Source organism: Cohnella sp. GCM10027633, assembly GCF_042675445.1.
Lineage (GTDB): Bacteria > Bacillota > Bacilli > Paenibacillales > Paenibacillaceae > Cohnella.
The window spans coordinates 397,786-513,128 of the sequence record NZ_JBHTGV010000003.1 but is presented as its reverse complement, the minus strand read 5'-3'; the positions used below and the strand labels follow the sequence as shown (position 1 = coordinate 513,128).

Below are 115,343 nucleotides of genomic sequence, written 5' to 3'. Positions count from 1 at the left end.
ATCGACAAATTTCGGCGCAAACGTCCCTCCGTCTCGATCGACGAGCACGAATTGGTCTTTCAGTCGGGGGACAACGTAGAAACCGAGGTTCTTTCGGCGTACGCAGCGGAGGAGATACGGGAAGCGATCGGCAAGCTGCCAGAGCATCATCGCACGGTCGTCGTATTGCGCTACTTGCAGGATTTCTCGTACAACGAGATCGCGGAATCGCTCAACTTGCCGCTTAACACGGTGAAATCATACTTATTCCGCGCAAGACAACAATTACAAGCTTTGCTCCATGATTATCAGAAAGGTGGTGTCCGGGGATGAATTGCCAAGAGGTGATGGAACTCATGCAGCGTCATATCGACGGAGATTTGAATCAACAAGAAACTTCGCTCATGACGGATCATGTTGGCCGTTGCCCGGAATGCGCCGCCATGCTGGACCGCTTACGGCGATTATCGAACGAACTGGCGCAGCTGCCCCGGGTAATGCCCAGGTTCAGTCTGGTCGACGCGATCATGCCCGAGCTGAATAAGCTCGACGAAGAGCGGAAGCGGGAAGCCGAAGCGGACGACGATGCGGTCGGCGTTCCAACGGTAAGCAAGCGCTCCGAGAGACCGGGCAGACGTTCGTTCAGAGGGTTGTCCGGCGTCGTCGCGATGGGCGTCATCGCGTTGGCGCTCGTGTTCTCCTCGCAGCTGAATCTCGGCGGCGGGCACTCCGACAACGATGCGGCGATGCCTAACGAATCGGTCAGCGAAGCGCCGCGCGAGATGGCATCCGGCGCGGAATTGGCAGGCGAGGGCGGCGAGGCGATCGCGAACGAAACGTCGATCTCCGACGATGCGCAGGCGAAAAAGGATAGCACCGCGCCGAGCAACGAAGGAGAAGGCGGCGGCGTCGATCCGCAATATTTGTCAAGCGAGCAGAGCAGCGCGCCGGGCGAAGTTAATGGAGAAGCGACGCAGGTCGATCAATTCGGCGCGAGTTCCAATGAACCTGCTGCCCCGCCTACGGCCAAGACCGTAGCGCCGACGGCAAGCAGCTTCGACGCGCCGGCGGCATCGGAGACGGACGACGGCGTCGAGAGAAGCTTCGGCATCGCCGCGGCTACGCCGGCCGCGATGCTAGTCTCGCCGGACGGCAAGTGGCGCGCCATCGCGGTAACCAGCAGCGGAACCGTTCAAGTGTACGATACGGAAAACAACGTCTTGGTCTTCGAGTCGGAGGCTCGCGAAGGCGCGATCAGCCACCTGGCTTGGGAGCCGGACGGCAAGCGGTTGACCTACGTATGGACGGACGCGCAAGGCAAGGAGACGCCGCTCGCTTACGAGGCGGACGGCAAGCAGGAAATTTCGCGTTAACGTGCGTCACCGATCGCGCGCATCGCGCGTATCCTATACGGAGAGAGTTGACGTTCGTCTATCGGACGGCGTCGCGGTCGTTCGCGCACGGCACCATGGGCCGGCCGGCGGACGTTGATATAGATGTCCGAGGACAGAGGGATCACGCCAGACAGTAGGCGTGATCTCTTTGTTGTGTTACAGTAAGGCGAATGGAGGTGCTGGCAACATGGACGTCAAGCAAGCGTTCCGCGAGATGAAGCAGGGCAAAGTGTCCCCCGTATACGTGTGCTACGGCACGGAATCCTATCTCATGAACGAGTTCACCGAGCGGTTGATCGACAAGCTCGTCGAAGCGGAGCATCGCGAGATGGCGCTCATTCGCTTCGATACGGGAGAAGCGACGATCGATACGATTATCGAGGAAGCGGAGATGCTGCCGTTTCTCGTTCCCCATAAGATCGTCCTCGTTCGCGACAGCGTGCTGTTCGCGGCGGGCAAAGAGTCGAGCAAGGTCGAGCATCGGCCGGAGCGATTGCTCGCCTATTTGGAGCAGCCTTCGGAGACGACCGTGCTCGTGTTCCTCGTCCCGCACGAGAAGCTGGACGAACGCAAGAAGTTGGTGAAGGCGGCGAAGGCGAAGGAGCTCGTCGTTCCGTTCACGCCGCTATCGGCCGAGGAGCTGACGCAATGGCTGCATAAGCGCGCGGCCGGCCGCGGAAGAACGTTGGACGGCCGAGCGGCGGAAGAGCTGTTGCGAAGGGTCGGCACGGACATGCATTCGCTCGCCGCGGAGACGGACAAGCTGATCTTGCACGCCGGCGCGGAAGGGACCATTACGGTGGAAGGCGTGAACGAGCTCGTCATGGTGGCGACCGAACAGAACGTGTTCAAGCTGACGGAAGAGCTTGCCGCGCTCCGTACGGGTCCCGCGATCGCGCTCTATTACGATCTATTGAAGCAGCGCGAGGAGCCGATCAAGCTGATGGCCCTCATGGTGCGCCAGTTCCGTAACATGCTGCACGTGAAGGAGCTCGGAAGTCAAGGGTATTCCCCGCAGCAGATGGCGGGTCAACTCGGATTGCATCCGTACGCCGTCAAGATTACGGCCGATCAAGCCCGCAAGTTCAGCGCGGAGCGGCTCGCGACGCTGCTCTCGGAGCTCGCCGAGCTTGACTTCGCGATGAAGACCGGCCGCGTCGAGAAGACGCTCGGCTTGGAACTGTTCCTGTTGAAGACGGGCTCGGCCGGCGCAGGCTAGTATCGCAGACGAAGAGCCATCCCTTCGCAGGGATGGCTCTTCGTCTTCATATGCATCAGGCACAAGATTACGCTTGTGCGGACAATGCGTTCAATTTTTTGGCCAGACGGGATTTTTTGCGGGCAGCTGCATTTTTGTGAATGAGCCCTTTGGTTGCCGCTTTATCCAATTTCTTCTGAGCCACGACCAGCGCCGCTTTCGCAGCTGCAACGTCCGTTCCGACTACCGCGTTGTCGGCTTGTTTAACAGCCGTACGAAGAGCGGATTTTTGCGAAGCGTTGCGCAGACGGCGAGCTTCGTTCGTTTTGGTACGTTTGATTGCGGATTTGATGTTTGGCATTCTTTTCACCTCCTGAAAAACAGAAGTATTTCTCCACACAACTTGTAACATTCTATCATGGAGGGGGTTAAATAGCAAGGCTGCAATCCCTGTGCATGCCGGCGCGTCCCGAATGCCATCCTAAGACGACCACCCGCATAGGAAAGGGGTTCGACCCAGACAGATGAACAACGACTTGTCGATGTACGACGTTCGAACGGATTTGGCGCTCGAGGCGAAGGAACTGGCGTCGCCCGGAGGCGAGGAAATCCCCGGCGTATGGTCGGAGACGGACACGCAGGACGAAGTGACGATCAGCAGAATGCACATTCAGACCGACGAAGGCTCCAGGCGCATCGGTAAAATGCTCGGACATTACGTCACCCTCGACGTGCCCGGCATGCGCCAAGGAGACACCGAGCTGCAGGACCGGGTCGCGACGATATTCGCCAAGGAGTTCGAAGCGTTCTTGCAGCGCATCGGAACGAACAAGACGGGCAGCGTGCTCATCGTCGGCCTCGGCAACTGGAACGTGACGCCCGACGCGCTCGGACCGCTCGTCGTCGAGAACGTCATGGTGACGCGTCAGTTTTTCGAGCTGATGCCCGATCAGGTGAGTCCCGGCTATCGTCCGGTCAGCGCCGTCGCGCCTGGCGTTCTAGGAACGACCGGCATCGAATCCAGCGATATCGTGCAGGGTATCGTGGAGAAGTCCAAGCCCGACCTCGTCATCGCTATCGACGCGCTCGCTTCGAAAGCGCTCGAGCGGGTGAACACGACGATTCAGATCGCCGATACGGGCATTCATCCCGGATCCGGGATCGGCAACAAGCGCAAAGGGTTGACGAAGGACATTCTCGGCGTGCCTTGCATCGGCATCGGCGTGCCGACGGTCGTCTACGCGTCAACGATCGTCAATAGCGCGATGGATCTCGTCTTCGGGCATATGAAGCAGCATTCTCCAAACACGGGGCAGATGTTCGGCGCGTTCGGATCGATGGCGGAACAGGAGCGCCTTCAGCTCGTGAAGGAAGTGCTGCAGCCGATCGGCCACGACTTGCTCGTCACGCCGAAGGAAATCGACAAGTTCATGGAGGATATCGCGAACATCATCGCAAGCGGGCTGAATGCCGCGCTTCACGAAGCGGTCGATACGGATAACGTGGCCGCCTATACGCATTGATTTATAACGGCCGCTTCCACTGGCGTGGGGCGGCCGGTTTTTTTGCGCTTTGCGCCGATATCCCCCTTGCTCAGGCAGTTGCGGAATATCGCACATCGCGCCTGCTCCAACGGTGCCGCGCACCGCTGCAGCCTGCAATCTCGCAACGCGTCTGCTCCAACGGTGCCGCGCACCGCTGCAGCCTGCAATCTCGCATCGCGTCTGCTCCAACGGTGCCTCGCACCGCTGCAGCCTGCAATCTCGCATCGCGCCTGCTCCAACGGTGCCTCGCACCGCTGCAGTCTGCAATCTCGCATCGCGCCTGCTCCAACGGTGCCTCTCACCGCTGCAGCCTGCAATCTCGCATCGCGCCTGCTCCAACGGTGCCTCGCACCGCTGCAGCTCCCCTGAGCGAAGGGGATGTTGGCGAAAAGCAAGCTCTCGCGGTACCATGTCCCCCCGCTCCCTCGCTCCCGACTCTATCACTCTATCGATTTTTCCGGTTCTATCGATTTGCCTCCTCTCATAAGCTTCAATACCTAGCAATTCCAAGAGAGAGGGCATCGCGATAGAGGCGCCCGGGAGGTAAACCGATGAAACGAATCGTCGTGGCGATGGATTGGGCGAGTATGCGCGCGAAATGGCGGAGGGTGCTCATTACCGGCAAAGCTTACGTCGTCCTGAGCTTATGTTCGATGGCGCTGTTCATCGCCTTGGGTCTCGGAGGCATGCTGCAGCAGGCGATGTCGGCGTCCCCCGTGCAATCGATGAGAGGGCTCGCGGCTTCGCTGTCCGGACAAGTGTTCCAGACGCTGCTAAGCATGGAGCTTCCGAATATGAAGGTCGAAGAGGAAGGTTCGCCGCTGCAAGCGGATAAGATGGCGTCGTTCCTGCTCCGGTTCGTGACCGGCATCAACCCCGGCGATCCGAAAAGCCTGCTCGCGCAGGAGCTGCCGGGCATGGATCGCGATCATTCCGTACTGCTGCGTCCCGGCGCGGGCGAGCCGGAAGCGCCCGAGGACCACGGTCCGATCGAGGAAGGCGGACAGCCGTCCTCCGGAGACGCGCCGGATCCGACGGTTGCTCCGGACGCCGGAACGGACGAACCGCAAGCGGAACCGGAGCCGTCTAGTACGCCGGACGAGCCTTCGCAAGTCGCCGATCCGAACGAGAATTCGACCGGCGGACGCAAAGTCGTGTTCATCTACCATTCCCATAACCGGGAATCGTATTATCCGGAGCTGAAAGACGGCGTGAAGGATCCGAATTCGGACAAAGTCAACGTAACCCAAGTCGGCAAGCGATTATCGCAGCAGCTTGAGAAGAACGGGGTCGGCAGCACGCATTCGAACAAGGATTATCCGACGTCGGTCAAAGGCTATAATTGGAATTATTCCTACAAATATTCGTTGCAGACGGTGAAGCAGGCGCTCGCGCGCAACGACGATCTCGCGTTCTTCTTCGACATTCATCGCGACTCGCAGCGCCGCTCGAAGACGACGGCGACGATCAAGGGCAAAGACTACGCGCAGGTATACTTCATCATCGGCCACCGCAACCCGAATTGGCGGGAGAACGAAGCGTACGCGAACGAGATCCACGAGAAGCTGGAGAAGGCGTACCCCGGGTTGTCGCGCGGCGTATGGGGCAAGACGGCTGCTAACGGCAACGGCGAATACAACCAATCGGTGTCCCCGGGCAGCGTGCTCATCGAGATCGGCGGCGTGGACAACACGCTGGAGGAGTGCTACCGGACGGCGGACGCGCTGGCGAAGATCATCGCCGAGCAATATTGGGAAGATCAGGACGCCGTGAAGGCGAACGCACGATAAAAGCGGGAGAAACGGAAAGGGGCTCGACGCTATGCGCAAAGATACGTTCAAGCTGCTCATGCTCGCGGGAGTCGTCGCGTTCGCGGTGTTGTACGGCATGGAGCTCTCCTCGAGAGGAATCGAGAACGTGAACGGCAAGTACGAACCGATCGGGCAATCGCAAGAGGATCCGGACAAGGCCGACGAATGGGTGTTGCCGACGCGCCAGCCGGATAGCCGGCAGAAGCCGCAAGCGACGGAGCGTCCTTCCGAGGCGAGCGAGCTGGAGGAGCTGAACGATTACGACGCGGAGCTGTACGGCATCCCCCGGGACGACCGCAAGCCGCTCGTCGATCGCGTATCCGGCGCCACGGCCGACGTGCTGCACGGCTTGTCGAAAGGCGGCATCAAGTTCGTCGTCTCGATCTTCGACAAAGCGACGGGCTCGTAGCTTCTTGTGAAATTCGGCGTTGACAATGTCTAACCGCTTGTGATAATCTCATATCCAACAAAGCATACAAGAATTATCGGAATTAAATTCCGAGGTCCACCATTCGCATGGAGACTTTCCTCGCCCCGTTCGGGCGCCCGGAAAGTCTCTTTGCGTTCAAGGGCCTGTCTACCGTTCCAGCGGAGGCGTTCTCGAGAGACGAGAATGCCTCCGTTCGCGTTTACGGACGCGGAACGACCATCGCATAGGGAGAGGATGAAGCGGATGAGCGTCCCGTTACTGGAGATCGAACGGCTGAACAAGTCGTTCCAGACGCCGAAGACGACGGTTAGCGCGTTAAGCGGCATCGATCTGAACGTCAAGGAAGGAGAGTTCGTCACCGTCATCGGTCCGAGCGGCTGCGGCAAGAGCACGCTGCTCAAGATCGTCGCCGGGCTCGATCAAGCCTACGAAGGCAGCGTCAAGCTGGGCAACGAGAAGGTGACCGGGCCGGGCATCGACAAAGGGTTTATTTTTCAAGAGCCGCGCTTGTTCCCCTGGTTGACGGTGGAGAAGAACATCGCCGCGGATCTATCGCTCCGGAATCCGGATATTCGCAAAAGGGTCGATTCGCTGATCGAGCTCGTGCGGCTGCAAGGGTTCGAGAAGGCGTATCCGCGCGAGCTGTCGGGCGGCATGGCGCAACGCGTCGCCATCGCGCGGGCGCTGCTCCGCAATCCGAAGGTGCTGCTGCTCGACGAGCCGTTCGGCGCGCTCGACGCGTTCACCCGGGCGCACATGCAGGAGGTGCTGCTCGACATCTGGGAGAAGAATCGGACGACGATGATATTCGTCACGCACGATATCGACGAAGCGGTGTTCCTGGCCAACCGGATCGTCATTCTGAAGCCGCGGCCGGGCAGCATCCGCAGCATCGTTCCGGTGACGCTGCCTTATCCGCGGAAGAAAGCGACGACCGCGTTCCAGGCGCTCCGGCTTAAGGTGCTCGGCGAATTCGAGAGGATCGAGGACACCGACTGGGTGGACCGCGCCGGTCTATAACGAGAGGAGGAATGCATGATGAGCCGACAAGCGAATTCGGCTGCCGGCGGCGCCCCCAAGTCGACGAGCAGATGGACGATCGCGGCGCTCGGCGCGCTGCTGCCCGTCCTGCTGCTCGCGGTATGGCAAGCGCTCGGCGATCTCGGCTACATCTCGACGATGCTGTATCCGACGCCGTCCACGATCGCGCAAGCGTTCTACGACCTTAGCGCATCCGGCGAGCTGTGGACGCACATGCAGATCAGCTTGACGAGGGCGGCGCTCGGCTTCGGCCTCGGCGGAGGGCTCGGCTTACTTCTCGGCATCGCCGTAGGGTTGTTCCGCGCCACGGAGAAGTCGCTCGATCCGACCGTCCAGATGCTGCGCATGGTGCCGTCGCTCGCGCTCGCCCCGCTGTTCGTGCTCTGGTTCGGCATCGGGGAAGAGTCGAAGGTGCTGCTGATCGCCAAGGGAGCTTTTTTTCCGCTATACATCAATACGTACTTAGGCATTCGCTCGGTGGACCGCAAGCTGTTCGACGTGACGAGGGTGCTCGCGTTCAGCCGGTTCAAGCAGATCATCCGGCTCGTGCTGCCGGCGTCGCTGCCCCATATCCTGCTCGGCGTGCGGCTATCGCTCGGCGTCGCTTGGCTCGGGCTCGTCGTGGCGGAGCTGATGGCCTCCACCTCGGGCATCGGCTATCTGATGTCGGACGCCAGGCAGTTCACGAAGACGCCGGTCGTGTTCGTCGGCATCATTGTGTTCGCGGTCGTCGGCAAGCTGACCGATTCGCTCGTCCGATGGCTGGAGAGAAGATGGCTCCGTTGGCAAGAGACGTACAAAGGGTAACGAAGGAGGCATGAAATCCATGAGCATCGATCAAGCCGAAATCCGGTTGCCGCAGCCTCCGGCGACGAAGCTGCCGCCGGCCGCGGTCCAAGAGCCGACGCCGCCGCGGAACAAAGAGCTGGCCCGCAAGCTTGCAAGGTGGCGGTCGTTCGGCGTCGACTTCGCAATCGGGGCCGCGCTGCCGGTCTTGCTGCTCGTCCTGTGGCAATGGGCGACGGCGAGCGGCCGGACGAATCCGCTGTTCCTGCCGTCGCCGAGAGCGATCGCGGACGCGTTCGGCTCGCTGATCGCGACGGGAGAGCTGTTCCATCATCTCGGCATCAGCGTCTGGCGCGCGCTTGCCGGCTTTCTCATCGGAGGGAGCCTCGGCCTATTGGTCGGATTAGCCGCCGGATTGTCCCGCAAGGCGGAATACGTGCTCGACCCGAGCATGCAGATGCTGCGGCTGATCCCGCATCTGGCCGTCGCGCCGCTCATCATTCTGTGGTTCGGGTTCGGGGAGCAATCCAAAATCGTCATTATCGCATTGGGCGCTTTTTTTCCGCTGTACGTCAACACGTTCATGGCCATTCGCAACGTGGACAACAAGCTGTTCGACGTGGCGAAGGTGCTCGCGTTCAGCCGCGCGCGGCTGCTGCTGCGGCTCGTCGTTCCGGCGGCGCTGCCCGGCATTCTGCTCGGCGTCCGGCTGTCGCTGGCGCTGTCGTGGATCGGTCTCGTCGTGGCGGAGCTGATCGGCTCGCAGTCCGGCATCGGCTTCCTGATCAATCTCGGCAAGCAGTCGTCCGACACGGAGCTCATCTTCATCGGCGTCGTCGTGTTCGCCGTCGTCGGCAAGCTGGTCGATTCGCTCGTTCGCTGGCTGGAGCGCAGGCTGCTCCATTGGCGCGAGAGTTACGAAGGATAACAACATTCCAATCGATAGATACCTAGGAGGGAAAGCAACGAATGAGCGTACAACAATTGAACGATCTGGTACTGGACGCCGACGTGCTCGTCATCGGAGGCGGACCTGCCGGAACATGGGCGGCATTGACCGCCGCGGGGCAAGGATCGAAGGTCGTGCTTGTCGATAAAGGCTACTGCGGATCGAGCGGCGCGACCGCCCCGTCGGGAACGGGCGTCTGGTACGTGAAGCCGGACGAGAAGCTGCGGGAGGAAGCCAAAGGGAGCCGGTATACGCTCGGCGGCCATCTCGCGGAATCGCGTTGGATGGACCAAGTGCTCGACCGTACGTTCGAGAACATGAACAAGCTGGCGGCATGGGGCTACCCGTTCCCGCTGGACGAATCGGGCACGCCTTACAAGCGGGGCTTGCAAGGTCCCGAATACATGAAGCTGATGCGCAAGCTCGTCCATAAGGCCGGCGTCAAAATCCTCGACCATAGCCCCGCGCTCGAATTGCTCGCGGACGAACACGGCGTCGGAGGAGCGACGGGCGTCCGGACGCAAGCCGGAGGCACGTGGACGGTGCGAGCGGGAGCGGTCGTCATCGCGACCGGCGGCTGCGCGTTCCTGAGCAAGGCGCTCGGAACGAACGTGCTGACGGGCGACGGTTATCTGTTCGCCGCGGAAGCGGGGGCGGAGATGTCGGGCATGGAATTCTCGAACGCTTACGCCATCTCGCCTACGTTCTCGTCCGTCACCAAGACGGCGTACTACCGGTACGCTTCGTTCTATTACGAGGACGGCACGGTCGTGGAAGGGGCAGGATCGACGAGAGGACGGTCGATCATCGCCCGCAATCTGCTCCAAGGCCGGCAAGTGTACGCATCGCTCGACCAGGCGCCGGAAGACATCCATCATCTGCTCCGCGTCGGACAGACGAATTTCTTCCTGCCGTTCGACCGGCTCGGCATCGATCCGTTCAAGGACAAATTCCCGGTGACGCTGCGGCTGGAAGGCACGGTGCGCGGCACGGGCGGCATCCACGTCATCGACGAGAGCTGCGCGACGATCGTTCCCGGCTTGTACGCGGCGGGAGACGCGGCCACTCGCGAGTTCATCTGCGGCGGCTTCACCGGCGGCGGCAGCCATAACGCCGCTTGGGCGATGTCTTCCGGCTCGTTCGCGGGCGGCGGCGCGGCGGCTTACGTCAAGAAGCTCGGAGAAGGAAGCGAGACTCGCAGGCTGAGAGGGTTGTCCTCGCAGGCGCTGACGCACCGGAAGACGGGCGTGCCCGAGACGCTGACCGCATCCCGGACGGAGGAGCGCGTCCAAGCGGTGCGCGAGGAAGTGACGCCGTACGACCGCAACCTGTTCCGTACGGACGAGGGGTTGACCGCGTCGCTCGGCCGGCTCGACCAGCTCTGGCAAGATATCCGGGGCTCCGTCTCGACGCGCGACGCGGAAGGCGTGAAGGCGCGCGAGGCGGCGGCCATGACGGCGACCGCGCGCTGGATGTACCGGACCGCGCAAGCGCGCACGGAGACGCGGGGCATGCACAAGCGAGAAGACTATCCGAAGATGGACGGCGGGCAGCGGTACCGGCTCGTAACGGGCGGCTTGGACGACATCCGGGTGCGCGCGGTGGAAGTCGCGGAGCCGATCGCCGAGCTGAAGGAGGGCGCGCATTAAATGATCGAACTGCTTAGCGATTCCAAGTGCATATCCTGCAACCAATGCGTCAACGTCTGTCCGACGAACGTGTTCGACCGCGTCGTGGACGGCATTCCGGTCATTGCCCGGCAGAGCGATTGCCAGACGTGCTTCATGTGCGAGCTATACTGCCCGGTCGACGCGCTGTACGTCGCGCCGGACTCGGAGCGCCTCATCGCGGTCAGCGAGGACGAACTCGAGGGCGCGGGGCTTCTCGGGGGCTACCGGGAGAAAGTCGGCTGGGGACCCGGCCGCACGCCGGTGTCGAAGCACGAATACATGTACCAGCTGGCATTGAAAACGTCATTCTAAACATCCGATTCATCATACGAGGTTTCATTTCGAGAGGGGTCTATTCGCCATCATGAAGAAAATAACGACATTCGCTACTTTGCGTAGAACGGGCTTGGTCGCCTTCGCGGCCATCGCCTTGATCGCCGTGCAAGCTTGCGGCAAGTCGAACAACGACGCCAATAACGCGGCCGAGCCCGCGGCGGGAGCATCTTCCGCGGCGGCGAACCCGTACGCCGACGTTCCCAAGACGCTTACTTACGGCTACATCGGCACGAACAAGCTGAACCTGCCCGGCGGCGCCGAAGGCTGGGGGCTGCACAAAGGCATCATTCAAGAGGAGCTGAAGAAGTACGGCATTACCGAGGTGACGACGGTCGGCTTCCCGAACGGGCCGGACCAGACCGAGGCGCTCATCTCCGGCCGGCTCGACTTCGGCAGCCTCGGCGATACGCCGGCGATCCTGGCGCGTTCTTCCGGAGCGAAGACGCGGCTGATCACGCAGCAAGTAACGGATCTCATCGGCTACTTGATCGGGAAGAAGGACGGTCCGAAGACGCTTCAGGATCTCGAAGGCAAGACGATCGCGATCCAGAAGGGCTCTTACATGCATCGCTATATCGTCGGGCTGCTGAACGACGAAGGCATCAAGGACGTCAAGTACGTCCACATGCTGCGCCCGGACGGCGAAGCGGCGCTGGCGCGCGGCGAAGTCGACGCGATGACGAACTCGGGCGTGCCTTCGTTGAAGCTGATCGAGCAAGGCTTCCCGTTGATCGACGACTCCTCGAAGCATCCGGAGCTGCTCGGCACGAGCACGACGGTCGTCTCCGAGAAGTATCTCGAGAAGTTCCCCGACTTCCCGAGAATATGGAACGAGGCGCGGCTGAAAGCGCTCGAAGACTTGAAGCAGCACGAGGACGAGTACTACGCGTTCTTGGCGGAAGTCAACAACACGACGCCGGAGCTCGTGAAGCAAGTGTCGCCGATCGCGCAGAACAAGGACGTTCCGTTCACGGACGACGGGCTGAAGCTGCTCGAAGGGACGAAAAACTTCCTCGTCGAAGAGAAGCTCGCGACTTCCGATTTCGCGATCTCGGATTGGGTACTTAAACAATAAGCTATGAGTAATAAGCAATAAGCAATAGCAAGCATTACGCAATGTGGACAAGGGAGGAAAGCCGCATGTCTGCACATACGATCGCCGTCGCAAGCTTCGACATTCCGCTCGGCAACGGCTTGCGCGTAAGAGGAGAGGCGCGGGCGATTCCGAACGGCGAGCCCAAGCCCGTCGTGCTGCTCGGACACGGTTTTCGGGCGCACCGCCTCTGGTCGTTCTGGCCGGAAGTCGCCGGCCGGTTCGCGGAGCAAGGCTATTACGCGGTCAGCTTCGACTTCTCCCGCATCGCTGCGGAGGAAGACCGGCAGTCCGCCGAGACCGTGGCCGAAGCGGCCACATACGGGCAGGAGCTTGCGGATTGGGACGCGGTACTGACGCAACTGCTCGCTACGGGCCTCGGCCTCGACGAAGAGGCGGACAAATCGCGCATCGCCGTGCTCGGCCATAGCCGGGCCGCCGGCAGCGGCATTCTGCTCGCCTCCCGGCGGCCGGCCGTGCGCGCCGTCGTCGCGTGGAACGGCGGCGTATCCGCGCCGCTCTCTCCGATCGCTGCCGACGGGGCGAGCCTGACGGTTCGCGAGGAGGCGATCCGCGCGGATTTGGCCGCGAACGCGGACCGGTACGACGTCGTCGGCGCATACGGAGATCTGGAGGTTCCCGCGCTCGTCGTCTACGGGACCGCGGACCACGAGCGCCTGCTTGCCGCCGTCGACGAGCTGCAGGACGCCTATCCCGAGCAATCGTTCGTCGCGGTTCGCGGTGCGGACCACGCGTTCGGGGCGAAGCATCCGTACGAAGGATTCACGAAGCATTTGGAAGACGCGCTGGACAATTCGCTCCGCTTCTTGCGGCGCGTATTCTCGGATAATCGCAGAGGAGGAACATCGGAATGAGCAACGTAAGAACGATAGATTGGGAGCTGCCTTCCCGTTATGCGCCGGAGGTCGCCGACGCGCGGGAGACGGACGCGCCGGTGCATCCGCTCGTGCTGAACCGGTGGTCGCCGCGAGCTTACGAGCCGCGGCAGGTACCTGAAGAATTGCTTGCGACGGTGCTGGAGGCCGCCCGCTGGGCGCCCTCCTCGAGCAACCTGCAGCCGTGGCGGTTCTACGCGGCGCGCACGCCGGAGGAGCACGAGACGTTCCGCAAGTTCATCAAGCCGAACAACCGTCTGTGGACGGACGGCGCGCCGGTGCTGCTGCTGATCGCCTCCGAGAAGCTGAGGGAGGACGGACAGCCGAACGGCGCGCACGCCTTCGACGCCGGAGCGGCGTGGGGCATCCTGGCGTTGCAAGCGCAGCTCGTCGGCTTGTCTACCCGGGCGGTAGGCGGCTACGATCGCGAATTGGCCAGAACGCTTCTCGGAACGCCGGACCATATCGAGCTGCACGCGGTCATCGCGCTCGGCTATCGCGCGGACGCCGGCTCGCTGCCGGAAGCGCTGCGCGAGCGGGAGAAGCCGAACGGCCGCCGTCCGGCGGCGGACAGCTTGCTGGCCGTTCCGACGCAGACGATCGGATGAACGCGGTCGCAAGCAGGACGACGCGGTTCGTCCATGCGCACTTCCACGCGCTGACCCACCGGAACTATCGGACGTTCTGGCTGGGTCAGTGCGTTTCTTTGATCGGAACGTGGGTGCAGAACGTCAGCCAAGCTTGGCTCGTGCTATCGCTAACGAAGTCGCCGTTCCTCCTCGGCATGCTCGGCTTGGCGCAGTTCTTGCCGCTGACGGTACTCTCTCTGTTCGCCGGCGTCATCGTCGATAAGTTCCCGAAGCGGTCCATTCTCATGGTCACGCAGACGGTCGCGATGACAATTGCCTTCACGACGGCGGCTCTCGTATTCTCCGGGACGATTCGGTTCGAGCATATTCTCGTCATGGCGTTCCTGCTCGGCATCTCGAACACGTTCGACATGCCGACCCGGCAATCGATGAACATCGAGCTCGTCGGCCGGGAAGATCTGATGAACGCGGTGGCGCTCAATTCGATGACGTTCAATCTCGCCAGAATCGTCGGCCCGGCTATCGGGGCGCTTCTCATGGCGACCGTCGGCGTCGGCTGGTGCTATATGCTGAACGGCATCTCGTTCATCGTCGTGCTCCTGACATTGAGTCAGCTGCGGCTGACGCCGTTCATTCGGGAAGTCCGCGTCGGCAGCACCGTATGGAGCGAAATCCGCGACGGCCTCGCCTATATTCGGGCGAACCCGCAGCTGGCGCAGACGGTGCTGTTCGTCGCGATTATCGGGACGCTCGGGTTCAACTTCAACGTGCTCGTGCCCGTGCTGACCCAAGACGTGCTCGGCGCCGGAGAGGCGACGTACGGCATGCTCATGTCGTGCGTCGGCTTAGGCGCTCTCGTCGGAGCGATCACGATCGGCATGCGCAGCCGACGGGGACCGCAGTTGAAGCTGACGGTCGTCCTCGGCACGCTCGTTCCGATCGGCCTGACGCTGCTCGCGTTCGCGAAGACGTCCTGGACGGCCGGCGCGCTGTTGCTCGCTTGCGGCTTCCTGAACATCGCGATCGCGACGAACAGCAACTCGCTCCTCCAGATGTCCGCGTCCGACGTTTACAGAGCGCGGGTCATGAGCGTGTATACGCTCGTATTCGCCGGCAGCACGCCGTTCGGCAACCTGTTCACCGGATGGGTCGCCGACAAGTACGGCGTCGGCATCGCCTTCCTATGCTGCGGGGCGCTGTCGCTGGCGTTCGTCTCGGCCGTCGTCTGGGCGTTCAGAAGCCGGAGCGGGCCGAAGCCGCTTGACGGGGGCGCCGCCGGTCGTCTATGATGAAGACACTTCAACCGTTAAGGGGAACAATAATATGTTGGTCTTGGTTCTGAACTGATAATCCAATAGTCCGTCCCATATGCGATGCGGAATCGTGCGCCTTCTTTCGAAGGTCTGTTTTCCGTACGCTTGGGCGCGGATGGATGCCAGTGAAGAACCGGTCAAGTTCCTAGCCGACGGGCGCAATAGGAATGTAAGCCGTGCTCATTCGGGCACGGCTTTTTTGCGTCCATGCCAGCTCACCCGACATATAAATCGAACCTAACGGAGGAATTCACCTTGAGAAAGCATGCATTGAACAAATTAGAATATAACCGCGTCATCGAGACGCTCATGACTTACGCCACGACTTACCTGGGCAAGCAACAGATCGAGAAACTGCAGCCTGGCGACAACGCGCAAGCGATCGCGCGGAAGCTGGCGGAAGCCAAGGAAGCGTGCGCGCTGCTCGCCAAGGGCGCGAGCGCCCCGCTGCCTTCGCTCGAAGGAATGGAGACGATGACGGCGCTGCTCGGCACGGGCTACGTGCTGTCGGAGCACGACTTCGGACATCTCGCCCAATTCGCGCGCAGCTGCGAGCAGTTGAAGCAATATATGAACGCGAAGAAGGCGGAAGCGCCGTCGGTGGCGTCGTACGTGCTCGCGATGCACGATCTGAAGCCGCTGCGCGAACAGATCGAGCAATGCGTCGACCGCGGACGAATCGTAGATACGGCGAGCAACAACCTGCACAAGGTCCGCAAAAAAATCCGCGCCGCGGAAGAAAGGCTGCAGAAGCGGCTAGACGGCATGCTGTCGCGGCTGTCCGACATTCTGCAAGAGCGGCTCGTCAGCCAGCGGAACGGGCGCTACGTGCTGCCGGTCAAGAAGGAATACCGCAAGCGGGTGCCCGGCACGGTGCTGGACGAATCTGCGAGCGGTCAGACCGTGTTCGTCGAACCGAGCGAGGTCGCCGGGCTTCAGTACGAGCTCAGCGCGCTTCGGTCCGAGGAGACGCGGGAGGAATCGCAGATTCTCGCCCAACTGACGGGCGTCGCCGAGAGTTTCTCGTACGAGTTGAACGTGAACTTGGAGACGGTCGGACATTACGACTTCCTGTTCGCGAAGGCGAAGTGGGGGCTTGCGATCGGCGGAACCGCTCCGACGCTGAACGAAGATCGTATCATCGACCTGCGGGAAGGCCGCCATCCGCTGCTCTCCGGCGCCCCGGTGCCGCTGAACGTCCGTCTCGGCGGAGATTACCGGGCGCTGCTCGTCACGGGGCCGAACACGGGAGGCAAGACGGTGTCCTTGAAGACGGTCGGGCTGCTGACGCTCATGGCGCAGTCGGGCTTGCTCATTCCGGCCGCGGAAGGGAGCAGCATCGCCGTCTTCCGCTCGATCGAAGTCGACATCGGGGACGACCAGAGCCTGGACGCGTCGCTCAGCACGTTCTCGTCGCACCTGCGCAACGTCATCGATATTTTGCGGTATGCGGACGGCAAGACGCTCGTGCTGCTCGACGAGCTCGCGACCGGCACCGACCCGGGGGAAGGCGTAGGCTTGTCGATCGCGGTGCTCGAGGAGCTGTACCGAAGGGGCGCGACGCTCATGGCGACGACCCACTTCAACGAGATCAAGGAGTACGCGCGCGTCACTCCGGGCTTCAAGAACGCGCGTATGGCGTTCGACGAAGAGACGCTGCGTCCGCTGTACCGTCTCGATATGGGCGAAGCGGGCAATAGCTACGCGTTCGTCATCGCCGCGAAGCTCGGCATTCCGCAGCAGATCATCGAGCGCGCGCGCGTCATTACGGGCAGCTTGAAATCCGGCGAGGGGGCTTCGACCGCCAGCCGTCCGTCCGTTATCCCCGCAGCTCAGCTAGGAGACGCGAGGCCGGCGCAGCCGCAACGCGCCCGCGCGAAGCGGGCGGGAGGAGAGCCTTCCACGGTCAGGCCGGAGTGGGAAGTCGGCGACGTCGTCTTCATTCCGCAGTTGAAGAAGACCGGCGTCATCTACCGGTTGCCCGACGAGCGCGGCAACGTGACGGTCCAGGTGCAGAAGGAGAAGATCGTCCTTAACCATAAGCGCATCCGCCGCTTTATCGAGCGCAAGGAGCTTTATCCCGGCCAAGACTACGACATGGATATCGTCTTCGACACGGTAGAGAACCGGAAGAAGCGGAAGCTGATGAGCAAACGGCATGTCGAAGGGTTGAAGATCGAATCGCCGGAGTCTTGAAGAGGATCGACCGGCAGTCGAAAATAGCTGGGCTAAGCCCGATCCGCATGTTATAATGTTACAAAGAAGTTTCCAACCGAATAAACGAGCATGTCCTGGTGGAGCCTGTCAATGACGGGCTCTTTTTGCTTTTTTTCGGATTACGAAAGTTACGAAGGAGGATCTTATCTTGGAATTGTTCCTGCAGTTGGCGCTCGTTATTCTGTTTACGAAATTAGCTGGCGACGTCTCGGTGCGTTTCGGCCAACCTTCCGTATTGGGCAAGCTGATCGTCGGCGTCGTCATCGGACCCGCGGTGCTCGGCTGGGTGCAAAGTTCGGAAGCGATCGAAGCTTTCGGCCACATTGGCGTCTTGCTGCTCATGTTCTTGGCGGGACTGGAGACGGATATCAAGGAGTTGAATGATAACCGCGTCTCGGCGGTCGCCGTGGCGGTCGGCGGCGTCGTCTTGCCGCTCGCCGGAGGCTACTTCGCCGGGGTCGCCGTCGGCATGTCCGACAAGGAAGCGTTGTTCCTCGGGTTATTGCTGTCGGCCACGTCGGTCAGCATCTCCGTCCAGACGTTCAGGGAGCTCGGCAAGCTCAAGAGCAAGGAGAGTACGACGGTGCTCGGCGCGGCCCTCGTCGACGATATTCTCGTCGTCGTCGCGCTCGCGGTCATGATGAGCTTCATGACGGCCGAAGAGATCAGCTTGGCTGCGGTCGTCGGCAAGAAGCTTCTGTTCTTCGCCCTGGTCGTCCTGCTCGGCTGGAAAGTCGTTCCATTAGCGATGCGGGTGCTTGCGCGATCGCGGGTGACGGAAGCCGTCGTCAGCGCGGCGTTAGTTGTCTGCCTGCTCTTCGCCTATATGGGGGAAAGTCTCGGCGTGGCCGGCATCATCGGCTCGTTCGCGGCTGGTATCGCGATCTCGCGCACCGGTTTCAAGCATACTGTCGAGCAGAAGCTCCAACCGATTGCCTACGCCGTGTTCGTGCCGGTGTTCTTTGCGAGCATCGGGTTGTCCGTGTCGTTCCACGGGTTGACCGACCAGATTTGGTTCATTGTCGCTCTAAGCATCGTCGCCGTGGTAACCAAGCTCGTCGGAGCGGGTTTCGGCGCGCGTCTGACCGGCTTCGGTCCGCACTCCTCGATGGTCATCGGCGCCGGCATGATCTCCAGAGGAGAAGTCGCGCTCATTATCGCGGCGATCGGGTTGAATGCCGGCTTGCTGAGCCCGGCGTACTTCACTTCGACCATCGTCGTAGTTATCGTTAGCACGCTGGTCACGCCGCCGTTGCTGAAGGCGTTGCTGAAGGACGGAGACGAGGCGCGAGCGGAAGAACGGTAGCCGCTGCGTTCGTTCATTGATGCTTCCGCCCGGCGCTGTTATAATGAAGTGATAGTCAAAGGGCGCATCGATCCGGCTGGAGGGTATTCATTTACATGGCAGAACCGACAATCAAGCAAAGCCATATCCGCAATTTCTGCATTATCGCGCATATCGACCACGGCAAATCGACGCTGGCCGATCGCATTCTGGAATATACCGGGGCGCTTACGTCCCGCGAGATGCAAGCTCAAGTGCTCGACTCGATGGATCTCGAGCGGGAGCGCGGCATTACGATCAAGCTGCAGGCCGTTCGCTTGAAGTATAAAGCCGACGACGGAGAGACGTACTTGCTCCATCTGATCGACACGCCGGGGCACGTCGACTTCACGTACGAAGTGTCGCGAAGCTTGGCCGCTTGCGAAGGCGCCATTCTCGTCGTCGATGCGGCGCAAGGCATCGAAGCGCAGACGCTCGCCAACGTGTATCTCGCCCTCGACAACAACCTCGAGATCGTCCCGGTCATCAATAAAATCGACTTGCCGAGCGCGGATCCCGAGCGCGTCAAGCAAGAAGTCGAGGACGTCATCGGCCTCGACGCCAGCGACGCGGTGCTCGCCTCCGCGAAGAACGGCATCGGCATCAAGGAAATTCTCGAGCAGATCGTCGCGAAGGTGCCCGCGCCGCAGGGCGACCGGAACAAGCCTCTCAAGGCGCTCATCTTCGACTCCCACTACGACGCGTACCGCGGCGTCGTCTGTTACATCCGCGTCATCGACGGCACGCTGCGTCCGGGCACGAAGATGAAGTTCATGGCGACGGGCGCGCAGTTCGACGTCGTCGAGGTCGGGACCTTCATGCCGCGCCAGACGCTCGTCGACGAGCTCGGGCCGGGCGACGTCGGCTTCGTGGCCGCGTCGATCAAGAACGTCAAGGACACGCGCGTCGGCGATACGATCACGGACGCGAAGAACCCGACGCTAGAGCCGCTCGCCGGCTACCGCCGCATCAACCCGATGGTATTCTGCGGCCTGTTCCCGATCGAATCGACGGATTATAACGACCTCCGAGACGCGCTCGAGAAGCTCGAGCTGAACGACGCGTCGTTGCGCTTCGAGCCGGAGTCGTCCCAGGCGCTCGGCTTCGGCTTCCGCTGCGGCTTCCTCGGCATGCTCCACATGGAGATCATTCAGGAGCGCATCGAGCGCGAGTTCAACATTCCGCTCATCACGACGGCGCCGAGCGTTATCTACCATGTCATGCAGACGAACGGGGAAATGCTCCAAATCTCGAACCCGGCCGAATATCCGGAGGCGGGCAAGATCGATTACGTCGAAGAGCCGTTCGTGAAGGCTTCGATCATCGTGCCGAACGACTACGTCGGCGCGATCATGGAGCTCTGCCAGGGCAAGCGCGGCGAATTCATCGACATGCAATATCTCGATACGAACCGCGTCACGCTGAAGTACGACGTTCCGCTCGCGGAGATCGTGTACGACTTCTTCGACCAGTTGAAGTCGAGCACGAAGGGCTATGCCTCGTTCGACTACGAGCTGTCCGGCTACCGCCAGTCGAGTCTCGTGAAGATGGACATTCTGCTCAACTCCGAGAAGGTCGACGCGCTGTCGTTCATCGTTCACCGCGACCGCGCGTACCAACGCGGACGAGTCATTTGCGAGAAGCTGAAGGATCTCATCCCCCGTCAAATGTTCGAGGTGCCGATCCAGGCGGCCGTCGGCCAGAAGATCGTCTCCCGGGAGACCATCAAGGCAATGCGGAAGAACGTTCTCGCCAAGTGCTACGGCGGCGATATTTCGCGGAAGCGGAAGCTGCTCGACAAGCAGAAGGAAGGCAAGAAGCGGATGAAGCAGGTCGGCAACGTGGAAGTGCCGCAGGAAGCGTTCATGGCCGTACTGAAGCTGGACGACGATTAACCCGCGAACGAACGTCGCGATATAAGAAGATGGCGGATAGCGGGCCGATGGCCCGTTATTCGCGTTAACGGAGGTGATGATCGACATGCAATCCGCCAACGCGTTACCCGAGGTTCACCGATGGACCCCGCGGGCGCTCTACATTCATATCCCGTTCTGCACGAACAAGTGCTTCTACTGCGATTTCAATTCGTATGTGGCGGCGGGCCAACCGATCGATGCGTATCTGGACGCATTGGAGAACGAAATGAAACTGACGGCCTTGGCGCTGCCTCCGGAGACGATCGATACCGTGTTCGTGGGCGGAGGGACGCCGACGGTGCTCGATCCGAAGCAGATGGAGCGGTTCTTGGCGGCCGTTCGCAGGCACTTCCCGATCTCCCCGGACGCGGAGTTCACGATGGAAGCGAACCCCGGCACGACCGACCCGGAGAAGCTGGCCGCGATGAAGGCGGGAGGCGTCAACCGGATCAGCTTCGGCGCTCAGACGTTCGATAACGGCTTGCTGCAGACGATCGGCCGCATTCACGCCGCGCAGGACGTCGTGCAGAGCATCGCGAACGCGAAAGCCGCGGGGTTCTCGAACCTGTCCATCGATCTAATGTTCGGGTTGCCGAACCAGACGCTCGATCAGCTTAAGGACAGCGTGAACAAGGCGATCGCGCTCGATCTGCCGCACTATTCGCTGTACGGCTTGAAGGTCGAGGAGAACACGCTGTTCCACCGGCTGTACCAACGCGACGAGCTGCCGCTTCCGGAAGAGGAAGAAGAGCTGGCGATGTACGAGTATCTAATGGAGAGATTAGGCGGGGAAGGCTACCGGCAATACGAGATCAGCAACTTTGCCAGACCCGGCTTCGAGAGTCGCCACAACACGACGTATTGGCGCAACGAACCGTATTACGGGCTCGGAGCCGGCGCTCACGGATACGCGCTAGGGCTGCGGCATATGAACATCAAAGGCGTGCAGCCGTATATCGATGCCGCTAACCAAGCGCTGCCGCGCCTCGATACGAACGCGGTCGATCCGGAGGAAGCGAAGGGAGATTTCATGATGGTCGGTTTGCGCATGCTGGAAGGCGTCCGGCCGGAAGATTTCGCCAGTCAGTTCGGAGGCGAGACGCTCGAAGCGAAGTTCGGCGCCGAGTTGTCGAAGCTGCAAGCCCAGGGACTGCTCGAGCGCACGGAACGAGGGGGATACCGGCTCACGCCGCAAGGCGTCGTGCTCGGCAACGAGGTGTTCGGCGCGTTCGTATAATCTGATACAATCGGCAACAAGCCTGCCCGGGTACTCGATATTCCCGGCAGGCTCTTTTTTGCTCGCTAAGATTCGCTCGAACGAAAGCCGACGGAGACCGCGTTGTTGGTCCATAACGCGTGCAGCACCTGTTGCCGCTCCGATTCCTCGCATTCGACGAGCACCGTCATTTCCGTCGCCCTCGCCGTACGTAGCCGCGAGCGCTTGCGCGCGGCGTACAGCCGTTGCAGCAAGTAGCCGGCCGCGAATCCGCCGGCCGCGCCGATCATCCCCCAGACGAGCGGCCCCCAGGCCATATCGAAGCCTCTGCTAATGAAGACGACCGCGCTTGCCGTGGCGACGGCGATGCCGCTCTCCACGCTCGATTGTCCCGCGATCGGATTGAAGAACGCCGCCGGTTTCGTCCCGTCGGGCGACGCGTCCAAGGGGACGACGAGCAGACGGTCTTTGCCGATGCCGGCGTGCTCCATGTCGAGCAGCGCCTGCACGAGGCCCATATCGTTAGGGAAAATCCCGATGATGAGCATGCGCAACCCTCCAGGACCTTAATCGAGCCGATAACGGGCGAGCCGAATGCTCTCTCCCCTGAATGCCATCGTCGCGTACGTTCTCTGCTCCAAGCGGAACAACCGGTTCTGCCGCAAGCAGCATACGTAAGCGTGGTAAGTCGCTCCGGCGATCAAGGACGGCATGAACAGCACCCAGTGAGGATGGAGGCGCGACGCGCCTTCCATATCCCCGAGCAGCAACCGGATCCAGGCGACGTTATAGCCGGACAGCGTCGCGTAAATCCACCACCACAATACCCCGTACATCGCCAGCCAGTATCGTTGTACGTAGATTTGACCCAAGCCGGGAACCAAGCAGGAGAAGACGACCGCGACCCACGGCAGCTTCGGCATCGTATATTGGATTTCCTGTCTTGGAAAATAGGCGGCGGCCAATCGGTTAACGCCGACGATCCCGCGATCCAACAGTCGGTTCTGTCCGATCGAGATCCGGTAGCTGTCCAGTATCGCGTACAAGAACACGACGGCGTATCCGACGACCCATCGGGGATCAAGCACGCGAGCCGCTTCGTCGAATTTCCCGCAGAACGTATAGACGATCGCTTCGTTAACGTGGGCGAACGAGTTGACGAACACCTCGGACAGCGTGAAGAAGAGGCCGCGCACGTTATGGTTGAGGAGCAAATGGCCGAATCCGGGAAAAGTGGCCGACAGCCATACCACCGTTCTCGGGTCGTAGCGGGCGAGCAGATCGTAGCCGTTCGCCGCCGCGCTCGTCGCCGGAGCAGCCCGGTAGAGGGGATTCAATCGTTTCATAGCGTTAGGATGACAATAATGTAGCAACATATACCTCGAAGAAGTCATTTCGCCCAACATTGGATAATGCCGATCGGCGAGGGGAATAGTGGTATCAATCAAGCGCGAAAAGAGGGATTCCGGGGCATGAAACGACGAGTCGCGAGCCCGACCGTACGAGATGACGGCCCGGTCCTAACGTCGGCGACCGCCAACGCGGACGTCGTTCGGCGCCTGCTCTCCGAGCCCGGGGATTTGATCGTCAAGGTGCTGAACCCCGGCGCGTCCGGTCAGCGGATCGTCGTCTGCTGCATCGACGGTCTCGTCGACCGGACGCTGATCGATGAACGAGTGTTACGGCCGCTGTTAAGCCATGCTCCGATGGAAGATCGCGCGTTCGAGCGGGCGGACTTCATGGCATGGCTCTGCGAGTCCGTTCTACCGTTGCAAGAGACGCGGTTATTCGAAGAGATGACCGCGGCGATCGACGCGATGCTGCAAGGTGATTCGCTCGTGTTCGCCGACGGTTCGATCCTGGCGCTGGCCGTAGGCAGCAGAGGGATGAAAACCCGTTCCATCGAAGAGCCGCAGACCGAGGCGCTTATCCGGGGGCCGCGCGACGGGTTTACGGAGGATATCCGTACGAACACGTCATTGATCCGCAGGCGGATTCGGGACGCCAACCTGAAGATGGTTTCCCGGACGGTCGGCAGGCGTTCGCGTAAGGAATTGATCGTCGTCTACGTCGAAGGAATCGCGAACCCTGAACTCGTCGCGGAAGTGATGCGCAGAGTCAAGACGATCGATATGGACGACCCGGAAGGCTCCGGCTTCGTCGAACAGTGGATATCCGATCATGCGCTGTCCCCGTTCCCCCAAGTGACGAACACGGAGCGCCCGGACAAAGTATCGGGGGCTCTGCTTCAGGGCAGGGTCGCGATCATGGTGGACGGCACGCCGTTTCAATTGATCGTGCCCTCGACCTTATCGACGTTCTTCCAATCGCCCGAAGATTTCTATCAGAACTGGATCATCGCGACCGGGTTGCGCCTATTGCGCTATTTCGCCGCTTTCATCGCGACGTTCCTTCCCGCTCTCTATATTGCGTTGCTCGAATATCATCACGGCATGCTGCCGTCGCGGCTCGCCTTCTCGATCGCCGGCACTCGGGAGGGCGTGCCGTTCCCCGCGTTCGTCGAAGCGTTCATTATGGAGGCGACGCTGGAGCTGCTGCGAGAAGCCGGCATACGATTGCCGAAGCCGATCGGACAGACGATCGGCATCGTCGGCGGTCTCGTCATCGGGGAAGCCGCCGTTCAAGCCGGCGTCGTCAGCCCGATCATGGTCATCGTCGTCGCGGTCACGGCGATTACGTCGTTCGCGCTTCCGGCCTATTCGTTCGCGATCTCGCTCCGCGTCGTTCGGTTCGGCGTCATGGTTTCCGCGACGTTATTCGGGTTATACGGGGTCATTCTCGTCTATATCGCGATCAATATCCACCTCGTGAATCTGAAGACGTTCGGCATTCCTTACACGACGCCGATCGCGCCGACGTTCTTGAAGGATTGGAAAGACTTGCTGCTGCGGTCGCCCGTCATGCAAATGAAAGAGAGACCGGGAATGCTGAAGACCGGCGAGACAGAACGGATGCCGGACGTCGAGGAGGACGCGAAATGAAGCCGTTCGATTACGCCGATTCGAGAGTCGGCGGAAGGGAAATCGCCATCACGGTAGCGAACGTCATCCTTGGCGTCGGGGTGCTGACGCTGCCGAGTTCTCTTGCCCAGGCGACCCGAGCGTCGGACGGATGGATATCCATTCTGATCGCGGGCGGCGTCGCCATGCTGCTCGCTTGGGTCGCGGCGAAGCTGGCTTCGCGGTTCCCGGGGAAGATGTTTCATGAATACGCGGCGTCGATCGCGACGAAGCCGGTCGCGATCGGGTTGAGTTGGTTGTTTTTCGTATACTTCGTTTGTTACGGCGCTTACGAGGCGCGCATGATCGTTACGATCTCGAAGCAATACTTGTTCGACCAGACGCCGGCAGAAGTGATCGGCCTCGCCTTCTTGTTCGTTACCGCCTATGCCGTAGCGGGAGAACGAATCGGTCTTATCCGGCTGAACGTCCTCTTCTTGCCGATCGTCCTCGTGGTGTCGACGTTCGTGTTGTCGTTCGCCGCGGATCTGTTCGAGCCCTCCAATCTGAAGCCTCACTTCGTTACGGAGCCTCGAGGTCTGCTGAAGGGAAGCAGCGAAGTCGTGTTCTCGTTTCTAGGGTTCGAATTGATCTTGTTCTATGCCTTCATGATGCGCAAGCCGGCTAAGGCAGTCGCCATGTCTCTCATCGGCGTCCTAATTCCGTTCGTTCTCTATTTGGCCGTCTATCTCGTTACGATCGGCGTGTTCACGAACGAGGGGGCGGCGAATATCCAATATCCGACGGTCGAGCTCGCCAAGGAGATTGAGCTCCCGGGGCAGTTCTTCGAACGGTTCGAGTCGGTGTTCTTCACGATCTGGCTCATGACCGTGTTCAATACGACGAGCGTCGCGCTCGATATCTCGATTATGTGCCTCCGCTCTTTGTTCGTCGCGTTGAAGAAGATCGCCGCGATTTCGATCGTCCTCCCTTTTATATTCATCTTCGGCATGCTTCCGCAAAACGTCGGGGAGACGAGTACGTTCGGGCAGTGGCTCAGCTACTTCGGCTTCGTTCTCGTGGCAATCGTGCCGATGTCGTTGCTGTTGATCGCCAAAGCCAAAGGGGTGGGGGGCAATGCTGGGTAGAACGATTCGAGTCGGCGTGGCGTTCGCGTTATGCGTGTTGCTGGCAGGGTGTTGGGATCGGGTTGAGATCGATCAGAGGGGCTTCGTCATCGGCGTCGCGATCGACAAGCCGCCCCGCTCGGGGAAAGATCAAGGCGGCGAGGCGCATGACCGATACAGCGTCACCTACCAGATCGTCATTCCGTCGGCTATCAAGGAGAGCAACGGCAAGACAGGGCAGGGCAAGACGTATTTCAATATTACCGCGCAAGAGCGGAGCTTGTCGGCGGTCGCCGCCAAAATGTCGTTGCAGACGAGCCGGCAGCCGTTCATGGAGCATCTGAAGACAATCATCGTGTCTTCGGATATGGCGAAGCATAACGGAGGCTTAAGCGACGTGTTCGATTATTTTCTGAGGGACAAATACATGCGACGCTCCGCGCACGTCATCATCTCCAAAGGGGATGCGAAGAAGCTGCTCGAGTTGGAAGTGCCGAACGAACCGCTGCCGGCTCTATACTTGAGCGTGTTTGATCGGAACCGGCGCGGGAGCTCGTATATCGCGCCTCAAGTACGGATAGGGGACGTGCACGAGATGTTGCTCCGCTACGAGACGTTCCTCATTCCCTGCGTCACTTACAAGGATAAGATGGTTGCGGCTTTCGACAGCGTGGCCGTCGTCGACGGGAGGACGAACCGGATGGTCGGCGCAATGGAACAATCGGACGCGCAATCGTTGAACTTCATAAGAGGCGTCATCAATGGCGGAGCTATGGAATTCAAGCTGGACGGAGCGGAAGCGACTTTTCAGATCGAAGGCGGGAACAGCGAATTCAAGTTGACCGACCGGGATCCCGACAATTTGGGTTTCCTGATTACGATTCGGGTTAGTGGCGCGCTTAACGAAACGACGTCCACCGAATCCTTCAAGAAGACGGCGACGCTGGATAAAGCCCAGAACGCCGTCGCGAACGAGATCGAAGAGAGATGCGCCGAGACGATTCGCTACTTGCAACGATCGTTGAAAAAAGACGCGATGGGACTGGGCGGGTTCTTGTACGAGAATCATTACCGGCTATGGACCGGTATCCGGGATAATTGGGATAACGGGCGGAATTTGTTCTCGAACGCGACGATTCGGGTCGAGGCGACCGTTCACATCCGCAGGAGCGGCAACATCGATAAAATCAGGGGGGCGTAGCGCATGGGTTGGTGGATTTGGACGCATCTTCCGTCCTTGCTGGGAATGTCGTGCGTGGCGTTATGCGCGATCGTCCCCTATGCGCTCCACCGCGTGAACAAAGCCTTGCGGGACGCGACCGACCCGCCGTGGAAGCGCGAGGACAGGCAGGGGGGAGAAGGCTCGGCGTGACGCGTTTTCTCTATTGTATCTGACTGAATGCTGTTGTATATTTATTCATATCACTCAGCCGGTCAGGTAGAAAGAAGGGTCGACCATGTCCGTCATTTGCCGGAAAGCGACGTCCGAGGATGTGGACGCGCTTCACGATCTTATACAAGGTTATGCCGCCAAAGGAATTATGCTGCCCCGTTCGCGCGAAGCGCTCGCGCGCAATATCGGCAACTTCGTCGTCGCCAGCGACGACGGCAAGCTCGTCGGCTGCGGCTCGCTGTTGAAGCTTGGCTCGGACTTGGTCGAGATCCGCTCGCTCGGCATCGCGGACGGCTATAAGGGTCAAGGAATCGGCAGCAAGCTGGTCGACGCCTTGATGGCCGAAGCGGAGGAACAACGCATTCCTAAGGTCATGGCTTTGACCTACGAGGTGTCCTTCTTCCAGAAGAACGGCTTTCACGTCGTCGACAAGGAGATATTCCCGGAGAAAGTATGGACCGATTGCGTGAACTGCGCGAAGCAGAACAATTGCGACGAGATCGCGGTTCTGAAGCGGATCGAATTGACTCCGGAAGACGCGGAAATGACCTACGCCCGAATTTAAAATCGACCGCCAAACCGTCCCGGTACGTTCTTGACACGACCGACGATGGTTTGGTATTTTTGTATTAGTCGTTAGCACTCGCTGAATTGGAGTGCTAACGAATTGAACGGATCACGCAGAGGAGGACAACGGTATGTTAAGCGAGCGTCAACGGATGATTCTAGGTGCCATTATCGACGATTACGTACGCTCAGCCGAGCCGGTCGGTTCGCGCAGCATTTCCAAGCGAGCCGACGTGTCCTTCAGCCCGGCGACGATCCGCAACGAGATGGCCGATCTGGAGGAGCTCGGCTTGCTGGAGCAGCCGCACACGTCGGCGGGACGCATTCCTTCCATTAAGGGCTACCGTTACTACGTGGACCATCTCGTTACCGTGGACGGCGCGTCGGAGCAAGACGTGCGCAAGATCCGCAGCTTTTTCGCGGAGAAGATGAACCATTGGGAAGGGGTCATCGGCCATGCCGCGACCATTCTGTCCCAACTGACGAATTATACGTCGATCGTGCTCGGTCCCGAGATTTTCGACACGACGTTGAAGCACTTCCAGCTCGTTCCGATTACCGATCGTTCGGCCGTCGCCATTATCGTGGCGAATACCGGGCACGTGGAACACCGTACCATCAACATCCCCGACGGCATATCCATGGAAGACATGAGCAAGATCGTAGCCGTTCTGAACGATAAGCTTAGCGGCGTACCGTTCTTCCGGGTGAAGTCCGTGCTGCACAGCGAGATCGCCAAGGAGCTTAGCCGTTACGTGGACCGCTGCGAGGAAGTGCTGAACCTGCTCGAGCAGGCGATTACCGAGAAGCAGGAGCCGAAGGTGTTCCTGAGCGGCGCGTCGAACATGCTGACGCAGCCCGAGTTCAAAGACGTCGATAAGGCGAAGAGCATTCTCGGCATGCTCGAGGAGACGCGCATGCTATCTCAGTTGTTCCATGCGCATCCCGGGGGCATTCAAGTACGGATCGGCACGGAGAACGCGGTCGAGGCGATCAATCAATGCAGCCTGATTACGGCGACTTACTCGCTCGACGGACAATCGCTCGGCACGATCGGCGTGCTCGGACCGGTACGGATGGAATACGGCAAAGTGATCAGTTTGCTCGATTATTTATCCAAGGATATCGCGTTACTGATGTCCCGCGGGTTCAAATAATAAGTTGTATAGCCCCCATATACGGGTGGCACGGTAAGGAGGTGAATACGGCATGAGCACGAACGAGACGAAGGAGTCCGCGGAGATGAACGATCAGCGCGAAGAAGAGCTCGCCCCGGTTAACGAGGAGCAAGCGACGGGCGAACCGATTGCCCATGGGCACCAAGAGGAAGCGGCTGAAGCGAACGCCGATCAGGATCCGAGAATCGCGGCATTGGAGCGCCTCGCGGAAGACAACCAGAACCGCTATTTGCGAGCGCAAGCCGATTTCGATAACTTCCGTCGCCGCACGGCGAAGGAGAAGGAAGAGCTGGCGCAATACGCGACGGCTAAGCTCGTCGGGCAGTTGCTGCCCGTGCTCGACAACTTCGAGCGCGCGCTGGCTGCGAACGGCGAAGGCGCGCAAGGCGATTCGTTCGCCAAGGGCGTCGACATGATCCATCGGCAGCTGTTCCAAGCGTTGGAAGCCGAAGGCTTGAAACCGATGGCGCCGGTCGGGCAGCCATTCGATCCGGAGCACCATCAAGCGATCATGCAGGTGGAGTCGGACGAATACGAGGAAGGCACCGTGGTGGAAGTCATTCAATCCGGCTATTGGCTGAAAGACAAAGTCATTCGTCCGGCGATGGTGAAAGTCAGCGGGTAATGGCCGCATCGGATGCGGCAGGGCGACATAAGAGCGTCATTAACTTGCATGTAATCGGAGGAGGAGCAATCGACTATGAGTAAAGTAATCGGCATCGACTTAGGCACCACGAACTCTTGCGTAGCGGTAATGGAAGGCGGCGAGGCGGTCGTCATCCCGAACGCGGAAGGCAATCGCACGACCCCTTCGGTCGTCGGCTTCAAGAAGGACGGCGAGCGCGTCGTCGGCGAGACGGCGAAGCGCCAAGCGATCACGAACCCCGACCGCACGATCAGCTCGATCAAGCGCCATATCGGCACGTCCCACAAGGAATCGATCGACGGCAAAGCGTATTCCCCGCAAGAGATTTCCGCCATCATCCTGCAGAAGCTGAAAGCCGACGCGGAAGCATACTTAGGCCAACCGGTCACGCAAGCCGTAATTACGGTTCCGGCATACTTTAACGATAGCCAGCGTCAAGCGACGAAGGACGCGGGCAGCATCGCGGGCCTAGAAGTTCTGCGTATCGTCAACGAACCTACGGCCGCGGCGCTTGCTTACGGCTTGGAGAAATCCGAAGATCAAACGATCCTCGTATTCGACCTTGGCGGCGGCACGTTCGACGTCAGCATCCTGGAGCTGGGCGACGGCTTCTTCGAAGTCAAAGCGACGAGCGGCGACAACCACCTCGGCGGCGACGACTTCGACCAAATCGTCATGGAATGGCTGTCCAACGAATTCAAAAAAGAACACGGCATCGAACTGTTGAAAGACAAGTCCGCGGTTCAACGTCTGAAGGACGCGGCGGAGAAAGCGAAGAAAGAGCTGTCCGGCGTCCTGTCGACGACGATCTCCCTGCCGTTCATCACCGTCGTGGACGGCGTGCCTCAGCACTTGGAGCTGACGCTGTCCCGCGCGAAATTCGACGAGCTGACGGCATCGCTCGTGGAACGTACGATGGCGCCTACGCGCCAAGCGTTGTCCGATGCGGGCATGACGCCTGCCGACCTCCACAAAGTCGTGCTCGTCGGCGGTTCCACGCGTATTCCCGCCGTCGTCGAAGCGATCAAGAAGCTGACGGGCAAAGAGCCGCATAAGGGCGTAAACCCGGACGAAGTCGTAGCGCTCGGCGCGGCGGTTCAAGCGGGCGTTCTGACCGGCGACGTGAAAGACGTCGTATTGCTCGACGTCACTCCGCTGTCTCTCGGCATCGAGACGGCCGGCGGCGTACTGACGAAGATGATCGACCGCAACACGACGATTCCGACGAGCAAGTCGCAAGTGTACTCGACGTACGCCGACATGCAGACGCAGGTCGAGATCCACGTCCTGCAAGGCGAGCGCGCGATGGCGAAGGACAACAAGACGCTCGGACGCTTCATCCTAAGCGATATTCCGGCCGCTCCGCGCGGCGTACCTCAGATCGAAGTCACGTTCGACATCGATGCCAACGGCATCGTCAACGTATCGGCGCTCGACAAGGGCACGGGCAAGAGCCAGAAGATCACGATCACGTCCTCGAGCGGCTTGAGCAAAGACGAAATCGAGCGCATGCAGAAGGAAGCCGAGCTGCACGCCGAGGAAGACAAAGCCCGTCGCGAGCTGATCGAGACGAAGAACGGCGCGGACCAATTGGTCTATACCGTCGAGAAGACGCTGAAAGACCTCGGAGACAAAGTCGACGCGGGCGAGATCGACAAAGCGAACGCGGCGAAGGACAAAGTAACCGAAGCGCTGAAAACCGACAATGCCGAAGAGATCAAAGCCGCGGCGGACGCGCTCAGCGAAATCGTACAACAGCTGTCGATGAAGCTGTACGAGCAAGCCGCGCAAGGCCAAGGCGCGCCTGAGGGCGGACCGGATGCCGGCCCCGCGCCGAAGAAGGATAACGTCGTCGACGCCGACTACGAAGTCGTGGACGAAGACAAGAAATAAGATAAGGAATCAAGTTGCAATAGATAGACAGAAAGTCAAAGCCGCTTCCGCCTAGGCGGGGCTGCTTTGACTTTCCTCATGAGGGAAAGTTAATTCGAGCCCGACGAGGATTTAAGTGTATCGAGGAGGCGGAGAAGTGGCCGACAAGCGGGACTATTACGACGTATTAGGGGTAGAGAAAAACGCCGGCGCGGAAGACGTCAAGAAGGCGTACCGCAATCTGGCTCGCAAATACCATCCGGACGTCAACAAAGCGCCGGACGCGGAAGCGAAGTTCAAGGAAGTGAAGGAAGCTTACGACGTGCTGAGCGACGATCAACAGCGCGCGCGCTACGACCAATTCGGCCATCAGGATCCTAACGCGGGCTTCGGCGGCGGGGGAGGCGCGGATTTCGGCGGCGGCTTCGGCGACATCTTCGACATGTTCTTCGGCGGAGGAGGCGGCCGGCGCGATCCGAACGCGCCGCAACGCGGCAACGATCTTCAATATACGATGACGATCGAGTTCAAGGAAGCGGTGTTCGGCAAGGAAACCGACATTAATATTCCGCGCACCGAGACGTGCGATACATGCCATGGCAACGGCGCCAAACCGGGTACGAAGCCGGAGACGTGCACGATTTGCCGCGGCTCCGGCCAGCAGGAAGTGGCTCAGAATACGCCGTTCGGCCGCATCGTCAACCGTCGCGCCTGCACGGGCTGCGGTGGTCGGGGCAAGATCGTCAAGGATCGTTGCGGCACTTGCTCGGGCAGCGGTCAAGTGAAGCGTCAGCGGAAGATCAACGTCAAGATCCCGGCCGGCGTCGACGACGGCTCGCAGCTTCGCGTAACCGGCGAGGGCGAAGGCGGCGTACGCGGCGGCCCGGCCGGCGACCTGTATATCGTGCTGCGGGTGAAGTCCCATGACTTCTTCGAGCGCGAAGGCGACGATATCTTCTGCGAAATTCCGCTTACGTTCGCGCAAGCGGCGCTCGGCGACGAGATCGAAATTCCGACGCTGACCGATAAGGTCAAACTGAAGATTCCTTCGGGCACGCAGACCGGGACGTACTTCAGGCTCAAGGGCAAAGGCGTGCCGAAGCTTCGCGGTTACGGCCAGGGCGATCAGCAGGTCAAGGTGACGGTCGTCACCCCGACGCAGCTGACCGACAGCCAGAAGGACCTGCTTCGCGAGTTCGCTCAGACGAGCGGCGAGTCGACGCACGAGCATCACGAGTCGATCTTCGAGCGGATGAAGCGGGCGTTCCGCGGGGACTAGTAGTTAGGTAGACGAAGAGCCGTCCTCGGGTTCGATAACGAACCCGAGGGCGGCTTTTGGTTTTGCCGCCGATTCGCATAACCTCCCCTACGATCGCGCACCCTATCGGAGATTGCCGGGCGATCGCAGCCCGCGACCAATAGGGAGGCGTGATTCATGATGACAAGACGCAATTTCGAAGAAGGACAGACAAGCAGCCAGCTTCCTATCGCATCCGATCAAGACGTGGAGTTCGCCGACGAGCTGGCGGACGAAGAAGACCAGGAAGCGCAAGAGCGGGCTGCGGCGGCGAATCGCCGCGTCACCGGGGAGGAGTAATCACCCTTGGAGACGCAATCTTTGCAGGCGGCGTTCAACTCGCAGCATGAAGCGGAATCGGCCATTCGCAAGCTGTCTTCGCTCCGCGCCGATCGATTCCGGCTCGAGAAGCTCGGCTCGGGCATCGGCGAGCCCGCGTCTACCGGCGTAATGGAGGCGGCGACCGAGCCGCACGATTACACCGACACGGACGGCATCTTCACGGACACGGCGGCCGCGTTCTCCGTCGAAGCGTCCAGCACGCTGGGGGAATTCGCCAGTCCGGAGGCTCTCTATTCGCTCTCGGTCGAGGTTCCGGGCTCGGCGACCGAACAAGCGCGCGAAGTCATCCGGCAGGCCGGCGGCATATTGGCGCCGTAACGAAAGACGGGCGCGTCTCTCCGGGAGGAGAGGCGCGTTTTTTGCGGCGGTAGGCAAATCGCGCTCGCTTCCTTTGCGCGGGCTAATTTGGAACGTGTATAATGAAGGGTACGAATGATCGGGCCGCATGGACTGCATGGGCTGCATACATAGGGGGAGTACGAATTGCGCTGGCACGAATTGACCGTCTTGGCGACGGAAGCGTCCCAAGAGATGGTTACGCATTACTTAACGGAATTGGGAGCGGGGGGCGTATCCGTCGAGGAAGGCTGGGACGAGAGCAAACCGCGCGATACGAAGTACGGCGAGCTGTACGACCGGCCGCTGAACGATATTCGCAAAGGCTACGCGGAGTTCAAAGCTTATTTCTCCGAGGGCACGGACATGGAACAGGTTGCGGAGGAGCTTCGCGTTCTGCTCGTCGGGCTTCCCGAATACGGCTATGATGCGGGCGAGTTCACGATCTCGACCGGCGACGTGCACGAGGACGATTGGGCCCACGCGTGGAAAAAATATTTCAAGCCGATCGCGGTAACCGAAAGGTTGACGATCAAGCCGACGTGGGAGGAATATACGCCTTCGAGGGAAGGCGAGCTGATCATCGAGATCGATCCGGGCATGGCGTTCGGCACCGGCACGCATCCGACGACCGCCCTGTGCTTGAAGGCGCTGGACAGCGCCATCTCCGGCGGCGAGCAAGTGATCGACGTCGGCACCGGCTCCGGCATTCTCGCGATCGGGGCGATCAAGCTGGGCGCGGACCGGGTACTGGCCGTCGATCTTGACCCGGTGGCGGTGAAGAACGCTGGCGAGAACGTCGCGCTTAACAAGTTGGAAGCCGTCATCGAGACGCGCGAGAGCGATCTGCTCGGCGTCCTGAACGAAGGGGATATCGGCGCAAGCGACCGCGCGAACCAAGTGAAGCCGCCGGTCGACATCGTCGTCGCGAACATTCTCGCGGAGATCATCCTGCTGTTCCTGGACGACGTCATGAACGTGCTTAAGCCCGGCGGCATCTATATCTGTTCCGGCATTTACAAGAACAAGGAGCTCGACGTCGAAGCGGGACTGCTTGCGGCCGGGTTCGAGATCGTAGACAAGCTCCGGCAGGAAGAATGGATCGCGTTCGTTGCCGGCAAGCCGAAGGGGGAGGACGAGTAATTGTTCTGGTTCGATTTAGAATATTTGCCGGTCATCATACTGATCATGCTCGTCTCGTTCACGGTGCATGAATGGGCGCACGCGTGGACGGCTTGGAAGTTCGGCGACGACACCGCGTACCGCGAAGGCCGGGTGACGCTCAATCCGAGGGCTCACCTCGATTGGCTCGGCATGCTGTTCCTGCTCGTCGCCGGCTTCGGTTGGGCGAAGCCGGTGCCGGTACGCCGCAGCCGGTTCAAGAACCCGCGCGTCATGAGCATTCTCGTGACGGCCGCGGGACCGATCAGCAATTTGCTGCTGGCGTTCATTATGGTGTTCCTAGTCGGCATGCTCGATCATTTCGGCGCATTCGACCAGGCAACGTTCCAAACGCTCGATCGCATTCAAATATTTATCGCTTTCTGGCTGCAAATCAATCTTGCACTGTTTATTTTTAACCTTATTCCTATTCCGCCGCTCGATGGTTATCGTATCGTAGAAGAGTTTTTACCGATTCGAACGCGCATCCTCATTCAAGAGAAGGCGCAATGGGCTACGTTTATCTTTTTCCTGCTCATCTTCATCCCGCCGTTGCGCGACGTGACGATCGGGCCGTTGATGGACTTGCGCGACCCGATCACGGAAGCGATGGTTTCTATCGTCAACGTATTCTTCTGATGATTGACCGGATGGTTTGACAGATTAAGCAAGTGGCGTATGAAGCCCATTCGAGGTATGATGGGGGATGGAGCAAGAGCGGGAGGCAACAGTCATGCAACGATATTTCGTGCCCCCGGCGCAGATGGGCTCGCAAGCCGTCTCGCTGGAAGGCGACGACGCCCGGCACCTGTCGCAGGTCATGCGGGCGAAGCCGGGCGATAAGTTCATCGCGTGCGACGGAACGGGCCGCGAGGCCGTCGCCAACGTCGTGACGGTCGGCAAAGACCGCGTCCAAGCGGACATCGTGGAAGAACGGACCGCTTCGTCCGAGATGGCTTGGCGCGTTACCGTCGCGCAAAGCCTTCCCAAGGGGGACAAGCTGGAAACCGTCATTCAGAAAGGAACGGAGGCCGGCGCGGCCGCGTTCCTGCCGTTCCTGTCCAGGCGCACCGTCGTCCAGTACGACGATCGCAAGGAAGCGAAGCGGATCGAACGATGGCGGAGGATCGCCAAGGAAGCCGCCGAGCAGAGCCATCGCGGCATCGTTCCCGAGGTGCTGCCGGTCTGTACGTGGAAAGCGCTCGTCGGCACGTTCGCGGGTTACGATCTGGTCCTGTTGTGCTATGAGGAAGAAGGACGGTCGGGCAACGGCCTGAAACGGTTGTTGAACGAATTCGCCGCGCGGGAAGCCGCTTCGCCGCGCGTGCTCGTTATCGTCGGGCCGGAAGGCGGCTTCGACGAACGCGAAGCGAAGGAAGCGGCGGCGGCCGGCGCGCAGACGGTCGGCTTAGGCAAACGAATTTTACGGACGGAGACGGCGGCGCTGTACGCGCTCGCTTGCCTCGCTTACGCGTCCGGAGAGCTAGGAGGAGATTAACATGCCGAACGTGGCATTCTATACGCTCGGCTGCAAGGTGAACTTCTACGATACGGAAGCGATCTGGCAGCTGTTCAAGAACGACGGGTACGAGCAGGTCGACTTCGAACAGACGGCGGCCGACGTCTACGTCATCAACACGTGCACGGTGACGAACACCGGCGACAAGAAGAGCCGGCAGATCATTCGCCGCGCGGTGCGCCGCAACCCGGAAGCGATCATCGCCGTAACCGGCTGCTACGCGCAGACGTCGCCGGCGGAGATCATGGCGATTCCAGGCGTCGACCTCGTCGTCGGCACGCAGGACCGCGATAAGCTGATGACGTTCATCGCAGACATCCAGAGCGACCGCAAGCCGATGAACGCGGTGCGCAACATCATGAAGACGCGCGAGTTCGAGGAGCTGGACGTACCGGACTTCTCCGATCGGACGCGCGCTTTCCTGAAGATTCAAGAAGGCTGCAACAACTTCTGCACGTTCTGCATCATTCCTTGGTCCCGCGGCCTGTCGCGCAGCCGCAAGCCCGACAGCGTATTGGAGCAAGCGCGCCAGCTCGTGGCGTCCGGGTACAAGGAGATCGTCCTGACGGGTATCCATACGGGCGGTTACGGCGATGATCTCGAGAACTACAGGCTCGCGAACCTGCTGTCCGATCTCGATAAGATCGACGGTCTGGAGCGCATTCGGATCAGCTCGATCGAAGCGTCCCAGATCGACGAGCAGATGATCAAGGTGCTGAACAGCTCTCCTAAGATGTGCCGTCATTTGCATATTCCGTTGCAAGCGGGAGACGACGCGATTCTGAAGCGGATGCGCCGCAAGTACACGACCGAGGAATTCGCGGAGAAGATCCGTTTGCTTCACGAAGCGATGCCGGGCGTCGCGATCACGACGGACGTTATCGTCGGATTCCCGGGAGAGACGGAGGAGCAATTCGAGAACGGCCTCCGTTTCATGGAACGGATGAAGTTCGCCGAGATGCACGTATTCCCGTATTCGAAGCGGACGGGTACGCCCGCCGCTCGAATGGAAGACCAGGTCGACGAGGAGATCAAGCACGAGCGCGTGCACAAGCTGATCGACTTGTCAGAACGGATGCAAGCCGCGTACGGCCGCGAATGGGTCGGCAAGACGCTCGACGTCATTCCGGAGCGCGAAGCGAAGGGGCGCGAAGGGCAAGGTCTCGTGTCCGGCTATACGGACAACTACATTCAAGTCGTGTTGAACGGCGATCCGTCGCTCATCGGCAAGCTTTGCCGCGTGCGGATTACGGATTCCGGCGTTAACGAATGCGAAGGGCAGCTGCTCGAAGTTATCGACGCGGACCGTCCGGTCGCGCTGCAAGCATAAGGGGAAGAGCGGAGATTTCATTCCGGGCAAGCCGGGCGCGCGTCGCCTATCTTGCGCGGGTTGAAGTCTCTTTGCTCATCATCGGGGAGAGATGACGGATGACGAAGGAAATATCGGCGGGAGGCGTCGTGTACCGGCGCCGGGACGGCGGGTTGGAAATTCAGCTGATCGAGGACCGGTTCGGGAAGATGACGCTAGCCAAAGGCAAAATGGAGCCCGGAGAGACGATCGAACAAACGGCGCTGCGAGAAATCGAGGAAGAAACCGGACTCGTCGGCGAGCTTAGGGACAAGCTGACGGTCATCGGCTATACGTACGAGCATGCGACTCTCGGCACGGTCGAGAAGGAAGTGCATTATTATCTCGTCGAAGCGCGCGAAGGACGGCTCGTCGCGCAAGTCGAGGAGATTACGGGCGTAGGCTGGTACGATCCGGATACGGCATGGAGGCTCCAACTGGAGCAAGGCTACGACAACAACGACGACGTGCTGCGCCTTGCGCTGGACAAGCTTGACCGAGGCGCGCGCGAAGGCACGGGGGCGTAAAAGGTGGCAGAAGCGAGTCAACTTCCGATCTGGCGGCCGGGGCAGCCGCTCGCGGGCTTCGTCGATTATACGCACTTGGTCGCGGAATCGGGGGCCAAGGAACTGCATGCGCTGTGCGACGCCGCAGAAGCGGGCGGCTTCCGCAGCGTATGCGTGAACGGCGGCTGGGTTCGCCTGTGCCGGGAACGGCTTGGCGGCACGAACGTCAAAGTAAGCGCCGTCGTCGGTTACCCGCTCGGCGCGCAGGCTACGCGGGCGAAGGCGTTCGAAGCGGCGGCCGCCTTAGAGGACGGCGCATCCGAGATCGATATGGTGCTCGCCGTCGGCAGGCTGAGGGACGGGGATACCGAGGCGGTGCTGCGCGACATCTCGGCCGTCGTTCAGGCGGTGCAAGGCGGCGCGCTCATTAAGGTAATCATGGAGACGGGTTACTTGAACGAAGAACAAGTCAGGCTCGGTTGCCGGTTAGCCGCCGAAGCGGGCGCGAATTACGTGCAGACGGCTACCGGCTACGGGGGCAAAGGCGCGACCGACGAAGACGTGCGCTTGCTGCGGGAAGCGGTCCCCGCCGACATCGGCGTGAAGGCGTCCGGCGGCATTCGCGACGCGAAGACCGCGATCGCGCTGCTGAACGCCGGCGCGAACCGGATCGGCACGAGCGCGGGCATCGCCGTGGCGATGGGAGGGCAATAATCTCGCTCCCTTACGTCGATCGAAGCTCCGAAGGGTTGCGCCATCGCGGCAAGTAGGCGAGCGGCAGCGCGACGAGCGAACAGAGTACGTTGAAGATCGTCTGCGCGTGAGCGATCTGGGCGGAAGGATCGCCCGGCGATATTGCCGCCGCCGCTGCGTGCAGAGCGCCGATGAGAGGGTAGAACGACAACGCCCCCGCGGAGTTGAGCGCGAGCTGGGACAGCGCGACGAACCGCCCGCCCCGGCCTCCGCCGAGCGAGGCGACGAGGCCCGTGAAGCAGGTGCCGACGTTGGCGCCGAGCACGATGGCGATGCCGGCTTCCGGGGGGAGGGCGCCGGTTGCGGCTAACCCCATGCTCAGAGCGATAACGGCGGCGCTCGAATGGACGAGCGCGGTAAGCGCCGCTCCTCCGAGCACGCCCCATACGGGATTGTCGGCGGCACGGCGCATGAGCGCGTCGAACGTACCGCTCGCCTGCAGCGACGGGCCCATGCCCTGAAGGATCTGGAAGCCGAGCAACAGTAGGCCGAAGCCGCCGAGGGCGACGCATACATAACGGAGCATTAACGCTTGCTTGGACGGCGGGGCGGAGATACGGACCTCGTAGAGTAGAGCGGTGATCATCCATCCGATCAAGGCGGCCGCGAAGATGGAGAACCCGAAGCGGTGGAGCTTCAGGCTCATGAGTTCGGTCGTGAGGCAGGTCCCGACGTTCGTGCCGAGAATGATGCCGAAGCTGCGCGAGAGCGACAGCCAGCCGGCGTTGACGAAGCCGATCGTCAGGACGGTGACGGCCGTGCTGCTCTGCAGGAGAGCGGAGGCGGTCGTGCCGACGGCGAAGCCGCGCAGCGGCGTCGCGGCCATGCGGGCGACCCATTGCGACAGCCGCTGTCCTGCCCAGCGTTGCAAGGCGATCTCCATCACCTTCATGCCCGACAAGAGCAGCGCGAATCCGAGCAGCGACGGGACGACGATAGCGAGTAGCATAACGATTATCCTTCCTGCCGCATGGCGGTGCTAGGGACGAGTTCTCCTACCAACCTATGCGGATACGGGACAACATATTATGAACGAACGAGGAGCGTGAAGACGAATGGCAACGAAAGCGGCCGTATGGCTGAACAAGGGAAGAAGGCCTCGTCTGGAGGAGGGGCATCCGTGGATATACGCGAACGAGATCGCCAAGACGGAGGGCGAAGCCGAGCCGGGCGGCCTGATCGAGGTGAAGGATCATCGCGGCATGCTTCTCGGAACCGGTTACTATAATCCCGCGTCTCAGCTTACGGTGCGGATCGTGTCGTACGGAACGCTGGACGCGATGGACGAGGACTTCTTCCGCACGAGGTTCGCCCGCGCGCAGGCGCACCGGAAGCGGTTTCTCGGAGAAGACGCGTCGTGCCGTCTCGTGTACGGCGAGGCGGATTTCCTTCCGGGCCTGGTCGTCGACCGATTCGGGAGCGTGCTCGTCGTGCAGGTGTTGACGCTCGGAATGGCGAAGGCGCAGGAGGCGTGGCTTCCCGCGCTGATCGACACGTTCAAGCCGACGGGCGTATACGAGCGCAGCGACGTCGGCGTGCGGACGCTCGAAGGGTTGGAAGAGCGTACGGGGGTCCTGTACGGAGAATGCCCGCGGTATATCGAGATCGAAGAGAACGGACTGAAGGTTCAGGTGGACATCGAAGGCGGTCAGAAGACCGGCTATTTCTTCGACCAGCGAGAGAATCGCGCGGCGATCGCTCCGTTGATCCAGGGCTGGGGCGCGCGCAGCGGCATCGTGACCGAGGAGCGGGACGGCGTACGCGTGCCGGTCAACGCCAAGGGAAGCGTCGTTACGTTCCCGTACTGGGACGGCGCGACCGTGCTCGAGTGCTTCGCGCACACGGGCAGCTTCACGCTCCATGCGTGCAAGTACGGCGCCAAGAAAGTGACGTGCCTCGATATTTCGGAGCATGCGCTGGAGACGGCCCGGCACAACGTCGGGCTTAACGGCTTCGAAGACCGCGTCGAATTCGTGGCGGCCGACGCTTTCGAATACTTGCGCGGGCAAGTAAAGGGACGCGAGGAGCGCGCGGCTCGGGGCGGCGGCGCGAAGGTGGATACCTCCAAGCCGCTCGCGGCGGAAGGACGCACTTGGGACGTTATCATTCTCGACCCTCCCGCGTTCGCGAAGACGAAACGGGCGGTCGAAGCCGCTTGCCGGGGATATAAGGATATCAATCTGCAGGCGATGAAGCTGTTGAACGAAGGCGGCTATCTCGTGACCGCCAGCTGCTCCTACCACGTTCGTCCGGAGCTGTTCCTCGAGTCGATCCAGGAAGCGGCCAAAGACGCGGGCAAGATTATCCGGCGCGTCGAATGGAAGGGCGCGGGCAAAGACCATCCGCAGCTCGCCGGCGTCGAAGAAGGGCATTATTTGAAATTCGGAATTTTCGAAATTCGAACCCGAAAAGCTCTATAAAACACGAAAATGTTCGTTCGACGTTTTTCGACACATTTCGTTAAGAAAGTGTTAGCAAAATTCGTCTTTCGAGCCCTTTCCGTTCATGAACATTTTTAACGCCTTCGGATTATGTTTATAGCATAGGAAGAAGGAACGGAGGGGAACGAAGATGGTGCAAGATGTGATTCTATTCGGCAAACGCGCGGTGCCGCTCGACAATCGGGCGAAGGCGCCGAGCAGCAGAAGCCGGTTCACGAGCCGCATTCGGGCCATGTCGGACGATCTCGACTTTCGTCGCAGGTGGAAGCATGTCAGTTATATCGAGCTCTGGTCGGACGCGGCGATATTCCGGTACGACGACGGCAGCAAGTGGTACATGAACATTTCGTAAGACGGTACGGACACCGAGAATATAGAGCGGGTTGTAACGAGCGCAGCGCGCATCCGAATACGGATGCGCGCTGCTTGTTTGCGCGTGCCAAGCCGGAGTCGTCGGCATCGTTAAGCGTTGCGGTTCCGGTACAGCAAGTAGATGAAGAAGGGGGCCCCGACCCCGGCCGTGAACACGCCGACCGGGATGTCGTACGGAGGGAAGGCGACGCGGGCTACGGTGTCCGCGACGACGACGGTGATGCCGCCGATGAGCGCGGATACCGGAAGCGCGCCTCCGAACGACGGGCCGACCAGCTTGCGGGCCATATGGGGCGCGATCAGGCCGACGAAGGAGATCGAGCCGCCGGCCGCGACGGCGACGCCGGCCAGCGCGACGCTGACCATGAGCAGCGCGAACCGTTGCCGCTGAACGGCGCTGCCGACGCTCGCCGCGACGTCGTCGCCCAGCTGGAGCGCGTTGACGTTGCGCGCGAGCAGCCAAGCGGCGGGCAGGAAGACGGCGATCCAAGGCGCGATCATGCCGACGAGCCCCCAATCGCTTCCGTATACGGTGCCGACGAGCCAGACGTAAGCTTGCGAGGTCGAGTAATCCGGGTTCTTCAGCAGCATCACCTTGGTCGCCGCCGCGAGCAGGAAGTTGATCCCGATGCCGATCAAGACGAGCCGGATCGACGTGACGCCGCGCTTCCAGGCCAGCAAGTAGACGATGAGCGAAGCCGCGGCCGCGCCGGCCAGCGCTGCCGCGGGCAGCCAGACGATGCTGATCGTTCCCGATAGATAGCTGATGAAGGCGACGGCCGCGACCGAAGCCCCGCTCGTGATGCCGATGATGTCCGGAGAAGCGAGCGGATTGCGGATGATCCCTTGCAGAATCGAACCCGCGACGGCCAGTGCCATCCCGACGAGCAGGGCGACGACGACGCGAGGGAGCCGCAGCGTCCGGACGACGAAGCGGTGCTCCACGGAACCTTCGCCGAGCATCGCGCGGACGACGTCGAACGGATGGATGCGCATGTCGCCCAGCGCGACGCCCGCGACGACCGCGGCGATGCACGCGGCGGCTAGCGCGAAGACGATCAGCAGCGTCTTCTTATGGATCAATTGGGAGGCGGCGGGCTTGCCGATACGAACGGCGATCCATGCTTTCATTTCTTGACGATCTCCTTTCGCGCGATGACGATGAACGCCGGGATGCCGACGATCGCGGTCATGACGCCGACCGGCAGTTCTTCCGGCCGGATGACGAAGCGGCCGGCGATGTCTGCGACCACGACGAGAAGCGCGCCTATTACCGCGCTATAGGGGACGAGCCACCGGTAGTCGCTGCCGGCGAATAATCGGGCGATCGTCGGAACGACGAGGCCGATGAAGCCGACGGGACCCGCGACGGCGACGGAACCGCCGGCCAACGCGACGACGATGAGCCCGACGGCCAGCTTCACGAGAACCGTCCGCTGTCCGAGTCCCCGAGCGGTGTCGTCGCCCATCGAGAGCGCGTTCATGTGCCGGGAGATCGCCAACGCCGCGAGCCAGCCCGCGGCCATAAGCGGCACGACCGCCTTCAGCATGTCGAGCGACCTTCCCGCCACGGAGCCCGTTAACCAGAACATGACTTGGTTCAGCCCGTCCTCGTTAAAGACGAGCATGCCCTGGGTGAACGAAGAGAACAAGGCGCCTAGCGCCGCCCCGGCTAGGATCACCTTGAGCGGCGTCAGTCCGTCCCGGCCGAGAGAGCCGAGCGCGTATACCGCGATGGCGGCGATAGTCGCCCCCGCGAAGGAGATCGCCGTCTGTGCGGCCAACGAGGAGACGGACAGCTGGGTCGCGGCGAACACGACGAAGAACGAGGATCCGTAGTTGATGCCGAGCACGTTCGGATCGGACAGCGGGTTGGCGGTCAACCCTTGCATCAACGTGCCCGCAATGGCGAGGCTGGCTCCGATCGCCGCCGCGGTCAGCGCCCGCGGCAGCCGCGAAGTCTGCACGATGACTTGGGCGTCCGATTGCGTATCGTAGTTCGAGAAAGATTGGTATACGTCCGTCCAAGATATCGCCGTCAGCCCGTAGGCCATGCTGGCAAGCAGCGCGGCGGCGAGCAGGAGCAAGCCGATCGCGAGCCCGGCGGCCTTGGACGAATTCGATGCGAAGAGCCTTGCCATTCTGTCACTCCAGTCCCGCGACAAGAGAAAGAATGAGCCGACGGCTCATTCTTTCTGCTGTTACGCGTTATTATCCGCAATGGTAAGGCGCGCTCTTACAGATCGAGGTAGAAGTAGAGGTCGTCCAGCATCATCTTCGCGGCGGTTGCGCCGCCGGACAGGTTCCACGTCACGTCGTTGACTTGGTAGTACTTCTTGTTCTGAACCGCCTTGAGGTTGCTCCACAGCGGGTTCTTCTGCCATTCTTCCTGCGTCTTGAACTCGTCTCCGCCATGGTTGCTCGACGTGATATCGAAGATGATATCGCCGTTCATGAGCGGAATCTGTTCCTGAGAGTCCAGATCGACGAACGTCTTGTTGGAATCCCGCTGCGACTTCGGACGGTTCAAGCCGACTTCGTCGAGGATGGAACCGGCGAACCCGGTGACGTAGATGCGCGCCGTTCCGTCATCGTAGAAGCGCACGATCGACACTTCGCTGGTCGCCTTGCCGCCGAGCTTGGACTTGATGTCCGCCACTTGCTTGTTCCAATCGCTCATGAACGCCGCGGCCACGGGTTCTTTGTTGACCGCTTTGGCGACGAGATCGAGATTCGATTTCCATTCGAACAGTTGGTCGACGTACAGCGTCGGCGCGATCTTGGACAGCTGCGAGTAGATTTTCTCGTGGCGCGTCTTCGCTCCGACGATCAGGTCCGGTTTCAGCGCGACGATCGCTTCGATGTTCGGCTGCAGCTCGCTGCCGAGATTTTTGACGCCGCTCATGTCCGCGCGAAGGTAATCGTACCACGGCGCCTGTACCCAAGATTCGACCGCGCCGACCGGCTTCACGCCGAGCGTCAGCGAGATGTCGACGACTCCGTTCACCAGCACGACGACACGTTTCGGCACCGACGTCAGCGTCGTTTCGCCCATCGCGTGCTTGATCGCGCGCTTGGTCTCGATGCTCGCCGTCCGGGAGGAGGCGTCCCAGTTGACCCACGCGCCGAGCGACTTGCCGATCAGGCCGAACGGGACGAGCGTGCGTCCGTTCTTGGAGACGACTTTCGTGCCGATCGCGACCGATTGCCCGTTGACGAGCGCTTGGTTGCTGCCGACGGTGAATTGCAAGGTCGTCGCGCCTTTCTTGAAGGACAATTTCTTCGTCTTGGCGTCGAGAGAGGCCGTTGCGCCGAGCTTGGCGGCCAGATCGTCGTATGCGACGAGGGTGACGCCGCCGGCGACGACCGGAGCGGCGTTGCCGCCGAGCGATTGCCCGTCGATCGTGACCTTGATCGGATTCGCGGCGCTCGCTGCCAACGGCAGCGATACGGCGGCCAACAGGAGGGAGAGGCATAAGACCAGCGTGCGGAACGAGAAAGTTTTCATGAGAACGAAAGTCCACCTTTCAGGGGTATGTGATATTGATAATCATTATCATTACATAGCATACAAGCATCCATGTCAACATAAATTTTCCAACGGGTTCACGCCGAGAGGTGGTCGCGGATTCGACGCTCGGCGCGAGACAAGAGGACGGAATTAGCCGCCGGCTTGGTCCGATAGCTGCCTGAAAGCCTGATAGAGCTCGTAATCAAGCTGCAGCAAAGCAGCGAAGTCCAGCGACTCCCGACTCGTCAACGCCGACAAATCGTCGATCTTGCCTTGAATGAAATCCGCCGAATCCGGGTATGCCTCGCGCGTCTTGTCCTTGACGTCCGACCAGGAACCCGCGATGCGTCCGGCAATGTTCGATACCGCGGCCGCGTCCTCGTCTTCCGCAGCGGCCTTTAACTCTTTCGCGAGATCGCGGATGCCCTCGATCGATTGTTCCAGCTTCAATCCGGACTGATCGGCCGATTTCGACGCGTCTTCGCTATCGTTCAGAATCGAGCCGACCGCAGCTTCGTTGGTTTTCTCGTCGTCTTTGCGATTCTCCTTCGCCGGGCGAGGTGTAGGGACGGGCTTATCGGCTGCCTTCGTCGCGACGGGCGTCTCCGCGTCTTCCCCGGCATCGGACGAAGCTTGCGCGGGTTGCTCCCCGGAAGCAGCCGGTTCCGTCGATGGATCGTTGCCCGGATCGGCGGAGGCGATTTCGGTTGCATTCGCGTCTTCCGGGCTTGCCGACGGGGCGGTTTCCTTCGATTCGACGGCCGGATCGGCCGATCCGACGTACCGGTCCGCCGAGGGCCCGCCGCTGCAGCCCGCGGCCAGGCATAGCGATGCCGCAAGCGTCAACGCGTATATTCGTTTCATCATCGTCCCTCCGTATTCAGCCAACGTTCAGGTTTAGTCACCGGAAATTATTGTAATAAAGTTACCACCGATTGGCAATCATTTTCTGATAATAATTCTCATTATCATTGACAGAGAAAGGAAAAACTGAGTAAAGTTATAGGTGAGCGCGAAGGGACGAAGTCAAGATACATAAGGAGTTGAACCGCGTGAACGCATTGGATGCCCGCTGCTTATCGGTCGGTTACGGACAAGAGCCGATCTTCGAAGATTTGAGCCTATCGATAGACAAAGGCAAGATTACCGCCTTGATCGGGCCGAACGGCTGCGGCAAGTCGACGCTGTTGCGCACGATGGCGCGGTTGCTCAAGCCTAACGGCGGGGAAGTGCTGCTCGACGGACATAGCATCGCCCGGTTGCCGACCAAGGAAGTGGCCAAACGGTTGGCTTTGCTGCCGCAAGGACCGTCCGCGCCGGACGGATTGACCGTCCTGCAGCTCGTCAAGCAAGGGAGATATCCGTACCAGAGCTGGTTGCGGCAATGGTCGTGGGAAGACGAGAGAGCGGTTCGAAGCGCGCTGGAGACGACCGGACTGGCGGACCTTGCGGAGAAGCCGGTGGATGCCTTGTCGGGAGGCCAACGGCAACGCGCGTGGATCGCGATGGTACTGGCGCAAGGCACCGACATGATCCTGCTCGACGAGCCGACGACGTATTTGGACTTAACGCACCAGATCGAGGCGCTCGACTTGCTGTACGCGCTCAACGAGCGCGAAGGGCGAACGATCGTGATGGTGCTGCACGATATTAACCTGGCATGCCGTTACGCCCACCGGATCGTCGCGGTTCGCGACCGGCAGGTGTGGGCGGAAGGCGCTCCGGAGGACGTCGTCACCGAGTCCATGATCGAGGCCGTCTTCGGCCTGCGAGCCAAGATCGTCCGGGATCCGCTGTACGGGACGCCGATGTGCGTGCCTTGGGGCAACGGCCGGAAAATCGCGATGCACGTATCGGAGGGAGCATGATGGAGAGAGCGTTCGACCATGCGCAACGCGAAGCGTTGACGGGAGAATACCGCTTGGCCGCCGAGCCGTCGGATAACCGGGATTATTCGTTGCCCGCGGTCGGCTTATTGGACAACGAAGCGGCAATCGGTTATCTGGAGCGGGTCAACGCGATCTTCGAAGCGTCGACCCGAACGGCGACGGCGTCGTTGTTCGCGAAGCGCTACAGCTGCCTGACGCTTGCTTCAAGCTTGTACGCGATGGGCGCGTATGACATCGGCATGAACGTTGAGATCGGGAATTGCCACGTCGAATCGCACCATCAGGGACGCGCATGGCTTCCGCGGCTGAGGCTGGAAGATTGGGCGACGACGAAGCCGGCGGAAGGCGATCGCGAGCGGTGGCGAGACGACGTCCTGCGGGGGATATTCGCCGGCAACCTGACGCGAGTCTGGCAGTCGTTGGCTAAGGCCGGTCCGGTGTCCAAGGCCGTCTTGTGGGAGAATACGGCGATCTACGTGTTCTGGCTGTACGAGAGCAAGTTCGAGGAAGGGCTCGGCGACGAGGCCGTCGCCCGCATTCGCGACGATTACGACTATATCGTCCGGCGCGCGCCGGGGGAGCTTTTCGGAGAGACCCGCAATCCGCTGACCAAGTTCGACGGCCCGATGGTCGTTACGAGCGCCTCGGAGAAGCCGCTGCGCCTTCGCAAGACGTGCTGTTATTACTATCAGGCGACGGACGAGCCGTACGATTATTGTCCGAGCTGTCCGAAGATCAAGCAAGAAGTGCTCGTCGGCAGCTAACGTAAAGTCCGGAAGTGCATAGGAGATTACTTACGAGCGGCGCCCGTTCCCATTGGAAACGGGCGCTTATTTTCTATCAAAATAAGGATTGACAGCTACAAACACTAACTTTATGATAATATCTGGAATTGATATTGAGTATCATTATCAATTACCTGAAAGGAGAGAGCGTATGCGGACAGGACTGGAGGGATGGCGTTGAACCGGAGTCAAACCGAGGACGCGCGAGAACAAAATCGACTAATTATGCGGAAAGCGGGGGAATTAGGGATCAAGGGAAGAAGGTTGCTTCCCGGCAGCGAGCAGTTCCTGGAGCTCGAACACGAAGGCAAGCGCATCGTCGTCAACCGCACGCGGTCGAACAAAATGACGCTAATGGCGGGGTTACTGGCGCAAAACAAGCAAGCGTCGAACGTGCTGTTCGAGCGGTACGGCTTGCCCGTGCCCGCCTATGCGGTCGTCGAGTCGGCGGGGGAGGAAGCGTTACGCTTCCTGCGGGAGCATCGACTCGTCGTGGCGAAGCCGCTGGACCGTAGCCGCAGCGTCGGCGTGACGCTGCGCGTGAGCGAAGAAGCGCAATTGGAGCGGGCCGTGGAGGAAGCGCTTCGGCATAGCCATCACGTTATGCTGCAACGGTACGTCGAAGGCATCGATATTCGGGTGCTCGTCGTGGACGGCCATGCGGTCGGAGCGCTGGAGTATCGACCCGCGGCTATCGAGGGGGACGGCGTAACGACGATCCGCGGGCTGATCGATCGGCTGAACGACGAGCATTCGAATCGCGGCGACGCGATCGGCTCGTTCCGCGCGATCGACCTTGCGTCGGCGCCGATGCCCGGCATATTGGCGTCTTCCGGCAGAAGACCCGACGACGTCCTCCGATCGGGCGAGCGGTGGGAGCTGTTTGCCGGCGACAATTTGTCGGCGGACGACGTCGTCGAAGTACCGGTCGACCGTTCCGCCGATCTTCATCCCGACACCTTCGCGGCGGCCGTGCTCGCGGCCGAAGCGCTCGGTCTCGACGTCGCGGGCGTCGATCTGCGATGCCGCGACGCGAGCCTTCCGCTAGGGGATGACAACGGCGGCATCATCGAAGCGAACGCGCTTCCCGATATGATAGATCCTTATTTGCTCTTCCGTCATGGCACCGCCGACGTGTTCGAGCTGTATTTGCGCTACTTATTCGATCTCTGAGGGAGAGGCTGTACCGATGTTGACGACACGCGCCGACGAGGCGTATTTGAGGCTGCAGAACGAGCGGGAATCGAATGCCCGATCGTACCCGCGCCGGTTCCCGCTCGTCATCGACAAGGCGGCGGGACTGACGATTACCGATACGGAAGGCCGAACCTATTACGACTGCCTGGCGGGCGCGGGAACGTTGGCGCTCGGCCACAATCACGACGTCGTCGTGGCTGCGATCGAGGACGTGCTCAGGCGGCGCATTCCGCTGCATACGCTCGATCTGGCCACGCCGTTGAAAATCGAATTCATGCAGGAGATCGTCTCGCTCTTGCCGGACGGCCTGCGAGAGACGGCCAAGATCCAGTTCTGCGGCCCGACGGGCGCGGACGGAGTGGAAGCGGCGATCAAGCTGGTCAAGACCGCCACAGGCGGCAAGTCGATTCTCGCTTTTCACGGCGGCTATCACGGATCGACGCAAGCGACGATGGCGATGAGCGGCAATCTGAGCAAGAAACGCCATCTGCAGAGTTTATTGCCCGACGTGCACTTTCTTCCTTACCCGTACGAATACCGGTGCCCGTTCGGCGTCGGCGAAGGACGCACGGGAGAGCTGAGCGCGCGGTACATCGAGAACGTGTTGGACGATTGCGAGAGCGGCATATCCGCGCCGTGCGGCATCATCGTCGAGACGGTGCAAGGCGAGGGAGGCGCGGTGCCGGCCGATCTCGAATGGCTGCGGCAACTGCGCCGCATCACCGCGGAACGGGGCATTCCGCTCATTATCGACGAAGTGCAGACCGGCATCGGGCGGACGGGGACCATGTTCTCCTTCGAGCATGCGGGCATCGTGCCGGACGTCGTCGTCTTGTCGAAGGCGATCGGAGGAAGCTTGCCCATGTCTCTCATCGCGTACAAGGGCGAGTTGGACCGCTGGCAGCCGGGCGCTCATACGGGAACGTTCCGGGGCAATCAGCTGGGCATGGCGACCGGGCTCGCCACGCTGCGGTACATCCGCGAGAACGGCGTGCTGGATAACGTCGCCGCGCGGGGAGCGCAGCTATTGGGAGGCTTGCGCGCGTTATCGGGCGAGCACGAGGAGATCGGGGACGTACGCGGCCGCGGCCTGATGATCGGCGTCGAAGTCGTCGATCCCCGAGGCAAGCGGGACCGTCTCGGCCATTATCCGGCGAGCGGCGAATTGGCCGCCGCGATTCAAGAGCGTTGCTTGCACGGGGGACTGATCGTCGAGTCGGGCGGTCGGCATTCGGCCGTCCTTCGTTTCCTTCCGCCGCTGACGATTACCGAACGGGAGACGGAGGAAGTGCTGGCGATCTTCCGGAGAGCCGTCGCGGAAGCGACGTCCGCGCGGCGATCGTGCTGATTCCCTCCGCGGTCGGGAAGCACGGAGTATTGATCGCCGTCCTGGTCGGGACATTCTCGCTCGTGCTGACGAACAGCGCCTTCAACGTGTTGCTGCCGAGCCTGACGGAGCTGTACGGCATATCGGCATCGCTCGGCGGCTGGATCATCTCGCTGTACGCGCTAGCCATGACACTGACGATGCCGCTCGCGGCGCTCGTCGTCGACCGTCTGGGACGGAAGCGGACGTACTTGCTCGGCCTCGGGCTGTACGGCGCGTTCTCCGCGATAGGCGGTTTGTTCGCCGCTCACGTGTCGGTCATTCTGCTCATGCGCGTCATGCACGGCATCGCCGCCGGGCTATTGATCCCGTTGTCGTTGGCGCTGCTGTTCGACCATTACGGCGACTCCAAGCGCGGCCGCATCGTCGGCGTCTGGGGCATGCTGCTGACGATCGCGCCGGCGATCGGCCCGACGCTCGGCGGCGTCATGATGCAATTCGGACATTTGCCGCTGCTGCTATGGGCCAACGTACCGCTCTCGCTGCTCGCGCTTCTGTTGTGCCGTTCGCGGATTCGGGCATACGAGCCGGTTCGCCGGAAGACGATTCGATTGGCAGGCATCGCGCTTCTCGCATCGGGCATCGCGTCGATCTGCTTCGGCATCCAGCTGTTCGCCGCATCGGGGGAGTCGCGGGGATTCGCGGTCTTCCTGCTGCTGCTCGGCATCGCGCTGCTGGCCGTATTCGTTAAGCGCGAGAACCGGATGAAGGAGCCGCTCATCCGCTACCGCCTGCTGCGACGCAATTCTCTGTTCGCGGCTTCGCTCGCGGTCTCGACGATTCAGGACGTCGCGATGTTCGGCGTGCTGTTCGCGTTGCCGCTATTGTTCCACGAGGTGATCGGGCTATCGCCTTCCGTCGCCGGCGCCATGTTCGTGCCCGTGGCCGTCTGCACCAGCTTGTTCGGTTGGATCGGCGGCCGCTGGGTCGACGACGGCCGGCCGCTCGGCTATATCGCCTGGGGCATCGCGCTCATGGCGGCTTCGTCGTTCGCGTTCTTCTTCGTCGGTCCGGGCGCTTCCTTCATCGTCGTTCTAACGCTCATGACGCTGCGCGGAATCGGCAACGGGTTGTCCGACATGACGATGACGACGATCGGCTTGAACGCGCTGCCGAACGAAGACACGCACGAGGGCGCGTCGTTGTCGAACACGCTGCAGCGTCTCGTCTCGTCGTTCGCCGTCCTGTTGTTGGCGCTCTACTACGACATTCGCACGGAAGCGCTCGCGCTGGCTGGCATGACGTCCGCCGCGTCCAGCCGTACGGCTTTGCAAGAAGAGTGCGTCGCGCTCGGCTGCCTTCTGGCGGCATCGCTGCCGCTCGTCTACTATATCAGCAGGAAAAGAGGGGATACCGTTGTCCGAGACGGAACAGCGACGACGGCATGACGCCCTTGACAGGGCCGTGCGGCAAACGTGCCGGTCGCTTCTGAATTGTTATATCCGGGAACTCGCTGGCGAGGCGCCAGGGCTGTTCTCGGTCGATGCGCGCACCGGCGCTTACGAGCTTGCCTTCCCCGCCAGCGGCGTCTCGCTGTCCGGGACGATGCGTTATTCGCCGATGGGAGAGCACGACTACGACAGCTGCCGGGTCAAAGGCGGCTGCCCGTTGACGGACGGCGAGCTGGCGGGTTGGATCGCGAAGGAAGCTCGCGAACGGATCGGCGGCATTACGGACGAGATGGAAGAGGAATTCGCCAAGCGCGTCGCCGACAGCCGGGACAATATCGCCCTGTTCGTTCGCGAACGCGGATCGGCCCGGATCGTAGACTACTTGTCGTCGGAGCAGTCGTTGCTGTTCGGTCATCCGTTCCATCCGTATCCGAAGAACACGATCGGCTTCTCGAATGCCGACGTCATGCGATACGCGCCCGAGCTGCGGGCAAGCTTCCGGTTATGTTATTTCGCCGTTCGCAAGCACGCTTACCGCGAGGAGTGGCTGGCCGGGGTCAGGCGGATCGGTCATCCCCGCGGCGCGCTCGATCGGGCGAGGGAAGCGTTCGGGGGCGACGCGAGCGACCATGGCTTATTGCCCGTTCATCCGTGGCAATACGGACGTCTCCTTTCGTTGCCGGCGATTCGCCGCAGCATCCGCGAAGGCGTACTCGTGCCGCTCGGCGGCTGCGGTCCGATCGCGTATCCGACGTCGTCCGTGCGGACGGCGTACGTACCCGACATGAATTGCAACCTGAAGCTTCCGCTCGATATCCGAATCACGAATTTGACAAGAAACAATACGCGCGAACAGATGAGACGGACGATGGACGCCGCCGCTTACTTGCGACTCGCCGGATGTTTCGCGGATGAGCCGCATACGTTCGTCGCCAGCGAAGAAGGCGTCCAGGGATGCGCGCTGGGAGACGAGGCGCTCGAATCGCTCCTGACGGTCGCATACCGGCCGGTCGCGTTCGATCCCGCGTCGACCTACGTGCTGGCAAGCTTGGTGGAGGCGCCGATCGCGGACGAGCCTCCGCGGCTCGGGCGCGTCATGGAGCGGGACGAAGCCGAACGCTGGCTGAGACGCTACTTGGACATTTCGCTGCTGCCGCTCGCGAGAATCGCGGATAGCAGGGGCATACATTTCGAGGCGCATCTGCAGAATTCGCTGGTCGTCGTCCGGGACGGCATGCCGGAGTCGTTCATCGTGCGCGACCTGGAAGGCGTCAGCGTCGAACGGGACCTTGCGCTTCCCGGCGCGGACGTCGGAGGTCCATTGTTCTATTCGCGGGAACAGGCGCGGGCGCGCACGGTCTATTATTTCGTCGTGAACCATTTGGGCTCGCTCCTACGCGCGATCGCGCGGGATATGGGCGCCGACGAGTCTCGGTTATGGGCGATCGCCAGGGAGAAGCTGGAGCAACAACGGAACGCGACAGGCAACGAATTCGCGCGGTATCTGCTGTCGGCGGACGCCTTCCCGGCCAAGCGGAATTTGGCGAGCTGTCTCGCCGGCCATGGAGAGACGCCTTCGTACGCGGCGGTCCGCAATCCGATGACAAGCAAGGAGAGTGAGAACAGTGAAGCTCGGCACCAATATCGGTAATACCCGGCGCGACGCCTTCGCGGCAGCATCGGAACGGGTGATGCGGCAGACGCTGGAAGCGTTGTTATTCGAAGGCATCATCGAAGCTCGCCAATTGGAGAATACGTGGCATTTTACCGGCAGGACGGTCGAAGGGGCGGAAGTCGGCTACGCTTGCGAGGCGTCGAGGAAGGCATCGTTCGGCCGGGTGCGAATCGCGGCCGGCACGATCCGCAGGGAAGGCAATACGTGCGCGGACGCGTTCCTGTTCTTGGAAGAAGTCGTGCAGAACGCGATCGAAGGACCTCTCGTCTCCGCGTTCATCCGCGAGCTGCTCGAGACGCTGGCCAAAGACAGCCAATCCAAGGATCAAGAGCCGGATCGCGTTCCGGAGCGAGACCGCCATTACGAAGCGCTGGAAAGCCACATGATGGACGGTCACCGCTACCATCCCGCGTACAAATCGCGCTTAGGCTTCTCGTTGGCGGACAACGCGGCGTTCGGGCCCGAATTCGATCAAGAGGTCGGTTTGTATTGGGTGGCGGTGTCGGAAACCTATATCGACGCGGCATTGGCCGCAGGGCGATCGGTAGACGAACTATACGAAGCGCACCTGACCGGCGAAGACCGGCGGCGCTTCGAACGGGCGGTCGCGGAGCACGGCTTGCCGGGCGTCCGCTACTCGTACTTGCCGGTCCACCCCTGGCAGATGGAGCACGTCGTGCCTACCGTCTTCGCGGCCCAGCTGGCCGGCGGGGACATCGTGCCTCTCGGACCGTCCACGCGTCCGTACCGGGCGCAGCAATCGATACGAACGCTGTCGCTGCGAGGCGAGCCGGCCCCGTACCTCAAGCTGTCGCTCAGCCTCGTGAACACGTCCACGAGCCGCATTCTGGCCCAGCATACCGTGCTTAACGCGCCCCTCATCGCCGACTGGATGGATCGCATCGCGAAGAGCGACGAATGGCTGCGAAGAGAGCGGTTCGAGCTGCTGCGCGAATGGGCGGGCGCGACGTTCCGCTACGACAAGCTGTCCGCCGTCCAATACAAGATCGCCTACGGCACGCTGGGCACGATCGCGCGCGAGAACGTCGCCGTACATTTGGCGGAAGGCGAAGAGGCATGGCCGTTGAACGCGGTGTTCTACGAACAGCGCGACGGGGAACCGTTCATCGCTCCCGCCGTGCGCCGCCACGGACTCGAAGCGTGGAGCGGGGCGCTCGTCCGGACGCTCGTCCGGCCGATCGTCCACCTGCTGTACGCCCACGGCATCGCGCTCGAATCGCACGCGCAGAACATTATCCTCGTGACGGTGAACGGCTTGCCGACGCGCATCATCGTTAAGGATCTGCACGACGGCGTCCGCTACGTCCCCGGCCTGCTGCGTCATCCGGAGTGGGAGCCGGAGCTTCGTCCGGAGCCGGAGACGCACCGCGCGTTCAACCGTTATTCGTTCCTGCGGGCTTCTAAGGCAGCCGAGGTGCGGGATTATACGCTGGACGCCTTCTTCTTCATCTGCATGTCGGATATTTGCTTCGCGCTAGAGGCGCTTGGACTGGACGAGCGAACGTTCTGGCGGACGTGCGCGGAAGCGATCGCCGAGTACGAGCGCGAGCATCCGGACTTGGCGGAACGCTTCGCCCTGTTCGACTTGTTCGCCGACGACGCGCTCATCGAAGAGATGACGAAGCGGCGAATCTACGGTGACGGACAGCTGTTCTTCCGCAAAGCCGACAACCCGCTGCGGGCGGCGAGGTACGGCGCGCGATGAGGAAGAACCGGTTGAAACAGAAGCTTCGGGACGGCGTTCCGGCGTTCGGCCTATTCGCGTCGATTCCGCATCCGATCGTCGTGGAGATGATCGGGCATGCCGAATACGACTTCGTCATCATCGACAGGGAGCACGCGACGACGACGATGGACGAGGCGGAGAACATGATCCGGGCGGCGGAGCTCATGGACGTGACGCCGCTCGTCCGCGTGTCCGGCGTCGACCGGACGGCAATCTTGCAGGCGCTCGATAGCGGGGCGCAAGGCATCGTCATTCCGCATGTCGAGAGCCGCGGGCAAGTCGAGGAAGCCGTCCGGCACGCTTATTACGCCCCGATCGGCGCGCGCAGCCTGAACAGCGGACGCGCCGGCGCGTTCGCGAAGCATTCTCTCGCGGAATACGTCGTCCGGGCTAACGAAGAGGTGCTCGTCGTTCCGATGATCGAGAGCGCAGCGGGAGTCGATAACCGCGAGGCGATCTTATCCGCGCCAGGCGTCGGCTTCGTGCTGGAAGGCGCCGCGGATCTGTCGCAGTCGCTCGGATTCCCGTGGGATACGGAACATCCGGAGGTGAAGCGCAGGCTCGGGGAAGTGCGGGAGACGGCAAGGCGACTCGGCGTGCCGTGCGCGGCGGTGTCGCGCCATCCCGAAGAGATGCGAGAGCAGGCGATTCAAGGCGTGCGAGCGTTCGTGCTCGGAGACGACCGCAACACGGCTTTCCGGGCTTACAGACAGAAGCGGGACGACTATGCAACGATCATTAAGGAGGTAACATGAAGAACGAACTTGCGTTATGGCTTCGACAGCGCCGGGCGGCTACCGGCCGGCCTGCGTGCGCGTACGCGTACGACTTGGCGGGCATGCGGGAGCACGCGGCCGGGATGGCGGCGGCGCTGCCCGAGCGCGCGCGTCTGTTCTATGCGATCAAGGCCAATCCCGATCCTCGCGTCATCAAGGCGTTGCTGCCGCACGTGGCGGGCTTCGAGGTAGCGTCGGCGGGCGAGCTGAGAACGGTGAGGGAAGTTTCCGCCGACGTGCCCGTTCTATTCGGAGGACCCGGCAAGAAGGACCAGGAGCTGCTGGAAGCGATTCGGCTCGGCGTCACCCATCTCCATGTCGAGAGCGTGTTGGAGCTTCGCAAGCTGCTGCTCTACGCCAACGAGCGGAAGCGAACGATGTCCGTCCTGCTGCGGGTCAACCTGCGCTCCGACGCGTTGCCGCGCACGAACATCTCGATGGGGGGCATGGCTACGCCGTTCGGGATCGACGAGACGCGGTTGGCGGAGGCGATCGCGCTCGTGCGCGATCCGGGCAACGGGTACGTTAGGCTGGACGGGTTTCACTTCCACTCGTTGTCGAACAACCCGGACGCGAGGCTTCACGCGGAGATGATCGAGCTGTACTTGTCCAAGGCGCAAGAGTGGGGAGAGACATACGGCGTCGTTGTCCGGGTCGTGAACGCGGGAGGCGGCTTCGGCGTGTCCTACGACGGAACGCCGAACTTCGATTGGCCGCTCTTCGCCGATCTGCTCTCGCGAAGCCGGGCGGTGAGGGAGCTCGGGGATACCGCGCTCTTCTTCGAGCCGGGACGTCTCCTGGTCGCCGATTACGGGTACTACGCGGCGGAGGTCGTCGACGTGAAATCGTCGCATGGACGCGAATTCGCCGTCATTCGCGGCGGTACGCACCACAACCGTCTGCCGGCTTCTTGGGGACATGACCATCCATTCCATATCGTTCCGGTAGAGGAGTGGGCCTATCCGTTCGAGCGGCCGAGCGTGGAGCGGGGGCGCGTTACGATCGTGGGCGAACTGTGCACGCCGAAGGACCGGCTGCATACGGACGCCGAAGTGGAGAGGCTGCGAGTCGGTGACATCGTCGTGTTCGAGAAGTCCGGCGCTTACGGCTGGACGATCTCCCACCGCGATTTTCTCGGCCATCCGTATCCGGAATTCCTGTACTTCGGCGAGGACGTCGGGGCGGAGCGCGGAGAAGCGGCGAAGACGGGAGGGGTCGCGCGATGAGAGAAGCGATATCTCCGGTTCAAGCCCGCGACGCGGAGCAACGGGTGCTCGGCGATCTGATCGACGCGTTCATCGCGGAACGATTGTTCCCGACGGACGGAGGCTCCGTCGTTCGGCTGGCCGACCATCCCGCGCTCGCGGAGCCGTTCGGATCGCACGGGGACGGGCTCGCGTACGCGGGGGACGCGCTGTTCCTCGTGCGGCCGAGCATTAGGCAAGATTATGAGTGGATCGCCGGGTCGCCGGTATTCGTCAGGGACGCCTTCGGTTGGCGAGAGATTCGGACCGCCGGGGAACTTGCTGCCGCGGCGTTGGACGGTTCGGCTCATCCCGGCGCGGAAGCTTTCTTGCGGGCGCTGGAGACGGCGACCTGGCAGACGGAACGAAGTCTATCCCGAACGGCGTCGGGATACGGGCCCTCGCCGCGGTCGCCTCACGAACGTTACTTGCTGGCCGAGCGGATCGCATCGATGCGGGATCGTCCGTTCCATCCGACTTCGAAGGCGAAGATCGGTTTCTCGGAGAGCGATTACGAGCTGTACATGGCCGAATTCGGCCGGCCGACGACGATGCGGTGGGTCGCGATCGCCAGCGACAGGGTCGTCGCCGGCAGCCCGGGAGACGGCAGGGAGGCGCTGGACGCGCTGAGCGGACCCGAGCGCGCGCTCGTCGAGCGGGAGATGGAACGAAGAGGCTTGGCGAAGAGCCGGTATACGGCGATTCCGGTCCATCCTTGGCAATTGGAACGGATCATCGCGCCGGCGTTCGGGCGCGAGATCTCGGACGGCACGATCGCGGTGCTGGACGCGCTCGCGGGGGAATTCGTCGCGACGTCCTCGATGCGTTCGATGGCTTCGACGCGAGATCCGGCCGTATCGCTGAAGCTGCCGGTGAGCGTCTTGTCGCTCGGGGCGGCGCGTTATTTGCCGGTCGTCAAGCTGTTGAACGGATTGGCCGGGGAGCGAATGTTCCGCCAGGCGATCGGGTGCGACGCGACGCTGGCGGGCAGGGTGTTCCTGTGCGAGGAGCATCTATGGTGGGGCTATATGCCGGAGACGATGGGCTTGTTCGACGATCATCCTCGCCATCTGGCGGCGCAGTTGCGGATGTATCCGCGGGAGCTGCTGGACGAACCCTACGCGATCGTCCCGATGGCGGCGTTGGGCGACGCGCTTGGCGACGGCGCGCGGTACCTGTTGTCCGAATTGACCGGGCGCCCCGCGTCGCCGGAGGAAGCGTTCCGGTTCTACCGCGCGCTTGCCGCGCTGTTCTACGACGTGGCGCTCAGGCTACTCAAGATCGGCATCGTGCCGGAGTTTCACGGGCAGAACGTCTGCCTCGTGCTGCGGCGGGGCGAGCCGGTCGGGCTGCTGTTCCGGGACCACGATTCCGTGCGGCTCCATCAGCCGTATCTGAACCGGCACGGTATCGCGGATCCCGGTTACCGGATTCGGCCCGGCTATTCCAACAGCTTGTACAACGAGACGCCGGAGAAGCTGTTGTTCTACGTTCAGACGCTAGGGACGCAGGTGAATCTCGCATCGATCATGCAAGCTTTCGAGACGGCGTTCGGATTGCCGGCCGAACGGCTGTGGGCGGCGACGGAATCCATGCTTAAGGAAGCGCTGGCGCGCGTCGATATTCCCGCGGACGACAAGGCGAGACTGTATCGGCTTCTGTTCGTCGAAGAGACGTGGCCGACGAAGCTCGTCGTGCGGCCGCTGCTCGAGTCGGAGGGCGTTCCGGGAGCGATGCCGTCCGGCAAAGGCGTCGGGGTTAATCCGTTCCGGAGGGCGAGGATTTTGTCGTATTAATAAGTAGAAGATCGTCGTGTTCTCCTGTCGTATGGCGGGAAACCGACGATCTTTTTTTTACCCCCGCCTATCGCCACCGAACGCCTGTGCGCCTATTCGCGCCATGTGGTACAATAGTCGGAGTCGGTTCGGGCGCGGACAAGCGCCCTGCCAAGCATGGCGAGGGAGGTGCGAAGCATGTCGCTTCGGCTTATTACGGGACGTTCCGGCAGCGGAAAGACGCGGTTCGCGCTCGACGAAATCCGGGAAGGACTGCGGCGGGATCCGCTCGGGGCGCCGCTCATTCTGATCGTGCCCGAGCAGGCGACGTTCCAGGCGGAATACGCGATGGCGACGACGCCGGAGCTCGGCGGCTTCATGCGCGCGCAGGTGCTCAGCTTCCGCCGGCTCGCGTTCCGCGTCATGCAGGAGACGGGCGGCTCGGCGGTCATTCCGATCCACGATAACGGCAAGGCGATGCTGTTGCACAAAATATTGGAGGCGAACCGCGAGCGACTGAAGCTGTTCCGCGGCGGCGCCACGGAATCGGGCTTGGTCGCGCGCATGAACGAGCTGCTGACGGAGATGAAACGGTACGGCGTGGACAGCGTGAAGCTGCTCGGAAGAGCCGACGCCGAAGCGAAACGGGCGGCGCGCATGCCGCAGGCTTCGCTGCTATCGGACAAGCTGCATGACTTGTCGCTCGTCTACGCGGAGATGGAGCGCGAGCTCGCCGGACGTTGGCTGGACGGGGAAGACATGCTCGATTGGTTGGCGAAGGGCGCCGCGACGGCGCCGTTGCTCGAAGGCGCCGAAATCTGGCTCGACGGCTTCCATGGCTTCACGCCGAACGAGTACGCGGCGATCGAAGCGCTCTTGAAGCGGGTTCGCAGGCTGTCGGCGACGCTGTGCGTCGACCGTCCTTATTCGGCCGGCGAACGACCGGACGAGCTGGCCTCGTTCTATCAGACGGGGGAGACTTCCGCGACGTTATGCGAGATCGCGGATCGCGCCGGCGTTCGGCAGGAGCCTGCCGTATCGCTGGATCCGCTCGTGCCGCCGAGGTTCGAGCGCAACCCGATGCTCGCGTTCGTCGATGCCAACTGGGATAGCCGCAAGCGCTGGACCGGAGACGCGGCGCTGCTGCGGCCCGAGCATCCCGCCTGCGGGCTGTCGTTGCACGCGGCGGCCAATCGCCGGGCGGAAGTAGAGGCGGTCGCCCGCGACATGGTGAAGCGGGTGAGGGAGCAGGGCGGCCGCTGGCGGGAGTTCGCCGTGTTCGTGCGGCGGATCGGCGATTACGCCGATCTCGCGGCGTCGGTCTTCGGAGAATACGGCATTCCGTACTACCTGGACGGCAAGCTGACCGTCTCTCACCATCCGTTCGTCGAATTCGTCCGTTCCGCGCTCGAATGCGCGAGCGGCGGCTGGAAGTCGGAGGCCGTATTCCGCTGCGCGAAGACGGACATGCTCGGTGCTTCGAGCGAGCGGATCACGAGAGACGAAATCGATAGATTGGAGAATTACGCCCTGGCGACGGGCATCGACGGCTGGCGCTGGCACGACGACCGGGTGTGGTATCCGCTTAGGCGCGGAGATCTCGAGGAAGAGGGCCGGGAGGAAGACGCGGACGAGGCGATGCGGCGGCTGTTCGCCGTGCGCGACGCGCTGCTGCGTCCGCTCGTCGCGTTGGAGAAGCGGATGAAGGCGGCGAAGACGGTTCGCGATCTTTGCGAGAGTCTGTACGCGTTTCTCGAAGAGACGGACGCAGCGGATACGCTGGAGCGTTGGGCGCAAGCGGACGCCGACAACGGGCAGCCGGGCCGGATGATGGTTCACCGGCCGCTATGGGACGGCGTGTTGCAGCTGCTTGATCAACTGGTAGAGTTGATGGGCGAACAGCCGAAGGACGTGCTGTTGTTCGCGGGCATGGTCGACTCGGGCTTGGAGGAGCTGAAGCTGGGAGCGGTACCGCCTTCGCTGGACGGCGTGCTGATCGGCAGCCCCGAGCGGACGCGGTCGGATCGCGTCCAGATCGTCTACCTGCTCGGAGCGAGCGACGGCGTCATGCCGATGCGAATCCCGGAGAACGGCTTGCTAGACGAAGAGGAACGCGATCGGCTCGCGGCGGACGGCTTCGCGATGGCGCCCGGGGCGCGCAGAAGGCTGCTCGACGAGCGGTTCCTCGCGTATTTGACGCTGACGACCGCCTCCAAGCATCTATGGATCAGCTATCCGGCCGCGGACGAGGAAGGAGCGGCATTGTTGCCGTCGTCATGGATCAAGACGCTGCAGAAGTGGTTCCCCGGCATTCCGGTGGAACAAGTCGCGGCGGAGCCGCATCCTTCGTACCCCGAGCACGAGCAGCTTGCCTATGCCGTGCAACCGGGGAGGGCGCTGACGCATCTGATCGCTAGATTGAGAGGCTGGCGGCAGGGCGAGCGGATGGCGGACGGCTGGTGGACCGTCTACGAATGGTTGAGATCGCGCGAGGGCTGGCGGGAGCGTCTCGCGACGCTGATCGCCTCTCTCCGCTATACGAACGAAGAGATGCCGTTGCGGCCGGAGACGAGCCGGCTTCTGTACGGCGAGAGGCTGCTCGCGAGCGTCTCGCGCATGGAACGGTTCGTCGCATGCCCGTTCCAGCACTTCGCCGCGCACGGGTTGAAGCTGAAGGAGCGGCAGCTGTACCGCGTCGATTCTCCGGATATCGGGCAGCTGTTCCATGCCGCGCTGCGGCAGACGACGGAGAAGCTGTTCGCGGACGTCGTCGCGGGCGACGACTCGGCGCGCTGGCAGGCGGAAGCGGCCGCCGCGGTCGAACGGCTGCTGCCTCGCGTGCAATCGCAAATCCTGCTGTCGTCGGGTAGACACCAAGTGATGGCGCGCAAGCTGCGCGACATCGTCAGCCAAGCGTCCGCCATGATCGGGCGCCACGCGGGGCTGTCGGCATTCAAGCCGGTCGGCCTGGAGCTGAGCTTCGGACCGAACGGCTTGCTGCCGCCACTCACGCTCGAACTCGGAGGCGGCCGGATGATGGATATCGCCGGACGGATCGACCGCGTCGACGCGGCCGAATCCGCGGAGGGCTTGCTGCTGCGGATCATGGATTACAAGTCGAGCAGCGTGAAGCTGAAGCTCGACGAAGTCGCGCACGGACTGTCGCTGCAGATGCTGACCTACCTCGACGTCGTCGTCTCCCACGCGCCGCATTGGCTCGGGAAGCCGGCGAAGCCGGCGGGCGTATTGTACTTCCACGTGCAGAATCCGCTGATCGTCACGCCGAACGGCATGTCCGCGGCGGAAGCGCGGGAGGCGCTGTTCCGGCAATACCGGATGCAAGGATTGCTGCTCGCGGACGGGGAATCGGTCAAGCTGATGGACGAATCGTTGAACGATGCCGGCAAATCGGCGATCGTGCCCGTCGAATTCAAGAAGGACGGCACGTTCTCGTCCCGCTCGCAAGTGGCTGACGAAGACCAATGGAGCATGCTGAGAAGCTCGGTGCGTTCGCAAATCCGGCGCATCGGCAAGCGGATCGTCAGCGGCGACGTCGCGATCAATCCGTACAAGATGGATCGCCGCAGCCCGTGCCAATTTTGCGAGTATCGGCCGGTGTGCCATATCGACGCCGAAGTCGAAGGCAATCCGTACCAGACGTTGACCCGGGCCGCCGACAAGGACGAGCTGTGGCAACGCATTCGCCGGACGGCGCAGGAAGGGGAACGATCGCAATGAGTCAGCTAGCCGATTGGCCGGCGAAGCCCGAGGGCAGCCAGTGGACCAACGAGCAATGGGCGGCCGTCGTCGCGGACGGCACGAACTTGCTCGTCGCCGCGGCGGCGGGCTCGGGCAAGACGGCCGTCCTCGTCGAGCGCATCATCTCGCGGATCGCCGACGAGACGAAGCCGCTCGACGTCGACGCGATGCTCGTCGCGACGTTCACGAAGGCGGCTGCCGCCGAGATGAAGGAGCGCATTCGCCACGCGCTCGACGTCGCGCTGGAGAAGACGCCCGATTCGCGGCATCTGCGGCGCCAGCTCGCGCTGCTGCCGAGAGCGTCCGTGACGACGCTGCACTCGTTCTGCTTGGAGATCGTCGAGCGGTACGCGCCGCTGATCGATCTCGATCCCGGGTTCCGCATGGCGAACGAGACGGAATCAGAGCTGCTGCGGATGGATACGCTCGACGAGCTGTTCGAGGAACGCTACGCGGAGGAAGGAGACGGCGGGCCGCTCTCGCGCCTCGCCGACGTGTTCGGCGGCGAACGCAGCGACGAGCCGCTGCATCGGCTCGTGCTGGAGCTGAACGAATTCGCCGGGAGCCATCCGTGGCCGGCGCATTGGCTGCGCCATATGGCCGGACAATTCGGGGAAGCGGACGCCGACGGTTTGCTGCGATCGCTATGGGTGCGAAGCCTGATGGGCGATACGCTGTTGCAGCTGCAAGGCGCGATCTACCTGCTCCGGTCGGCGCTGCGACTCGCGCATGACCCCGGCGGTCCGGCTCCGTACGCCGATACGCTGCGGGCGGACATCGACGGTCTCGAACGGGTGGAAGACGCGCTTCGTAACGGCGGATGGCCGGAATGGCAAGCGTCCGTCGCCGGGATCGCCTTCGGGCGGCTGAAGCCGTGCAAGGGCGACGACTTCGATCCGGCATTGATCGAACGGGCGAAGGGGCTGCGCGATGCCGCCAAGAAAGCCGCGGGCAAGCTGTCGGAGGAATGGCTCGTCCGCTCTCCGGACAAGTACGCGGAAGAGCTTCGCGCGCTGGCGCCGCACATCGAGCAACTCGCCGAGCTGGCGATCGCCTTCGACCGGCGGTACGAGCAGGCGAAGCGGGCCAAAGGCCTGCTCGACTTCGGCGACCTGGAGCATTACGCCCTGCGCATTCTTCGCGATCCGGCTTCGACGCCCGACCTTACGGTACCGTCGCAGGCGGCGGTCAACTTCCGCGAACGGTTCGCCGAGATTTACTTGGACGAATACCAGGATACGAACGAAGTGCAGGAGGCGATCGTGTCTCTGATCGCGCGGAGCCGGCCGGGCAACGTCTTCATGGTCGGGGACGTGAAGCAGAGCATCTACCGGTTCCGGCTGGCCGAGCCGGGGCTGTTCCTGAACAAGTACAAGACGTACGACGTGTTGACCGCCGAAGACGGCCGATACGAATTAGCCGCGCCGGACGCCCGTTCGGACGAGGCGGAAGCCGACGGACTGCGCATCGACCTGGCGCGCAACTTCCGCAGCCGAAGGGAAATCATCCATGCGGTCAACCACGTCTTCCGCTTGATCATGCGGGAGCCGGTCGGGGAGATGAACTACGACGAACGCGCGGAGCTGATCTACGGCGAAGGATATCCGAGCGCAGGCGAGGACGTCGGCGAACCGTCCCGAGCTTCGCCGTACGCGGTCGAGATGATCGTTATCGATTCTTCCGGCGCCTCCGAGGGCGATCGTGCCGTCGGCAACGATGGCGAAGCGGAAGGCTCTCCGGACGGAAGCGATTCGGGCGCGCCCGAAGGCGGCGAGACGATCGAAGCGGAGGACTCGGAGACCGCGCAATTGGAGGCGCGCTGCATCGCCGCGGAAATCCGCAAGCTGATGGGCATGGACGGCGAGGCGGGGGAGCCTTTCTTCGCCTATGACTCCCGCGGCAAGCTGCACCGTCCGTTGCAATTCCGCGACATCGTCATCCTGCTTCGCGCGGTAACCGCGCAGGCGCCCGCGCTGCTGGACGAGCTGCGCGCGGCGGGCATCCCGGCATACGCGGACCTGGCGACCGGCTACTTCGCCGCTACCGAGGTCGACGTCATGCTGTCGCTGCTGCATATCATCGATAACCCGCATCAGGATATTCCGCTTGCCGGGGTGCTGCGCTCGCCGATCGGCGGACTCGATGCCGAGCAGCTCGCCCTCGTTCGGCTGAGCAAGCGCGGGTCGAGCTATTGGGACGCCGTCAACGCGGCGGCCGACGCGGCTTCCGAAGGCGACGAAGACCGGGCGTCGCTCGGCCGCAAGCTCTCCGAATTCGTCCGCAAGCTGAACGGCTGGCGGGATTACGCGCGCAGGGAGCCGCTGGGCGATCTGTTGTGGCTGCTATACCGGGAGACCGGATACTACGACTACGTCGGAGGTTTGCCGGGAGGCGGGCAGCGGCAGGCGAACTTGCGCGCGCTCGTGAACCGGGCGACGCAGTACGGGCAGTCTTCGCGGTTCCGCGGTCTGTTCCGCTTCCTGCGCTTCCTCGGCCGAATGCGGGATACCGGCGCCGATCTGGGCGCCGCCCGCGCTCTCGGAGAGAGCGAGAACGTCGTGCGGATCGTGTCGATCCATCGCTCCAAGGGGTTGGAATATCCGGTCGTATTCGCGGCGGGCCTCGGGCGTTCGTTCAACCGCAGAGACTTGAACGGCGCGTTCCTGAAGCATAAGAAGCTTGGCTTCGGCCCGCGAATGGTCGAGACAGACGCCCGAATCGCGTATCCGACGCTGCCTCAGCTGGCCATTCGGCGCAAGATGGCGGCGGAGATGCTCGCCGAGGAGATGCGGGTGCTCTACGTGGCGCTCACCCGTCCGAAGGAGAAGATGTTCCTGATCGGGACGAGCAAGGACGCCGCGAAGTCTTGGGACGGCTGGCGCGAGACGGCGGACATGTCCGCCGGCGGCCGGATGCCGGATCATGCGGTCGCATCGGCGACCAAATATCTGGATTGGCTCGGTCCGGCGGCGGTTATCGCCGGCGAGCTGAAGGACCCCGATCGGCGCTGGCTGTGCCGGACCGTTCCGGCGTCGGCGTTCACGAGATTGAACGTATCGGCGGACGACGGGCAATCCGAAGAGACGGCGCGCCGGTGGGAAGCGGTACTGCGGGTCGGTCAAGTCGACGCTCCGGCATCGCCGGAAGCCGAAGGCGTAGCGCGGGCGCTATCCTGGCAATACCCCGAGCTCGGGGCGACCCAAGCGGCCGCCAAGACGTCGATTACGGCGATGAAGAACAGGCTGGCCGCGGAGGGTCAGGCAACCGAAGCGCCGGCCGTAACGGACGGGGATCCCGCGGAGGACGAGGAGCGGTTGACGGCGGACGAGCAACCGGAGCTGCTGCGGCAGACGCCGTCCGCCACCGCTTTCCGCTTGCGCCGTCCGAGGTTCATGTCCGCGCGGCAGCTTACGCCCGCCGAGCGGGGCTCGGCGTTCCACTTGGCGATGCAGCATTTGCCCCTCGCTCCGGATACGGATGCGGCGAGCATCGCGGCCTTGTTGGACGAGCTCGTCGAACGGCGCATTCTGTCGAACGAACAGCGACAGGCTATAGACGCCGAAGCGGTGCGCGCGTTCTGCCTGACGCCGCTCTACGAGAGGCTGCGGGCGGCGCCGCGGAGCTGGCGGGAAGTTCCGTTCACGTACGGAATGCCGGCAGCGGACGTCTATCCGCACATGCCGAAGGAAGGAGCCGAGGAAACCGTCATCATCCAAGGCGTCGTCGACTGCCTGTTCGAGGACGCGGACGGCCTCGTGCTCGTCGACTACAAGACCGACGCGCTGCGCGGCTCGTCCGCGCGGGAAGCGGCCGAGAAGCATAGGTTCCAGGTCGAGCGTTACGCCGAGGCGATCGGGCGCATCGCCGGCAAGGACGTTTCGGAAGCGTACGTGTATTTCTTCGACGGCGGCGAAGCCGTAAGATTGATCTAACCGATGGAGGGCATTATGCAGGAAACGACGAAAAAAAGGTCTTACGCGGCTCCGGTCGTATTCGTGATCATGGTTACGCTCGGCATATTATGCATTCTGTTTTACTCGAAGCAATTGCTGGCCGAGCAGAACGAGAAGACGGACAGAGGCATGCGGCTCTCGGAGCAATACTTCTTCACGGAAACGTACGCGAAGCTGGTGCGCGAAGGCGCGACGCTCATGAAGGACGCGACGACGGAGATCGGCCGGCTGCAAGCGAAGGAGAAGCTCGGCGAAGCCCGGTTCGCGTCGATGGAAGCGGTAAGCTTGCTCGGCGAGGCGCTGCGCATTCGAACCGGACAGACGGCGGAGGAGCTTAAGCCGGCGGTCGACGGGCTGCGCAAGGCGCTCACGAGCGAGGACGGCGCGCTCTATGCGGTCGGGGAGCACGAAGGGCCGCTGACGGACGCGGAGAAGGCGATGCTGACCGAAGTCGCCGCGCTCGCGGCCGAGGCGGAAGCCGCGCTGGACGTCTATCTCGCGCCGTCCGGCGTCGCCGGCTACCGGATCATGGCCGAAGGCGGAGAATGGATCGACGCGGCGCTCGAAGCGAAGACCAGCTTCGACGCGATCGCCGAGGCGATGGACAAGCCCAATTTGAACCCTTGAGGTAGCCGTTCGCCTACCTAGGCATATGCTATAGGTGACAGAGCCTCGAGGAGGAACGACGATGGAGAAGAAACCGATCGCGTCCAAGGTGCTTCAGGTTGCGAAGCAAGTGCCCGCAGCCGTGCAGCAAGTCGTCACGCATCCGTTGAAGCAGCCGACGGCCGCCATGCCGGCCGCCATGCCCGCCGCGAATGCGCCGACGAAGGCGTTGTGCCAGTCGCATATGCACAGGTACGTCGAAGTACAAGCCGCGGACGGCTATTGCTACGACGGGATCGTCGAGCACGTCGACGACCAGTGGCTATGCCTTGCCGTTCCGGGAGCGGTGGAAGATGCCCGCGGGTTTTTCCCGCATGCGCCCTTCTATCCGCCATTCGGATACCGGCCGCGCAGATTCAACCGTCTCGTCCTGCCGCTAGCGGGATTGATCGGCCTGTCGCTGCTGCCGTACTACTGGTGACGCGTCCATAGGCGGCGCGCGGAACGATGGGGAGCTTGCCGCCGGAGGCGGACGGCTCCCCATTGCCGTTGGACGCGGGCCGCTCCTATCGGTTATGATAGAGGGGATAAGAGACGATCGAGGTGTTGTGGCCAATGAGTTGCTTATTCTGCAAAATCGTCGAAGGAACGATTCCTTCCCGCAAAGTCTACGAGGACGAGCACGTCGTGGCGTTCCACGATATTCAGCCGCAAGCGCCCGTTCACCTGCTCGTCGTCCCGAAGAAGCACATCGCTTCGTTGAACGATGCCGGTGCCGCGGACGCGGAGCTTCTCGGACGTCTTCAATTGGCCGCGCGGCGCGTGGCGGAAGAAGCGGGCATGACGGAGAGCGGATATCGCGTCGTTACGAACATCGGCCGGGATGCGGGACAAGTCGTGTTCCACATTCATTATCATGTGCTCGGCGGGGAGAAATTAGGGTCTCTCGGCGCGAAGGAATAATTACCGTCGGCTTACAAGTTGACACTCGGATTCCTCTTCGCCTATAATGTAGTTTGATAACCGTGTGTTGTGGTCTGTTGCGGAGGGAGGGAAAACAGGTGTCCGAAACGAAAGTACGCAAAAATGAAACAATCGACGCTGCACTCCGCCGCTTTAAGCGCTCCATCGCCAAAGACGGCGTTCTCGCGGAAGTGAAGAAACGCAAACACTATGAGAAACCGAGCGTCAAACGGAAGAAGAAGTCCGAAGCCGCCCGTAAACGCAAGTTCTAGGAGGAATCCGCACGCATGAACCTCGCGGAGCGTTTGAACGAAGACATGAAACAAGCGATGAAAGATGGAAACAAATTCCGCCTTTCGACGATTCGGTTGGTTCGTGCAGCGATCAAAAACCAAGAAATCGAGCTGCGCCGCCCGCTTGACGATAACGAAACGCTTTCGATTTTGAGCCGTGAACTCAAGCAGCGACGTGAATCCCTCCTCGAATTTAAAAACGCGGGCCGGGAAGATTTGGTGAGCAACGTCAGCGCAGAAATTGAGATCATATCCGAATATCTTCCGAGACAGCTGGACGAAGAAGAAGTCAAAGCCATTGTTGTACAGACCATGCAAGAAACCGGTGCTTCTTCTAAAGCCGATATGGGAAAATTAATGGGTGCATTGATGCCGAAGGTGAAAGGTTTAGCCGACGGGAAAGTCGTCAATGGTATCGTCCAACAACTTCTGCAATGATTTCATGCGAACGACAGGCACCCCCTTTACGGGGGGTGCTTTTTGCTATTAACGACAAGGATTGGAACGAAGGCGCGAATGAATCGTAATACATGGCGTACAGGATAACGATACAAGGAGGAATGGCTTTGATTCGTTCGTTGCGTACGAAGCTGACGATGGCGCTCGCCGTCTTGCCGCTCTTGGCGCTGCTCGGCGCGATCGGAACCGCCGGAGCCGCTTCGGCGGATAAGCCGTCGGCGGGCGCGGTATACGTCGTTCCGGTGAAGATGACGGTGGAGCGAGGTCTCGCGTCCTTCCTTGACCGCGCGCTGGACGAGGCCAAGGAAGCGAGAGCCTCGCTCGTCGTGCTCGACATCGATACGCCGGGCGGTCGGCTGGATACGGCCGAGAAGATCGGCAAGCGCATTCGCGAGGCGGGGGAGACCGTGCCTACGGTCGCGTTCGTCAGCGGCAAAGCCGCGTCGGCAGGCGCCTACCTGGCGTTGAACGCTCGCGAGATCGCCATGGCGCCCGCGACGACGATCGGCGCGGCGATGATCGTCGACCAGGAGGGTAACGCGGTCGAGAATCCGAAATACATATCGTTCTGGAGCGAAGAGATGGCCAGCGCGGCCGAGATGAACGGTCGCGACGCCGCGATCGCCTTGAAGATGGTCGATCCGGGCCGCACGCTTGATCTGCCCGAGCTGGGAGAGAAGTACGGGCCCGGGTCGATATTGTCGTTGTCGGCGGACAAGGCGCTTAAGGTCGGGTATGCCGACGCGAGCGCGAAGTCGGTCGCGGAAGTCATCGCATGGAAAGGCCTGCAGGATCGCGCCGTCATCGAGGTCGATCGGACGCTCGCCGAACGCGTGTCGGCATTCCTGACGAGCCCGGGCATCGCGACGCTGCTGCTTATTATCGGCATCGCCGGCGTCGCCATCGAGATGCTCGTTCCGGGGTTCGGCGTTCCGGGCATTACGGGCGTAGCGGCGTTCGCGCTCTACTTCTTCGGCCAACACGTCGCCGGCTTCGCGGGCATGGAGTCGATCGTGCTGTTCGTCATCGGCATCTGTCTGCTCGTCTCCGAAATCTTCATTCCGAGCTTCGGCATTCTCGGCATACTCGGTATCGCGGCATTGATCGCCGGCATTACGATGGGGGCTTACGATACGGGAGACGCGATGAGCTCGCTCGGCATCTCCGCCCTGGTCGCGATCGTCATCGTCGCCGTATTCGCTTACGCGTTCCGCAAGCGGGGCATCTGGAATCGGTTCATCCTGAGAGAATCGCTCACGACGGAGCAGGGCTACGTGCCGAACGCTCCGCGCGAGAGCTGGGTCGGACAGGAAGGCTTGTCGGTCAGCGAGCTGCGTCCGTCGGGCATCGCGGAAGTGCGCGGCGAACGGCTCGACGTCGTGACCGGCGGCGAATTCGTGGAACGCGGCAAGCCGATTCGCGTCCTATCGGCGGACGGAACGCGCATCGTCGTGCAGGAGATCAAGCAAAGTTCGACGAAACTATTGCAATAGCAAGCGAATCCTATAATCGTTGGAGGTTATCAAATCGATGGAAAACGCAGACGTACAGCTATTGGTTATCGTGGCGCTCGTCGTCATCGCCGTTACGGTGTTCCTAAGCTTCTTCCCGTTCATGCTCTGGATCTCGGCGCTCGCTTCGGGCGTGCGCATCAGCATCATTACGCTCGTCGCCATGCGCCTTCGCCGGGTCATTCCGAGTCGTATCGTCAATCCGATGATCAAGGCGACAAAGGCGGGACTGGGCCTTAACATTAACCAGTTGGAAAGCCATTTCCTCGCCGGGGGTAACGTCGACCGCGTCGTTAACGCGTTGATCGCCGCTCAACGCGCCGATATTCCTCTCCCGTTCGAACGCGCCGCCGCAATCGATCTGGCGGGCCGCGACGTGCTGCAGGCAGTTCAGATGAGCGTCAATCCTCGCGTTATCGAAACGCCAATGGTATCGGCAGTCGCCAAAAACGGCATCGAGGTAAGGGTGAAAGCGCGTGTCACCGTCCGGGCGAATATCGATCGCCTGGTCGGCGGCGCAGGCGAAGAAACCGTCATCGCCCGCGTCGGCGAAGGCATCGTAAGCACGAACGGCGCAGCCGAATCCCATAAAGACGTGCTCGAGCATCCGGACTTGATATCCCGTACGGTACTCGCCAAAGGATTGGACGCGGGTACGGCTTTCGAAATCCTATCCATCGATATTTCGGAAGTGGACGTCGGCAAAAACATCGGCGCCCAGCTGCAAACCGAGCAAGCGGAAGCCGATAAGCGGATCGCGCAGGCGAAGGCCGAAGAGCGCCGCGCGATGGCCGTCGCGCAGGAGCAGGAGATGAAAGCGCGCGTCGTCGAGATGAGGGCGAAAGTCGTCGAAGCCGAATCCGAGGTGCCGCTCGCGATGGCAGACGCGCTGAAAGCCGGCAAGCTCGGCGTCATGGATTACATGAACATGAAGAACCTCGAGGCGGACACGCAAATGCGCGGTTCGATCGGACGCACGGGCGACGGACGCGGCGAAAGCGATGAGAAGCGTTAATCGGATGCGCGCGAAAGACGGTATGATCGCGCGCGGGAAGGGGGTTGCGAATGGATAGGCTCGTGCAGCTTGCGATGGATAACATCTTCTTCGTCGTCATCATCGTGGGCATTATCTACTCGCTGTTCTTCCGCAAATCTCCGCTCGAGAAGCCGCGCAACCGGATGCCGGACTTCGGCGGAGGCCAACAGCGTCCTCCCGGCTCCCCGCCGCAGCGCGGCGTGCCGATGCGTACGCCTCAGCAGGCGCGCCAGGAGCCGCCTCGCGGCGTTCCGCAGCCCGTGCGGAGCGCTCCGCCTCCGGAACCGCGGCCGTCTAGGCAGATGCCGCTGCCGGCGGCGGAACCGCCGCCAGAGGACGCTTACGTGATCCGCGAGATCGAGGCTGAGCCTGCCCGGGGCGTTAGCCCGCCGTCTCCCCCGGAGGCGCCCGCGGCGGCCGCGGGCGCCCGTGCGGGCGGCCAGCCGACGCGCGAAGAACTCGCCCGCGCGATCGTTTGGGCCGAGGTACTCGGTCCGCCGAGAGCGAAAAGGCCTTATCGCGGAATGAATCGATAGTTTGTATTGCCCTATGCTAGACCGCTCCGAAGTCGTTCGATATGACTTCGGAGCGGTCTTTTTATCGTTCGGGCACCTATGCCTCGCGCTTCATAAAGCCGCCGTTCCCCGCATAGGGTTAAAGGTAAAGGAGGGAGGACCGTCGCATGATGCGTGTCAGTCGAAAACTGCGCAAATGGACCGCCACCATACTCGATCTGCCGCAGGACGTGGCGCTGGACCTGCCTCGCATCACGATGATCGGGGGACTCCAGCTGACGGTGGAAAACCACCGCGGCGTGCTGCACTTCTCTCCGCGATCGCTCCGTCTCGCGATGGACCGAGGGGAAATGGAAGTGACGGGCGAGGATTTGATCATTCGGAATATCGGAGCGGAGGAAGTATTCGTCGAAGGCACGATACTAGGCGTTCAACTGCACCCGAAGAGCAAGTGAAGAGCGGGACGGGCATGCGGCCGTTCGGATTAAGGTCGGATTCCGGCCTTGCGGCGGACAAGCTCCGGTCAGGGAGGAGATAGACGATGAAAGGGACTTGGTTGGCAACGGCGCGAGGGTTCGTATGGGTCAAGCTGGTCGGAGGGGACGGCGAGCGGCTGCTGAACGCGGCGACGGCGGCGAATATCGCGCTATGGCAAATTACGTTCGCGAAGGACGGGAGCATGACGTTCGGCGTATCGGTCCCGGACTTCTTCAGGCTGCGGCCGCTGCTCAGGGCGAGCGGCTCCCGTACCCGAATATTGTCCAAGCACGGGCTGCCGTTCAAGATGGCGCGGCTGGGCAGGCGCAAAGTGTTCGCCGGAGGCATGTTAGCCTTCGTGGCGGCGTTGTTCGTGCTGTCGATGCTCGTATGGAACGTCGACATCGAAGGAGAGACGCGCATTCCCGAAGCGCAAATATTGGCCGCGGCCCGCGCGGAAGGTGTCTACGAGCGGCAATGGTCCTGGCGGCTCGACGATACGGCGACGCTGTCGCAGAAGCTGGTGAAGCGGTTGCCCGACGCGGCGTGGATCGGCGTGGAGAAGAAAGGGACGACGATCGTCATTACGGTCGTCGACTCGACGAAGCCGGAAGTTAAGCCGATCGAAGGCCCGTCCGACCTCGTCGCGAATTCTGACGCCGTCGTGACTCGCATCGTCGCGGAGAGCGGCCGTCCGAAGGTCGAGCGCAACGACAGGGTTCGCAAGGGCGATGTTCTCGTCTCCGGCTTGCTGGGCGACGAGAGGAACAACCGGGCGGTCGTCTCCAAGGGGACGGTCATGGGACTCGTCTGGCACGAATACAAGATCGTATCTCCGATGTCGAAGAAGATTAAGAGCTACACCGGCGAATCGCGCACGCGCGGCTATTGGCTGATCGGCAACCGGGCATTGCAAATTTCGGGCTACGGCGGCGCGGAATACGAAGAGTCGCAAGTACGCGCCAGCATGAAGCGTTCGCAGCTGTGGAAGTGGGCGTTGCCGTTCGGCACGATGAAGGAAGTAGAGTTGGAGGTCATCGAAACCGAGCGGAAGCTGACCGCCGCGGAAGCGAAGGAGGCGGGGCTGTCCGCCGCGCGGACGGAATTGCTGTCGAAGAGCGGCGTCGGCGCGGCCATTAAGGCGGAAAACATTTTGCATGAGCATACCGAGAATGGTAAAGTGATGTTATCCGTACTTTTTGAAGTGGAACAATCGATCGCCGAGTCGCGTCCTTTCGTAAGGGCGCCCGCGACGTCACCAGTGAAGCAGGGGGAATGAGGCTTTTTGACGGAGTTGAAATCGCAGGCGATAATCCCGCTAATGAACGCATCGGAAGGCCTCGCCCTATTCGGGCCGCAGGACAAGTTCCTTCGCCTTATCGAGCAAGAGACGGAATCCAAGATCCATACGCGCGAAGCGGAGATCATGATCGAAGGCCCGCAAGCCGAAGTCCGTTCGCTCGACCAGCTGTTCGACACGCTGCTGCAGCTTATTCGCGGCGGTTTGCAATTGAACGAGAGAGACGTCCGCTACGCGCTCGAGCTTGCCAGAGAGCTTAAGGCCGATCAACTGCTGTCGCTCTTCAAAGGCGAGATCACGACGACTTTCCGAGGCAAGCCGATCGTGCCGAAGACGCTCGGCCAGCGGCATTACGTGACGACGATCCGCAAGAAGGACATCGTGTTCGGCATCGGCCCGGCCGGTACGGGCAAGACGTATCTCGCGGTCGTGACGGCGGTCGCCGCCTTGAAGGAAGGCAAAGTCAAGCGCATTCTGTTGACCCGCCCCGCGGTCGAAGCGGGCGAGAGCCTGGGCTTCCTGCCGGGAGATTTGCAAGAGAAGGTAGATCCGTACTTGCGTCCGCTGTACGACGCGCTTAACGACGTGCTCGGTCCCGACGGCGTCGCGAAGGCGCTGGAGCGCGGCTTGATCGAGATCGCGCCCCTCGCTTACATGCGCGGCCGCACGCTGGACGATTCGTTCGTCATCCTCGACGAGGCGCAGAACACGACGCCGGAGCAGATGAAGATGTTCTTGACGAGGCTCGGGTATGGTTCGCATATGGTCATTACGGGCGACGTGACCCAGATCGACTTGCCGAAGGGCAAGAAGTCCGGGTTGATCGACGCGCAGCGCATCTTGAAGGATATCGAGGAAATCGGAATCGTCTACTTCTCCGAGCAGGACGTCGTTCGGCATGCCCTCGTGCAGAAAATAATCGTGGCCTATAACCAACAAAGCGAATAACAAGTTACGGGGAGGGAACGCCGGATGAGCCGCAAGAAGCACAGTCCGCCGGGCAATCCGCTTAATTTGTCGCAAGCAGCGGCAGGATGGAAGAACAGCGCGGCCATGCGCTGGCTCCTGCTCCTGCTTTTTGTGTTTTTATTTTACTTCACGATCGCCCCGAGACTCGTTCCCGAGACGTACGACATTACGCTTAACGAGCAAAGCGACAGGGACATCAAGGCGCCGAAGCAATTCGAGGATAAAGAGGCGACGCAGCGGGCGGAAGAAGAGGCGGCCGACCGGGTCGGTCCGATGTATCCGATCGTGTCGCTTCGGAACGAGCTGCTGATCGACGACATCTTCAGCCGGATCGAAGAATTGAACGTGGACGATTCGATTACGGAATCGCAGAAGATCGAAATTTACCGCCGGATTATCCCGGAACGCGTCGAACAGTTCTACGCGAAGTTCGCCCAGGCGAACGCCGGTTCGACGACGTATTCGGACAGCTTGTTGGAGGAGATGCAGAAGGTCGTGCTCTCGCAGCAATACCAAGTGCCCGAAGAGACCTATTACAAGCTGCCGAAGCTGACGAGCGAGCAGATTCTCGAGATGCGCGACGTCGGGCGCGGCGTCGTCCGCAAGCTGATGCAGGAATCGCTCACGGAAGCCGAGACGGCCCGGACGAAGGTCGCGGAGCTCGTCAACGGCAGCCCGCTCGCCTTGAAGCTGGAGCGGGAAGTCGTGCAGGAGCTGGCGCGGCTCGCCATCTCGCCGAACAAGTTCTACGATAAGCAGGCGACGGAGGACGCGAAGGCCGAAGCGAGGCAGAACACGGAGCCGGTCATGATCAAGCAGGGCGACGTGATCGTCAAATCGGGACAAGTCATTAGCCAAGACCTGTACCAGCGTCTCGACGAACTGGGCCTGCTGAAGGAACGCAAAAATTATTATCCGCAATTGGGCGTGCTGCTGTTCTCGATCCTCTTCACGTTGGCGCTGTACGGCTACGGGGAACTGACGACGGCGACGTCGGCGCTCAAGCGCAACAACGTGAACTTGACGATGCTGCTGCTCATCTTCGGACTCAATATGATGTTCATGCATCTCGTGTCGCTTACGCATAGCGACGATTGGCCGTTCGTCGGGTATTTGGCGCCGGTCGCGCTAGGGAGCATGCTAGTGACGCTGCTGATCGACTTCCATCTCGGCCTCGTCAGCGCGTTCTTGTTCTCGCTCATCGGGAGCATCGTCCTGAACGTCGAGCAGGAGCATATCTTCGATTTCCACTACGGCTTCGTCGCCGGCGTCGTGTCGTTCACGGCGGTGCTGGCGATTCATCGCGCGAGCCATCGCTCGTCGATCCTGAAAGCCGGCATCATGGTCAGCTTGTTCGGCTCGGTCGCGGTGCTCGCGCTCATGCTCGTCGACCCGAATCCGAGCCGGGCGGATCTGGTGCAATCGGTTATCTTCATGTTCTCGAGCGGCTTGCTCACGGCGGTGCTCGTCATCGGCCTGATGCCGTTCTTCGAAGTGACGTTCGGCATCCTGTCCGCGCTTAAGCTCGTGGAGTTGTCCAACCCGAATCACCCGCTGCTGCGCAAGCTGCTGACGGAGACGCCGGGCACGTACCATCACAGCCTGATGGTCGGCAACTTGTCCGAAGCGGCGGCCGAGTCGGTCGGCGCGAACGGGCTGCTCTGCCGCGTCGGGTCTTTCTACCACGACGTCGGCAAGACGAAGCGGCCGCTCTACTTCATCGAGAATCAGAATTCGTCGGGCAACCCGCACGATAAGCTCGACCCGCGGGTAAGCGCCTCGATCATAATCGCTCACGCAAAGGACGGAGCGGACATGCTCAGGGCGCATAAGCTACCGAAGCCGATCCGGGACATCGCGGAGCAGCATCACGGCTCTACGCTGCTGAAGTACTTCTTCTTCAAGGCGGTCAAGCAAGCGCAGGACCAAGGCGTCGAATTGGAATGGACGGAGGAAGACTTCCGTTATCCGGGTCCGAAGGCGCAATCCAAGGAAGCCGCGATCGTCGGCATCGCGGATTGCGTGGAGGCTGCCGTCCGGTCGCTCAGCCATCCGACCGTCGATCAGATCGAAGGCATCATCGGCAAGATCATCAAGGACAGGATAGACGACGGGCAATATAACGAGTGCGACCTGACGATGCGCGAGCTCGACAAAATCGCGGAGACGTTGAAGGAGACGGTCATCGGGATGTTCCACTCCCGAATCGAGTATCCTGATGATAAAGAACTGAAAAAAATAAAAGAGGCGCAGGAAGCGAAAGACGCGAACCGCGCGAAAGAGAACTAAACAAGGGAACGAAAAGGGGTTTGAACGATCGATGACGCAAAATACGCTTAGCTTGGAATGGATCGACGAACGCGACGGAGGGGCCGGCGCCCGAGAGGAAGCTTGGATCGACTTGCTCGAGAAGCTGCTTCGCATCGCCGGTGACAAAGAAGAAGTGAAATCGGGAATCGTCACGTTGACGTTGACCGACGACGAAGGCATTCGCGAGCTGAACCGGCAATTCCGCGGATTGGACAAGCCGACGGACGTGCTGTCGTTCTCGATGCTCGAGGGCGAAGAAGCGGACATCAAGTACGACGACGAATACGAGGTCGTCGAGAGCGAGGACGGCGACGAGGTCGGCGGATCGGCCGATCCCCTCGAGGCGATGATCGGCGATATCGTCATTTCCGTGCCGCGCGCGGAAGCGCAGGCCGCGGAGTACGGCCATAGCTTCGAGCGCGAGCTCGGGTTCTTGTTCGTTCACGGCTTCCTGCATCTCATCGGCTACGACCACGGCGACGAAGAGCAAGAGCGCGAAATGTTCGCCAAGCAAGAGGAAGTATTGAAGGAAGCGGGATTGACGCGTTAGGAGCATCTGATAACGGAAGCGGGGATTGTTCCGATGAGCGATTGGCGTACGCGGGAAGCTCGCTCTTTCGGATACGCGATTCGAGGCATCGTCGAGGCGGTTCGCCGCGAGCGCCATATGCGGTTCCACGTCGCGGCGGCGGTCGTCGTGATTGCGGTCGCGGCTTGGCTGCAGGCGGATACGGCGGATTGGCTGTGGCTGGTCGCCGCGATCGGGAGCGTGTGGGCTGCGGAGCTGTTCAATACGGCGATCGAGCGGGCCGTCGATCTGGCGTCGCCCGACCTTCATCCGCTCGCCAAAGCCGCGAAGGACGCGGCTTCCGGTGCCGTGCTCGTCGCGGCGGCGTTCGCGGCGGTCATCGGCGTCATCGTGCTCGGGCCTCCGCTGTGGGAGCGGTTGATCGGGTAAGGCGTAGGCTAGGGTTCCTTTTGGCCGATATCCCCTTCGCTCAGGCTGACACCAAACACCGGAGTAACGGCACCAGGTGCCGCTATATCGCCGAATTGACGCCGCACATCCGGGTTATCGGCACCAGATGCCGCTATTTCGCCGAATGAATCTCCTGAGCGAAGGGGATATCGCCACAAAGCAACGACAGAGAGGGGACAGCCCCATGAACGCGCAAGATAACTTGCATCATCTGCCTTATACGATCGAACAATTATTAGCCGCAGCGCAAACCGCGCGAGAGAGGGCCTACGTTCCGTACTCCGGCTTCAAGGTCGGCGCCGCCCTGCTGGACGACGAAGATCGGATACATTACGGCTGCAACGTCGAGAACGCGGCCTACGGACCGACGAACTGCGCCGAACGTACGGCGTTGTTCCGGGCCGTCGCGGACGGCAAGCGACCTGGACAGTTCAAGGCGATGGCGGTCATCGGCGAGACGGCCGATCCGATATCCCCTTGCGGCGTTTGCCGCCAAGTGATCGCGGAGCTGTGCGGGCCGGACATGCCCGTCGTTCTCGGCAACCTGCAAGGGCAGTACCGCGTGACGACGATCTCGGAGCTGCTGCCTGGCGCGTTCACTTCAAGCGATTTGAACGGCTGAACGGGACGAGAATCGCGCAACAACGACACTTTATTTTGCACATGACGCTGGAATAGCCAAGGAGAATTCGATACGAAATGACCAAAAAAAGCTTCAAATCCGGCTTCGTCGCGATCGTCGGCCGGCCGAACGTCGGCAAGTCGACGCTGATGAACCAAGTGATCGGACAGAAGATCGCGATCATGTCTGACAAACCGCAAACGACGCGGAACAAAATCCACGGCGTATACACGACGGACGACGTGCAAATCGTGTTCCTCGATACGCCGGGCATCCATAAACCGAATTCCAAGCTCGGCAACTACATGATGAAGGCCGCGGAAAGCGCGCTCAGCGAAGTCGACGCGGTCTTGTTCCTGACGGACGTGACCGAGGAACTGGGCGGAGGGGACCGCTACATCATCGAACGGCTGAAATCCGTTAAGACGCCGGTGTTCCTCGTCTTGAACAAGATCGACAAGATCGCGCCGGACGCGATGCTGCCGGTCATCGACAAGTGGCGCAAGCTGCACGACTGGTCGGAGATCGTGCCGGTATCGGCGCTACAAGGCAACAACGTGAACGCGCTGCTGGAGCAAGTGTCCAAGTACTTGGTCGAAGGTCCGATGTATTACCCTGCCGACCAGGTGACGGACCATCCGGAGCAATTCGTGTGCGCGGAGCTCATTCGGGAAAAAATCCTGCAGATGACGCGCGAAGAAATTCCCCACTCCATCGCCGTGGAGATCGAGAGCATGAGCAAGGCGGACAACGGTCTCGTCAACATCGGCGCGGTCATCTACGTCGAGCGGGACTCGCAGAAGGGGATCATTATCGGCAAGAGCGGCGCCCTGCTGAAGGAAATCGGTAAGCAAGCGCGGACGGACATGGAACGGCTGCTGGGGTCGAAGATTTTCCTCGAGCTGTGGGTGAAAGTGAACAAAGACTGGCGCAACCGCGAGTCGGTGCTGAAGTCGCTCGGGTTCCGGCACGATTGATCGGCTCTATCGCCGCCTAAACTTGTCAGGGATACCTGACGGCGCGCGGAGACATCCTAACTGTGGAGGAGCAGTTCATTTCCGCCGTGGGAGGATGAGGCGCTGTGCGTGATTTTACATGGCACGTGTTTAAGCAAACCGGCGATATTGAGGCTTACTTGCTGTATAAGGAGATGCACCAACTCGGCTCGGCCGATCCGCTCGCGGACGGCGGCGCCGAAGAGGACGGTAACGTTGGGGACGAGGAATGATGACCGATGCTCTATCGGGTGGAAGGCATAGTCATTCGTAGCGTGGATTACGGAGAAGGCAATAAGATCATTACCCTGCTTACGCCGAGTTACGGCAAGCAGGGCATTGTCGTGCGCGGAGCGAAAAAGCCGAAGAGCAGATTCGGCGCGATGGCGCAGTTGTTTACATACGGCGACTATTCCTATTACAAGAATAATTCGTTAGGCACGCTGAACAGCGGGGAAATTCTCGAGTCGTTCCGCGAGCTTCGCGAAGGACTGGAAGGGCCGGCATACGCGGCATATGCCGCCGAGCTGACCGACCGGGCGATCAACGACGACGAAGCGGCGGCGTACTTGTTCTACCAGCTGAAAGCTTGCCAAGCGGCGCTATGCGAAGGCAAAGACCCGCAGGTCGTGCTCCGCGCTTACGAGATGAAGATCGTCGTAGCGGCGGGCTACGAACCGGCGTTGGACGAATGCGTGAGCTGCGGTCGCGCCCAAGGGCCGTTCCGGTTCAGTCCGCTGGCCGGGGGAGCGCTATGCATGTATTGCCGGCACCGGGACAACGCGGCGCTCGAGCTCGAAGACGGCGTATGGAAGCTGCTGAGGCTGTTCGTGCCGCTGGACATGCGCCGGCTCGGCAACGTCGCCGTCAAGGAAAGCACGAAGCGGCAACTTCAGCTCGTCATGAGACGCTGGATGGATACCCATCTGGGATTGAACTTGAAGTCGCGGCAATTCCTCGATCAGCTCGAGAAATACGGGGAGCTGCTCGGAGGGCCGACTGAGCGTCCGAGACCGACGCCTGGAACGGCTGAAGCTGCGGAACCCGAAGCGGGTGACGGCGCGGTTTGACATCCTTTGCCCTGGTAGTTTAGAATATCTTCATAATTGAATTCGTTCTCGATGAAGGAGAAAGTAGCCGATGTCCGTCGGCAAACGCAGCGAGCCGGGGAGAGTGCAAGCCCGGAGAGACGGCAACGGCGAAGGGCGCTCCGGAGAGAAAAGCGCGAAAGAGCGGGTTTGCGTTCGGCGCGTGCGATCGGTCATACGGCCGGCGCCGGGCAAGAAGCAAGCCAAGTAGGGTGGAACCGCGGAGGCGACAAGCTTCCGTCCCTATGTCTGCGAAGGCGGACGTGGGACGGGAGCTTTTTTGATTTGTACCGACACCGTCGTAACGTTCGTCGCAACAATAGAGATCATGAATCGAAGGAGCGAATGAACCGATGAATTTTCAGCAAATGACGCTGACGCTGCAGCAGTTCTGGGCGGAACAGAACTGTATCGTCGTTCAGCCTTACGACACCGAGAAAGGCGCGGGTACGATGAACCCGATGACGTTCCTGCGCACGATCGGCCCCGAGCCGTGGAACGTGGCATACGTCGAACCGTCGCGCCGTCCGGCTGACGGACGTTACGGGGAGAACCCGAACCGGTTGTACCAGCATCACCAATTCCAAGTGATCATGAAGCCGTCGCCGGACAATATCCAGGAGCTGTATCTGGAGAGCTTGAAGCGTCTGGGCATCGATCCGCTGCACCATGACATCCGGTTCGTCGAGGACAACTGGGAATCGCCGACGCTCGGCGCATGGGGACTCGGCTGGGAAGTATGGCTGGACGGCATGGAAGTGACCCAATTCACGTACTTCCAGCAAGTGGGCGGCATCGATTGCGTTCCCGTCGCGGTCGAGATCACGTACGGCATGGAACGTCTGGCTTCGTACATTCAAGACAAAGAGAACGTGTTCGATCTTGAGTGGGTCGAAGGCGTATCTTACGGAGACGTGTTCAAGCAGCCGGAATTCGAGCATTCGAAGTATACGTTCGAGGTGTCCGACGCGGCGATGCTGTTCCAGCTGTTCTCGACGTACGAGGCGGAAGCGAAGCGCGCGATGGAGCACAATCTCGTGTTCCCCGCTTACGACTACGTGCTGAAATGCTCGCATACGTTCAACCTGCTCGACGCGCGCGGCGCGATCAGCGTGACGGAGCGTACGGGATATATTACGCGGGTTCGCAATCTGGCCCGCCAAGTGGCGGCGACTTACTTGCAGGAACGCGAGCGGCTGGAATTCCCGCTGCTGAAGAAGGGAGCGGCGAACAATGGCTAAGGACTTATTGCTGGAGATCGGCTTGGAAGAAGTGCCGGCCCGCTTCGTGCGCGCCGCGATGGAACAACTGAAGGACAAGACGGAGAAGTGGCTGACGGACAGCCGGCTCTCCTACAAGGAAGTCAAAGCGTTCGCCACGCCTCGCCGTCTGGCGGTGCTCGTAACCGAGCTGGCCGATAAGCAAGAGGACGTGAACGAGGAAGTGAAAGGACCGGCTCGCAAAATCGCCCTCGACGAATCCGGCGCATGGAGCAAGGCGGCGCTCGGCTTCGCCCGCAGCCAAGGCGCGGATCCGGAATCGCTGTTCTTCCGCGAGCTGGCCGGCGTCGAGTACGTCTACGCGAAGAAGAGCAGCGTCGGCGCGGAAACTTCGTCGCTGCTGCCGGACGCGCTTCCCGCGCTCGTCACGTCGCTGACGTTCCCTAAGAACATGCGGTGGGGCGGTTACGACTTGCGCTACGTTCGTCCGATTCGCTGGCTCGTCGCGTTGCACGGCAGCGAAGTCGTGCCGTTCGATATTACCGGCGTCCGGTCGGGCAACGTCTCCCGCGGCCACCGGTTCCTCGGCCAAGACGCGGTCGTCGCGCAGCCGAGCGCCTACGCGGACAGCTTGCGCGCGCAGCACGTCATCGTCGACGTCGAAGAGCGCGAGGCCGCCATTCTCTCCGGCATTCGCGAGTTGTCCGATGCGCGCGGCTGGCATATCGCGGTTAAGGACGATCTGCTCGAAGAGGTGCTGTTCCTCGTCGAGACGCCGACCGTCTTGACCGGTTCGTTCGATCCTACGTTCTTGAACATTCCGCAAGAAGTGCTGATTACGTCGATGCGCGAGCATCAACGGTACTTCCCGGTATTGAACGCCGAAGGCAAGCTGCAGCCGCACTTCGTTACCGTGCGCAACGGCGACGGCGTGTCGCTCGACGTCGTGGCGAGGGGCAACGAGAAAGTGCTTCGCGCGCGGCTGTCGGACGCGAGGTTCTTCTACGAGGAAGACAAGAAGCTCGTCATCGCCGATGCTCTGGCGAAACTCGAGAACATCGTCTACCACGTGGAGCTAGGCACGGTCGCGGACAAGGTGCGCCGCACGCGGGCGATCGCGGATCGCATCGCGCAGCATCTTCGCGCGGACGACCAAGCGCAAGCGGACGTTAGCCGCGTCGCCGATATTTGCAAGTTCGACCTTGTCTCCCAGATGGTATACGAGTTCCCCGAGTTGCAAGGGATCATGGGCGAAGATTACGCCCGCAAAACAGGCGAGCGCGAGACCGTGGCGCGCGCCATCAACGAGCATTACTCGCCCCGCAACGCGGGCGACAAGCCGGCCGCGTCGCTCGTCGGCGCCATCGTCGGCATCGCGGACAAGATCGATACGATCGTCGGCTGCTTCTCGATCGGCATCATACCGACCGGGTCGCAGGACCCGTACGCGTTGCGCCGGCAAGCGCAAGGCATCGTGGCCACGCTGCTGGCTCACGGGCTGGAGCTGCCGCTCGCGGACTTGTTCCGCATCGCGCTCGAGCAGCACGTCGCGCGCGGACTGAAGCGGGAAGCGTTCGATATCGAGAAAGACTTGAACGACTTCTTCACTCTCCGCGTTAAGAACGTATTGACGGAACAGGCGATCCGGTACGACGTCATCGACGCGGTCATCGGCGCGGGAACGGCGGACGTACGCCGTACGCTGTTGCGCGCGAAGGCGCTTCAAGCCGTCGCCGCCGAAGGCGACAAAGCCGACTTCCGTCCGGCGGTCGAAGCGTTCAACCGGACGTGCAACCTCGCGTCGAAGGCGGATTCGAAGCAAGTCGACGCCAACCTGTTCGCCGACGCGGCCGAGAAGCGGCTGTACGAAGCGTGGCAAGGCGCGCACGGCGCGTTCGTCAAGGCGTTCGCCGAGGCGAACCTGGCGGAGGCTCTCTCGTCGCTCTCCTCCTTGAGCGGTCCGATAGCGGCGTTCTTCGAAGCGGTCATGGTCATGGCCGAGGACGAGGCGCTTCGCCGCAACCGGCTGGCGCTCCTCTCGCTGATCGCGGATGACGTGAAGGCTTTCGCGGACTTCTCGAAGCTCGCGGGTTGATCCCCGGACTCTCGAGGTTCGCGCAAGCAACGACTATAGATCGGGGGCGAGCTGCCTAGATGAACGAACAAAGCGTGACCGTATACGTCGTATCCGACTCCGCGGGAGATACGGGAGAACTAGCGGTACGGGCGGCCGCGGCCCAATTCCATCCGCTGTCCGTCCATATCCGGCGGGCGGCGTTCATCCAAACCCGCGAGAGCATCGACGCCGTCATCCGCGCGGCCAAAGACGATAGCAGCATCGTGCTGTATACGCTCGTCATCCCGTTCCTGCGCGATTACATGGTCGAACAAGCGCGGCTGATCGAACTGCCGGCCATCGATCTGCTCGGGCCGCTGATCGGCAGCCTCGAGGAGAAGCTAGGGAGAGAATCCCGGCACGAGCCCGGCCTTAACCATGCGCTGGACGCGGATTACTTCCGCAAAGTCGAAGCGGTGGAGTTCGCGGTGCGGTACGACGACGCGCGGGACGTCACCGGCATTCTCAAGGCGGACATCGTCCTCGTCGGCGTATCGCGCACTTCGAAGACGCCGCTCTCGATGGTGCTCGCCCACAAAACGTTCAAGGTCGCGAACGTTCCGCTCATTCCCGAGCTCACGCCGCCGAAGGAGCTGTACGCCGCCCCGGCGCACAAGGTCGTCGGGCTGACGATCAACCCCGATTCGCTCAACGCGATCCGCAAGGAACGGCTGAAGGCGTTGGGGTTGCCGGATTCGGCGCCGTACGCGACGAGCGACCGGATTCATCGGGAGCTCGAGCACGCCCGGGAAGTGATGGACAGAATCGGCTGCGTCGTGATCGACGTGTCGAACAAAGCGGTCGAGGAGACGGCAAGCCTCATTCTGGAGCGATTCCGGAAGTAGGGGGGCGCGGATCGGAAGCCGGGTGCGTCATGGAAAGTACTTGCGGGGGCGCGATATCGCCCCCGCAAGTATTTTTTGTCGAAGCGGGAGCGCTAAGGACATAAATTTTAATAGGTCAAATGCAGGATTTCGGTGCCGCTTATCGTATATAATAATACGGCAAACTTTGGGGTGGACGTGGTGAATGCGATGGCGAACGTGCGGAATCGTGTCGTCGTGGACGGCGACGCTTGTCCGGTGAAGTCGGAAATTGCCAGAACGGTCCGCGAATTCGGCGCGACCGCGCTCATGGTGTCCAGCCATGCGCACGTTCTGATTCCGGAGCCGTCCGTACAGGTCGTAACCGTGGACGCGAGCGACCAGGCCGCCGATCTGTACATCGCCAACGTGCTTACGAAATCGGACGTTCTCGTTACCGGAGACTACGGGCTAGCCGCGCTGGGCCTCGCGAGAGGCGCGGCCGTGCTCACGCATCGCGGCAAGGTTATACGGGAAGCCGACATCGAGGGCCTGTTGGAGCAACGCCACTTCTCCGCGAGACAACGGCGCGGCGGCAAGCGGATGAAAGGTCCGAAGCCGTTCACCGACGAAGACAGGGACAGATTTCAACAAAAACTGACAAACCTATTGCGGGGGATGCAGGAAAATCTCGACCGTTAGCGAATTGTAATACGACAAGCATGAAGGTGATAGGAAATGAATAACGGCATGATCCCCCAATCCGTCATCGACGAAGTGCTTCGCCGCCATGATATCGCGGATACCGTCGGGAAAGTCGTTCATCTCGTCAAGAACGGCAAATATTTAAAGGGCCTATGTCCATTTCATTCCGAGAGAACGCCTTCCTTCACGGTAACGCCCGAGAAGCAAATTTATCATTGTTACGGCTGCGGCAAAGGCGGCAACGTCATCAAGTTCTTGATGGACCTGGAGAGCCTGTCGTTCCCGGAAGCCGTCAAGCAGCTCGCGGAGGATATCGGCATACAAGCGACTTGGTCCGCCGCCGGCCATGCCGAACCGACGCCGCAGCAGCAACAGAAGCAGCGCCTCGTCGAAGCGCACGAGTATTCGGTCAAGCTGTACCACCACATCTTGCGCAATACGGTGCCCGCGAAGCCGGCCATGGACTACTTGCGATCCCGCGGGTTCACGGACGCGCTCATCGAAGAGTTCGGCATCGGTTACGCGCCGGCCAGGTGGGACACGCTGACGCAAGCGTTGGAACGCAAGGGTTATTCCGCGGATGAGATGGAGTCGGGAGGGTTGCTGTCCCGCAGGCAGGAGGCCGAGGGTTACGTCGACCGGTTCAGGGACAGGGTCATGTTCCCGATTCGGGATGCCAGCGGCAACGCGATCGCGTTCGGCGGGCGTCTCATGACGGACGGGCAGCCGAAGTACTTGAACTCGCCGGAAAGCCCGCTCTTCAACAAGAGCCGCACGCTCTACCGGCTTAGCGAGGCGAAGCCGGCGATACGGCGGTTGCGCCAAGCGGTATTGTTCGAAGGCTACGTCGACGTCATCAAGGCTTGGTCCGCCGGCGTGCACAACGGCGTCGCGACGATGGGAACCGCGCTAACGGCGGAACACGCGGCCGTTCTTAAGCGGTTCGCGGACGTGATCGTGCTGTGCTACGACGGGGACGACGCCGGACAAGCAGCCGCCCACAAGAGCATTCCGTTGCTGGAAGGGGCAGGCTTCGTCGTACGGGTGAGCGTCATCCCGAACCGAATGGATCCGGACGAATACATCGGGGCTCACGGCCCGGCCGCATTCGTCAGGGAATGTATCGAAGGCGCGGTTTCGGCCATTAAATTTCAGCTTATATATTTGAGGAAAGCCCATATACTCCTAGAAGAAGATGGAAGAATCCGGTATTTGCGCGACGCGGTGAAGCTCGTGGCGAGACAGGATTCTCCGACGGAACGGGAGTTGCTGCTGAAGGAGCTGTCCCAGGAATTCGGCGTATCGATCGACACGCTGAAGCAGGAGAGCCTGGAGGTCAGGCAACGGGAGAAATTGGGAAACGCAAGGGATATTCCCGGCGGAACGTGGAATAATGAATGGAATGAAAAGCGATCTTCATCCAAGCTCCCTGCGCTCGCTCCGGCCAACGTTCAAGCGGAGAAACAGCTGCTGTCCTGGATGTTGCTGGATGCGGATACGGCCGGCATCGTTCAAGAACGGCTCGGGGACGATTTTCACGTAGAGGATCACGCGGCGCTTGCTGCTTATTTATATGCTTATTATGCTCAGGGCAACGATCCGGACGTCGGTCGGTTCATTACGACTTTACAAGATGACCGCTTGGAGAGCGCCGCCAGCGCGATCGCGTTGGACCATACGCCGTTCGACGAACGGGTATTGGAAGATTGTCTTCGCACGATCGGCCGGGCCTCTCTCGCGAGGGAGATGGAACGCAAGAAGGAACAGCTGCATCACGCGGAGAAATCGGGCGATCCCATGAAGGCCGCACAAATTTTGACAGAGATTATCGCCTTGGATAAGCGGCGCAAGCAGCTCTAGCGCGCTGGCTGGCTAAGGAGGAGGGAGTCGGGAATGGCGAACGATCAACACACAGGTCTTGAGACGGAATCGACGCTTGAACAGGTCAAAGCGCAACTGATGGAACAAGGCAAGAAGAAATCTTCCTTGACCTATAAAGACATCATGGAGAAGCTGTCTCCTTTCGATCAAGATCCGGAACAGATTGACGAATTTTTCGAACAGCTAGCGGATTTGGGCATCGAGGTCGTGAACGATCACGACGAGATGGGCCGGCACGGGGAAGAAGAGGAGCGCGACGAATTCAACTTCGACGACGATCTGTCCCTCCCGCCGGGCATTAAGATCAACGATCCCGTTCGCATGTACCTGAAAGAGATCGGCCGCGTGCCGCTTCTCGGAGCGGATGACGAGATCGAGCTCGCGAAGAAAATCGAAGCCGGCGGCTTCGATGCGGAAGAAGCGAAGAAAAGGCTGGCGGAAGCCAACCTTCGTCTGGTCGTCAGTATCGCGAAGCGTTACGTCGGGCGCGGCATGCTGTTCCTCGATCTGATTCAAGAAGGCAACATGGGGCTTCTGAAAGCGGTCGAGAAATTCGATCATATGAAGGGCTTCAAATTCAGTACTTACGCGACCTGGTGGATTCGCCAAGCGATTACGCGAGCGATCGCCGACCAAGCCAGGACGATTCGGATTCCGGTTCATATGGTGGAGACGATCAACAAGTTGATTCGCGTCTCGCGCCAGCTGCTGCAGGAGCTCGGAAGAGAGCCTGCGCCGGAGGAAATCGCGGAGCAAATGGAACTGAGCGTGGACAAAGTCCGCGAGATCATGAAAATCGCGCAAGAGCCGGTGTCGCTTGAAACGCCGATCGGCGAAGAGGACGACTCGCATCTCGGCGACTTCATCGAGGACCAGGAGGCGCTCGCGCCGGCGGATGCCGCCGCGTACGAATTGCTGAAGGAACAGCTCGAGGACGTGCTCGATACGCTTACCGAGCGGGAAGAGAACGTGCTTCGCTTGCGGTTCGGTCTCGATGACGGCCGTACCCGCACCCTCGAAGAAGTCGGCAAAGTGTTCGGCGTTACGCGCGAACGGATTCGCCAGATCGAAGCGAAGGCGCTTCGCAAGCTTCGCCATCCAAGCCGCAGCAAGCGGTTGAAAGATTTCTTGGAATAACACATCATGCCGAGCGTTCGGATGAGACCTTTGGCCGCGTCGGCCAGAGGTCTTATTCATTCCGGCGAGACGGAGGTAGCGCTGCATGGCGCAAAGTAACGAGGACAAACGCAAGGCTCTAGTGGCGGAAATCGAAGCTTGGCGGCGCGGCAAGCTGCTCCCCGAGCACTATTGCGACTTCCTGGTCAATCTCTATTTGGATGATCCGAATGAACGTCCGAAAGGCATGGTCGGCAACGCGGTCCGAAAAATCGGGCAAGCATCGGGCAAGCATTGGCTCCTTACTTTTGCCATTTTTACCGTCATTTGCTTTGTTGTACTTCATTTTAGCGCGTTTCCTCTGGCATTGCAAATAGGGCTAACGGGGCTCGTAACCGCCTCGTTGATCTGGTCCGCCGGCAAGCTGCAGGAGCAAAGCCCGCGCCGGGCGATGATGATGGCGGGGACCGGCTGCTTCTTCCTGCTCGGCGCGGGATACGGCATATGCCAGCTGCACGGATGGACGAACAACGGCGGCCTCGTGGCGTTGCTGACGATCTGCGCGATCATATGGATCGTCAGCGGAATCGCGCTGAATGCTCTGCTGCTGCACGGCTTCGGTTGGATCGCGGCGATCGTCGTCTATTCGCTCATGCTGGCCGAGCAAGCGCCGAACCCTTCGTGGTTCGAAGTGCAAATTTTCTGGCTGCCGGCGGCGCTGCTGTTCGGTTGGCTGAGCTGGTTCGTGCATATCCGGTTCAAACCGATCGGTACGGTGCTGTTCGCAACGGCGCTACTGCTATGGTTCATGCCCGAAGTGTATTCCGCGCTGTACGGCATCGACGAGCAATGGATTCAGATCGAGCTGCTCGGCAAAATCGTCATCGCGGGTTTCTTGATGTTCCGCTTACGAAAACAATGGATGGAATGGGTTGCATAAACAGATGAAACAATCGGATCAACAATTCGGAGCAGGCTTGAAGCTGTCTCGCCGTCTATCGGCGCTTGCAGATTGGGTACCGCAAGGGGCCCGGCTGGCCGATATCGGGACGGATCACGCGCTGCTCCCCGTCTTTCTGGCGGGCAACGGGCGCGTCGAGCTGGCGATCGCCGGAGACGTGAACGCAGGGCCGGTCGAAGCGGCCAAACGGCAAGTGAAGGAAGCCGGACTGGAGGCGGTCGTCTCGGTACGCCTAGGAGACGGGCTTGCCGTCTTCGCTCCGGATGAAGTGGATACGGTATCCATCGCCGGCATGGGCGGCAGCTTGATGGTGCGCATTCTCGATCAAGGGAAGGCGCGGTTATCGGGCGTTCGGACGTTGATCTTGTCGCCGCACGTGGCGGAGGACCAAGTTCGGCGCTGGCTGGTCGCGCATTCGTTCGTCATCGACAAGGAGACGCTGATCGAGGAAGACGGCGTCATCTATACGATCGTTCGCGCCGTGAAGGTTGAAGAAGCGGAAGAGGCGACCGCTCGTAACGCGGCGCTCTACGATGCTGCGGTGCTCGCGCCTGCGTTGGCCAAGCTATCCCCGTCGCTCATGTACGAAATGGGTCCTCTATTGTTGCGAGAGCCGACGGAAGCGTTCCGCCGCATGTGGGAGCAAGAGATTCTGAAGCGCGAGCGGGTTATCCTGCAGCTTCAGCATGCGGAGGCGCCGGAAGCGGCGGAGAAGGCTCGGGAATGGCAAGAAGACGTACGCGAAATACGGGAGGTGCTGGCATGTTTGCCCGCGGAGAAACGATCGTCCAACTGATGGAACGTCTCGCGCCTAAGCATTACGCGGTAGAGGGCGACAAGATCGGACTGCAGGTCGGAACGGCGGCCCGTGAAGTGCGTCGCGTGCTCGTCGCGCTAGACGTGACGCCGGCGGTCGTGGAGGAAGCCGGAGAACTCGGCGCGGAGCTCATTATCGCGCACCATGCGGTCATCTACCGCCCGCTCGCGAGCTTGCGGACGGATACGCCGGCCGGCGCCTTGGCGGCCAGCTTGCTTCGCCAAGATATCGCCGTCTATATTTCGCATACGAACCTGGATACGGCAGACGGCGGGATGAACGACTGGATGGCCGAAGCGCTCGGCTTGAACGGCCGCGACGTGCTCGAGGAAGTGCATACCGACAAGCTGTTCAAGCTCGTCGTGTTCGTGCCGGAGACGCACTCGGATAAAGTTCGGGCAGCATTGTTCGGAGCGGGTGCCGGCTGGATCGGCAATTACAGCCATTGCAGCTTCAATACCGAGGGAACGGGAACGTTCCTGCCTCGCGAGGGTGCGAAGCCGTTCATCGGACAACAGGGCAAGCTGGAGAGCGCCGCGGAGGTACGCATCGAGACCGTCGTGTCCCAAAGCGTGCGCAAGGCGGTTATCTCCGCGATGCTCAAAGCGCATCCCTACGAGGAAGTCGCGTACGATCTGTATCCGATGGACCTGAAGGGCCGCTCGTTCGGGCTCGGCCGCGTCGGCGTTCTGCCGGCGCCGGAGACGCTCGACGAGTTCGCCGAGCGGGTTAAGCAAGCGTTCGACGTGCCGTTCGTCCGCGTCGTCGGCGACGGTTCGAAGCGGATTCGCAAAGTCGCCGTGCTCGGCGGCTCCGGCGGGCGCTATATTCGCCATGCTTCGTTCTCGGGAGCCGACGTGCTCGTCACGGGCGATATCGACTACCATACGGCCCAAGACGCCGAGGCGGCGGGGCTGGCGCTCGTCGATCCGGGCCATAACGCGGAGAAGATCATGAAGCCGAAGACGGCCGAATGGCTGCAGGAGCAACTGAAGAGTAAAGGCTACGCGACGGAGGTATTCGCATCGCAAGTCAACACGGAGCCTTTCAAGCTGAGGTAGACGTTCTGGCGGCGATGCGCAGATTCTCCATCCATTGCCGTTGAATTCGCGCGGGAATCGCGTTATACTAATTCAGCAAACCGGAAAGTTTGACAGACAATCGCTGGCGGCTTCGCGCCGCGAGAGGAAAGTCCGGGCTCCATAGGGCAGGATGCTGGATAACGTCCAGTCAGCGCGAGCTGAAGGATTAGGGCCACAGAAATGGACCGCCGATGGCTCCCGTTCCTTCGGGAACGAGAGATCAGGCAAGGATGGAACCGTGGTGTAAGAGACCACGAGGAACACTGGCGACTTTGTTCCTGGTAAACCCCATCTGGAGCAAGACCTAAGAGAACGTGGCGACCCTTGCGGTCGCAGCCCTTGCCCGGGGCGCGTTCGGGTTGGTCGCTTGAGCCGTATAGCAATGTGCGGCCTAGAAAGATGATTGTCGCTTCCATACGTGGGAGGGCGGCGCAAGTCGTCCGTTATGACCACCGGAAGTACAGAACCCGGCTTACGGCAAGCTTTCCGGCATAGCATTATCAATGACGCAGGGTTGCGGCGATGGATCTTCGGATCCGTTCGTGGCAACCCTGTTTTTGTTTTCTTTGGACCGATATCCCCGTCGCTCAGAACGTTCGGCAACCGACGGCGACTGAGCGACGGGCATATCGTCTAAAGGCGCTCGCCAACGCAAAAATCCCCCGCTCGAGAATGGCCTGAGCGAAGGGGATTTCGTCATAAAAGGGTGAGGATCAATCCGCCGCGTTCAACCGCTCCAGCTCCTTGCGGACCTGCTTCGGAAACAGCTGCAACGACGTACCCGCGCCGCTGGCGGACTGAAGCGCGGACCGCACGTCGATCTGGCCGTAGCCGAACTCGTCGTCCTTGCCGCCAGGACCGAGATCCTTGGCCGTGCGACGAAGAACGTCCATGACTTCTTCGTTGGTCAGCTGCGGATTGACCGATCGGACGAGCGAAGCGAGCGCGGCCACATGCGGGCATGCCATCGACGTGCCGGACAAGGCCGCATAACGGCTGCCCGGATACGTGCTCGGAATCTGCGTGCCGGGAGCCGCGATATCGATATATTCGCCATAGTTGGAATATTCGGCTCTCGATTCGTCCGGATCCGTCGCCGCGACGGCGAGCACTTCCGGATAAGCCGCGGGGAAGCCCGGCCGGTCGGTATTGTCGTTGCCGCTCGCGGCGACGAGCACGACGCCGCGGTCGTACGCGTACTTCAGCGCGTCATGAAGAAATTCCGCCTGTGCGTAATTGCCTAGGCTCATGTTAATAATATCCGCGCCGTGATCCGTCGCCCAGATGACGCCCTCGGCCACCGAGTACGTCGACCCCGCGCCGCTGCTGTCGAGCGCCTTAACCGGCATGATCTTCGTATACCACGTCATGCCGGCGACCCCTTCGCCGTTATTCACTTCCGCGGAGATGATACCGGCCACGTGCGTGCCGTGGCCGACGTCGTCCTCCGGAGGGCTCGACGGGTCGACGACATTGACGCCTTCCACGAGACGCCCTGCCAAGTCCGGGTGATCCGATTGGACGCCCGTATCGATGACGGCCACGACGATCTCGTCGCTCCCTTTGGTCACGTTCCAGCCCGATTCCGTCATGATCTTAGGCAAGTTCCATTGGTATTCCGAATAAAGTGTATCGTTAGGGACAATCGTTCCTCCGGAAGTTGGTTCATTGCCCGAATCGTTCGTTAAATACAAGTAATGCGGCTCCGCGTACACCGGATTCCAGTTCGACTTGAAGTAGGCGATCAGTTCTTCCGCCTTATGCTTCTTCGAACGGAACACGTACGTCTCGCGCGCGTGGCGGACGACGGTCAGATCCAGCTTCTCGCGCAGTTCGAGCAATTGCTGATCCGTCAGCGGCTTGCGGAATTTCACGACGACTTCGTCGACGGAATAATGACTGGCGTTTCCGTTATCCTCTCCGGTGCGGACGGTGATGTCCTTGGTCGTGTTCGGTTCGACGGACTCGACCCTGAACCGTCCTTCCGACGGATAAGGTACGAGCCGTAGATTGCGCTTCTGGTGCCGCTCGACCGATCGGATGACGTCCGCCTGTATGACCGACACGAGTCCGCCGCGCGCCGACGGTCCGTCGACTTGCGCCATGACGTAGTACGCGATGCCCTTAACCGAGAATAAAGGGGAGGTGTACGGAATCCCTTTTTCGACCGCGGAGCGGCCGGCGTTCATGAAGCTTTCGGCCGATGACCGCAATGCCGGCTTCACGCCAGGCGATTGCGCCGCATGCACCCGTTTGCCGTCCGTCCACTCCAATAGCCGCATCTCCGGATGCAGCGTCATCAGCTTCTTCAATCCTGCTTCGTCGGTTTTGCCTTTTATTAAGTATCTGCGCATATCGGCCGACGTCTGGGCGCGCGCCAGCCGCTCGGTAGCCTCCATGTCGTTCCGGACGATCTTCTGCTTGAATACGGCTTCCTTGCGCGGCGACGGCTGCTGCGGCGCGGCGTAAGGCTCGGGTCGCGAATACCAATCTCGGAACAGGAGCGGGACGGCGACCATGACGAACGCGGTCGTCAAGAGCAAACCAAGCAACGTACGACGCATAAGGTATCTCTCCTTGTCAGTCCCCGCGCGTTAGGGGCAATATCCGTTAGCATGAGGAGCGGACGCAAAAATATACGACGCATTTTGGCGGATGCCAGTACCTTTCCAGACGGATTTGTGGTACGATAATTGAAGTTTCGCTGGCCATGCATACGCGGAACTATTTCGTTTGAAGATGAATCACCAGGTCATTCAGTCAGTACGGTTCTGCACATTGGAAAGGGGAACAATCCATGCCAGCCATGAAAATCAAAGGCCTTGCCGAGTCAACCCGAGAGAAACTGAAGGCGGCGATCGTTCAAATCGAGCAATTCCTCAACAACAACGCCTTGCCGCAGCTCGCGCAAGAGAACAACGAGCAGTCGGATAGCTTCTACAGCGGCTTGCTGTCGGACATGCGGCATTTGCTCGTCTTTTCCGAAGTGGCCTTCGAGAAACTCGGCGCCGTTCTTAGACGTCCTAACTTCGACGTCGAATTGGCCGAGCGTGCGCTTTACGATGTATACCATAACGGCGTTAACGCCTTTTTCTATCCGAAGAACGAATGCTACTCCGAAGACGGCCGTTACGCTTACACCGGACAAGACGCCATTCGCTTCCGCGTGAAGCCGGTTCGCGCCGCGCGCGACATCGTGCTGAACATCTCCCGCATCTACGAGGAGCTGCGCGACGACCTCTCTTACTACGAGAGCGATTACCTCACGCAGCGCCGCATGCAAAGCAACTCCAAGTAACAGATCTGCCAAGAGCCTCCGGCCCCCTGTCCGCATACCCGTTCCCGCGGCGTGCACACTAGGACAGGGGGTGATTGTGATGCCGAACGGCGTCCTCTGCAGTGTCAGCAACTGTTCGTTCTGGAGTCAAGGTAACCGTTGCGCCGCCAAGGAAATCGCGATCGAAGTCGATTCGCACGCGAACCATCGTTGGGACGAAGAATTCGCCGAAGAGTTCGCCTTGCACCAAGATCATGCCAAGACCTCATCCGTTACTTGTTGCTTGACGTTCCAGCCGAAGGAAGAATAGTTCTTAAGCACGAGGTAACGCGGATGTTGTCGGGACTAGTCGAGTCGCCCGCCTTCGTGTACAATATGGACTAACGACATGAGACGAGGACGGGAGACGACCGACTTGAATGTAACGACGGATCCGCGTTTACTTAAGCAAATGCTGTTGTCCCAATGGACGCAGAACATCAACCCCTTGGCATCGTCCGCGACGTCCGGAACGACGGGCGGCGACAATGCAGGCTTGTTCGATATGCTGCTGGGCCAATTGATGAACGACAATGCCCAACCATCCGGGCAAGAAGGATTGTCGTTATCGGCGCTCATGCAACCGGGCTCGTCTTGGTTAGGCGCGTTATCCGACGACGCCGGCGCGACTTCGTCGTCCTTCGACGATCTAATCGCCGCCGCTGGCCGGAAGTACGGCGTATCCGAGGCGTTGATCAAGGGCGTCATTCAATCGGAATCGTCCTTCAACCCGAATGCGATCTCGTCCGCAGGAGCCAAAGGCTTGATGCAGCTCATGGACGGCACCGCGCAAGGCCTTGGCGTGACGAACGCGTTCGATCCCGCTCAGAACATCGACGGCGGCACGCGATTCCTGTCCTACTTGCTTCGCAAGTACGACGGCGACGCATCCGTCGCTCTCGCCGCATACAACGCGGGTCCGGGGCGAGTCGATCGGCTGGGCATCGCGAACGGGCAAGATCTGGCGGCGAAGTACGAGCAACTGCCGCAGGAAACGCAGAACTACATTCGCAAGGTGCTTACCGCCGCTAACGGTTGGAGCGCGTAACGCCCGAGCGGAAGAAATATGGTCTAACAGGGATCATGACGGTGCTTGCCACCGTTATCGATCCCTTTATTGCGGAACGGGGGACGTTCGTTGGATACGTATTATTTCGATCATAGCGCTTCGACGCCGATGTATCCGAAGGTTATTCAGACGGTATCGGATATCATGAAGCAGCATTACGCCAATCCGTCCGCGCTCCATCGATCGGGCACGGATGCCGCAAGGCTGGTCGAACGGGCGCGCGCGGCCGTCGCGGAACGGTTCGAAGCCGCGCCGAACGAAATCGTCTTCACTTCCGGCGGCACGGAAGGCAACAACCTGGCCATACGCGGCGTCGTATCCGCTGCCGGTCGTTCATCCAAGCACGTCATTACGACGGCGATCGAGCACGCGTCGGTGTACGAGTGCGCGAAGGAGCTCGAGCAACAAGGCGTGGAAGTTACGGTGCTGCCGGTCGACGCCGAAGGCCGCGTGTCGCCGGAAGCGGTCGAACGAGCTATTCGCAAGAATACGGTGCTGGTCAGCGTCATGCACGCGAATAACGAGATCGGAACCGTGCAACCGGTCGAAGCGATCGGCGAAGTCGTGTCGCGGCACGGACAAGCGCGCTTCCATGTCGACGGCGTGCAGGCGATCGGCAAAGTACCGTTCCGTTGGCGCGACGCGAAGGTGGATCTGTATACCGGTTCGGCTCATAAGATCGGGGGTCCGAAAGGCGTCGGCTTCGTGCTCGTACGGGAAGGCATGCAGTTACATCCGCTGCTCAGCGGGGGCGGGCAGGAAGGCGGCGTTCGTTCGGGCACGCTGAACGTGCCGGGTATCGTCGGAACGGCGCAAGCGCTTCGCTTGACGCTGGAGAACATGCCCGAGCGCGTGAAGACGATGCGGGAACTCCGGAGTCGACTGCTGCGCGCCATCGCGGGTATTCCGGAGCTCGTCGTGAACGGCATCGGGGCCCCGGGGCAGGAGGAGTGGACAGCGCCGCATATCGTGAACGCGTCGTATCCCGGCATGCGTCCGGAAGTGCTCGTCCATATGCTCGAGAAGCACGGCGTGCTCATATCGACGCAGTCCGCCTGTTCGTCCAAGAGCCTCAAGCCGAGTCGCGTGCTCCTCGCCATGGGATGCGACGAAGCGCGGGCGACCGGCAGCATCCGAATCAGCTTCGGAGACGAACATACGGAGAGCGACATCGATATTCTCGCGGAACGGCTGCGGCAATCGGTCGCCGAACTGAAACCGCTCGAAAGGAATAAGCCATGAACTACGAACTGATTCTCGTCCGCTTCGGCGAAATTACGATCAAAGGCCGCAACCGGAACCGTTTCGAGAAAATGCAGCTCGATCAAATCCAATCGATGCTGGCGGCATTTCCCGCACTAACCTACGAACGCGCCTACGGCAGGGTGTATATCCGATTGAACGGCGAGAGCTACTCCCGGATCGCTCCGATCTTGCGCAACGTGTTCGGCATCGTCTCCTTCAGTCCCGTCGTCAAAGTCGCGCACGAGCTGGAGGCCATACGCGAGGCATCTCTGACACTGCTCAGAGGGATGTCTCCGGCTCCGCGCACGTTCAAAGTCAGCGTCAAGCGCGGATGGAAAGAGTTCCCGCATACGTCTCTCGAGATGAACCACCTCGTCGGCGCTCATCTGCTGCGCAATACGCCGTCGCTGACGGTCGACGTCCGCCAGCCCGAAGCCGAGCTCCGCGTAGACATCCAATACGAAGGGACGTTCATCTACTGCGTGCATGAGCGCGGCGCGGGCGGATTCCCGCTCGGGATGAACGGCAAGGCCATGCTGCTGCTGTCGGGAGGCATTGACAGTCCCGTCGCCGGCTGGATGGCGATGCGCAAAGGGCTCGCGATCGAAGCCGTCCACTTCCATAGCTATCCGTTCACGAGCGAGCAGGCGAAGGATAAGGTCGTGACTCTCGCGAAGCGATTGTCTTATTACGGCGGTAAAATCAAGCTGCACCTCGTGCCGTTCACGGACATTCAGACGATGCTCGCCCAGTCGGGCTACGAGAGCCTCATCATTACGCTCATGCGCAGATCGATGCTGCGCATCGCCGAGCGTCTCGCGGAGAAGAACGGCGCTCTCGCCGTCGTGACCGGCGACAGCCTCGGTCAAGTCGCCAGCCAGACGCTCGTCAGCATGAACGTCATCGGGCGCTCGACCGTGCTGCCGTTGCTTCGCCCGCTCATCGTCATGGACAAGCTCGACATCATCGATTACGCGAGGCGAATCGGGACTTACGAGACGTCGATCCTGCCGTTCGAAGATTGTTGCACGTTGTTCATGCCGAAGTCGCCGGCCATTCATCCGGATTTGTCGGTCGTCGAGCAAGCCGAAGCGAAGCTCGGGGATGCGCTCGACCGAATGATCGAAGAAGCGGTCGCCGGCACGGAAGTCGTCGTGCTCTCGGATAAGGCCGGCAGGCAAGAGAAGCCGGGGTATCCGGAAGAAGCGGGCAGCGAAGCCGCGCAATCGGACAGCCCCGTGCCCGTCGGAACGGAAGACGATTGGTTCTAGACAAGTAAAAAGCCGTGAAACGCAACTTAATGCGTTTCGCGGCTTTTTTTGGTAGCGAGCGCGGGCTTCTTGGCTTTGCCGTCGAGCTTGACCGGCTCGGGCGCGACCGTAGCGTTGCGCGACTTGAGGGCGTTCGTCCAAACGCCGGCGACGAGGACGAGGACGGCGATCGCGGAGATGAACGTCCACGTAAGCACCGGATTGTCTTCGAACGCGCCTTTGAACTGCTCTTCGTGCGTAATCATCTTCGCGGCGGTGAAGGCGAGGATGCCGGCGCCGATATAGATAATCCATTTGAATTTCTCGATGATCTTGATAAACAGCGTGCTTCCCCACACGACGATCGGAATGCTGATCAGCAGGCCGAGTACGACGAGCACGTAGCTGCCATGCTGTCCTTGGGCCATTCCGGCGATCGCCATGACGTTGTCCAGACCCATCGCCGCGTCGGCGATCACGATCGTGCGGATGGCGCTGCCCAGCGTTGCTCCGGCATGGATATCGCCGTGATCGTTCTCTTGGATGAGCATCTTGTAAGCGATCCAGACGAGCAGAACGCCTCCGACGGCAACCAAGTAAGGAATTTCAAGCATGCCCCACAAGACGAGGAACGTCGCGATGATCCTTATCGTAATCGCGCCCGCGGTACCCCAGATAATCGCTTTCTTCTGGTGCTCCTTCGATAAGTTGCGAGCGGCCATCCCGATGACGATGGCGTTGTCGCCGGCAAGCAGCAGATCGAAGAAGACGATCGCGACGAGCGCAGACCAAAAATCCAAGCTGAGTAAATCCATTTTCGTCCCCCCACAGTACGATGCAAATTACGCGATATGATAACAACTACATATACGGAGCATATCCGATTTAGATTCAGAAAAAAAGCCCCCACATATTCGGATGTGCTTGTACATATGTCTGGTAAGAGGGGGTGGCTGCATGGGAATCATGGACGGCTTCTGGATATTCGTCGAAATCGTCATCATCAATTTACTCTTGAGCGGGGACAACGCCATCGTCATCGCGATGGCCGGCCGTCGGCTGCCCGCGTATCAACGGCGCTCGGCGGTGTGGTGGGGAACGCTCGCGGCGATCGTGCTGCGCCTTGTGCTCACGCTCGGAGCGGTGGCATTGCTCCACGTTCCGCTGCTGCAGACGGTCGGGGCGCTGCTGTTGCTCGCGATCGCGCTCCAATTGCTAATCGACAGGAAAGAGCACGCCGCGAACACGAAGGCGGCATCGACGTTGGCCGGAGCCGTCTGGACGATCGTCGTCGCCGACTTCGTCATGAGCCTGGACAACGTACTCGCCGTCGCGGCCGTCGCCGACGGAGATACGGCGTTGCTCGTCATCGGGATCGTCATGAGCATTCCGATCATTATCTGGGGAAGCTCGTTCATCATGCGGTTGCTCGACCGTCTGCCATGGCTCGTCTACGTCGGCGGAGGCTTGCTCGGATTCACGGCGGCGGAGATGATGCTGAAGGATCCCGGCTTGCAGCGGTTCCGCCATATGCTCGATCCGGACGTGGAGCGATTGCTGCCGATCGCGACCGTCGCGCTGCTGATCGTTCTCGCGCTCTGGCTGCGGCGCCGGCCGCAGGAAAGCCTATAGGAAGTTTTTAGGGATGAATTTGCGAGGCCGAACTAGTTTTTTCCCCCGACTTCCATTAAACTAAAGAAAAAGACGTCATGATCCGACAACGCGGAATCATGGCCGATCGCTCGCAAACGGAACGAAGTGGGGGAACTATCGTGAACAGACAATCCGCCGCAGTCGGAATACTCGTGTTGACTGTTGGATTGATAATCTTACTGGGCAAGCTTGGCGTGTTCGCCTTCATCGGCGCCGTATTCTGGCCTTTATTCATCCTCATACCCGGCATTCTGCTGCACGTGCTGTATTTCGGACGCATGCTGCCGGCCGTCGTCCTCGTGCCCGGCGGCATCCTGACCGTCATCTCGGTCGTGCTGCTGATCGGCAACTGGTTCGGCTGGGGAACGATGAAATACTTGTGGCCGATGTTCCCGTTCTCGGTCGCCGTAGGCTTGTACGAATACCACGTCTTCGGCTACAATCGCTCTCGGGAAATTTGGCTTGCTGCCGTCGGGCTCGCAGCCATCTCGATTCTGTTGTTCTGCCTGACGATTATCTGGACGTGGGGCATCTACCTCATCGCCGCCGGCTTGATCGCCGTGGGCGCATGGCTCGTCATGAAACGTCCTCGCATGTGGTAACGGAGGCGCCAGTATGCCGGCACAATAATCGTTGGCTTTTCCGGCGGAACTAGCGTATAATAGAAGGGATGATGACCTGACTCGCCTGCTCGGCGACAGCAGGTCGGTCGTACCGGTGATGTCCTTAACGTCGGCCTCGCGTCGGCGTTTTGTTTTGCGGTTATAGAGAATCCTAACTTAACGATCACGTTGAGGTTGGACATAAATGAGGAGTGGGACAATGCAAGCTAGAGAAAAAATCCGCAATATCGCGATTATCGCGCACGTCGACCATGGTAAAACAACGCTGGTCGACCAATTGCTCCGCCAATCCGGAACGTTCCGCGAGAACGAACAAGTGCAAGAGCGCGCGATGGATTCCAACGACCTGGAACGCGAACGCGGCATTACGATCTTGGCGAAGAACACCGCGATTCAGTACAAAGGCAACCTGATCAACATCGTGGACACCCCCGGACACGCCGACTTCGGCGGAGAAGTGGAACGGATCATGAAGATGGTAGACGGCGTATTGCTCGTCGTCGACGCGTTCGAAGGCTGCATGCCGCAGACGAAGTTCGTATTGCGCAAGGCGCTTCAACACGGCTTGACGCCGGTCGTCGTGCTGAATAAGATCGACCGTCCGGCCGCTCGCCCGTCGGAAGTCATCGACGAAGTATTGGAACTGTTCATCGAGCTCGAAGCGAACGACGAGCAGCTCGACTTCCCGGTCGTGTACGCGTCCGGCTTGAACGGCATCGCCGGCAACACGCCGGACAGCCTGCAAGAGACGATGGAGCCGCTGTACGAGATGATTCTCGAGCACATTCCGCATCCGAAGGAAGATACGGAAGCGCCGCTGCAATTCCTCGTTACGCTGCTTGATTACAACGAATACATGGGCCGCATCGCGATCGGCCGCGTGAACCGCGGACGCATCTCCCAAGGCCAAGTCGTCGCCGTGCTCGACCGCGACGGCAAAGCTCGCCAAGCCCGCATCGAGAAGCTGTTCGGCTTCCAAGGGCTGAAACGCATCGAGATCGAAGAAGCGGCAGCCGGCGATATCGTGGCGATCGCGGGTCTTAAGGACATCAACATCGGCGAGACGATCGCGGATCCGACGAACCCGGAAGCGTTGCCGGTACTGGCGATCGACGAGCCTACGCTGCAGATGACGTTCCTCGTCAACAACAGCCCGTTCGTCGGCCGCGAAGGCAAGTGGGTGACGTCCCGCAACCTGCGCGAGCGTCTGTTCAAGGAGATCGAGACCGACGTCAGCTTGCGCGTCGAAGAGACGGACAGCCCGGACGCATTCGTCGTCAGCGGACGCGGCGAGCTTCACCTCGGCATTCTGATCGAGAACATGCGCCGCGAAGGCTTCGAGCTGCAGGTATCCAAGCCTGAAGTCATTATCAAGAGCGTCGACGGCGTCAAGAGCGAGCCTATCGAACGTCTGCTCATCGACGTTCCCGAAGAGAGCATGGGCGCGGTCATGGAGAGCCTCGGCACGCGCAAAGCCGAGATGGTGAACATGATCAACAACGGAACGGGACAAATTCGTCTGGAATTCCTCATTCCGGCTCGCGGATTGATCGGCTACCGCACGAACTTCCTGACGCTTACGCGCGGTTATGGCGTCATGAACCACGCGTTCGACAGCTACGGACCGCTTGCTCCGGGTCAAGTCGGCGGTCGTCACCAAGGCGTGCTGATCGCGAGCGAGACGGGCAAGTCGACGGCTTACGGCATGCTGTCCGTCGAAGACCGCGGCATCCTGTTCATGGAGCCGGGCGCGGAAGTATACGAAGGGATGATCGTCGGCGAGCATACGCGCGACACCGATATCATCGTTAACATCTGTAAGGAAAAAGCGTTGAACAACATCCGTACGGCGAACAAGGAAGAGACGGTGCGCATGAAAGCGCCTCGGTTGATGTCCTTGGAAGAAGCGCTCGAATACCTGAACGACGACGAGCTGTGCGAAATTACGCCGAAGAGCGTTCGCCTGCGCAAAAAAGTGCTGAACAAGAGCGAGCGCGACCGTTACGAGAAGCAACGCCGCGTCGCGGCGGAAGCGAACGTATAAACGTACCTGCGTCTCGATTTCTTGATGGAGGGATAATCCGTGCAGCAATGGTTTCATGACCACCAATTCATCTCCTATCTGCTTATCCTGGCGTTCACGATTTATATTTTCAACGCGGTGTTCAGACCGGGCAGGCTCCCGATTCTGAAGGAGGTCGTCGTCTATCTGATGATGGCGGCCGGCTGCGGCATTCTGCTGATCATGCAGCTCGACAAGCTGCCGATTATTCAATGCATGGCCGTCGCGGTAGCTATGATGCTGCTGCTGCGGCTGCGCCAGCTGTACGACAAACGACGCAACTCCCGCAAAGACAGCAAGTCTTCTTAAGGAGAGATTACGCCCATGTCGTTAATGGATGCGCTGTTCTACTGGCTGCAGATGAAGTGGATAACCTCCGCCCGCCCCGATGACGAGGCGGCGAAGGAAACGCTTCTCTTTTTTGACCGGATTTTGTCGGAAGACCACGAATTGACGTCGTTTGATGTCAGTGCCGTCGAGACCGCGAAGGTGTACGTCACTTACGCGGCCCGAGACGGTACGTCGCGCACGGTATGGTTCGATCGCGAAGCCGTCGAGCAGCTGAACAGGGACATGTTCGGCGTCGCGGGCGACCGACAAGGCGCGGACGAGGACGACGAGGAGGAATCGCTTTGAATCCACATACACCCATGCCGCCTCGTTCGGCCCAACGTCCAACCGGCAGAGCGCCGCAGAAGAAGAAGAAGAAAGGCCCGCGTTGGGGCAGAATCGCGTTCTCGCTTGTCGCTATCATTATCGTCGTCTTGGCTACATACGCGGGTTACTTGTACTTCGACGTCTATAAGAACAACTTAGGCAAGATCTCCGACCAGGATCCGAAGGCGACGCCCGTTCCGAAGGAAGAGAAGGCGAACGTCAAGCCCGTCTCTCTTGTCTTGCTCGGTCTCGACTACCGGAAGGAGCTCGGCAGCATGAACACGGACGTCGTCATGGTCGCCGCCTTCAACCCGAAGACGAAGACCGCGACGGTCGTCTCGATTCCGCGCGACAGCGATCTGAAGCTGGACGGGTACAAGCGGCATAAGGTCAACGCGTTCTACGCGAACTTCGAGGCGTTCGCCCGCAAGGAGAAGGATCTCGAAGGCGAAGCGGCCAAAGACTACGCTCGCGATCAGACGAGAGAGATGCTCGGCAAGTTCCTCGATATCGACATCGATTACACGGCCGTCATCGACTTCCAAGGGTTCGTCGACGTCGTGGACGCGCTCGGCGGCGTCGACGTCGTCGTCGACAAGGATATGCGCTACGTCGATACGGTCGACGGCACCGATATCAACCTGAAGGCCGGCGCGCAGGAGCTCGACGGGGAAGACGCCCTCGGCTTCGTCCGTTACAGGAAATCGAACCGCGGCACCGCCGCGTCCAGCGACTTCGAGCGAAACGAACGGCAGAGCCAGGTGCTCGGGGCTATCGCGGACCGGATGAAGTCGCTCGGAGCCGTCACGAAGATCGACAACGTCCTGAACGCCGTCGGCGACAACATGCGGACGGACATTCCGGAGTCGCAGCTCGACGCGATGATCAAGAAGTACTTCGGCATTAACCGCGCCGATATCCGGTTCATCCCGCTCGAAGGCGAATGGATCAGCCCGTACGTCATCTTGAACCAGGAGAAGCTGGCGGAAGCGAAGCAGGCGCTCGCGGAAGAGCTGCTGCCGGAAGGCCGTCCCGTCGCGACGCCGGAAGCTTCGGCAAGTTCGGCGAACGAGTAACGTCCGAGTAGGGTATATTGTCCGTTGGATTGCGCGGATCCGTATGCTATAATGGAGCCAGTAACGTGACGGAGGGCTGCGGATGGCAGATACGACAACCGCTCTAACCGAATCGCTCTACTCGATCCGGCGGACAGGAAATTCCGTTCCGCACCAATCCGTATTCGCCGACAGCGGCGGCCCGTGCCTCGCGGTCATGGAAGCCGAGCGCGAAGGCGCGCGTCCGTCCGAGCTCGCGAAGGCTCGGCCTGCAAGCCAACATACGATCGTCAAGCGCTTACATGGACAAGCGCGCGACGCCATGAAGAAAGCCCAGTGAGTTTTATTTCACTGGGCTTTCTGTCTGGATTGCGGGCTTGTCCGGTTTACCGCGGTTAATGCTTCAACTGATTCAAGTCGCCGGTGCCCATATTCTCCGGCGATTCCGGCGGGATGATGTTACGCGGAATTTGAGGCACGATGCGGCCCATGATATCCGCCATTTCTTCGGCGAAACCCGCGAGCGGTCTTCCGTTCTTCATGTCGGCCCGGATCTCGCGGAGCCGCTGCCGAATGTCCATGTCGGCCGTCACGACGGCATCGATGCCGTACGGGTCTTTGCGGAACGCTTCCGCGACGGCGTACTTGAGCGTTCCGACCTCGGACCGCTCCATGTTCTCCTCGACGTCGATGCCGACGATCGCGTAGCTTCCGAACACGACGCAGTTCGCGTCTTTGACGCCGTGAACTCCGCGGGCCAACTGCTCCAAGTGGGCGGCGACCTGCTTCGGATTGGCGTTCTTGATCTTCGTCTCCGTCCGGGTCGATTGGGCTTTGACTCCGCCGTCGTTAGACGCCGCACCGTCGTTATTCCCGCAGCCCGCGGCACCGACTGCCAAGCTTAACGTCAAGAGCAGCGTGCCGCAGGCGCTTCCTATATTGCGTTTCATCTTCGCTCTTCACCACCCTAGTCTGGAGGGATGCCCGTAGCCGGGTCGCGAACGTTGTCTTCGTTCGTTCGGCTGCCACAGGAATCGGTTGTTCGCTCTCGGTAGTGTTCCCCGTCACGCACGCACTATGTAACGATTCGGCACTCATGCGTTTACGACTGCAACGCGCAAGTTAAATCGCGGATTCGGGAGGGAATGCACTTGAGAAAAATTTACGTGCTCGATACGAACGTGCTGCTTCACGATCCTCTCTCCTTGTATGCCTTCGAAGACAACGAGGTCGTCATACCTTCCGTCGTGCTCGAGGAAATCGATTCGAAAAAACGGTTGGCGGACGAGATCGGAAGGAACGCCCGCAACATCTCGAGGGAGCTGGATCGCATGCGGGAGCTCGGGCAGTTGCACAACGGCGTGCCGCTCCGAAGCGGCGGATTGCTTAAAGTGGAGATGAATCATCGCCGATTCGTCAAGGTACAGGAATCGTTCGGGGAAATGACCAACGATAACCGGATACTCGCGGTGGCGTTGAATTACCATATGGAAGAACAAGAGAAGACCGACCCGAGGCCGGTCATTATCGTCAGCAAGGACGTGCTCGTCCGGGTGAAAGCGGACGTGCTCGGCATACCGGCGCAGGATTATTTGTCCGATCAAGTGGCGTCGGTATCGGATCAATATACCGGTCATGTTACGCTGCATGTCCACCCGTCGGTCATCGACGAATTCTACACGTTCAGAGTGCTTCATATTAGCCAGCTCGGACTCAAAGTCAGACTTCAGCCGAACGAATTCGTCATTCTGCGCGACGAGCTCGGAACGTCCAAGTCGGCGCTGCTCAAGGTGACGCCCGACGCTAAGCGGTTGGAGCCGCTCCATATGAGCAACGATCCCGTATGGGGCATTACGGCGCGCAACGCGCAGCAGAGAATGGCGCTCGAGCTGCTGCTGAACGACGACATTCCGCTCGTCTCGCTGACCGGCCGCGCGGGGACCGGGAAGACGCTATTGACGCTGGCGGCCGGACTCATGAAGGTCGAGGACGAGCACAAATTCAAGAAGCTGCTGATCGCGCGTCCGGTCGTGCCGATGGGCAAGGATATCGGGTATTTGCCGGGGGAGAAGGAAGAGAAGCTGCGGCCGTGGATGCAGCCGATCTACGACAATCTGGAGTTTCTGTTCGATACGAAGAAGTCCGGCGACCTCGACAAAATTCTGATGGGGCTCGGCAGCATACAGGTCGAGGCGCTGACGTACATTCGCGGGCGGTCGATTCCGGGCCAATTCATTATCATCGACGAGGCGCAGAACTTAAGCAAGCACGAGGTGAAGACGATCGTCTCCCGCGTCGGCGAGAACAGCAAGATCGTCCTGCTCGGCGATCCGGAGCAGATCGACCATCCGTATCTCGACTCGCAGAGCAACGGACTCACTTACCTCGTAGAACGGTTCAAGGAGGAAGGCATCAGCGGCCACGTGACGCTGGAGAAGGGCGAACGGTCGCGTCTGGCCCAGCTCGCCACGGAACGACTCTAATAACGCCATATCGCCGCACAACCGTAAGCGCGGGCGACGCGTTCGGCCAGATTGGCCAATTGGCGGTCGATCAGGTGCAGGGAGCCTTCCTCCGCGCGCAACGATCCGATTAGATGCTCTTCCAATTGCAGCAAAGCCGGGGCGGGTTCCGCTTCCGGCTTTGTCGCGTCTAAGGCGAACGAGGCCGTTAGGGAGACGTCGAAGAAGACGTTGCCTGCACTGGTTTCGATTGCGTAATCGCCGTACAGCGCTCCCGTCTCGAGGAGGGGCGTCGCTTCGCGCGGCAGTCGCAATAGCTCGCACCGCTCCGAATCGATTCCATGCCGTTTGAACGTCGCGATCGCGATATCCGCCGCTTCCCGCCGCTCGAATGCGAGCAGCTCGCCGTGCCGGTCGACGATAAGGGCGATCTCCCCGAGTTCGGCTAGCGCGGAGTCGATTGCGTTATCCGTAACGGACGGCGGCAGCAGCATATCTATTCCGTACAATCGATCGAGCATCGGGGTAACCTCCTCGTAATTAAGCGCTTACCGAAAATGCGAGACAGTAGGGCGGCATCCTGTTATCATTGAGGATACGAGCATACAAGTTAGCGATGAAAATGGGTGACGATCGTGGCGCGTCGAAAGATCGCCTTCGTATTAATCTTATTAGGCATGATGGTATTGATCTTGTCTCCGTGGTCGGATTCGCCCAGGCGGGAGGCGGCTCCCGTAATCGCCGTGCCCGAGCGCGAACCGGAGCCTTCGGAAGAGCCGCCGGAGGTCCGGCAGGAACCGGCGAGCTTGTCCGTAGCGGTTGCCATGGACGAGGCATCCTTCAAGCAGCTGGCCGATCAGAATATCGTCTTCCGCCAGCGCCATCGGGATATTACGGTAACGCTGACGCGAGTGGATCCGGACGATGCGTACCGTTATTTCGAGCGCGCGTCGGAGATGGAAGAAGCTGCCGACGTTATGCTGCTGAAGAGCGAGTGGGTGAACGAATTCGCCGCCTCGGGTTACTTGATGCCTGCGGAAGCCGCTTTCGCGGGGACGCCGTCCACGGAGCAGTTCGATGCGATCTCCGCGCAGGTGAAGTGGAACGATTATATGTGGGGCGTTCCGCTAGACATTGATCCCTACGTGTTCGTGTGGAACAAGAGATTGCTGCGCGACTGGCTTGGCGATGGCGTCCAACTGCCCCTTACGGTCGAGCAATGGGGAATGGCCGCGGCGCGCAGCGCCGAGACGAGCGGCTTGCCGTCTGCGGAACAAACGCCGCCGGGGCCGGGCGGCGCCGAGTCTCCGGTGTCCGCGGGCCGGGCAACATGGCTGTCGCTCGATCCGCGCGATCCTTATGCGCTGCTGGCCTGGCTGGAGAACTTCTCCGGCGAACGCACCGACGCGCTCTGGAAAGGCGGCGGCGAAACCTGGGAGGATACCCAGCTCGGCATTGCGATGAGCTTGCTCGATTCGCGGCGCGCGGGCGTGCAATTCGCCTCGTCGGAATCGGCGGAAGCGAAGCTGCTGAGCGGCGAGACTCTCGTCGCGGCGCTGCCGTATTCGGCTGCGGTCAGATTGCTCGAGAACGACGAAGCGGATAAGTTGCTGCTCCTGGACCGATCGTCTTGGAAGCTGCCCTACATATGGCCTCGCGGCACTTGCTACGTCGTCTCCGCGGACACGGACGTCGAGGAAGCGGCGTTCGCTTGGATCGCGGAGATGACGTCCGCACCCGTACAGATCAGCAACGAACAGCTGCTCGGGCGTCTGCCCGTGTACAGATCGATATACGATAACGATTCGCAGCTATCCAACCTGCTCCCTTCGCGGGCGGGACAGTCGTTCCCGAATCAAGCGTCGGCGGCGGGAGGTCCGCAGCTGCCCGCCAGATTGAAGCTGCTATCGAACCTGTGGGAGTCGTACGCGACTGGGCAGCGCACGCTCGACGATTGGAAGCTCGGCTGGAGCGAAGCGTTAGCCGAGCTTCAGGACGACGACTAGTTCGCCGTCTTCCATCGAGACGCTCTGCGCTTTGACGTATTTAATGAGCTTCTGCGGATAGAAGCCGAGGTCGAATTCCCGCTCGAGGTCGGCACGCGTCGTGTCGGGCAGCTCGAGTCCGTTGAAGACGAGCTTGTCGACGTGGAACAGAATCGCGTTCTCCGGCTCGTTAACGACTTCGTAACGCCCTTGAATCGTAACTTGGATATTGCCGTTATCTCCGTTCATCGTTAGCAACCCGTCGTCGAACGCGAAGGCGAAGTCGTCGAACCGGTCATCCCGAGAGCGGAGAAACTCGTTCAGCTGTCGATCGGTAATCGTAAGCTTAGGCTTCAATCCGTTCAACTGGAGCACGCCGGGCGTTTCCTTCGCCCATTCCGGCAGTCCCTGCATCGCCTTCGCGAGCGCTTTGAAGTGCTGCTTGACTTCGTACAAGCCGACGTTGTTCCAATACGCTTGAAGCTCATCCATGAGCCGCCTCAGCATCTGTTCGTCGCCGCTGGCGGCTAAGGCGTCATCGACTTCCTTCTTCAGCGAGGCGATGCGCGTTCGCTGCGCGACGAGCTGGGCGGAGACGGCGTCAAGGTCTTCCTTATTGCGCTTGAATTGGTCATAACCTTCCTGCAATTCTTCATATTGATCAGCGTAAGCGTTCATCGTCCGCTGGTCGGATTGGACGACGAGGTCCATCAGATCCCACATGCGGAACAAGTCCGGCAGCGACTTGGCGGACAGCAGCGAGCTGAGCCAGAAGTCTTTGTGTCCCATATAATAGGCTCGCAGCACGCGGCCGGCTTGTTCCCGCTCTACCGCGATCGACACTTCCTTCTGGGCGAGGAGTTCTCCCGCGCGGTCTATCGACGCTTGCGTCTCGGCTCTTAGCTTGGATATTCTATCGATCTCCCTGTCGATCTCCACGACCGACAAGCTCTTCTCGAGCAGCTTCCTCGTCTTGTCGTCCAGCGGCTCCGCGTTAACGGGGAGAAGCGCTTCGGCTCTTCCGATGAACAGAAGCAGCGCGATCGAGAAGAGAACAGCCCACTTTAGCCGTCTCATGGATCTCCTCCTTCAGGGCGGGGTCGTCTGAATCCTATTCATTATAATATGACATCTTCAATGGGGAAAGGTGGAAACGGTATGGATACGGAACGTGCCGCGACGCCGCTCTCCGCGATCGTCGAAGCGACGATTCGGAACAGCGGGCGAAGGGCATACGCGAATGGGCCGCATGAGGCGGAGTTGTCCGCGATCTCCTTTCACCATTATATGTCGCTCTGCCTCTATCATCCCGAATATGGTTATTATCGTTCCGGAGTCTCAAGAATCGGCAGGGACGGGGACTTCTATACGAGCGCGTACGTCGGGGACGCGATGGGCGAACAGCTAGCCGAGTCGATCGCGACAATGGCGAGCGACAGCTTCCCCGGAGACGGTCCGGTCGACGTCGTCGACTGGGGCGGCGGCACGGGCAAGCTCGGCGCTCAGATGCTGGAAGGATGGCGCAGCTTAGGGGAAGCGGGTAACCGGTTCACGTTGACGTTGATCGACGGGAATCCCGAGCACCGGCAGGAAGCGAGCAGAAGGCTGGCTCCCTACATCGCTGCCGGAAGCGCCCGCGTCGCGGCGGAGCTTCCGGAACCGCTGGCGGGACGGGCGACAAGACCGGTCATCGTGGTCGCGAACGAACTGCTCGACGCGTTCCCGGTGCATCGTATCGTCGTGAAGGACGGAGCCGTCAAGGAGTGGGGCGTGGCGTGGGACGACAACGCCGGCGCGCCGGCGTCATGCTTGCTCTCGGATAGCGACCGCGACTGGGCGGGATGGTTGTCCGAGCACGGGGTTACGTTGGCGGAGGGGCAGACGTTCGAGGTCGGCTTGGACGCGGCGGAATGGGTGCGGTCGCTTGCCGATCGGCTGCCCCGCGCGCTGCTCGTGCTGATCGATTACGGCGACGAGAGCGCGGAGCTGTCCGCGCCGCATCGCATGGAAGGGACGCTGCTCTGTTATGCCAAGCATCGCGCGCACGACGACCCGTATGCCGATCCGGGCGAGCAGGATATGACCGCGCACGTGAATTTCAGCCATATGCGGCAGGCGGCGGAGGCGGCCGGTTGGCGGCAGCGGTGGTACGGCACGCAGAAACGGTTTCTCGTCGAATCCGGTATAATGAACAAACTCAGCGAGCATAACATCGCGGATCCTTTTCACCCCGTCGCCAGGCGCAATCGCGCGATTCGGCAGCTGCTGCTGTCGGACGGGATGAGCGAGCTGTTCAAAGTGCAAATTTTCGAGAAACCATGACTCATACGGGCATAATAAAAACCGGGTATATCAGACATTCCGTCTGCGTATACCCGGTTTCGCTTGTTATCGTTGGAATTACACCGGCAGTCCCATTTCGAAGACGGACCAGTAGGTGAACCCGAGGAATGCGAGAACCATATATCCCCAGAACATCATGAGGTATGTCCGTTCGGAGAAGTTCAAGTATCCCAGCAGGAAGAAAGCGGCCGTCTGGAAGAAGAACAGCAACGACATCTCATACATGTCGCCCGCGAACGCCATCAGACCGATGACCAGCGTCCAGAAGCCAAGCACCCGAAACATACGTGCCACGAAGTATCCCCCTCTCTAACTACAGCATATTATACCTTTTGCCCAAAATCGTGTAAACCGTAACTCGTGACGAAATGGCAAACTTTTCGCGATACGGTGTAGCATTGCCCGGCGCCGGAGCGAATATGCGACTTGAGTTCGACCTTCGCCCGGCTTCTCAGGTATAGTGATTCGAAAAATGGATATACATAGAAGTATCCGATAGATTCTATGAATTGTTAGGCGGGCATAGAAATGAACAAAGGCCCCGAATATACGGAACTCAATCAAGGAGGGATAAGCTCCCATGACGGCGATTAGACAAGACGCATGGAGTCCGGACGACGATCTGATATTGGCGGAGGTCACCTTGCGGCACATTCGCGAGGGCAGCACGCAGCTCGCTGCTTTCGAAGAAGTCGGGCAACGCATCGCCCGTACTTCGGCCGCGTGCGGTTTCCGCTGGAATAGCTGCGTCCGCAAAAGATACGACGACGCGATCGGTATGGCGAAGCAGCAAAGGCAGAAGCGCAACTATCTGAAAAAACAAGGCATTACGACGATTTCCGGTTCCGACAGAATCGCGGTCGAAGAAATCGATTCCGGCAAAACGGATTTGCTGTCCGCGGAATCGATGTCTTTGGAAGCGATTATACGCTACTTGCGTCAATGGAAGGGCACCGTGCAAGAGATGAGCAGGCAAATTCGTCAGCTAGAGAAAGAAGTCAAAGACAAAGAAGACCGCCTGAGCGAATTCAGAGAGCAGAACGATCGGCTGTCCAAGGAAGTTAACGAGGTGCAGACCGATTACCGGGTCGTGAACGACGACTACAAAGCGCTCATTCGTATTATGGATCGGGCTCGCAGGCTTGCTTTTCTGACGGAAGAAGTAGACGAGGATCGCACGAGATTCAAGATGGACGCGAACGGCAATCTCGAGAGAATCGAATAGGAAGCGTTCGTTACCGGCCCGCGGGGACTATCCTCGCGGGCTTCGCTTTGGTATCGTAAGCTCATACGGGACGAATGCGGAGAGGAAGTTGGCAATGACTGCGTACACGATCATCGGCGGCGGCTCGCTCGGCTTGCTGTTGGCGGGAAGGCTGGCGGAAGCGGGTTATGACGTCGTCGTCGTGACGAGAACCGCCGAGCAAGCGGAGCTATTGTCGATCAACGGCGTTACGATCGAGGAGGGAACGATGGAGGGGCAAGGCGCCCTCACGGTACCGGTTCGCGCCGTCGCGATGGGAGATGCTGCGGCGGAAACGGGCGGGCCGGTGCTGCTTGCGGTGAAGCAGACGGCGTTAACCGATACATTCCTGGCCGATCTCGCCAGCATCATTCCGATCGGGGGTATCGCGGCGCTGTTCCAGAACGGCGTCGGCCATCCGGAACGGCTCGCGGAGGCATTGCCCGGCCGCATGCTGCTGCAGGCCGTTACGACGGAAGGCGCGCTGCGCGTCTGCCCCGCGACGGTTAGACATACGGGCAAAGGCGATATCCGAATCGGGGAATGGGGCTTAAGTCACGATGAGGCCAGCGGCCTTGACGGCGTAAATAGTCGGGAAGACGCTTTGACAATGCGGAACCTTTTGATTCGATCGCTGAAAGATGCAGGATTTAACGCGATATTGTCGAACAAGTTGGAAGAGGCCGTATGGCGCAAGCTGCTGATCAATGCCGTCATCAATCCGCTGACCGCGCTGCTGCGCGTGCGGAACGGAGAGTTGACCGCCACGCAAGATCGGCTGGCGCTCATGCGGGCGTTGTTCGACGAGACGCACGAGATTTTGCGGGCGCAAGGATTGACGGAGCACTCCGAAGCGATGTGGCTTGCGGTGCTCGCCGTCTGCGACAAGACGAAGGGCAACGAATCTTCCATGCTGCAGGACGTGAAGGCGGGAAGAGAGACGGAGATCGACGCGATCAACGGGGCGATCGGCCGGATGGCCGCGGGCCAAGGGCGCCAAGCGCCTTGGAACGAATCCGTCGCCGCGCTCGTGAAAGCTACTTATTATTTTAAGGGAGATTAATTCATGGGTACGATCTTTGAAGCGCTCAAGCATGCGTACGCGACGATCGCATTGGTGCCGATCATCCCGTTTCTTATCGTATATTTCGTCATCTCCGCCAGGGGGGGAGACCGCAAGCAGGCGATTCGCACGGCGATGGACGTGACGACGGTATTCTTGATCGGCATCGTCGCCGCGCTGATCAACGACCGGTTCGGCACGACGTTCGGCTTATATTTGCTCATCCTGCTCATGTTGATCGGCGGAGGACTGATCGGGAACGCGCAGAATCGCGCCCGCGGGAAGGTAGATACGTCCAAGCTGATTCGGGCTGTATGGCGTTTATCTTTCTTCGGAATGTCCGTTCTTTATATCATTCTTATGTTCGTTCAAATTCTCGTCGCGATCGGCAAAGCCGTACAAGCCTAATTCTCCGAGCCTTCCTTCGCGGGAGGGCTCTTTTCTTTTGACGCAGGACCCGGGTGTGTGTACAATCAAACTGTGATTAGAAATCGACAGATCGGGGGAACGTTCCCTTTGAATATTGCACCTTTAGCGGAATGTAACGACAAGACGATAGCGGAACGCTTCCGTCAAGGCTGTCCGGAGGCGACCGAGTTGTTCGGGCTTCATCCTTCGGAAGAAGATCATTGGCGCCGCAGGGCGTCTACGCTGGACGCGACCGCCGATCGCCGGGCAAGCATGGCCGGCGTAGCCGAAGCGATCCGAAGCTATCAAGCGGAGCTGCCGGCGCACGCGGAGGCGGCGCGATCGGTAGCGAAGTTGGCGAGCGGCGAAGCGCTAGTCGTCGTCGGCGGCCAACAAGCCGGACTGTACGGCGGCGCGCTGCTCATCTTCTATAAGGCGCTGACCGTCGTGCAGACGGCGCGTTACGCCGAGAAGCTGCTCGGCCGTCCCGTCGTGCCGGTATTCTGGATCGCGGGCGAAGACCATGATTACGACGAAGCGAACCACGTCAACATTCAGGCGGCGGACGGAGGCGTCCGAAGGCTCCGGATCGATCGTCCCGACGGTCCGCGGCTCGCGGTCAGCCGTACGTCGCTAACGGCCGCGGATTGGCAGGCGTCGCTGCTGGAGTTGGCGGCTCAGTTGCCCGATACCGAGCACAAGCCGGAGCTGCTGGCCAAGCTGCAAAGCTACGTCTCCGACGCGCCTACGCTTAGTCTTGCATTCGCGAGACTGCTAGCCGACTGGTTCGGCGGACAAGGGCTGTTGCTGCTCGACGCGGACGATCCGGCGCTCCGGGCGCTGGAAGGCCCGATGTTCCGGCGCTTGGTCGAGCGGAACGACGAGCTGGAGCTGGCTCTCAAAACCGGCGAGAAGCGAGTCGGCGACCGCGGCTTCCCGCTGCAGGCGGAAATCGCGGAATACAGCGCCAATCTGTTCCTTCATCATGAGCAAGGCCGTCTGCTGCTGCATAAGGATGGTGGAAGGTTCGTCGACCGCCGGGGCAACGTCGCTTACGGGGCGGAAGAGCTGCTCGCCCTGACGGACAGCGCGCCAGAATTGCTCAGCACGAACGCGCTCACGCGCCCGCTCATGCAAGATTACTTGCTGCCGGTGCTCGGGGCCGTGCTCGGTCCTTCCGAGCTCGCCTATTGGGGCATACTCGGTCCGGCGTTCGAATCGTTCGGGATGTCGATGCCCCTGCTGGTTCCTCGTCAATCGTTCACCTACTTGCCTCATAACATCGGCAAGCTTATGGATAAATACGAGCTTTCGATCGAAGCCGTATTGCATGAATGGGCGGACAGGAAGGCGCAGTGGCTGAGCCGGCAAGACCGCTGGAACGTAGAAGAGAAGTTCCAGCAGGCGCGCGAGCAATTCGAGCGCTTGTACGCGCCGGTCATGGATACGGTCGGCTCGTTGCAGCCGGGACTTGC

The 115,343-nt window shown here is 60.9% G+C and carries 112 protein-coding genes and 1 other RNA gene (2 of these 113 only partly in view); 98 read left to right on the top strand and 15 right to left on the bottom strand.

The window, feature by feature from the left end:
* From ACFQZG_RS11565 to holA, 3 genes are all read left to right on the top strand, one after another.
* Positions 1-312 carry the 3' portion of an RNA polymerase sigma factor gene (locus ACFQZG_RS11565; RefSeq protein ID WP_378152522.1) on the top strand. The gene continues 237 nt to the left of window position 1, outside the view, so only the last 312 of its 549 coding nucleotides appear in the window; the start codon falls outside the window, past its left edge; its stop codon occupies positions 310-312.
* Positions 309-1,352, top strand: coding sequence for a zf-HC2 domain-containing protein (locus ACFQZG_RS11560; protein WP_378152520.1), 1,044 nt, complete (start codon positions 309-311; stop codon positions 1,350-1,352). Before ACFQZG_RS11565 ends, ACFQZG_RS11560 begins: the two co-directional genes overlap by 4 nt.
* A 208-nt stretch (positions 1,353-1,560) precedes the next feature.
* Positions 1,561-2,592, top strand: a complete 1,032-nt coding sequence (holA, locus tag ACFQZG_RS11555; RefSeq protein WP_378152518.1) for a DNA polymerase III subunit delta — start codon at positions 1,561-1,563, stop codon at positions 2,590-2,592.
* A gap of 67 nt (positions 2,593-2,659) precedes the next feature.
* Here the strand turns inward: holA and rpsT are convergent, their stop codons facing one another.
* Entirely contained in the window at positions 2,660-2,932 is a 273-nt protein-coding gene (rpsT, locus tag ACFQZG_RS11550; RefSeq protein WP_378152516.1) for a 30S ribosomal protein S20, read from the bottom strand.
* 163 nt (positions 2,933-3,095) lie between these two features.
* On the opposite strand from rpsT, the gene gpr reads away from it, so the two are divergent.
* From gpr to hemW, 16 genes are all read left to right on the top strand, one after another.
* Positions 3,096-4,094: a GPR endopeptidase gene (gene gpr, locus ACFQZG_RS11545; RefSeq protein WP_378152514.1), complete on the top strand. Its 999-nt coding sequence runs from the start codon at positions 3,096-3,098 to the stop codon at positions 4,092-4,094.
* A 572-nt stretch (positions 4,095-4,666) separates the two neighbouring features.
* On the top strand, positions 4,667-5,905 hold the full coding sequence (spoIIP, locus tag ACFQZG_RS11540; RefSeq protein WP_378152512.1) for a stage II sporulation protein P: 1,239 nt from the start codon (positions 4,667-4,669) through the stop codon (positions 5,903-5,905).
* A 31-nt stretch (positions 5,906-5,936) separates the two neighbouring features.
* Positions 5,937-6,335, top strand: coding sequence for a hypothetical protein (locus ACFQZG_RS11535; protein ID WP_378152510.1), 399 nt, complete (start codon positions 5,937-5,939; stop codon positions 6,333-6,335).
* A 264-nt stretch (positions 6,336-6,599) separates the two neighbouring features.
* Positions 6,600-7,376, top strand: coding sequence for an ABC transporter ATP-binding protein (locus tag ACFQZG_RS11530; protein ID WP_378152508.1), 777 nt, complete (start codon positions 6,600-6,602; stop codon positions 7,374-7,376).
* 18 nt (positions 7,377-7,394) lie between these two features.
* Entirely contained in the window at positions 7,395-8,204 is an 810-nt protein-coding gene (locus ACFQZG_RS11525) for an ABC transporter permease (RefSeq protein WP_378152506.1), read from the top strand.
* Positions 8,205-8,223: 19 nt separating this feature from the next.
* Positions 8,224-9,111, top strand: coding sequence for an ABC transporter permease (locus ACFQZG_RS11520; protein ID WP_378152504.1), 888 nt, complete (start codon positions 8,224-8,226; stop codon positions 9,109-9,111).
* A gap of 41 nt (positions 9,112-9,152) precedes the next feature.
* Entirely contained in the window at positions 9,153-10,781 is a 1,629-nt protein-coding gene (locus tag ACFQZG_RS11515; protein WP_378152502.1) for an FAD-dependent oxidoreductase, read from the top strand.
* A complete protein-coding gene (locus tag ACFQZG_RS11510; protein ID WP_378152500.1) occupies positions 10,782-11,114 on the top strand; it encodes a 4Fe-4S binding protein in 333 nt (110 codons plus the stop codon).
* 52 nt (positions 11,115-11,166) lie between these two features.
* Positions 11,167-12,213, top strand: a complete 1,047-nt coding sequence (locus tag ACFQZG_RS11505; RefSeq protein ID WP_378152498.1) for an ABC transporter substrate-binding protein — start codon at positions 11,167-11,169, stop codon at positions 12,211-12,213.
* 65 nt (positions 12,214-12,278) lie between these two features.
* A complete protein-coding gene (locus tag ACFQZG_RS11500; protein ID WP_378152496.1) occupies positions 12,279-13,106 on the top strand; it encodes an alpha/beta hydrolase family protein in 828 nt (275 codons plus the stop codon).
* A complete protein-coding gene (locus ACFQZG_RS11495; protein ID WP_378152494.1) occupies positions 13,103-13,735 on the top strand; it encodes a nitroreductase family protein in 633 nt (210 codons plus the stop codon). The genes ACFQZG_RS11500 and ACFQZG_RS11495 overlap by 4 nt, the downstream gene beginning before the upstream one ends.
* Positions 13,732-15,006, top strand: coding sequence for an MFS transporter (locus ACFQZG_RS11490; protein WP_378152492.1), 1,275 nt, complete (start codon positions 13,732-13,734; stop codon positions 15,004-15,006). Before ACFQZG_RS11495 ends, ACFQZG_RS11490 begins: the two co-directional genes overlap by 4 nt.
* A 279-nt stretch (positions 15,007-15,285) precedes the next feature.
* The gene (locus ACFQZG_RS11485; RefSeq protein WP_378152490.1) at positions 15,286-17,226 is read left to right on the top strand and encodes an endonuclease MutS2; all 1,941 of its coding nucleotides are present in this window, start codon (positions 15,286-15,288) and stop codon (positions 17,224-17,226) included.
* A 169-nt stretch (positions 17,227-17,395) separates the two neighbouring features.
* Positions 17,396-18,553, top strand: a complete 1,158-nt coding sequence (locus tag ACFQZG_RS11480) for a cation:proton antiporter (RefSeq protein WP_378152488.1) — start codon at positions 17,396-17,398, stop codon at positions 18,551-18,553.
* Between the two features lie 95 nt (positions 18,554-18,648).
* Positions 18,649-20,466 (top strand): translation elongation factor 4, encoded by a 1,818-nt coding sequence (lepA, locus tag ACFQZG_RS11475; RefSeq protein WP_378152486.1) that lies wholly within the window; start codon positions 18,649-18,651, stop codon positions 20,464-20,466.
* 85 nt (positions 20,467-20,551) lie between these two features.
* Positions 20,552-21,724: a radical SAM family heme chaperone HemW gene (gene hemW / locus ACFQZG_RS11470; RefSeq protein ID WP_378152484.1), complete on the top strand. Its 1,173-nt coding sequence runs from the start codon at positions 20,552-20,554 to the stop codon at positions 21,722-21,724.
* Positions 21,725-21,789: 65 nt separating this feature from the next.
* Here the strand turns inward: hemW and ACFQZG_RS11465 are convergent, their stop codons facing one another.
* Together ACFQZG_RS11465 and ACFQZG_RS11460 are read right to left on the bottom strand one after the other, a co-directional pair.
* A complete protein-coding gene (locus ACFQZG_RS11465; protein ID WP_378152482.1) occupies positions 21,790-22,251 on the bottom strand; it encodes a hypothetical protein in 462 nt (153 codons plus the stop codon).
* 18 nt (positions 22,252-22,269) lie between these two features.
* Positions 22,270-23,049 carry a hypothetical protein gene (locus tag ACFQZG_RS11460; protein ID WP_378152481.1) on the bottom strand — a complete coding sequence of 260 codons (780 nt, stop codon included), beginning with the start codon at positions 23,047-23,049 and terminating at the stop codon, positions 22,270-22,272.
* Between the two features lie 126 nt (positions 23,050-23,175).
* Here ACFQZG_RS11460 and ACFQZG_RS11455 point away from each other — a divergent pair, with 126 nt between their 5' ends.
* The 17 genes from ACFQZG_RS11455 to deoC all read left to right on the top strand — a co-directional run bounded on the left by ACFQZG_RS11455 (position 23,176) and on the right by deoC (position 38,669).
* Positions 23,176-24,705 (top strand): spore germination protein, encoded by a 1,530-nt coding sequence (locus ACFQZG_RS11455; RefSeq protein ID WP_378152479.1) that lies wholly within the window; start codon positions 23,176-23,178, stop codon positions 24,703-24,705.
* On the top strand, positions 24,702-25,811 hold the full coding sequence (locus ACFQZG_RS11450; RefSeq protein ID WP_378152477.1) for a GerAB/ArcD/ProY family transporter: 1,110 nt from the start codon (positions 24,702-24,704) through the stop codon (positions 25,809-25,811). The genes ACFQZG_RS11455 and ACFQZG_RS11450 overlap by 4 nt, the downstream gene beginning before the upstream one ends.
* Positions 25,801-26,991: a Ger(x)C family spore germination protein gene (locus ACFQZG_RS11445; RefSeq protein ID WP_378152475.1), complete on the top strand. Its 1,191-nt coding sequence runs from the start codon at positions 25,801-25,803 to the stop codon at positions 26,989-26,991. The genes ACFQZG_RS11450 and ACFQZG_RS11445 overlap by 11 nt, the downstream gene beginning before the upstream one ends.
* A gap of 3 nt (positions 26,992-26,994) precedes the next feature.
* On the top strand, positions 26,995-27,162 hold the full coding sequence (locus ACFQZG_RS11440; protein ID WP_378152473.1) for a hypothetical protein: 168 nt from the start codon (positions 26,995-26,997) through the stop codon (positions 27,160-27,162).
* An 85-nt stretch (positions 27,163-27,247) separates the two neighbouring features.
* Positions 27,248-27,748, top strand: a complete 501-nt coding sequence (locus tag ACFQZG_RS11435; protein WP_378152471.1) for an N-acetyltransferase — start codon at positions 27,248-27,250, stop codon at positions 27,746-27,748.
* A 133-nt stretch (positions 27,749-27,881) separates the two neighbouring features.
* Positions 27,882-28,907 carry a heat-inducible transcriptional repressor HrcA gene (gene hrcA / locus ACFQZG_RS11430; protein WP_378152469.1) on the top strand — a complete coding sequence of 342 codons (1,026 nt, stop codon included), beginning with the start codon at positions 27,882-27,884 and terminating at the stop codon, positions 28,905-28,907.
* Positions 28,908-28,959: 52 nt separating this feature from the next.
* Positions 28,960-29,553: a nucleotide exchange factor GrpE gene (grpE, locus tag ACFQZG_RS11425; protein WP_378152467.1), complete on the top strand. Its 594-nt coding sequence runs from the start codon at positions 28,960-28,962 to the stop codon at positions 29,551-29,553.
* Positions 29,554-29,628: 75 nt separating this feature from the next.
* On the top strand, positions 29,629-31,467 hold the full coding sequence (gene dnaK / locus ACFQZG_RS11420; protein WP_378152465.1) for a molecular chaperone DnaK: 1,839 nt from the start codon (positions 29,629-29,631) through the stop codon (positions 31,465-31,467).
* Positions 31,468-31,603: 136 nt separating this feature from the next.
* Complete coding sequence (gene dnaJ, locus ACFQZG_RS11415; protein WP_378152463.1) at positions 31,604-32,725, top strand: molecular chaperone DnaJ; 1,122 nt, start codon at positions 31,604-31,606, stop codon at positions 32,723-32,725.
* A 156-nt stretch (positions 32,726-32,881) separates the two neighbouring features.
* A complete protein-coding gene (locus tag ACFQZG_RS11410; protein WP_378152461.1) occupies positions 32,882-33,043 on the top strand; it encodes a YfhD family protein in 162 nt (53 codons plus the stop codon).
* Between the two features lie 6 nt (positions 33,044-33,049).
* Positions 33,050-33,403, top strand: a complete 354-nt coding sequence (locus ACFQZG_RS11405; protein WP_378152459.1) for a hypothetical protein — start codon at positions 33,050-33,052, stop codon at positions 33,401-33,403.
* A gap of 165 nt (positions 33,404-33,568) precedes the next feature.
* Positions 33,569-34,564 (top strand): 50S ribosomal protein L11 methyltransferase, encoded by a 996-nt coding sequence (gene prmA, locus ACFQZG_RS11400; RefSeq protein WP_378152457.1) that lies wholly within the window; start codon positions 33,569-33,571, stop codon positions 34,562-34,564.
* Complete coding sequence (locus ACFQZG_RS11395) at positions 34,565-35,221, top strand: site-2 protease family protein (protein ID WP_378152455.1); 657 nt, start codon at positions 34,565-34,567, stop codon at positions 35,219-35,221.
* A gap of 94 nt (positions 35,222-35,315) precedes the next feature.
* Positions 35,316-36,080: a 16S rRNA (uracil(1498)-N(3))-methyltransferase gene (locus tag ACFQZG_RS11390; RefSeq protein ID WP_378152453.1), complete on the top strand. Its 765-nt coding sequence runs from the start codon at positions 35,316-35,318 to the stop codon at positions 36,078-36,080.
* 1 nt (position 36,081) lies between these two features.
* Complete coding sequence (gene mtaB / locus ACFQZG_RS11385) at positions 36,082-37,431, top strand: tRNA (N(6)-L-threonylcarbamoyladenosine(37)-C(2))-methylthiotransferase MtaB (protein ID WP_378152451.1); 1,350 nt, start codon at positions 36,082-36,084, stop codon at positions 37,429-37,431.
* A gap of 98 nt (positions 37,432-37,529) precedes the next feature.
* Complete coding sequence (locus ACFQZG_RS11380) at positions 37,530-37,976, top strand: NUDIX hydrolase (protein ID WP_378152449.1); 447 nt, start codon at positions 37,530-37,532, stop codon at positions 37,974-37,976.
* A 3-nt stretch (positions 37,977-37,979) separates the two neighbouring features.
* Positions 37,980-38,669 carry a deoxyribose-phosphate aldolase gene (gene deoC, locus ACFQZG_RS11375; protein WP_378152447.1) on the top strand — a complete coding sequence of 230 codons (690 nt, stop codon included), beginning with the start codon at positions 37,980-37,982 and terminating at the stop codon, positions 38,667-38,669.
* A 10-nt stretch (positions 38,670-38,679) separates the two neighbouring features.
* Here the strand turns inward: deoC and ACFQZG_RS11370 are convergent, their stop codons facing one another.
* Positions 38,680-39,657, bottom strand: coding sequence for a Na/Pi cotransporter family protein (locus tag ACFQZG_RS11370; protein WP_378152445.1), 978 nt, complete (start codon positions 39,655-39,657; stop codon positions 38,680-38,682).
* 106 nt (positions 39,658-39,763) lie between these two features.
* On the opposite strand from ACFQZG_RS11370, the gene ACFQZG_RS11365 reads away from it, so the two are divergent.
* Positions 39,764-41,128 (top strand): class I SAM-dependent rRNA methyltransferase, encoded by a 1,365-nt coding sequence (locus tag ACFQZG_RS11365; RefSeq protein WP_378152443.1) that lies wholly within the window; start codon positions 39,764-39,766, stop codon positions 41,126-41,128.
* A 151-nt stretch (positions 41,129-41,279) separates the two neighbouring features.
* Positions 41,280-41,501, top strand: coding sequence for a hypothetical protein (locus ACFQZG_RS11360; protein WP_378152441.1), 222 nt, complete (start codon positions 41,280-41,282; stop codon positions 41,499-41,501).
* A gap of 110 nt (positions 41,502-41,611) precedes the next feature.
* On the opposite strand, the gene ACFQZG_RS11355 is transcribed toward ACFQZG_RS11360, so the two are convergent.
* The 4 genes from ACFQZG_RS11355 to ACFQZG_RS11340 all read right to left on the bottom strand — a co-directional run bounded on the left by ACFQZG_RS11355 (position 41,612) and on the right by ACFQZG_RS11340 (position 45,896).
* On the bottom strand, positions 41,612-42,652 hold the full coding sequence (locus ACFQZG_RS11355) for a FecCD family ABC transporter permease (RefSeq protein ID WP_378152439.1): 1,041 nt from the start codon (positions 42,650-42,652) through the stop codon (positions 41,612-41,614).
* Positions 42,649-43,662 carry a FecCD family ABC transporter permease gene (locus tag ACFQZG_RS11350; protein ID WP_378152437.1) on the bottom strand — a complete coding sequence of 338 codons (1,014 nt, stop codon included), beginning with the start codon at positions 43,660-43,662 and terminating at the stop codon, positions 42,649-42,651. The genes ACFQZG_RS11355 and ACFQZG_RS11350 overlap by 4 nt, the downstream gene beginning before the upstream one ends.
* Before the next feature lie 95 nt (positions 43,663-43,757).
* Positions 43,758-45,029: an ABC transporter substrate-binding protein gene (locus ACFQZG_RS11345; protein WP_378152435.1), complete on the bottom strand. Its 1,272-nt coding sequence runs from the start codon at positions 45,027-45,029 to the stop codon at positions 43,758-43,760.
* 153 nt (positions 45,030-45,182) lie between these two features.
* On the bottom strand, positions 45,183-45,896 hold the full coding sequence (locus ACFQZG_RS11340; RefSeq protein WP_378152433.1) for a hypothetical protein: 714 nt from the start codon (positions 45,894-45,896) through the stop codon (positions 45,183-45,185).
* Positions 45,897-46,084: 188 nt separating this feature from the next.
* Here ACFQZG_RS11340 and ACFQZG_RS11335 point away from each other — a divergent pair, with 188 nt between their 5' ends.
* From ACFQZG_RS11335 to rnpB, 41 genes are all read left to right on the top strand, one after another.
* Positions 46,085-46,900 (top strand): ABC transporter ATP-binding protein, encoded by an 816-nt coding sequence (locus ACFQZG_RS11335; protein WP_378152431.1) that lies wholly within the window; start codon positions 46,085-46,087, stop codon positions 46,898-46,900.
* Positions 46,900-47,685: an IucA/IucC family C-terminal-domain containing protein gene (locus ACFQZG_RS11330; RefSeq protein WP_378152429.1), complete on the top strand. Its 786-nt coding sequence runs from the start codon at positions 46,900-46,902 to the stop codon at positions 47,683-47,685. Before ACFQZG_RS11335 ends, ACFQZG_RS11330 begins: the two co-directional genes overlap by 1 nt.
* Positions 47,686-47,883: 198 nt before the next feature.
* Positions 47,884-48,879, top strand: a complete 996-nt coding sequence (locus tag ACFQZG_RS11325) for an ATP-grasp domain-containing protein (RefSeq protein ID WP_378152427.1) — start codon at positions 47,884-47,886, stop codon at positions 48,877-48,879.
* 16 nt (positions 48,880-48,895) lie between these two features.
* The gene (locus tag ACFQZG_RS11320) at positions 48,896-50,251 is read left to right on the top strand and encodes a diaminobutyrate--2-oxoglutarate transaminase (protein WP_378152425.1); all 1,356 of its coding nucleotides are present in this window, start codon (positions 48,896-48,898) and stop codon (positions 50,249-50,251) included.
* Positions 50,252-50,280: 29 nt separating this feature from the next.
* Positions 50,281-51,678 (top strand): MFS transporter, encoded by a 1,398-nt coding sequence (locus ACFQZG_RS11315; RefSeq protein ID WP_378152423.1) that lies wholly within the window; start codon positions 50,281-50,283, stop codon positions 51,676-51,678.
* Positions 51,647-53,332, top strand: coding sequence for an IucA/IucC family protein (locus ACFQZG_RS11310; RefSeq protein ID WP_378152421.1), 1,686 nt, complete (start codon positions 51,647-51,649; stop codon positions 53,330-53,332). Before ACFQZG_RS11315 ends, ACFQZG_RS11310 begins: the two co-directional genes overlap by 32 nt.
* On the top strand, positions 53,307-55,082 hold the full coding sequence (locus ACFQZG_RS11305) for an IucA/IucC family protein (protein ID WP_378152419.1): 1,776 nt from the start codon (positions 53,307-53,309) through the stop codon (positions 55,080-55,082). Before ACFQZG_RS11310 ends, ACFQZG_RS11305 begins: the two co-directional genes overlap by 26 nt.
* A gap of 11 nt (positions 55,083-55,093) precedes the next feature.
* A complete protein-coding gene (locus ACFQZG_RS11300; protein WP_378152417.1) occupies positions 55,094-55,858 on the top strand; it encodes an HpcH/HpaI aldolase family protein in 765 nt (254 codons plus the stop codon).
* Complete coding sequence (locus tag ACFQZG_RS11295; protein ID WP_378152415.1) at positions 55,855-57,105, top strand: type III PLP-dependent enzyme; 1,251 nt, start codon at positions 55,855-55,857, stop codon at positions 57,103-57,105. The genes ACFQZG_RS11300 and ACFQZG_RS11295 overlap by 4 nt, the downstream gene beginning before the upstream one ends.
* Positions 57,102-58,919, top strand: coding sequence for an IucA/IucC family protein (locus ACFQZG_RS11290; protein ID WP_378152413.1), 1,818 nt, complete (start codon positions 57,102-57,104; stop codon positions 58,917-58,919). The genes ACFQZG_RS11295 and ACFQZG_RS11290 overlap by 4 nt, the downstream gene beginning before the upstream one ends.
* Positions 58,920-59,096: 177 nt before the next feature.
* The gene (gene addB, locus ACFQZG_RS11285; protein WP_378152411.1) at positions 59,097-62,636 is read left to right on the top strand and encodes a helicase-exonuclease AddAB subunit AddB; all 3,540 of its coding nucleotides are present in this window, start codon (positions 59,097-59,099) and stop codon (positions 62,634-62,636) included.
* Entirely contained in the window at positions 62,633-66,589 is a 3,957-nt protein-coding gene (locus ACFQZG_RS11280; protein ID WP_378152409.1) for a UvrD-helicase domain-containing protein, read from the top strand. The genes addB and ACFQZG_RS11280 overlap by 4 nt, the downstream gene beginning before the upstream one ends.
* A 15-nt stretch (positions 66,590-66,604) precedes the next feature.
* Positions 66,605-67,237 carry a hypothetical protein gene (locus ACFQZG_RS11275; protein ID WP_378152407.1) on the top strand — a complete coding sequence of 211 codons (633 nt, stop codon included), beginning with the start codon at positions 66,605-66,607 and terminating at the stop codon, positions 67,235-67,237.
* Positions 67,238-67,298: 61 nt separating this feature from the next.
* Positions 67,299-67,697, top strand: a complete 399-nt coding sequence (locus ACFQZG_RS11270) for a hypothetical protein (protein WP_378152405.1) — start codon at positions 67,299-67,301, stop codon at positions 67,695-67,697.
* 134 nt (positions 67,698-67,831) lie between these two features.
* The gene (locus ACFQZG_RS11265; RefSeq protein ID WP_378152403.1) at positions 67,832-68,179 is read left to right on the top strand and encodes a histidine triad nucleotide-binding protein; all 348 of its coding nucleotides are present in this window, start codon (positions 67,832-67,834) and stop codon (positions 68,177-68,179) included.
* A gap of 98 nt (positions 68,180-68,277) precedes the next feature.
* Complete coding sequence (gene rpsU / locus ACFQZG_RS11260) at positions 68,278-68,451, top strand: 30S ribosomal protein S21 (RefSeq protein ID WP_005547957.1); 174 nt, start codon at positions 68,278-68,280, stop codon at positions 68,449-68,451.
* 15 nt (positions 68,452-68,466) lie between these two features.
* A complete protein-coding gene (locus ACFQZG_RS11255; RefSeq protein ID WP_378152401.1) occupies positions 68,467-68,910 on the top strand; it encodes a GatB/YqeY domain-containing protein in 444 nt (147 codons plus the stop codon).
* A 122-nt stretch (positions 68,911-69,032) separates the two neighbouring features.
* On the top strand, positions 69,033-70,424 hold the full coding sequence (locus ACFQZG_RS11250) for an NfeD family protein (RefSeq protein WP_378152399.1): 1,392 nt from the start codon (positions 69,033-69,035) through the stop codon (positions 70,422-70,424).
* A gap of 37 nt (positions 70,425-70,461) precedes the next feature.
* Entirely contained in the window at positions 70,462-71,457 is a 996-nt protein-coding gene (floA, locus tag ACFQZG_RS11245) for a flotillin-like protein FloA (RefSeq protein ID WP_378152397.1), read from the top strand.
* A 50-nt stretch (positions 71,458-71,507) separates the two neighbouring features.
* Positions 71,508-72,014 carry a hypothetical protein gene (locus ACFQZG_RS11240; RefSeq protein ID WP_378152395.1) on the top strand — a complete coding sequence of 169 codons (507 nt, stop codon included), beginning with the start codon at positions 71,508-71,510 and terminating at the stop codon, positions 72,012-72,014.
* Between the two features lie 146 nt (positions 72,015-72,160).
* A complete protein-coding gene (yqfC, locus tag ACFQZG_RS11235; protein ID WP_378152393.1) occupies positions 72,161-72,448 on the top strand; it encodes a sporulation protein YqfC in 288 nt (95 codons plus the stop codon).
* 86 nt (positions 72,449-72,534) lie between these two features.
* Positions 72,535-73,749: a sporulation protein YqfD gene (yqfD, locus tag ACFQZG_RS11230; RefSeq protein ID WP_378152391.1), complete on the top strand. Its 1,215-nt coding sequence runs from the start codon at positions 72,535-72,537 to the stop codon at positions 73,747-73,749.
* Between the two features lie 42 nt (positions 73,750-73,791).
* Complete coding sequence (locus ACFQZG_RS11225) at positions 73,792-74,718, top strand: PhoH family protein (protein ID WP_378152575.1); 927 nt, start codon at positions 73,792-73,794, stop codon at positions 74,716-74,718.
* Between the two features lie 24 nt (positions 74,719-74,742).
* Complete coding sequence (locus ACFQZG_RS11220; RefSeq protein ID WP_378152390.1) at positions 74,743-77,028, top strand: HD family phosphohydrolase; 2,286 nt, start codon at positions 74,743-74,745, stop codon at positions 77,026-77,028.
* Positions 77,029-77,059: 31 nt separating this feature from the next.
* Positions 77,060-77,599: an rRNA maturation RNase YbeY gene (gene ybeY / locus ACFQZG_RS11215; RefSeq protein ID WP_378152388.1), complete on the top strand. Its 540-nt coding sequence runs from the start codon at positions 77,060-77,062 to the stop codon at positions 77,597-77,599.
* A gap of 33 nt (positions 77,600-77,632) precedes the next feature.
* Positions 77,633-78,007, top strand: a complete 375-nt coding sequence (locus tag ACFQZG_RS11210) for a diacylglycerol kinase family protein (RefSeq protein WP_378152387.1) — start codon at positions 77,633-77,635, stop codon at positions 78,005-78,007.
* Between the two features lie 205 nt (positions 78,008-78,212).
* On the top strand, positions 78,213-78,650 hold the full coding sequence (locus tag ACFQZG_RS11205; RefSeq protein WP_378152385.1) for a cytidine deaminase: 438 nt from the start codon (positions 78,213-78,215) through the stop codon (positions 78,648-78,650).
* 77 nt (positions 78,651-78,727) lie between these two features.
* Positions 78,728-79,627, top strand: a complete 900-nt coding sequence (gene era, locus ACFQZG_RS11200; RefSeq protein WP_378152384.1) for a GTPase Era — start codon at positions 78,728-78,730, stop codon at positions 79,625-79,627.
* 104 nt (positions 79,628-79,731) lie between these two features.
* A complete protein-coding gene (locus ACFQZG_RS11195; RefSeq protein WP_378152382.1) occupies positions 79,732-79,878 on the top strand; it encodes a YqzL family protein in 147 nt (48 codons plus the stop codon).
* 6 nt (positions 79,879-79,884) lie between these two features.
* On the top strand, positions 79,885-80,715 hold the full coding sequence (gene recO / locus ACFQZG_RS11190) for a DNA repair protein RecO (protein WP_378152380.1): 831 nt from the start codon (positions 79,885-79,887) through the stop codon (positions 80,713-80,715).
* Positions 80,716-80,785: 70 nt separating this feature from the next.
* Entirely contained in the window at positions 80,786-80,944 is a 159-nt protein-coding gene (locus ACFQZG_RS11185; RefSeq protein ID WP_378152577.1) for a hypothetical protein, read from the top strand.
* Positions 80,945-81,086: 142 nt separating this feature from the next.
* Complete coding sequence (gene glyQ, locus ACFQZG_RS11180) at positions 81,087-81,974, top strand: glycine--tRNA ligase subunit alpha (protein WP_378152378.1); 888 nt, start codon at positions 81,087-81,089, stop codon at positions 81,972-81,974.
* The gene (gene glyS, locus ACFQZG_RS11175; RefSeq protein WP_378152376.1) at positions 81,967-84,048 is read left to right on the top strand and encodes a glycine--tRNA ligase subunit beta; all 2,082 of its coding nucleotides are present in this window, start codon (positions 81,967-81,969) and stop codon (positions 84,046-84,048) included. The genes glyQ and glyS overlap by 8 nt, the downstream gene beginning before the upstream one ends.
* 59 nt (positions 84,049-84,107) lie before the next feature.
* Positions 84,108-84,914, top strand: a complete 807-nt coding sequence (locus tag ACFQZG_RS11170) for a pyruvate, water dikinase regulatory protein (RefSeq protein WP_378152374.1) — start codon at positions 84,108-84,110, stop codon at positions 84,912-84,914.
* 189 nt (positions 84,915-85,103) lie between these two features.
* Positions 85,104-85,574, top strand: coding sequence for a YaiI/YqxD family protein (locus ACFQZG_RS11165; RefSeq protein WP_378152372.1), 471 nt, complete (start codon positions 85,104-85,106; stop codon positions 85,572-85,574).
* Between the two features lie 36 nt (positions 85,575-85,610).
* Positions 85,611-87,437: a DNA primase gene (dnaG, locus tag ACFQZG_RS11160; RefSeq protein WP_378152370.1), complete on the top strand. Its 1,827-nt coding sequence runs from the start codon at positions 85,611-85,613 to the stop codon at positions 87,435-87,437.
* 33 nt (positions 87,438-87,470) lie between these two features.
* Entirely contained in the window at positions 87,471-88,595 is a 1,125-nt protein-coding gene (rpoD, locus tag ACFQZG_RS11155; RefSeq protein ID WP_378152368.1) for an RNA polymerase sigma factor RpoD, read from the top strand.
* 85 nt (positions 88,596-88,680) lie between these two features.
* Positions 88,681-89,514, top strand: a complete 834-nt coding sequence (locus tag ACFQZG_RS11150; RefSeq protein WP_378152366.1) for a hypothetical protein — start codon at positions 88,681-88,683, stop codon at positions 89,512-89,514.
* A gap of 4 nt (positions 89,515-89,518) precedes the next feature.
* The gene (locus tag ACFQZG_RS11145; protein WP_378152364.1) at positions 89,519-90,331 is read left to right on the top strand and encodes a tRNA (adenine(22)-N(1))-methyltransferase; all 813 of its coding nucleotides are present in this window, start codon (positions 89,519-89,521) and stop codon (positions 90,329-90,331) included.
* The gene (locus ACFQZG_RS11140; protein WP_378152362.1) at positions 90,298-91,413 is read left to right on the top strand and encodes a Nif3-like dinuclear metal center hexameric protein; all 1,116 of its coding nucleotides are present in this window, start codon (positions 90,298-90,300) and stop codon (positions 91,411-91,413) included. The genes ACFQZG_RS11145 and ACFQZG_RS11140 overlap by 34 nt, the downstream gene beginning before the upstream one ends.
* An 84-nt stretch (positions 91,414-91,497) precedes the next feature.
* An RNA gene (gene rnpB / locus ACFQZG_RS11135) (RNase P RNA component class A) lies at positions 91,498-91,924 on the top strand.
* Positions 91,925-92,147: 223 nt separating this feature from the next.
* Here rnpB and ACFQZG_RS11130 read toward each other — a convergent pair.
* Entirely contained in the window at positions 92,148-93,998 is a 1,851-nt protein-coding gene (locus tag ACFQZG_RS11130) for a S8 family peptidase (protein ID WP_378152360.1), read from the bottom strand.
* A gap of 233 nt (positions 93,999-94,231) precedes the next feature.
* Here ACFQZG_RS11130 and ACFQZG_RS11125 point away from each other — a divergent pair, with 233 nt between their 5' ends.
* The 5 genes from ACFQZG_RS11125 to thiI all read left to right on the top strand — a co-directional run bounded on the left by ACFQZG_RS11125 (position 94,232) and on the right by thiI (position 98,335).
* Positions 94,232-94,732 carry a YpuI family protein gene (locus tag ACFQZG_RS11125; protein WP_378152358.1) on the top strand — a complete coding sequence of 167 codons (501 nt, stop codon included), beginning with the start codon at positions 94,232-94,234 and terminating at the stop codon, positions 94,730-94,732.
* Positions 94,733-94,811: 79 nt separating this feature from the next.
* Positions 94,812-95,021 (top strand): DUF1540 domain-containing protein, encoded by a 210-nt coding sequence (locus tag ACFQZG_RS11120; RefSeq protein ID WP_378152356.1) that lies wholly within the window; start codon positions 94,812-94,814, stop codon positions 95,019-95,021.
* Between the two features lie 105 nt (positions 95,022-95,126).
* Entirely contained in the window at positions 95,127-95,798 is a 672-nt protein-coding gene (locus ACFQZG_RS11115) for a lytic transglycosylase domain-containing protein (protein ID WP_378152354.1), read from the top strand.
* A 90-nt stretch (positions 95,799-95,888) separates the two neighbouring features.
* Positions 95,889-97,061 carry a cysteine desulfurase family protein gene (locus ACFQZG_RS11110; RefSeq protein WP_378152352.1) on the top strand — a complete coding sequence of 391 codons (1,173 nt, stop codon included), beginning with the start codon at positions 95,889-95,891 and terminating at the stop codon, positions 97,059-97,061.
* Entirely contained in the window at positions 97,058-98,335 is a 1,278-nt protein-coding gene (thiI, locus tag ACFQZG_RS11105; RefSeq protein WP_378152350.1) for a tRNA uracil 4-sulfurtransferase ThiI, read from the top strand. Before ACFQZG_RS11110 ends, thiI begins: the two co-directional genes overlap by 4 nt.
* Positions 98,336-98,361: 26 nt before the next feature.
* Here the strand turns inward: thiI and ACFQZG_RS11100 are convergent, their stop codons facing one another.
* Positions 98,362-99,129 carry a TerC family protein gene (locus ACFQZG_RS11100; protein WP_378152348.1) on the bottom strand — a complete coding sequence of 256 codons (768 nt, stop codon included), beginning with the start codon at positions 99,127-99,129 and terminating at the stop codon, positions 98,362-98,364.
* Between the two features lie 142 nt (positions 99,130-99,271).
* Between ACFQZG_RS11100 and ACFQZG_RS11095 the strand changes: the two genes are divergently transcribed.
* The 7 genes from ACFQZG_RS11095 to ACFQZG_RS11065 all read left to right on the top strand — a co-directional run bounded on the left by ACFQZG_RS11095 (position 99,272) and on the right by ACFQZG_RS11065 (position 104,704).
* On the top strand, positions 99,272-99,946 hold the full coding sequence (locus tag ACFQZG_RS11095; protein WP_378152346.1) for a TerC family protein: 675 nt from the start codon (positions 99,272-99,274) through the stop codon (positions 99,944-99,946).
* Between the two features lie 140 nt (positions 99,947-100,086).
* Positions 100,087-100,569, top strand: a complete 483-nt coding sequence (locus ACFQZG_RS11090; protein WP_378152344.1) for a hypothetical protein — start codon at positions 100,087-100,089, stop codon at positions 100,567-100,569.
* A gap of 220 nt (positions 100,570-100,789) precedes the next feature.
* Positions 100,790-102,634, top strand: a complete 1,845-nt coding sequence (typA, locus tag ACFQZG_RS11085; RefSeq protein ID WP_378152342.1) for a translational GTPase TypA — start codon at positions 100,790-100,792, stop codon at positions 102,632-102,634.
* Between the two features lie 39 nt (positions 102,635-102,673).
* Positions 102,674-102,961: a YlaH-like family protein gene (locus ACFQZG_RS11080; RefSeq protein WP_378152340.1), complete on the top strand. Its 288-nt coding sequence runs from the start codon at positions 102,674-102,676 to the stop codon at positions 102,959-102,961.
* 15 nt (positions 102,962-102,976) lie between these two features.
* Positions 102,977-103,288, top strand: a complete 312-nt coding sequence (locus ACFQZG_RS11075) for a hypothetical protein (RefSeq protein ID WP_378152338.1) — start codon at positions 102,977-102,979, stop codon at positions 103,286-103,288.
* On the top strand, positions 103,285-104,385 hold the full coding sequence (locus ACFQZG_RS11070) for an LCP family protein (RefSeq protein WP_378152336.1): 1,101 nt from the start codon (positions 103,285-103,287) through the stop codon (positions 104,383-104,385). The genes ACFQZG_RS11075 and ACFQZG_RS11070 overlap by 4 nt, the downstream gene beginning before the upstream one ends.
* 82 nt (positions 104,386-104,467) lie before the next feature.
* A complete protein-coding gene (locus ACFQZG_RS11065; protein WP_378152334.1) occupies positions 104,468-104,704 on the top strand; it encodes a hypothetical protein in 237 nt (78 codons plus the stop codon).
* 55 nt (positions 104,705-104,759) lie between these two features.
* On the opposite strand, the gene ACFQZG_RS11060 is transcribed toward ACFQZG_RS11065, so the two are convergent.
* Positions 104,760-105,314 carry a YhcN/YlaJ family sporulation lipoprotein gene (locus ACFQZG_RS11060; protein ID WP_378152332.1) on the bottom strand — a complete coding sequence of 185 codons (555 nt, stop codon included), beginning with the start codon at positions 105,312-105,314 and terminating at the stop codon, positions 104,760-104,762.
* A 201-nt stretch (positions 105,315-105,515) separates the two neighbouring features.
* Between ACFQZG_RS11060 and ACFQZG_RS11055 the strand changes: the two genes are divergently transcribed.
* Positions 105,516-106,847 carry a PhoH family protein gene (locus ACFQZG_RS11055; protein ID WP_378152330.1) on the top strand — a complete coding sequence of 444 codons (1,332 nt, stop codon included), beginning with the start codon at positions 105,516-105,518 and terminating at the stop codon, positions 106,845-106,847.
* Here the strand turns inward: ACFQZG_RS11055 and ACFQZG_RS11050 are convergent.
* Both ACFQZG_RS11050 and ACFQZG_RS11045 read right to left on the bottom strand, forming a co-directional pair.
* Positions 106,844-107,347, bottom strand: a complete 504-nt coding sequence (locus tag ACFQZG_RS11050; RefSeq protein ID WP_378152328.1) for a hypothetical protein — start codon at positions 107,345-107,347, stop codon at positions 106,844-106,846. The two genes, ACFQZG_RS11055 and ACFQZG_RS11050, sit on opposite strands and share 4 nt — an antisense overlap.
* 89 nt (positions 107,348-107,436) lie before the next feature.
* Positions 107,437-107,652, bottom strand: a complete 216-nt coding sequence (locus tag ACFQZG_RS11045; RefSeq protein WP_378152326.1) for a hypothetical protein — start codon at positions 107,650-107,652, stop codon at positions 107,437-107,439.
* On the opposite strand from ACFQZG_RS11045, the gene ACFQZG_RS11040 reads away from it, so the two are divergent.
* Entirely contained in the window at positions 107,633-108,832 is a 1,200-nt protein-coding gene (locus tag ACFQZG_RS11040; protein WP_378152324.1) for an extracellular solute-binding protein, read from the top strand. The genes ACFQZG_RS11045 and ACFQZG_RS11040 overlap by 20 nt on opposite strands.
* Here the strand turns inward: ACFQZG_RS11040 and ACFQZG_RS11035 are convergent.
* Positions 108,806-109,888, bottom strand: a complete 1,083-nt coding sequence (locus ACFQZG_RS11035) for a hypothetical protein (RefSeq protein WP_378152322.1) — start codon at positions 109,886-109,888, stop codon at positions 108,806-108,808. The two genes, ACFQZG_RS11040 and ACFQZG_RS11035, sit on opposite strands and share 27 nt — an antisense overlap.
* An 81-nt stretch (positions 109,889-109,969) precedes the next feature.
* Between ACFQZG_RS11035 and ACFQZG_RS11030 the strand changes: the two genes are divergently transcribed.
* Positions 109,970-111,133: a class I SAM-dependent methyltransferase gene (locus tag ACFQZG_RS11030; protein ID WP_378152320.1), complete on the top strand. Its 1,164-nt coding sequence runs from the start codon at positions 109,970-109,972 to the stop codon at positions 111,131-111,133.
* Between the two features lie 78 nt (positions 111,134-111,211).
* On the opposite strand, the gene ACFQZG_RS11025 is transcribed toward ACFQZG_RS11030, so the two are convergent.
* Positions 111,212-111,448 (bottom strand): DUF2626 domain-containing protein, encoded by a 237-nt coding sequence (locus ACFQZG_RS11025; protein ID WP_378152318.1) that lies wholly within the window; start codon positions 111,446-111,448, stop codon positions 111,212-111,214.
* 286 nt (positions 111,449-111,734) lie between these two features.
* Between ACFQZG_RS11025 and ACFQZG_RS11020 the strand changes: the two genes are divergently transcribed.
* From ACFQZG_RS11020 to bshC, 4 genes are all read left to right on the top strand, one after another.
* Entirely contained in the window at positions 111,735-112,379 is a 645-nt protein-coding gene (locus ACFQZG_RS11020) for an RsfA family transcriptional regulator (protein WP_378152316.1), read from the top strand.
* A 94-nt stretch (positions 112,380-112,473) separates the two neighbouring features.
* The gene (locus ACFQZG_RS11015) at positions 112,474-113,460 is read left to right on the top strand and encodes a 2-dehydropantoate 2-reductase (RefSeq protein ID WP_378152314.1); all 987 of its coding nucleotides are present in this window, start codon (positions 112,474-112,476) and stop codon (positions 113,458-113,460) included.
* Between the two features lie 3 nt (positions 113,461-113,463).
* The gene (locus tag ACFQZG_RS11010; RefSeq protein WP_378152312.1) at positions 113,464-113,868 is read left to right on the top strand and encodes a DUF3397 domain-containing protein; all 405 of its coding nucleotides are present in this window, start codon (positions 113,464-113,466) and stop codon (positions 113,866-113,868) included.
* 108 nt (positions 113,869-113,976) lie between these two features.
* Positions 113,977-115,343, top strand: the 5' portion of a protein-coding gene (gene bshC / locus ACFQZG_RS11005; RefSeq protein ID WP_378152310.1) for a bacillithiol biosynthesis cysteine-adding enzyme BshC. 289 nt of this gene lie beyond the right edge of the window; only the first 1,367 of its 1,656 coding nucleotides appear in the window; its start codon is at positions 113,977-113,979; its stop codon lies off the right edge, out of view.

Coding starts and splice junctions, on each gene's coding strand:
- ACFQZG_RS11560 (WP_378152520.1), top strand. CDS start 309: ATGAATTGCCAAGAGGTGATGGAACTCATGCAGCGTCATATCGACGGA.
- holA (WP_378152518.1), top strand. CDS start 1,561: ATGGACGTCAAGCAAGCGTTCCGCGAGATGAAGCAGGGCAAAGTGTCC.
- rpsT (WP_378152516.1), bottom strand. CDS start 2,932: ATGCCAAACATCAAATCCGCAATCAAACGTACCAAAACGAACGAAGCT.
- gpr (WP_378152514.1), top strand. CDS start 3,096: ATGAACAACGACTTGTCGATGTACGACGTTCGAACGGATTTGGCGCTC.
- spoIIP (WP_378152512.1), top strand. CDS start 4,667: ATGAAACGAATCGTCGTGGCGATGGATTGGGCGAGTATGCGCGCGAAA.
- ACFQZG_RS11535 (WP_378152510.1), top strand. CDS start 5,937: ATGCGCAAAGATACGTTCAAGCTGCTCATGCTCGCGGGAGTCGTCGCG.
- ACFQZG_RS11530 (WP_378152508.1), top strand. CDS start 6,600: ATGAGCGTCCCGTTACTGGAGATCGAACGGCTGAACAAGTCGTTCCAG.
- ACFQZG_RS11525 (WP_378152506.1), top strand. CDS start 7,395: ATGAGCCGACAAGCGAATTCGGCTGCCGGCGGCGCCCCCAAGTCGACG.
- ACFQZG_RS11520 (WP_378152504.1), top strand. CDS start 8,224: ATGAGCATCGATCAAGCCGAAATCCGGTTGCCGCAGCCTCCGGCGACG.
- ACFQZG_RS11515 (WP_378152502.1), top strand. CDS start 9,153: ATGAGCGTACAACAATTGAACGATCTGGTACTGGACGCCGACGTGCTC.
- ACFQZG_RS11510 (WP_378152500.1), top strand. CDS start 10,782: ATGATCGAACTGCTTAGCGATTCCAAGTGCATATCCTGCAACCAATGC.
- ACFQZG_RS11505 (WP_378152498.1), top strand. CDS start 11,167: ATGAAGAAAATAACGACATTCGCTACTTTGCGTAGAACGGGCTTGGTC.
- ACFQZG_RS11500 (WP_378152496.1), top strand. CDS start 12,279: ATGTCTGCACATACGATCGCCGTCGCAAGCTTCGACATTCCGCTCGGC.
- ACFQZG_RS11495 (WP_378152494.1), top strand. CDS start 13,103: ATGAGCAACGTAAGAACGATAGATTGGGAGCTGCCTTCCCGTTATGCG.
- ACFQZG_RS11490 (WP_378152492.1), top strand. CDS start 13,732: ATGAACGCGGTCGCAAGCAGGACGACGCGGTTCGTCCATGCGCACTTC.
- lepA (WP_378152486.1), top strand. CDS start 18,649: ATGGCAGAACCGACAATCAAGCAAAGCCATATCCGCAATTTCTGCATT.
- hemW (WP_378152484.1), top strand. CDS start 20,552: ATGCAATCCGCCAACGCGTTACCCGAGGTTCACCGATGGACCCCGCGG.
- ACFQZG_RS11465 (WP_378152482.1), bottom strand. CDS start 22,251: ATGCTCATCATCGGGATTTTCCCTAACGATATGGGCCTCGTGCAGGCG.
- ACFQZG_RS11460 (WP_378152481.1), bottom strand. CDS start 23,049: ATGAAACGATTGAATCCCCTCTACCGGGCTGCTCCGGCGACGAGCGCG.
- ACFQZG_RS11455 (WP_378152479.1), top strand. CDS start 23,176: ATGAAACGACGAGTCGCGAGCCCGACCGTACGAGATGACGGCCCGGTC.
- ACFQZG_RS11450 (WP_378152477.1), top strand. CDS start 24,702: ATGAAGCCGTTCGATTACGCCGATTCGAGAGTCGGCGGAAGGGAAATC.
- ACFQZG_RS11445 (WP_378152475.1), top strand. CDS start 25,801: ATGCTGGGTAGAACGATTCGAGTCGGCGTGGCGTTCGCGTTATGCGTG.
- ACFQZG_RS11440 (WP_378152473.1), top strand. CDS start 26,995: ATGGGTTGGTGGATTTGGACGCATCTTCCGTCCTTGCTGGGAATGTCG.
- ACFQZG_RS11435 (WP_378152471.1), top strand. CDS start 27,248: ATGTCCGTCATTTGCCGGAAAGCGACGTCCGAGGATGTGGACGCGCTT.
- hrcA (WP_378152469.1), top strand. CDS start 27,882: ATGTTAAGCGAGCGTCAACGGATGATTCTAGGTGCCATTATCGACGAT.
- grpE (WP_378152467.1), top strand. CDS start 28,960: ATGAGCACGAACGAGACGAAGGAGTCCGCGGAGATGAACGATCAGCGC.
- dnaK (WP_378152465.1), top strand. CDS start 29,629: ATGAGTAAAGTAATCGGCATCGACTTAGGCACCACGAACTCTTGCGTA.
- ACFQZG_RS11410 (WP_378152461.1), top strand. CDS start 32,882: ATGATGACAAGACGCAATTTCGAAGAAGGACAGACAAGCAGCCAGCTT.
- ACFQZG_RS11390 (WP_378152453.1), top strand. CDS start 35,316: ATGCAACGATATTTCGTGCCCCCGGCGCAGATGGGCTCGCAAGCCGTC.
- mtaB (WP_378152451.1), top strand. CDS start 36,082: ATGCCGAACGTGGCATTCTATACGCTCGGCTGCAAGGTGAACTTCTAC.
- ACFQZG_RS11380 (WP_378152449.1), top strand. CDS start 37,530: ATGACGAAGGAAATATCGGCGGGAGGCGTCGTGTACCGGCGCCGGGAC.
- ACFQZG_RS11370 (WP_378152445.1), bottom strand. CDS start 39,657: ATGCTACTCGCTATCGTCGTCCCGTCGCTGCTCGGATTCGCGCTGCTC.
- ACFQZG_RS11365 (WP_378152443.1), top strand. CDS start 39,764: ATGGCAACGAAAGCGGCCGTATGGCTGAACAAGGGAAGAAGGCCTCGT.
- ACFQZG_RS11360 (WP_378152441.1), top strand. CDS start 41,280: ATGGTGCAAGATGTGATTCTATTCGGCAAACGCGCGGTGCCGCTCGAC.
- ACFQZG_RS11355 (WP_378152439.1), bottom strand. CDS start 42,652: ATGAAAGCATGGATCGCCGTTCGTATCGGCAAGCCCGCCGCCTCCCAA.
- ACFQZG_RS11350 (WP_378152437.1), bottom strand. CDS start 43,662: ATGGCAAGGCTCTTCGCATCGAATTCGTCCAAGGCCGCCGGGCTCGCG.
- ACFQZG_RS11345 (WP_378152435.1), bottom strand. CDS start 45,029: ATGAAAACTTTCTCGTTCCGCACGCTGGTCTTATGCCTCTCCCTCCTG.
- ACFQZG_RS11340 (WP_378152433.1), bottom strand. CDS start 45,896: ATGAAACGAATATACGCGTTGACGCTTGCGGCATCGCTATGCCTGGCC.
- ACFQZG_RS11330 (WP_378152429.1), top strand. CDS start 46,900: ATGGAGAGAGCGTTCGACCATGCGCAACGCGAAGCGTTGACGGGAGAA.
- ACFQZG_RS11320 (WP_378152425.1), top strand. CDS start 48,896: ATGTTGACGACACGCGCCGACGAGGCGTATTTGAGGCTGCAGAACGAG.
- ACFQZG_RS11295 (WP_378152415.1), top strand. CDS start 55,855: ATGAAGAACGAACTTGCGTTATGGCTTCGACAGCGCCGGGCGGCTACC.
- ACFQZG_RS11290 (WP_378152413.1), top strand. CDS start 57,102: ATGAGAGAAGCGATATCTCCGGTTCAAGCCCGCGACGCGGAGCAACGG.
- addB (WP_378152411.1), top strand. CDS start 59,097: ATGTCGCTTCGGCTTATTACGGGACGTTCCGGCAGCGGAAAGACGCGG.
- ACFQZG_RS11280 (WP_378152409.1), top strand. CDS start 62,633: ATGAGTCAGCTAGCCGATTGGCCGGCGAAGCCCGAGGGCAGCCAGTGG.
- ACFQZG_RS11275 (WP_378152407.1), top strand. CDS start 66,605: ATGCAGGAAACGACGAAAAAAAGGTCTTACGCGGCTCCGGTCGTATTC.
- ACFQZG_RS11270 (WP_378152405.1), top strand. CDS start 67,299: ATGGAGAAGAAACCGATCGCGTCCAAGGTGCTTCAGGTTGCGAAGCAA.
- ACFQZG_RS11265 (WP_378152403.1), top strand. CDS start 67,832: ATGAGTTGCTTATTCTGCAAAATCGTCGAAGGAACGATTCCTTCCCGC.
- ACFQZG_RS11255 (WP_378152401.1), top strand. CDS start 68,467: ATGAACCTCGCGGAGCGTTTGAACGAAGACATGAAACAAGCGATGAAA.
- ACFQZG_RS11250 (WP_378152399.1), top strand. CDS start 69,033: ATGGCTTTGATTCGTTCGTTGCGTACGAAGCTGACGATGGCGCTCGCC.
- floA (WP_378152397.1), top strand. CDS start 70,462: ATGGAAAACGCAGACGTACAGCTATTGGTTATCGTGGCGCTCGTCGTC.
- ACFQZG_RS11240 (WP_378152395.1), top strand. CDS start 71,508: ATGGATAGGCTCGTGCAGCTTGCGATGGATAACATCTTCTTCGTCGTC.
- yqfC (WP_378152393.1), top strand. CDS start 72,161: ATGATGCGTGTCAGTCGAAAACTGCGCAAATGGACCGCCACCATACTC.
- yqfD (WP_378152391.1), top strand. CDS start 72,535: ATGAAAGGGACTTGGTTGGCAACGGCGCGAGGGTTCGTATGGGTCAAG.
- ACFQZG_RS11225 (WP_378152575.1), top strand. CDS start 73,792: ATGAACGCATCGGAAGGCCTCGCCCTATTCGGGCCGCAGGACAAGTTC.
- ACFQZG_RS11220 (WP_378152390.1), top strand. CDS start 74,743: ATGAGCCGCAAGAAGCACAGTCCGCCGGGCAATCCGCTTAATTTGTCG.
- ybeY (WP_378152388.1), top strand. CDS start 77,060: ATGACGCAAAATACGCTTAGCTTGGAATGGATCGACGAACGCGACGGA.
- ACFQZG_RS11210 (WP_378152387.1), top strand. CDS start 77,633: ATGAGCGATTGGCGTACGCGGGAAGCTCGCTCTTTCGGATACGCGATT.
- ACFQZG_RS11205 (WP_378152385.1), top strand. CDS start 78,213: ATGAACGCGCAAGATAACTTGCATCATCTGCCTTATACGATCGAACAA.
- era (WP_378152384.1), top strand. CDS start 78,728: ATGACCAAAAAAAGCTTCAAATCCGGCTTCGTCGCGATCGTCGGCCGG.
- recO (WP_378152380.1), top strand. CDS start 79,885: ATGCTCTATCGGGTGGAAGGCATAGTCATTCGTAGCGTGGATTACGGA.
- ACFQZG_RS11185 (WP_378152577.1), top strand. CDS start 80,786: ATGTCCGTCGGCAAACGCAGCGAGCCGGGGAGAGTGCAAGCCCGGAGA.
- glyQ (WP_378152378.1), top strand. CDS start 81,087: ATGAATTTTCAGCAAATGACGCTGACGCTGCAGCAGTTCTGGGCGGAA.
- glyS (WP_378152376.1), top strand. CDS start 81,967: ATGGCTAAGGACTTATTGCTGGAGATCGGCTTGGAAGAAGTGCCGGCC.
- ACFQZG_RS11170 (WP_378152374.1), top strand. CDS start 84,108: ATGAACGAACAAAGCGTGACCGTATACGTCGTATCCGACTCCGCGGGA.
- ACFQZG_RS11165 (WP_378152372.1), top strand. CDS start 85,104: ATGGCGAACGTGCGGAATCGTGTCGTCGTGGACGGCGACGCTTGTCCG.
- dnaG (WP_378152370.1), top strand. CDS start 85,611: ATGAATAACGGCATGATCCCCCAATCCGTCATCGACGAAGTGCTTCGC.
- rpoD (WP_378152368.1), top strand. CDS start 87,471: ATGGCGAACGATCAACACACAGGTCTTGAGACGGAATCGACGCTTGAA.
- ACFQZG_RS11150 (WP_378152366.1), top strand. CDS start 88,681: ATGGCGCAAAGTAACGAGGACAAACGCAAGGCTCTAGTGGCGGAAATC.
- ACFQZG_RS11145 (WP_378152364.1), top strand. CDS start 89,519: ATGAAACAATCGGATCAACAATTCGGAGCAGGCTTGAAGCTGTCTCGC.
- ACFQZG_RS11140 (WP_378152362.1), top strand. CDS start 90,298: ATGTTTGCCCGCGGAGAAACGATCGTCCAACTGATGGAACGTCTCGCG.
- ACFQZG_RS11130 (WP_378152360.1), bottom strand. CDS start 93,998: ATGCGTCGTACGTTGCTTGGTTTGCTCTTGACGACCGCGTTCGTCATG.
- ACFQZG_RS11125 (WP_378152358.1), top strand. CDS start 94,232: ATGCCAGCCATGAAAATCAAAGGCCTTGCCGAGTCAACCCGAGAGAAA.
- ACFQZG_RS11120 (WP_378152356.1), top strand. CDS start 94,812: ATGCCGAACGGCGTCCTCTGCAGTGTCAGCAACTGTTCGTTCTGGAGT.
- thiI (WP_378152350.1), top strand. CDS start 97,058: ATGAACTACGAACTGATTCTCGTCCGCTTCGGCGAAATTACGATCAAA.
- ACFQZG_RS11100 (WP_378152348.1), bottom strand. CDS start 99,129: ATGGATTTACTCAGCTTGGATTTTTGGTCTGCGCTCGTCGCGATCGTC.
- ACFQZG_RS11095 (WP_378152346.1), top strand. CDS start 99,272: ATGGGAATCATGGACGGCTTCTGGATATTCGTCGAAATCGTCATCATC.
- typA (WP_378152342.1), top strand. CDS start 100,790: ATGCAAGCTAGAGAAAAAATCCGCAATATCGCGATTATCGCGCACGTC.
- ACFQZG_RS11075 (WP_378152338.1), top strand. CDS start 102,977: ATGTCGTTAATGGATGCGCTGTTCTACTGGCTGCAGATGAAGTGGATA.
- ACFQZG_RS11065 (WP_378152334.1), top strand. CDS start 104,468: ATGGCAGATACGACAACCGCTCTAACCGAATCGCTCTACTCGATCCGG.
- ACFQZG_RS11060 (WP_378152332.1), bottom strand. CDS start 105,314: ATGAAACGCAATATAGGAAGCGCCTGCGGCACGCTGCTCTTGACGTTA.
- ACFQZG_RS11050 (WP_378152328.1), bottom strand. CDS start 107,347: ATGCTCGATCGATTGTACGGAATAGATATGCTGCTGCCGCCGTCCGTT.
- ACFQZG_RS11045 (WP_378152326.1), bottom strand. CDS start 107,652: ATGGCAACCGCTACGGACAAGCTCGCCGGTTCCTGCCGGACCTCCGGC.
- ACFQZG_RS11035 (WP_378152322.1), bottom strand. CDS start 109,888: ATGAGACGGCTAAAGTGGGCTGTTCTCTTCTCGATCGCGCTGCTTCTG.
- ACFQZG_RS11030 (WP_378152320.1), top strand. CDS start 109,970: ATGGATACGGAACGTGCCGCGACGCCGCTCTCCGCGATCGTCGAAGCG.
- ACFQZG_RS11020 (WP_378152316.1), top strand. CDS start 111,735: ATGACGGCGATTAGACAAGACGCATGGAGTCCGGACGACGATCTGATA.
- ACFQZG_RS11015 (WP_378152314.1), top strand. CDS start 112,474: ATGACTGCGTACACGATCATCGGCGGCGGCTCGCTCGGCTTGCTGTTG.
- ACFQZG_RS11010 (WP_378152312.1), top strand. CDS start 113,464: ATGGGTACGATCTTTGAAGCGCTCAAGCATGCGTACGCGACGATCGCA.